The following is a 115,343-nucleotide window of genomic DNA, read 5'->3' on the forward strand; positions in this document are numbered from 1 at the left end:
GCGGAAGGCGGTTACAGTTTCTTCGTAGTCGGCGATTGCCGCAGGAACGTTGCTCTAAATGCGGCAATTGCCGGCGTTCTGGGTTATGAAAAAATCAACCGCGGAAAAGACCTACTTCAGGACGGGGCAAAAATAATAAGCGAAGACGGCTTCCTTTACGGAGCCGGCGGACGGCTGTCTTTTGAAACATATCTGTGTGACCATCTGGTGCTGTTGCTGCAGGGACGCATCAAAGTATTATGGGCCACTGACCTGCAGCAGTTCCGCCCCTCGGCTGGACTTGGAGTAAGGTATAATTTTTAAAACACAACATCATGAAAGCAATTCTTAACAGATTCAAAAAAGTGATACTACCAGTGCTGATGTGCTTTTTTACGCTGCTGTCCTGTGACACCGATGAGCTGGAAATAAAGCATGATTTTCCTTTTGAATTGAAAGTCATGCCAGTCCCAGAAGAAATCGCCAATCACAGCACAGTGGAGATCAGGATTAGCATTGAGCGTCCTGAAAGCTATTCAGGTGCCGCGTATTTTATACGCTACTTTCAGTTTGACGGTAAGGGAACCCTGCAGTATTACGACGAGCAGCCTTACCTGCCCAACGATTTATACCCTCTCAAAGCCAAAGAGTTCAGGCTGTTATATACATCGCAGTCGGTTGTTTCACAGTCTTTTGAAGTATGGATATCGGATAATTTCGGGAATGAAAAACAGCTGAGCTTCCAGTTTAACAGCGCTGACTAGCACTGTAAATACAATTCAGCCCTGTGGAAAATCCTTATCTAGTTACTGCCCGAAGCCAATGCTTCGGGCTTTTTTTGTTGCCTGCGACAACTGTACCCGGCTGGCACTGCAATTGCATAACTCGATTAACGTTAGTATCTTAGCGTGGAACTGAAAGAGCCAAAAACCATTTTTGGCATAAAGGATTTAGCTGTATTGTTATGCAAAATGTTATCGACCGCACCAACAGATTTTACCTTGAAATGTCCAGAAAAGTACTTTCTGACAAGGAATATGATGTACTGGAGAAACTGCTGATGGAAAAGATCTCCCTGAGGGAGGCGGCGGCGCAGTACGGGGTTACATCCCAGTATGTGGAGGAGCTTTACCAGAGAACCTTTAGTAAAGTAAAAGAGATGGCGGAGCTGTTTTCGGAAATAGAGTGCTACCAAAAAAAGCTTCAGGAGCTAAAACGCCAAGTAAATCCAAATCCCGGCCCTGCTCAAATCAGAAAAGAAAAAATGGATAAAGACCGGCAGAAACTGCTCCTTAACAGTGCTTTTCCTTTCAGCAGAAGTCTGCAAGGCGTACTGGAAACCTTAGAGATCAAAAGTATCGGGGAACTTGCTGATATACCGCTGAAGGATTTTCAGCATTTCAGGGGATTTAAAATAAAGTGCAAGGAAGAGCTCATTGCCTTTATTGAGTTTGAAAACATCGCCTATCTTTTCAAAGGCTTTTCGAAATGGAAAAAAGAGCCGATCGAACAATTAAAATAATAGCCGGCACAACAAGGCGGTCTTCTTTTGCTTCTTTTCTTTGGCCGCTCCCAAAAAGAAAAGAAGCGTGCCAAAAACAGCAAAAGGGATGCTAAACATCCCTTTAAAAAAAAACGCAGCGGATTTGGTAAAATAGCGGGCACTGCATTTTGGCAAAGTCGCTCCACCGATTAAATGCAAAAAGAGTGTCCCGCCCGAAGGAAGGGAGTATCTTTTTGCCGCCCGATTTCGGGCTTACGCAACAGGAATAGGCATTGTTCGGAAATCTTTCAGGTTCAGAAAAAATCCCCTGTTGGCTGTCATCCCCTGACGGAACAAGTTCCACAAAAGAGAGCATCCCATTTGCGCCAACGCAGAATTAATATATAAATCCTGTTTTTCGAGTGCCTCGGCAACCGAACAGCTCGGTGTGTCGTCTGCCGTTTCCGATTCCTTTAACAGTTCGGCAAATTCTTCTGTCACAAACGGGAGGCTTTCCACAGTTTCAAACTTTTCGGAATTGGGCTGTGGGATCTCCCCGACAGTTGATAACAGTACCTGCCCCGTGCTGTTGCTGTTGCCAAAATCCATCCAGTATTTAGGCATGTCCCTGTGATGCCTGCGGTTACTGAGCAGGTTTAAAATCTCTGCAATTTCAAAACGTGACCGTGCGCTATCCGTGCAGGATATATAAATAGACCCTTGCGTATTTTTAGGCTGTTTTCCAAAGTTATCCTTTTCAAATTTGACGGTTTCAGCTTTCCATGCTGTCCCCATAAAACGGTTGGCTCGGTTGATAAGTGCCACGGATTTGTAAAGACCGACCTCGGACTGGGCAAAACGCTGTCTGCCAAGGTTGGCACTGGTAACCCTGTCATCATCCCAAAGGCGAACTGACAGCCCTGCGTGACCAAGCGCCGTGAGGCTGTGGTTCATTTCCATCAGGGCAGTCAGTACCTTTGAGCCCGTACCGCCTGCGCCTATCAGGTTTATAGTGATGGGATTGGTTGGGCTTATCAGGTATGGGTCTGTAAAATGCATTTTTGTTTTCTCGGTTTTCATGACAATAGATTTTTAAGTGTTTTATTATTGGCTTTTAATAGTGGTGTTGGAAAAGTTCTGCCTGTGCCGACGAGGTCTTTCCAAAGGCTCACGCAGTTTCCTTTTACTGGGCTGTTCTCTCCCATCAGGTGACTGAAATAACTGTTGAAAAAATAGTCTTCCCAAGCTTTGGTAAATTCTTCTACGCATGCAGAATTTTTAATATTGATATTGACAGAACCCATACAGACCCTGCCATCCTCGTAGATGTTGAAAAATGGTGCGTAGTAAAGCGGTGTTTTCTCTGTGGGTCTGCTGTTGCCCATAAGGGCAAAAACCCTGAGGCTGTTTTTGGTTGCCTGCCAAATCATTGCAGGTACAAAAGCCTGACCACTCGGAATCCCTAAACCATCAATAAAGTAAAGGGGTCTTTTTTGGGATTTCGTATACCATAACACTGCACCTTTATCCCTGTTCGGGTTGATATGAAGTATATTTGTCGGGAGAATCCCGCCTGATTTTAAAAAGGCGTTCTCCTTCTGCTTTTCACTGTGCAGTGCTTTTGCAAGCGCTTCCGCTTCCCGCTCTGTGAGCGGATGAGCATTGATAGGCGTGCCGTTTTTGTCCATGTCAAAATGCTCTACATACATTTCCTTGCCTGTTCCTTTGGATTCGTAGAAAACAAGTGCGGATTTCGGGTGGTACAATGTCCCGAAACTTTCGGTTATATCAATTAAATTATTCATTTTCATGTTGTGTATAGTTGTACAGTAATTCGCATAGGTCGTCCAAAAGGGCAAACAGCCTGCTTTCAAAATCAAGACTGTTGTCTGCTGTATCAGTACCGTCAAAACATTTTAAAATGGTCGGCTCGTCCATTTGGGCGTATTCATTGAACTCATTGTTGATGCTCTCTTCAATACTTTCATAAAGCCATCCTTTGGTGTCGGATATAAAGGAAATATACTTTTCCATGCCGATGCTTTCGGTTTCCGTGTCTTCTTCCTCTCCGCTGTGCGTCGGTGCATTTCTAAAAATGCTTTCACTGGGGTACTGGCGGTAAAGTTCAAAGGCTTTTCCTGCCACCTCAGCACAGGCAACGTCAAATGCATCACGGCTTTTAAAAGAGTTGAGCCGTTTTTCAAATCTTTGCAGGCTCATACGGTTGAAAATCTTTTGTTCCAAAATGTCCCCAATCAATTCCGCTTTGTCAAACTCACGCACATACCTTTCATTTTCCTCCCTGTCTTCGTCCTGTTCCGTCCATTCACGGTGCATTTCGTACAGCCAATAGAGATAACTGCCTTCCTGCCTGTAATACGGAATATCTGCAATATGATAGAGATAGGAAAAGACCGAAATTAGCAACTGGGCATTTTTTCTGCGCCTGCGGTCATGTGTCATCCGATAAAGCGGTTCAATCGGGATATAATACAGGGTCGTTCCCGTGCTGTATTTTTCCTCGCTGACGAGATAGGTTCTCTTACAGTCCTGTACCACACGCAGTTCGGGGCAGTTCAAAACCTTCTGTTTGAGTTTTTCGTCCAAATCCCAAAGAGCCAGTGCCATATTGTAAGGATATTCAAAATCACGGGATGGCATCGGCACAATTCCGTAATGCTCGGCAAGAATGCAAAGGGAGGTATAAAAATCCTTCTGCATTTTTTCAGTTTCCTGACAAGCCTGTACCGTTTTGCTACTATGCAGTTTAGGCAGAAATAAACTTTTTAGAAAACCATTGGAACCATCCCCGCAGGCACTGACCTGCGCTTGTCTTTCTGAACCTCGTCTGCGTCTTTGGGTCTTTGCATCCACTGGGCGAAGCCGTTTAGTTGTTCGTGCAGTTGCTTTTGTCTTTTTTGTTCGGGCAGTCTCACTGTCCCCGATATAATGTGCTTGTGCATACTTCATCGCTTTAAAATTTTGGTTAGCCTTTTGTTCCCATTACGGTTTCAAATCGATATTCTACTGCATCATCCCTGATGGCAGGGGCTGAGATTTTGGCGGTGGTCAAAATGGGGTATGTTGGGGCATAAAAATTCAGTACCGCTTCTGTGCTCCATCGTGGTTCGGGGTCGGTCAGTCTAATTTCCTGTCCCTTGTCTTTGAGTATAAATACCCGCTGTAACTGTGTCGCTAATAACATTTCCTTCTAGTTTAAGGGTTAGTATTCGTTTTCTTCATCGTCCTCCAAGGGCATTTCTTCTTCTTCCGCCTCATTAGTGGCATATTCGGGAAAAAGCGCTTCTTTGGGCGGTTCGGGCTTTTGTTCTTCCATCGCCCCGAAAAGGCTCGGCGTGGAAAACTGGTCTGAGAGTTCTCTCCTGCGTCTTAGTATCTGGTCAGCCTTAAGCGGAAATTCTGATACTTCGGGCACTTTCATCCAAGCCTCACGGAATTTCCCTTCCTTCTCCAACTGGTCAGCCTTTGCCATTGCATCGGCAAACTTTTTGTCTTTGCCGTCGAGTTCCTTCTTGGTCTTGTCTGTTTTCTCTTTCTCAACTGCTGAGTGCTTTTTGGCTTCTTCCAACTGTTTCATAAAGGCTTCCATGTCGACCATCAGACCCGAAACGGCCTGCAAGGGCGTTGTAATAGTCTGAAAGAAACCGCTGTCGAGTTCCTCCGCTGTCCCTCTAAGATTCAGGGGCGGTATGATATGCTTTGCATTGTCCCCGCACGCCTCGTTTTGAAGTATGACCGAAACGATAAAATTGTTTTCCGCCCCTTTGGCTATGGTAAGGTGCAAATCTCCTGTAATAGGCAACTGTGCTACCTGATTAAAAAAATTGGTGTTCATCGTTTTAAGATTTAATTGCTTTATATAGTACTTTAGGTTCTCCAATTTTTAAGGCTGTTGCCCTGTAGGCAACAGCCTGTAATTATCTAGTTAAAGTTTAGGATTTCAGCACCGCCAGTTACAAATGAGGTACATAGGTCAAATGCCTTTTGGGACTTTATTTGTGCCGTACCGCCCATAACAATGGACTGCAGTTTTGCTTCGCTGTCTTTATATTTTCTAACATTCTGATAGTAGCCCGTCACGGCATTGTAAGCCCCGAAAAGCGTGCCTTTTGTGGTTTCCATCTGCTGTGATTCGCTTGCCATTGCATAGGCAAAAGCATCGTCGACGGTATTTTTAAACACCGTAGAAATTTCATCCTCCGCCCCTTTTTTAATTAAATTCAGGGTTTCTTTATTCGGGCATAGTGCCAACTGGATAAGCTTTTTGACCTCAGCATCTGTTACGCTGATTTTTGCCCACTGGTTGAAAATCCCTTCTAACTGCGTGGTAAAAGTGTCTGCCAGTCCCATTACTTTATGGGCATCGTCAAGGCGCTGTTTTGCCCCTGAGGTATGGCGGATGCGCACCACGTTGCTCATAGAGCGCAAAGAAGCGTTAAGGGTATTTTGGCATACGATGCGGATGGGCGTAAAAGCCGCTGTGATACTTCCGCTCCCGTCGTGCGAGGTGGTCAGGAAAATGTACTTTTCGGTCACATCATCCCCGTTTCCAACACGAATATAGTCAGGAAGTTTTGCCGTGATAAAAATGCGTTCCCCCTGCCCGAGCGCCCCTGCTGTTTCGTACAGAATACCGTCGCCACCCCCTACTATGGCATCAAAGAAACTGAATGCTTCACGGTTCTGCACGATATGGTAGTCTTTCCCTACAACCCCGAGCACGGCATTGCTGTCGGTGCGGATAGTCGCAAAGCAGTCAGGCACTGCCAGTTCGGTTTGTGCTGTGACGATACCGTCAGGAGTTTGGATAATGCCCGAAGCTTTTGTGTAAAGCGGGCTTTTAGCTACTTCGTAATCAAGCCCTGCGTGTTTGATGGCTTCTGTGCTTGTCGGGTACTGTTCCACAATCTGCCCAAGCCCGTGCCACGCTTTTTCCTTTACGCTGAAAAAAGAATAATTTCCTGTTGTACTGTTGTAATTGATATTATGTGCCATGATAATTGATTTTAAAAATTTATAATTTGTTTTTATACTGACCTTTAAAAGGGCAGGTCGTCCCCAGGCTCTTTAACTGTGACTTTTTTGTTTTTGTCTTCCGTTTGGACTCCCTGCGTGGTTTCGGATTTCTTGCCACCTCCGTGCAGTTTTATATTGGAGGTATTGAAGTTTAGTCCTGCTCGGGGTTCTCCGTCATTGCCTGTCCACGCCCTTGCGCTTACTCTTCCTGTAAGTTCCACAACAGTGCCTTTAGTAAGGATACTGGCAACTTTGGGGCTTATCCAATAAGCGCATTCGAAAAATGTGGTCTGCTCCACTTTGTTGCCTTCTTTACTGCGGTAGCTGTCGTTGATGGCTACTGAAAAATTTACTACCTGTCTGCTGTTTGACAATGTGCGTACCTCTGCATCTTTTGTCACTCGTCCTGTGATGTTCATGATTTCTAGTTTTTAAAAGATTAATTTTTATTTTATTTTTTTTGAAATTTTATTCGGCAATGAGAGGAGGCGCTGTTTTGTTTCATCACTGCTGTTTTCAATATTTCAAGGGTCATTTCTGACATTTTTTTTTATTCGTCTAAAGAGCCGGAGTATGCTATGTTTCGTTTCATGAGCATAAAAAGGTGAGTGTTTAGCAAAAGCAAGGCTTTGATAAAAAATACAACCCGGATGGGTGGAGATTTTTTATCAAACCTGAAAGGCACGGCCTTGCTTGTGCGTTAAGAACACGGGGTTACCTTTGCTCCTGAAATAAGACAAAAGCATACAGGGTCTTGGATAAAAATAAAAGGGAAGAAATTGGGATATTATAAATAAAGACCATTAAGGATAAAAGCAGTCAGCTCCGTGAAGGTTTCCAAAGATGGAACCATAAGTTTCAAGGCCCCAGGCGTTATACCTCTGCGTATAAAAAACTTAAAAATATGGGATTTGGCTGATTTTCAGCGATCGTAAAAACAGTAACGGGACAAGTAAATAACAGATGTACACTTACTGCTGCACCAATAAAAGATTAGTATTTATTGTTATATTCGCTTAATAAAGCTTACTAATTGCACAAAGGCAACTAAAAAAGGTGGTATTGGTGCCATTTTATGGCTGGTATAAATTAGTTAGGCGTCATGTTACAAAAACCTCGTAATCAATCAACTATGGAATGGATATTAAAAACCAAAGGAATTATAAATCATTATAATGAAAACATTCATACTGGAACTCAACCTGTAAGAATATTAAATCATATGAATATTTATATGTTCACAAATACACATCCTGATTTTGCAACTGAACTTGAAACAACTATTGATGATAACAAAATTTCTAGAACAATTAATATTACTTATGGAGAATCAAAAATAAACAGAACTCCATATATAAAAAATGATGATAGAGCAATCCATCTAGACGAAACATTCCTTTCATATTTATGGTGTGTATGTCATTCAATTTATACGATATATATTCAAGAAATTGATTTCCCAAAATCTAATGCTAAGATTGGTCATGAACATTATAAAGTTGATGGAGAAATTCTAGCCAAAGCATATAAACTATTTGATTATGCCAAATCATTGATTGTTGATTTTACAAAATGGGATGTTGAAAATCTTCCAAACCCTGAAATTTATCTTGCCGAAAATCGAGATTATATTGAGCAACCAAATGGTTTTTATACCGAGGCCATAAAGTTTATTTTATGTCATGAATACACTCATGCCATAAAGCATATTGATAAAGTCAATGCCGGCGGATTTGAAAATTCACATTTCATAGAATTTGAAAAAGAAGCTGATTTTGATGCTATTGAATTAATGAAAAAAGGTATTTTTCCAAACAAAATAAATGAATTTTATGTGCAAATAGGAATTACAATTGGAATTCTATCAATGTTCTTTTTTAAAGCAAAAACTACTGGTGCTCGTCATCCAAATACTGAAGATAGACTTGTAACTGCATTGGAACAATTAAATTTAGATGCCAATGCTCCAAGTTGGGGTTTGGCTTTAATAGGATTGCGCTTATGGTCAAATCAATTTGAATTAAATCTCAAAATAGACGAAAAATTGGGTGATAAAGATGCATTTTATGATTTAATCAAACAAATTAAAAACACGAACGCCTAAAAGCCACTCCTACAACCGATTTGGGCATTGGGCTTAATGGGAAATTGGTTTTGTATTTGGAATATTTGGCAAATCCGAAGAATGGGCTTAATTTAGTCCCAAACCCGCTGGTAGTGCAAGAAAGTTGTAGTAATGCTTTGAAGACAGTCACAATGAATGAGATTTTATATACAATTGCAAAAGACTCACAAGGGCACCTTTTTACCGCACTGTCCGCCGAAAAAGGAAGCCAGTATTATTGTGTGAACTGTAATCATTTTTTGGTACTAAAAAAAAGCGGAAATGTTGGTCCACGCACAAAACGACCTCATTTTGCTCATAAATCGTTGATGCCAAATTGTCAACCTGAAACAGCTTTACATTTTGGATTCAAAACTTTAGCAGCTGAAAAATTAAACCAACACTTAGAAACTGGTGTTCCATTTAATTTTAATTGGCGTTGTGAATTTTGTAGGGAGCAACATACAGGCAATTTCACTAGGAAACTAAAATCGGTGAGATTAGAATATGATTTGAAATATTGTAAACCAGATATTGCGCTTTTAGATGAAAATGATGAGATTTTTGCGGCTATTGAAATTGTAGTGACCCATAAGCCAACTGAGAGTGTCTTAAACTACTATCTTGAAAACAAAATAATATTAATCCAGATAAATCTTAAATCTGACGACGATATCTATCTCATAGAAGAAAAACTGACTAAACCTAATTTGGTTAAATTCTGTTTGAACCCAAAATGTAATGTCTGCGATAATTTTCAGCAAAAATATATTATGTCGATAGTTGATGGAAAATGTTGGAAGTGCTACAGCCCAATGAAGTTTGCCGTAATGAAGGATGGGGCTAATAAATTTTTATTTGGGCCAGAGAAATTTAGTCCGGCAGAAATTACATATGCCAGAGAAAAGGGTGTAGCGATCAGTGAGTACCACAGCAAAATTACAGGTGACCAATATCTAGCGAACTTTTGCCCAAAGTGTGGTACGTTTATAAGACGCTATTCTAAATTGCAAAATTATTTTTCTTATGCCCACGAAGAGGAATTGCTGATCCAAGATTTTCGAATTAGATATAATTGTAGCTACTGTTCCGAAAAAAAAATATCAGATGATGAAGATTGGTCGCAAAATCTAAAATGGTAACAATATTGCCACCAGGAACTACAGCAGATTTAGGTAATTGGCGTAATGGAAAGTTGCTTTTGTATTTGGGATAATTTGGCAAATTCCAAAAATAGGGCTTAATTTAGTCCGAACGCGTAGTAGTACCAGAACGCTAGTTCCAACCAAAGAACTGAAATCAATTAAAACAAATCAACTTTGAAAAAGACAATCTTTTATTCTTGGCAATCTGACTTGCCTAATTCAACTAATCGTGGTTTTATAGGCAAGTGTCTGGAAGAAGCTATTTCCACTTTAAATGAGGATTTAAGTATTGATGCAGTTATGGATCGTGATACAAAAAATGTAATTGGTACACCAGATATTGCTTCTTCCATTTTCAACAAAATTGATAATGCTAACATCTTTGTTGCGGACGTAAGTTTTATAAATGCAGATTCTTCTGGAAAAAAATGCCCAAATCCAAATGTTCTTATTGAATTAGGGTACGCATCCAAAGCACTGGGTTGGGACAAAATAATTTGTGTTTTCAATAATCAATATGGTAAAATTGAAGAACTTCCCTTTGATTTGAGATTTAGAAGGCCTATTTCATATTCAGTTCTAAATTCATCTAACAAAACGAAAGACAGAAAAGTTCTAACAAATATTTTTAAAGATGCATTGCAAGGAATCATTGAGCATGATTCAAATCATAATGAATTACAAGACTATTTAAAGAAAATACTTGACAAAGAAGTTTTAACTATTTGTAACCATTTACTAAAAATCATTTATGGTTACCAGTATAATCTGACTCAGGAAAATATTGGAAAACTTTTAGATACAAAATATGAGGATTTAGAGTATAATCTGTATGAGAAAAAACTTCTTGGTTTTACAATTTTTAAGGATTGGGAAAGCTATGTTCAAAAGTTAGAAGGCTTAATAAACCAACCTTTTTTTATTCAAAATGCAAATGCAGAAACCACTTCGTCAATTTTAAAAATTCTCAAAAGCTTAAGAAGTATTTCCGCTTTTCAAGTTCATAATGACCTATTTACTTGTGGTGCAGAAACACAAGAGTTTACAGTAATTGATGGACAAAAAATGAATTCCGATAATCCAAAGGGCGAGTATCTCTTGTTGAAAAAAATAGATTTAGAAAAAGGTATTGTGGTAGATTGGGGGAAAATTAAGATTACAAGTATCCGCAAAATGCTATTCTATTATACTATTAAACCTGCTAGTTTTAAAAATTATTCCGCTCACCTGCTCCAAATAATAAAAACCTTAGATCTCTATGTTGCAAAAAGCAATAATGAGTTTATACTTGATCCCTTAGAATTTAGATCAAACTAATGGAAGGCAAATAACAACGTTTTAGCGAGATTTAGGTTTAACGCTAATTAAAGTTGGTTTCATTCTTGAAAATTGCTTAACCCAGTGACAAGCAACCTGCAGACTCTAAAAAAATCTAACACAATTTTATCAATGGTCGAAAATTACACAAATGAAGTTCTGAAAGCAAGAGAAGTTTCACAGCTAATGATTAAAAAAGAATACCCTAATATTTTGGAGATATTAGAGTTAATGGATGAATATGTTGTGTCAATAATAAATCGTTTCCAAAATGTAAGCGGAATGGGCGAAATTGACAATTACAAACTAGCTTTGATTGTCTCTTTTATAAGAACACAATTAATTGTTAGTGAACATATTCTCAACAGTGAATTAATTGAAGTCACTGTTTTGGAACGAAAACAAATAGAATTGATTGCAAGATTATCAGAAATTGATAAGAAAGTCAAGAATAAAGAAACATTACATAAATTAAATGGAAAAACGCCTAATATTGGGAATGGAAATTTAAGTGCTAATTTAAAAAATATGTATGGAATGTTTTCCGAAATAGCCCATTCTTCAAAAACAGAACCATTTGCATTGTTAGCTGTAAGATTAGATAATGATACCATTGCTTATAGCACTTTGCCCGAATATAATTCAACCAATACTATTGTTGCTTTAAATAATCATATCCAGATATTTTTTGATTTTTGCATTTATCTGTTTAATTTTCAGGAAGAATTTATTCCAAGTTACACCAATGACGATGATATGAAATTAATGACCGAACTTATAGAAAAAGGTAAACTTGCAAAACTTTCAGTATTTGACAGGTTCAAAAAATAAATAAATTATGTCGAGAGAATACCTCTGCTCACAGCCGCTAAAACGTTAACATACATCATATAACAGAAATGAATATCACAGAAAATTGTCTAACATATTTACAAACCAAAGAATGGTTAAAGTTAAATCAACTTTTATCTAGTGAAAACAATTGTAAAGAATTAGCGACTGACCCAATTTTTATGGTATTCGAAATGAATCTTATTAATGAAATAAAGCGTTATGAAAATAATGGTGATGAAAATTTATCCACTGTTTTGGTTAGGATTTTTCAATTAAATCAAAATCTCAAAATTCTAAAACTCTCTGAAAATTGTGTTTTAGAACTTACAGAATATTTATTTCAAAAACACCCGTCTGAACAGTACGCAAAAATCTTGACTACAAATAGTCTTGCGCAAGAATTTCTAAAAAGGAAAGATTACGAACGGACGGAAAAAATCGAAAACACTATACTTGCATCGAACTTAGATGTAAAAATCGGAATTTCAGGAGAATTGGATTTTTCTAAATCTATCTTTAATTCACCACAAGAAAAAGAACTTTACTTAGCTTCAAAAAGAATTTTACCAAATGAATTAATACTGCCAAATGTTGCTTTAAGTTCAATAATCAATTCTAGTGTTATTAAATTACTTGCAAGCAAAACAAAATCCTTTTTCTTTCAAGCAACATTGGACTTATGTATTGTCGATTCGCAAACTTTTAGGCCAAAGTTTTTTATTGAATTGGATAGTAGCTGGCACGATAATCCAAAACAAATTGATAATGACAGAATGAAAAATGAAATATTTGAGAGAGCAGGAATGGAATTACATAGATTACGTAAAAAAGAAAATAGAAGTATGGATGAAATATTTGAAATGTACATCAAGAAAATTACGTAATCCGAAATCTACTATAGCGGATCTGGCAATAGGCCTAATAAAAAAATGGATTCAACTCTTAGCCCCGATAGTATTGGAAATCCTTTTGTGCCGGGGTTCGGCAGAAAAGATTGCAACGGATAGCGGGAAAAAGCTCCTAAAAAAAACATTAATACAATTACAGATGCTAATCACCCCCGATTAGATTCCGCGAACAATTCCCAATACCCGATTAATTTAGGCCGTGCAGAATTCTACTCACTTTTAGATTAAAAAGAGAAAAATCTATATTTTTCACGACACCATAGATTCCCCAATATTCGAAAATATCACTTGGGTGAATTTTAGCGCAAAAACATGAAGATCAGATGCGTTTAATAAAACAACACCAAAACAAGAAAAATACTTTATACTATACGCCCCTCAACCCTTGCCCTGTCTATACTTTTTGCGTAATTTTGTCCCATGACTCCAGATGAAATAAAACGCTACTTTGAAGCCACACCCCCGCCTAAGGAAGTGGATTGGAAACCATGGGCGAAAATCACAGATTCGCAGGTTTTTCTCAAAAGCTGCTACTCCACTATAAACAATTACAAAGGAAGTCTTGATATGTGCCCTGCATGGTGGCATTTAAAAGATTTTTACTTACTTGTTAGACGAACTTCACAGGAATCTAAAAGTGAGAACCAATCAGAATAAGCTCAAAATTTCTTTTTTATTTTAAGTTCACTATTTCATTTCCTTCCTCTTAATTTTTACTTTTTACACGGTTATATTTTTTGCTGCCGCCTCTTATGGGGCGGTTTAGGCATATACTTAGGCAACTGAAATTATTTTATTCTAATTTTCTCTTCTTGATCCTGTTGCTTTTCGAATCCATTCTATAAATTTTTACAAATCGTTTCTGCGTTATATTTCCGAAATTCAATCCGCCGTAAATTCTGAATAAAGAGCAAAAAGTCCATTTTTTCCTATTTTGAAATCCCCCATAAAATAAGATATTTTTAATTTTGTTATCATTTATAACATAATTGATTTCACAAATTGTTCCAATCTATACTAATTTTGACCTGTATAAAGAAAAAGATTATGAGCAGGGCAATTGTACATATTGACATGAATACGTTTTTCGTTTCATGCGAAAGGCTTACCAATTCTGAGCTAAACGGTATTCCATTAATTATTGGAGGAGGCGAAAGAGGCGTAGTGGCATCCTGTTCTTACGAAGCACGTCGTTTTGGCGTGCGTTCCGCTATGCCCATCCATATGGCGATGAAGCTTTGTCCGCAGGCCAAAATTATGAAGGGTGATATGGAATTATACTCAAGGCTTTCACATGACATCACCGAAATTATTCAGGAGAAAGCTCCGGTAGTTGAAAAAGCCAGCATTGATGAATTTTACCTTGACATTACCGGAATGGATAAATTCTACGGCAGCTATAAATGGACTGATGAACTCGCACATCGGATCACCGAGCAAACCGGCCTTCCGCTCACCTTTGCCCTATCAGTCAATAAGACCGTTTCAAAAATCGGCACCGGTGAAGGAAAGCAGAAGCAGAACCTGGAGATACCCGAGCATCTGGTGCAGTCTTTTTTAAATCCGCTATCCATCCAGAAAATCCCAATGGTAGGCGAAAAGACTTTTCGGTTGCTTTCGCGCATCGGGATAAGGACCATCAAAACCCTTTCAGAAATGCCGGTGGAACCGCTTCAGCAGATGATAGGAAAAAACGGAATAGAGCTCTGGAAGAAGGCCAATGGCATTGATAATAATCCCGTAGAACCCTATACCGAGAGAAAGTCAATTTCCACCGAACATACCTTTTCCCAGGATACAATTGATGTGGCAAAATTAAACAGGCTGCTGCAGGGAATGGTGGAGAAACTGGCTTACCAGCTGCGCTCGGAAGAGTGGCTGACTTCTACTGTCACGGTCAAGATCCGCTACGCCAACTTTGATACCGAAACCAAACAGTGCAGGGTTGCCTACACCTCTGCCGATCATATCCTGACAAAGACCGTAACGGATTTGTTCGATAAATTATATCAGCGAAGGATGAGACTGCGCCTTATCGGGGTGCGCTTTAGCGGGCTGGTACGGGGAACCTATCAAATTGATATTTTTCAGGATACCGAAGAAATGCTGGCACTCTATCAGGCCATGGACAGGATGAAAAACCGCTATGGATTTGACGCGGTAATGCGCTGCGCGGGTGCCTCTTTTAAGCCCAACAATAAAAATGAAATTTTAAAACGTAAATCGTAATCCCATGTATCTCAACTGCCATTCCTTTCACTCCCTGCGTTATGGCACTATTCCGGTTGAAGAGCTGGTAAAGCAGGCATCTTCTTTCGGCGTTAAGGCTATGGCCCTTACCGATATCAATACCGTTACGGGTATTTATGAGTTTATAAAACTCTGCCTTGCAGCAGGGATAAAACCACTAGTTGGTATGGAATTTCGAGGGGAGCATCAATTGCGTTATATAGCGCTTGCCAAAAATGCGAAAGGACTTGCCGAAATGAACTATTTTCTAACACAGCATAACTTTCAAAATATTGTTTTGGGGCAATTTGCCCCTGATTTTGAGCATGTTTTTATTATTTACCCTTTGGAAAATGCGCCCACTATCCTGAAAGAAAATGAATATATAGGCATACGTCCCGACCAGCTTCAAAAACTGGTATTATCGAATTGGAAAGACAGGCAGCTAAAAATGGTTGTATTACAGCCAGTGGTTTTCCGCACCAAAAGGGAATACAACCTGCACAGGATACTTCGAGCTGTGGACCTCAATGAGCTTTTATCAAAACTGACTCAAGACGATTTTTGTAAAAAAAGCGACCTTATGATACCGCCCGATCAGCTAATTGAATGGTACAAAGACTATCCCCATATTACTGAAAACACAGAAAGAATAATTCAGGACTGCAATTTTAGTTATGAATTCCAGACCCCAAGGAATAAAAAGTATTACACAAAAGACAAGAAAGGCGATATTAATTTACTCACTACACTTGCCCACGAGGGTCTCATTTGGAGATACGGTCCTCAAAACAAGGCAGCAAAAGCCAGGGTTGAAAAAGAGCTTAAAGTAATAAATGATCTTGATTTCAGCGGATATTTTCTGATCACCTGGGATATCATCCGCTACAGTAATAGCCGGGGATTTTTGCATATCGGAAGAGGAAGCGGTGCCAACAGCATTATTGCCTACTGCCTAGGCATAACAGATATATGCCCTTTGGAACTCGATTTATATTTCGAGCGTTTCCTGAATGAAAACCGCAAAAGCCCGCCTGATTTTGATATTGACTGGTCATGGAAAGAGCGTGACGTCATCCTAAAATACATCTTTGACCGCTATGGATATGAGCATGTGGCATTCTGTGGTACAAATGTAGAATTCAAATACCGCTCTATTTTCCGAGAAGTTGGAAAAGTTTTTGGGCTCCCAAAGGATGAATTGGACCTGCTGGCCAAGAACCCAATGAAAATGCACCAGACCAATGAAATTGTAAAATTGGTACAGCAATATGGGATGATGCTCGAAAAATACCCCAACATGAGAAGTATGCACTCCTGCGGTATTTTAATTTCCGAGGAGCCACTCACCAATTATACGCCACTGGAAATGCCGCCAAAGGGTTTTCCTATCGTGCTTTTTGATATGCATACGGCAGAAGATATCGGCTTTGAAAAATTTGATATCCTAAGCCAGAGAGGGATTGGCCATATTGACGATACAGTGAAACTAATTGAGAAAAACAGAGGCCTTCGAATCAATATTCGGGACACCTCATTATCAAAAAACGAGCAGTCAGCCAATAAATTTCTGGCAGAAGGAAAGACAATCGGATGCTTTTATATTGAAAGCCCGGCAATGCGTGGCCTGCTTCGACGTTTGAAATGCGATAATTATAAAACGCTCGTGGCGGCATCTTCTATAATCCGACCAGGTGTTGCACAATCAGGCATGATGAAAGAATATATTTTCCGGCACAATAACCCTTCAAAATTTGAATATTTTCATCCGGTTTTCCAAGAGCAGCTTGGCGAGACATATGGCATTATGGTTTATCAGGAGGATGTCATTAAAATTGCACTGCACTATGGCGGGCTATCAGCTGCGGATGGTGATATCCTGCGAAGGGCAATGTCCGGAAAGGGAAGATCCAAGGCAGCGCTTCAAAAGGTGAAAGATGATTTCTTTATTTCCTGCGCCACAAAAGGACATCCCGAGGCGCTTAGTCAGGAAATATACCGCCAGATTGAATCCTTTGCCGGATACTCATTCTGCAAGGCGCACTCCGCCTCATATGCAGTTGAAAGCTATCAGAGCCTTTATTTAAAAGTGCACTACCCTATTGAATTTATGGTAGCGGTAATAAATAATCAGGGAGGATTTTACAGGACAGAAATTTACATCCACGAGGCAAGAATGGCCGGCGCAGTTATTCATAACCCTTGCGTAAATAAAAGTGAGTATGAAACTGCCTTGTATGGCAGGGATATCTATCTGGGATTTATGCATCTATTAAACATTGATTCAAAACTCGCTCAGTTTATTTCCCTTGAACGCAATAAAAACGGAGAATACCTCTCTTTGGAGGATTTCATAAACAGGGTACCAATGGGAATTGAGAATATTAAAGTGTTGATTTTTATTGGTGCCTTCCGCTTTACTGGTCAAACCAAAAACCAGCTTTTGGTACTCGTAAGTTTACTATTAAATAATTTCAAGCCCACCAATCGTGGTTTGATGCTGCTTCAGGAACCAGCCAAGGAATTTAAGCTCCCCGTTTTGGAACGCTCTGTTTTTGAAGATGCCTTTGATGAGATTGAACTTCTGAATTTTCCGGTTTCCTGTACTGTTTTTGATCTCTTGCAGACCCGGCATCGTGGTGACGTACTGGTTAAAGATCTTTTGAAGCATTATAAAAAGCAGGTAAGGATGCTTGCCTATTTAATTTCTACAAAACAGGTGCCGACAAAAAGAGGAAATATGTATTTTGGAACATGGATCGATGTGGAAGGTGCCTATTTTGACACGGCACATTTCCCTGACAGTCTTGTCCAGTATCCTTTTCAGGGCGGCGGATGTTACCTGCTTTTGGGTACTGTAGAAATTGATTATCATTTCCCAACTTTAACCATAAACAAAATGGCCAAAATGCCATTTGTTCCCGATCCGAGATATATGGATTCAGACAAACGGTTTGTCACTCAGAACCAGATTAAACAGGACATCAGCAGTACGGACCGGAAACCCTATCCGCAGGAACACGAAATTAACCTGCCGCGTCATCGGATGAAATTTTGATTTTTTATGTATGTAAAGTCCCAATTATGAACTAATTTTGATAGAATGTGAAAAATATGAAGACGACAATAATAAAGAGGACTAACAGTTTATTGGTGTTTTTCCTATGAAGATTATTTTTTCTTTGTTGATTTTCCAACAGCAGTTTTTCAATGCGCCTTACGTCAAATTGATACCGATTCTTCACTACATTTTTTGTGGCAAATCTATCATAGGGCACTTTAAGAAACTGTCCGAAAAAAGTTTACTATTATTAAAATAAGGTGTTTTTTTATACTATAATAATCAAAAAAATTATGTGTTACTATGTTCAGCAGTCCGCGGCAATTGAAAATGTAAAACGACGTTTTAATGCAGAAGTGGATAACGAGGAAACTTATCTTCAATCCGATTTTATAAACGGGTTCGCGCATCCGAATATCCCAATAATCCTCAATTCCTCACCCGGTTTAATTACAACGGACTATACCTGGGGACTGCTTCCGTCATGGGCAAAAGATATTGAATTTAGGAAAAACACACTCAATGCAAGGATTGAATCCATAGACGAAAAAGCATCTTTTAAAAATATAACACACAACCGCTGTCTCATAATTGCTTCTGCTTACTATGAGTGGCATTGGAATGATGAAAAAGGAAAAAGCAAGGATAAATACCAGATCAACTCGCAGGATGATGAAATCTTCACCTTCGCGGGGTTGTATTCCTCGTGGACAGATCCTGTTTCAAACGAAATAAAAAACACCTACACGATGGTCACCACAAAGGCAAATAAAATAATGTCGTATGTACACAACCATAAATACCGAATGCCCATAATGCTTAAAAGAAATGATGAATCGGCATGGCTGGACCAGTCTGTTAAAATTGAAGATTTTGCATTTCCCTATGAAGGAAATCTCATCGCATTCCAAGTTTAAAAATATCGCCATGGAAGAAATAGATTATTTTAAAGGAGTTACCAATCAGCAGTTTATTGATTACTATAAATTGGATTTGTATTCGCGTATGGAAATTACACTGTACACTTATCCCAATGAGATGATTGAGGAAGGACTTATTCCATGGGAACACTTCAACAGATGCGAGGGAATTCTTTATGAATACCTGTACAACGCCTATGCTGAGGCGCAATTTCAAAGAGGACAGCAACAGAAGAATGAAGAAGTTGAAATTTCAAACTCTGATGACCAGCAATCAGATTCTGACCAAATCGAAAATGAACAAACTGCTGAGCAAAAAGCTGAAAGCTATAAGATGGAACAGGAAAAGCGTAATACAATTGTAAGGGCAAAAATGCAGGAACTTAACGCAGAACTCACCAAAATACAGGATGATTATCTTGAGAAAGTAAAACTTACTTTTATTGATTTATAATCAAATAGTGTATCAAGGTCACCCTTCATGGTCTTCTTGCAAATACTTCGATTCTAATTTAATTGAAAGTTTCACAAATTACTTTTTTGGGATTGCAGTATTGCCATAGTTTTTTCATCAACCGATCCCTGATAATATCTATCTAATACTTTCTGAAAAACAAGATCTGTATTTTGGATCTGGCTAAAGAGGGTCATTGAGGATTTAAGTTTTCTCTGGTCAGGATTACCAAAAATTTCCAGGGCTGTTTTTCCCTGTTGAGAAAGAACTGCCTGTGAAATTTCAATTATGCGCGCTCCCAGTATTGGATCACTTAAATATTGCTGGGCTTCCTTTAGGTCCTTAATTCCAAAATACACATTAAAGTCGGTAAATCCCAGACCTCTGATTTGAGGAAAAACAAACCACATCCAGTGACTTTGTTTCTTTCCGTTATTAATCTCATTTAAAGCCTGTTGGTAAACATTCTGCTGCGCCGCAACAAATCTCTCTATTCCATCATCAAGGTTCATTACTGTTTATTTTTTATCGTTTAATAATATTTCCTGATACATTAATTCAATTGTAACTTCTTTTTTGCTCACTCCTTCTTCAACAAAGATTGTAGCCCATCTGGGCTGGAAATTACTAACTAAGTAATGGAAAGCACTTAAAATCTCCTCCGGGCTGCTTTCCAAATCAATCCCTAAATTCTTTTCATAGCCAATAATGCGATAGAAAATCCCATTTTCTAAAAGTTCATCCTGACCATCTGCTGTACTGTCGGGAGCAAGTCCAAAGTAGAAAATTTCTGTTTTCTTGTTAGATAATAAATCAGTCAAATCAGATCGAACAGTCAAAAACAAAGGTTCATCCATCAAATCATATGGGACATCCAAATCCGCAGCTTTAATGGTGAGCGCTAAATCTTCAAAATGTAATTCCATAAATTGATCAATAATGAGATTCCCAAACTAACAAAAAATCAATTATTAAGAGTTCCGTAAATTAGTGCAAATCAATCAAGAATACCTTTTCCAAATACTTTTTCAACTTGAAATATATAAGTATTTAGTATCGGTGTTGCTAAGAAAAATCGGCTGACCGCTGCCGCGGTGGCATCTGTTTTCTGATTGTCAAAGGACCGTTCTAAAAGTGCTGTATAATCCCCAAGTTGGCTCTCATCCAATACTTTTCGTAAATTTCTCTCGGTATTGATAAAGGATTTGAGCATTGGAAAATCATTATTATTATCCTGCTCGTATCTTTCCACTCCAGATTTTACATCCAGAAACTCCTTTCTGAACAAACTAAAAACTGTTGATAAATTATGTCCGTAGAAAATATTAGGTATCAGTCCAGCCTTATAATTCGCATAATTCTCCTCTGAAGCCACCCCACTTGCCAGGTACTTTTCAAAGGTTTGAATGCGATATATATATTCTGTATTAAAAAAATTAGTGTCCTTGTAATCAATATTCATATCGTAAAATTTTTTAAAAGAAATAAAATTTAAATATAAAAGTAGGTAAATTTTCAAAATAAATCCGAGCAAAATAATGATTCTTCCATTATGGAGTATATCCATTTTGCTACAAAAAGGTAAGTCTGTTTTAGCCCCGATTGCGTCGCCATTTTGCTTGCGCTCGGGTCGAATAAATAGTGTGAAGAGCTCCGTAAAATTAAAGCCTTAAAATTAAAAGAATTATATGAAAAGTTTTAAAAATTTCATTACTCAAAGTTTTGTGGCAGAATCGTGGCACATTTCATTTTGAAAAAGTTAAACCGCAGCAAAATAAGGCTATAAAAAGTTTAGGTTCGAAACTTTTAGAATCAGGGAAAGAATAAAAAAACTTGCAACTATAAGAAGTCAACCATATCGTAGCAGCTTGCTGAAGAACATATCTCTTATTGAGAACTGTGGAAATTGATTATCATTTTCTTACTATTACCATTCATTAATACCCACTGTTGATGTTCTGTACTATCCCAGGAATAAGATATAAATACTGTTTTTCTTTTTTCTTCCATTGTTAGATTCCTGCCTTAAAGTTTATGATTTTATATTGCTAATGTAAGATTATTTTTTCAACACAACGTAACCTTATAATCGGGAGTTATAGACAAAAAACGTTGATAAAAATAATCAGCAGCCCTAGCCCCGATAGCAGTGGAAATCCTTTTGTGCCGGGGTTCGGCACAAAAGATTGCTTCGCCAGTTCGCTATCGCTCGGGTGGAACGGATAGCGGGAAAAAGCTCCTAAAAAAAAGCCGCACCGGCACTGTTTCCGGAAAAAAACGCAAGTAAACAACAATCATTAAAATTCATTTTTATGACAGTGGAATAAAAATCTAAATAATTAAGAGTAATGGACCAGCTGAATCCTTTAACGCAATTCTTCAAAGCAATAGAAGAAGACCAGCGTATAGCATAACCCTTATTGGAATTTTTGCGGCACTGCTGCAATTCAGAACTGCTGCAGGCTATATTAATCTTATTAAAGCATATCGACATGAAATTATGAAGATTGCTAAAATAAGCGGCCCAGTTACCTATCACAGATGTATCAGAGACCTAAATGATTACGTTTATATAAATTATCTTCCAAAGAGAAATAGAAATCAGAAGAGCATAATTTATTTCACCGTTTAAGAGTTTACTAAAATTCTCAGTAAAATATGATAACAATCAGTACAAGTATGCATAATTACATTTTAAAACATAAAAAACGGATTCAATTTTTTAGCGCCGATAGAAGTGAAAATCCTTTTGTGCCGGGGTTCGGCAAAAAAGATTGCTTCGCCAGTTCGCTAGCGCTCGGGTGCAGCGCATAGCTGGAAAAGCTCCTAAAAAATAAAAAAAAATCAGCAGTATAATTCTATGACTGCCAGTACAATTGGAGAAATTGTACAGAAAATAAGTGTAATATTGAATAAACAAGTCTCCCGCATCCCTTGACAGGCCTGTAATTTTTACCTAATTTTGTTCCATGACTCCAGATGAAATAAAACGCTACTTTGAAGCCACGCCACCTCAGGAAGTGGATTGGAAACCATGGGCGAAAATCACAGATTCACACGCAAATATCTTTTGTTATTGGAACAATAAATTGGAGCATCAATCCTGAAGAATTTCTACATTTTTAAATCCATTGATTCTTTAACGAAAATTTAATTTAATATAAGATTCAGACTCCAGAATACTGCACATAAATATTACGCTTGTATTTCATCGTTTTATAATTTCATAAAAAAACGCTCCAAAAAATGGAGCGTTCTGATTTTGATAATGAAATCAAAAGGACATCTATAAATAGAAACACAAAAAAACTATAGCAGCCTATATTTTTTTGCATCTTAATTCAGAATGTTTAATAATTCAGATTTATTCCCATACCAAATCCCATATCGCTGTCATAGTGTGTTGTAGCGCTAACATTTCTTTTGATAATATATCGCAGCCCTGCCATATATTCCTTATCGGTATTCCACATCAGGTTCATTCGAAGCCGTTTGGAAACTGGAATATCCATTCTCTCAAATTGCAATCTGAAATTTCCATCGGTAAACACCTCAGCCTGTGCCTTTATAAGCATAGGCAGGGTATACTCGATACCTGCACTAAAAACCGCGCGGTTGTTTTTAGTGTTTGCTTGATTAAAGAGGTTTTTTTCCATTTCTCCATCTTCCATTTCCCTGTACCTCCAGTCGAAACCAATAAAGGGCATCAGCCATTGCATTTTGCCAATGTATCTCCCGATATGGGTTTCGGTTTCATAGCCATGCATGTCATTGTATCCCAATCGCCATTCTGTGCCTATGCTCCATCGTGTATTGCTTAACATGGCCATACCGTCATTTCCGTTGGTAGCAAAATCATTTTCTGTCATAAAATGAAATTTTCTGTCATCAGCAAATAATTTGCGCTGAGCCAGTTTGGGGTCTGGTATTTCCGGATTTGGAGGCGAATTTTCATAACTAAAAACTCTTCCCATTCCACTCATCATGTGATACAGAATATGGCAGTGAAAGAACCAGTCGCCCCCGTCCTCGCTTGCGGCGAATTCAATAGTATCTGTCTCCATGGGCATGATGTCGATAATATTTTTTAACGGGGCATAATCACCATGCCCGTTAATTACCCTAAAATCGTGGCCGTGCAAGTGCATTGGGTGTCGCATCATGGAATTGTTATGCAGGACAATGCGCAAAATTTCTCCCTTTTTGATCAGGATTTTGTCTGATTCCGAAACGACTTTATTATCCAGACTCCAGACATAGCGATTCATATTTCCGGTAAGCTCAAATTTAAGTTCCCTTACAGGAGCATCTTTTGACAATGCCGTATTGGTAGGGGATTTTAGCATGGCATAATTTAATGTGACAATATCTGAAAGAGCATTGGAATTGTACTTGTTTTCCATATTGTGCATCTCGTGCGATTTGCCAGAAGTACCCTCTTTGGTTTCCGTATTGTTCATCTCCATTGGCATATCTTTGTCAACCCCTTTTTGCGGACCTGTAATTTCTGGGTACATTACGGTATTCATATCCATCTGGTTCAGCGACATCTGCATTCCCATATCATCCAGGTCTCCATTCATCTTCATCATATCGTTCATCATCTGCATGCCTTCAAAGTATTTCAGTTTTGGCAAAGGCGAGATGAGCTGCTTGACACCCTTACCAATATATAGGGAAGTCGATTTTGTCCGGTCTTCCGGTGTGGCCAAAAATTCATAGGATGTGTTTTCTGCCGGAATGGTCAGTATCACGTCATAGGTTTCAGAGACTGCAATGAGCAGACGGTCTACCTCAACAGGCTCAACGTCATTGCCATCACTGGCCACTACTGTAATTTTGCTTCCGGCATAGGTAAGCCAGAAATTACTGGAAGCCCCTCCGTTAGACACGCGTAATCTTACTTTATCACCTGCTTTGAACTGCGAAAGCTGGCTCTCATTTTTCCCATTGATTAAGAACTTCTCATAATAGACATCACTTACATCCATGGCGGTCATACGTTTCCATTCGTTGATGACCTTGGTTTTGAAATAACCTTGTTTTATGGCTTCACCATAGCTTTGGGTCGTGCCCTTTTTTATTGCAAACCAGTCTGAAGCATTGTGCAACAGCCTATGGACATTCTCCGGATTGATGTCGGTCCATTCGCTCAGTACAATGGGAACTGTCGGAAGGTCATCTATGCCTTCCCTGAAATTTGGATCAGAGTTTCTTTTGTTCATCACAAAAGATCCGTACATCCCGATTTGTTCCTGCAATCCTGAATGGCTGTGATACCAGTGTGTGCCATGCTGTCTGATAGGAAAGGAATATTTATAGGTACTGTGTGGTTTTATTGGCATTTGGGTAAGATTAGGTACACCATCTTCCTTATTGGGTAAAAATAAACCATGCCAGTGTAAAGAGGTTTCCTCATCGAGTTCGTTATGAACATAAATCTCTGCGGTATCACCTTCAGTAAATGTTAATGTAGGCATCGGTATCTGCCCATTCACTGCTATTGCCCTTTTTGATTTTCCTGAAAAATTCACTACTGTATCGCGAACATATAAATCGTACCTGACTACTTTTGGCGGCTCGTCTTTTACCATCCTTTTTTTTACAGGAGGATTCACTGCTGCCTTTTCCATGTTTTTCATATCATGTCCCTGATCGGGATCGGGTTTATCTGCAGTGGAAGATTTGCCTTTTTCCATTGTTTCCTTTTTAATGGTAGCTCCGGCCTGAGGTTTTGTAGCTGCTTTGGACTGACTTGGCTTTGACTTTTCTTTTACTAATGCCATGCCGCATTTTGGACATTTTCCGGGTTTTGGTGCGTGGATCTCGGGATGCATCACACAGGTATAAAAAGTCTGTGGTGAATTAACCTGAGCTTTGACAATAATATTTATAAAAAAAAGAAAAACGATAATTGATAATTTGCTTTTCATGACTTTAATTTTTTAATATTATTTCCCAATCCGCTATTCTTTTCTTTAATATCTCGATTGTACTCTTCTTTTTCCCCTTTTCGGCCAGCGCAAGCGCTTTTTTGGCGGCATCGATCGCAGTGGTATAATCTTTTAATTCTGAAGCTGTTTTCTGTCTCAAATTTGGATAATAGAAATTTTCCGGATCAATTTTTTCTGCTTCTGAAAGCCATATTATTGCCTGTTTATAATCTCTATTGGTACTGTAATAATAGTTCGCTGCCTGAAATAACAAAGTGGCATCCCTGCTTTTTCCTTTTATGACGTGTTGGTCTATCAATGCTAATATACTCTCGTCCTCCTTACTCTTTATTGGTATTTTGACCATTGTATTTTCCCAAATTATTTTTAGAAATGCTTCTCCTTTGCTATTGATGTCATTTAATTCAACTGTAAATGTTTCATAAAAGCTGGGAATCTTTTCTATAGGGACCTTAAAACGCATCACATCTTTTTTTTCATCATATCCAGTTTCCCCATGTAAAGTAGTATCTGTATTAACAATTAAAGTCCACTCGTTTATTGAAGGAATGGAAAATAGGGAATAGCTTCCTGCTTTCAATACATTGTTAGCAAATGAAATATCTTCGGAGGTTGTTATAACCGTACAGTCACTTGCACCAGTGCGCCAAAGTTTATCAAAAGGCACCAGCTCACCAAATATTTTCCTTCCTCTTACCAATGGCCTGCTGTATGCCACTTTTATTTTCGCGCTGCCTAGTTCCTGCTCAAAGGATGCTGCAGGGCTGGCTGAGGTTAGTTTAATTTGTACTTTGTCTTGTGCTGACAGTAATACAGACTGCAAAAGCAGAAAGCTTATCAGTATTCTTTTTTTCATTTATTTATATTTTATAATGATTTCTTAATTTTTATTGCGCTTTATCTAATTCATTAAGTTTAGCTTTCATTTGGTCAATTTCCGCCTGCTGGCTGGTAATAATGTTCTGAATCAATTCTTTTATTTCAGGATCAGTTACTGATGCCTCTTCTGCCATTAATATTGCTGCAGCATGGTGAGGTATCATTGATTTCAAAAATTGTTTATCTCCTACAGCAGTTTGCTGCCGGATACCCGTAAAAAACGCAATCAATAAAATCAAGCCTGAAGCCAATAGGATATAATTTAATTTTTTGTTCTTATACATCCCACCCATAATTACAATTTCAATAATAAGCATAGGCATAGTCATCAATCCGGCCATATACAGTTGGTTGACATTAGGTATTACATTGGCAAAAACATCTACCATTGCATACATAAGGGCATACATCGCACCAAATGATAATACTATCATCAGTGCTAATTTCTTGTACATCACACTTTCTTCTGTTTTATGTGGATACTGCTGTGCTGCGTGTTTCATTTCCATATTTATTTGATTTTAGTTGATTAGATGCTCATTATATCAGTCCAGATCAGTTTCAACCTATAAACTGTTTGTATTTAATTAACAGGCTTCTAAAGCTTCAGACTTCGCAATCTCAAAGCGTTTACAATTACCGATACGGAACTGAAAGACATTGCCAAAGCAGCGATCATAGGCGATAATAATATTCCAAAAAACGGATATAAAACTCCAGCTGCAATCGGTACGCCAAGCACGTTATAGAAAAAAGCAAAAAATAGATTTTGTTTGATATTTCTCATAACTGCATGACTTAGGTTTTTAGCTTTTACAATACCTTGTAAATCACCTTTGACCAAAGTTATTTTAGCACTTTCTATAGCGACGTCGGTTCCGGTTCCCATTGCAATTCCAATATTGGCCTGTGCCAACGCCGGAGCATCATTTATACCATCACCAGCCATCGCTACAATTTTGCCTTCGGCCTGCAAGCGTTTAATTTCATTTAATTTATCTTCCGGTAAAAAACCAGCCTTGTACGATGACAGGCCTAATTCATCGGCAACTGCTTTGGCCGTATTGATATTGTCACCCGTAATCATGATGACTTCCACACCCTGTCTCATTAATTCTTTTATTGCATCTTTGCTGGACGTTTTGATAGCATCTGTAATTGTCACAAATCCTGTCCCAATTCCATCAACGGCTATGTATGAAACTGTTTTTCCTAGTTTTTGTTCAGCACTAATTTCATTTTCTAAATCATCTGAAATCTTTGCCTGTACATGCTCCATCAGTTTTTTGTTGCCTAATGCCACTTTTTTACCGGTGACTGTTCCGGTAACTCCTTTTCCTGTAACGGCTTCAAAATCGTTTACCCCGATTAAAGAAATTGTTTTTCCTTTGGCATAATTCACTACAGCTTGCGCTAAGGGATGCTCGCTGTATTGATTCAGCGAAGCTATGGCCTGTAACAAATCAACTTCGTTGTTATTGGCTGCGTAAATTTTTTCTACTGATGGTTTCCCTTCCGTAATCGTTCCTGTTTTATCGGTAATTAAAACGTTTACCTTATTCATGTGCTCCAGAGCTTCGGCATTTTTTATCAAAACCCCTGATTGCGCACCTTTTCCAACCCCGACCATTACTGACATAGGTGTTGCCAATCCTAAAGCACAAGGACAGGCGATAATCAATACCGCAATGGCATTTATAAAACCATAGACCAATGCTGGTTCGGGTCCAAATTTTGCCCAGATTAAAAACGTAATTATCGATATAATCACAACAATCGGCACAAAGTATTTGGCTATGCTGTCCGCTAATTTTTGAATAGGTGCCCTAGAGCGTGAAGCGTCGCTGACCATTTGTACTATTTGGGAAAGCAATGTCTCAGAACCTACTTTTTCTGCAATCATCACAAATGACTTGTTGCCATTAATTGTCCCGGCAATTACATTATCGTCTTTCTTTTTGTCAACAGGTATTGGCTCACCTGTAATCATGGCTTCATCGATACTGCTTTCTCCGTCGGTTATTTTTCCGTCAACCGGAATTTTATCTCCAGGTTTTACCCGTAGTAAATCGCCTTCTTTGATGTCATGGATTGAGATTACTTTGTCTCCTCCGTCTATTACCAATGTGGCCTCAGTTGGCGCTAGTTTCAGCAGTTCTTTTATAGCGCTGCTAGTTTGGCTATGCGCCCGGGCCTCCAATAATTGTCCCAACAAAACTAAAGTAAGGATAACAGTAGTAGCCTCAAAATAAAGAAGGACTGTGCCGTGTTCTGTTTTGAATTCACTTGGGAAAATGTCAGGAAAAAACATACCGACTAAACTAAATAAAAATGCTACTCCCGTGCCAATTCCGATAAGGGTAAACATATTGAGATTCCAGGTAATGATTGATTTCCATGCTCGTACAAAAAATATCCAACAGGCATAAAAAACAACCGGAAGAGATAAAATAAGCTGTACCCAATTCCATTTAGCGGCATCCATTAGCCCGAGTAACGGATTGTTGTGTGCCATTTCTATCATGGCAATAACGAAAATGGGTACCGTAAAGAGTACTGCTATTTTCATTTTCTTTACCAAATCCTTATATGTCTTTTGATCTTCGCTTTCGCTTGGTTCCATAGCCACCAAATCCATCCCGCAAATAGGACATGAACCTGGAGTTTCACTGATTACTTCTGGATGCATCGGGCAGGTATATAAAGTTTTGCTGAGTGTTAGTTCAGGTGCCTTCACCAGATCCATTCCACACACAGGACAATCCCCTGCGTTGTCATATACCTTATCGCCTTCACAATGCATTGGACAATAATACTTTCCCTGTGCATTTTTTGGTATCCCGGTCTCTTTTTTATGATCCTCCGAATGCATGGAGCAGCATGGCTTTGCAGAGGCTTCGCTAGTTGCCGCTTGCTCTGTTATCTTACCGTTATTCATTTCTATGGTGTATTTCCCAACTGCTGTCAATGCATCCTGCAGCCGCACTTCTGGAATGTGCTTTTCCATAGTAATCGTTGCCACTGGAGGCTGTAATGTTACAATAGCCTGAACACCGTCAATGGCATTTAATGCTTTTTCGACTTTAGAGCGACAGCCATCGCAAGTCATACCGGTAATACTGTAAGTATGTATCATATTTATTTCTTTAGTAAAATAGTATTATATGAATTATTTTTTTTCCTTTTCAATAATCGGCCGCGAGACTATCCGTTGTTTTCTCGATCCATTTAATAACTTGCTGCTTTTTACTATCTGATAGGATTGCATTTCGATGAATGAATGTATAAGAAGCCAATGGCATCTCATCAGACTTAATTTGTTTTACAATTCTGTCTAGCTTATTTTTTTGCTTGCGATTTCCATAATCTCCCCACTGGTCGAAATTCAAATTTTCTTTGCCTTCTTTGATATGGCCTTCCATAAAATAACGAGCAGGTTGAAGGTACGAATAAATAGGGTAATTCGTATTATTGCTGTGACAGTCATAACACGAAGTTCTAAGGATAGTTTCTATAGGTTTTGGAACATGATAAACCTTGGTAAAATTTACAGTTTTAGCCTGCTCATAACTTTCGTTGCGGGCAGGCTGATATAACTGTATCAGCAAAAAAACGAGTAATCCGATAAGAACTGATTTTTTGGCTGTACTTTTCATCTACAGTGTTTTTTTTACAGAACCGCAAGTAAGCATATCAGAACCATAATATGGATTTTTGATCTCTTTGATTTCACTGATCCAGATAGCACCCTTTCCTTCGTCAGCCATCGGACAATAATCCTGATATAACATTTGACTAGTTTTGAATGTTTTTAGCAAATCGTTAATGTCATTGCTTAACATTACAAAATGCTCCCTTTGGTGTGCAATTTTACCTGCATTGGCGCCAATATGTTCAGCATGCTCTTTAGCGTCATCAGCAATGTCCAGATATTCTTTTTTCAATTTTACATCCATGGATCCCGGATCGATTGTATTGAAAGCTGCATATAATTTTTTACCTGCCTTGGATGCCAGATTAGCATCATCTTTTGTCAACGCATTCTTTAAAGCCAAATAATCCGCCACAATAGCATCAATTGAAAATCCTGATTCAGCCGTTTTAGTGCCTGCTTTAACTGTTAAAGAATCTTTATCGGTTTGAGGTGCTGCTGCTGGTTTTACCGGTTCTGTTAGTTCCATTCCGCATTTAGAACATTTTTCACCTTTTTTTCCTGTTACTTCAGGATGCATAGAACATGCGTATGATTGTGATGCTATTTCTTTAGGCTCTGGAGTATTGCTTACTGCTTCTTTATTTTTTTGATTACAAGACACTAGTAGTAATGCAGCTGCTGCTGTAGAGAGAATGATATTTTTCATGTTTTTTATTTTTTGTTTAAAATATTATTTTTTTATGGTTTCAACCGTCTTGCCACATGTCATCATTTGAGTGCCGTAGTAAGGGTTTTTAACTGCATTTTGTTTGCTTAACCAATTGGCATCTTGCATTGGGCAATATTGATAGTAGATCGGTTGCGCTGGTTTTGAAGCTTTTATCAATTCGTACATGTTTTTAGACAATGATTTAAAAGATTCCCTTTGCTTTTTAATATCTTGGGCTTCAGAAATACTCTTGGAATCTGCTGATAAACCCTTCAACACTTTCATCCAGACCATATGCTCGTCCATTTGCAATGTTTCCATTTTAACAGAAGAAATAACCGTCGATAATTCTTTTGCGCCTGCAGCGGCGGATTTAACGTCTGTATTGACCAATGCATCTTTGAGTATAAAATAAGAATCATATACAGACTGTAATTGATTCGTTTCCTGATTCTGGACCATACCGGCATGATTATCTGCTACCATCTCAGATTTAGGTTCTTGTTTAATTACTGTTTTTGCTTCTCTTTTATATTGACAGCATTCCGGCAATTTAGAGTACGCCATATCAGGGGCAAGAAAGTACTGATTGTCATACCCGGCCAATGCAACACGTTTTAGAATCTCATCAGTATTTGTCTTTTGGGCATCATAAGTAATGACAGCCATTTTGGTGTCTTTATCCCATTCGACATTGGCCACATCTTTTATATTTCCAGCCTTTTTAATAGTAGCTTTGCACATTTCACAATTCCCAAATATTTTTACTGTTTCAGTAGTTGGGTTTTTAATTTGTGCGCTGAATCCAGCGATTGATAACAATAGAGTTATTGCCATCATCAATTTTTTTAATGAATACATTTTGTGTGTTTTTAAATGAAATCGGTTATCAAATGAACAAAACAGCAAACTAGTAAAAAGCAGCAGCAGCTATCGTCATTATATAAACCAAAAAAAATGAATTGATTTGAGCAAAATGCTCATAATTAGACATACCTATGGCTGTCTATTTTAGAATCAGCCTATTTTAGGGATAAGCCAAAGTGAAGAGAAACCTGAGGAAATAAAGGTCTCTGAACTGTAAAATTTTTGTTTCTCGTTTGAAAAAACATAGCGATTGAATTTTAAAGAAACAGCAAAAAAGGCTGAAAAACCACTACAAGATGCGGCGCAAATACATTTAGAATGCTTGCACTTTCCACCACAGGAATTATGCCTTTTATTTTTGGATTCACTACTGCTTTCGCAACAATCTTTTTTTTCTGTTTTGGAGGACATTTCTGTCTTAGAAGAATGTTTTTCTGATTTATTTCCACACGCAAAAACATGACTTGGCATCAGGTAGAAACCAAGCAATAAAATGAATATGATGTGAAAATTTTTCATCTTTTGAAATACATATAAAACAAAATTAAACAAATTAATTTTATTATTACCAATAGCAAGTTAAAATAATAATATAAAACAATACGCGCTGTTCTGTTCCATTATTCTACTTAAAATTGTTTCAAAAGTATTTACTTTCACCAATAAATTCTTTTAAATTATTCAAAGCCATTTAAACAATTTCAATTTTATATTTGAAACAATAAAGAATGCTCTTCTCTTACTGAACTGTTCCCTGCAGGTCATTTTTATCGCGGCACAAAAATTGTAGTAATCTCATATAATAAACATAAAAACATCTTTATATGAATAATAGGCTAAATTGTTGGAAATGTGTGTTGGTAATTACTGGTGTGATGGGCTTTGTTTCATTTTTTTCGCAGTATTAAAAAATTACAGCATTTATCAAAATTTAAAGCCATTTCTTGCGAAATGGCTTTTTTATTTCTTATTATTAAAATTCAGGTTATCGAATTTAAAAAGCCATTTTCGTAGTTTTATATTGATAAATTTCAAGGTGAAGTATTTTTTAAAAAACTTGTATAACCCATTTTTTGTATGATTTAAAAGAATCTTTATACAAAACAATTTTATTATAAATATTATATTTTAAATTTGTAGCGTGAAAATATTGATAACATTCCTATCGCTTGTTGTACTGTTTCTTTCAACAGTGACTTGTTCTGCATATTCTAAACATTCTGAGTGTAATGTAGAAAAGAATTGCAAGAATGATTCGCATGATTGCGGAAATGATTGTAATGGAAAATGTTCTCCTTTTTATTCTTGCGGTAGTTGCATTGGCTTTACTATTGCACAAACTACACTTTTAATTTCACAAAAATTAGAATTTACAACAAACGTAATACTACAACCTATATCATATGATAAGTTTGTTGATTCTTCATTCATTTATAGAATTTGGCAGCCTCCTAAAATTACTTAATATTTAAAATAGTTTTTCGTTCTTGATCTACAAATCATGAGCATATTTATGTATTAATATTAAGAAATTATAAATGTTTAAATATATTTTATCAATTGTGGCAATAATAACTATTGGCACAGCACAAGCACAGAATAAAATCAAAATTCTCGTTAAAGATGCTGAAACAAGTCAGCCAATAAATAGCGTTACTGCTAAAATTGAGAAAGCTAATTTATCGTCTGCATCAAACGCAGTAGGCGTTATTATTTTTGAGAATCTTCCTCAGGGAGTTTATAATGTTTCTTTTTCTTCAGAAGGTTATAAAACTCACGCGGCTACTTTTACTATACCACTAGAAATCGAATTTTTAGAAGTTTCTTTAGAAAGTGAAGCTGAAGAGATGGATGAAATTATTGTCACTTCTACCAGAGGTACACGAACCATAAGTAACATTCCTACCAGAGTAGAATTTATTGCCGGAGAAGAGCTCGAAGAAAAAGCAAACATGAAACCAGGCGATATCCGAATGATGCTTAATGAAAGTACTGGTATTCAAACCCAGCAGACATCAGCGACATCAGGAAACTCTTCCATCCGAATTCAGGGATTAGACGGCAGATATACACAGATATTAAAAGATGGTTTTCCTGTTTATTCAGGAGCTTCCAGCGGTCTTGGATTACTGCAGACAACACCACTCGATCTAAAACAGGTAGAAATAATTAAAGGATCTGCCTCTACCCTATATGGCGGTGGAGCAATTGCCGGGTTGGTAAATCTAGTCTCTAAAACCCCGACAGAAGAAAGAGAATTGCGATTTTTATTAAATGGAACCTCCGCACTTGGCTTGGATATTAATGGGTTTTATTCACAAAGGTTCAATAAAATTGGATTGACTGTATTTGCATCGCATGATAGAAATGCACCATATGATCCTGCCGACATTCAGCTTACAGCAATTCCTAAATTTGAACGTTATAATTTTAATCCAAAATTGTTTGTTTATTTTAATGAAAATACAAAACTTAATTTTGGAGTAAATACAGTTTTCGAAAATCGTATCGGTGGAAACATAAATTATATTAAAGACGAAAGTAAATACCCTGATAGTTATTTTGAAAAAAACAAAACACAGAGAATCAGTACCCAATTTACCCTTTCACATAAATTCAATGAAAAGGAATCTATAACATTTAAAAATAGTTTCAATAATTTTAGCCGTGTGATAACTATTCCGGATTATGTTTTTGACGGTCTTCAGAATAGTACTTTTTCTGAAATTACATATTCGCACAATGGTGAAATATCCGAATGGGTTACAGGAGCCAATTTGTACACTGATAAATTTACAGAAAACAACGTTACTGCTTTTCCTTTAAGAGATTATAATCAAATAACTTATGGAGCTTTTGTTCAAAATACTTTAAAGGCTAAAGAATGGCTGGATATTGAAACCGGCCTGAGAGGGGATTATGTTATTGATTACGGGTTTTCAATTTTGCCGAGAATTTCTGCTTTATTTAAAATCAATCCTAAACTTACTTCAAGACTCGGCGGTGGATTGGGGTATAAAACACCAACTATATTTACCGAAGAAAGTGAACGTATTCAGTACCAAAATGTATTGCCTATTAATAGTGATTTTAATAAACTAGAAAAAAGCTATGGTGCTAATTTTGATGTTAATTACAAGACCAATATCACTGAAGATATATCTTTATCGATCAATCAATTGTTCTTTTACACTAATGTTGACAATCCACTGATTTTAACTTCTCTTCCAAATAATATTTACCAGTTTGTTAATGTTGATGGCTATTTAGATACCAAAGGAGCTGAAACTAATGTAAAATTAGGATATAAAGATTTTAAACTATTTCTGGGTTATACTTATACTGATGCATCAATAGATAATAACGGTATTAAATCTGAGAACCCTTTAACCGCTAAGCATCGATTGAATAATGTTCTGATGTATGAAGTAGAAGACAAATGGAAAGCCGGATTAGAGGCGTACTATTACAGTCCACAAAAACTAAATGATGGAACCACAGGAAGAGAATATTGGATTTTCGGTTTTATGGTTGAAAAATTATGGGAGAATTTTTCCGTTTATGCAAACTTTGAAAATTTTACCGACACCAGACAAACTAAATTTGGAAGTATTTATACTGGACCAATTTCAAATCCTGTTTTCAAAGATATTTATGCACCATTAGATGGTTTTGTCGTAAATGCAGGGATTAAGATAAAACTTTAAAAGAATTTAATACTATTAAAATTCAACTCATGAAAATAACAAATTACCTAGATAAACTTGGATTAAGCGGTGTAATTATCACAGCTCTTTTATCACCTTGTTGTTTCCCACTATTTGCTTTTGGAGCATCAGCATTAGGCTTGGGAAGCTTTGAGCTATTTGGGGGATGGACCATGTGGGTGTTTTTTGTAATGATCATAATCTCAATTATTGGTTTGGCTTTTTCATATCAAAAACATCATTCTCTTTATCCGTTATTACTTGCTTTATCAGGCACTTTATTAATTGCATACGGATATTATATAGGGAGAATATCACCTTATTTTTATATAGGAATGTTTGGTATGCTAGTTTCTACAGTAATGAATTATTTAAATCTCAAAACAGGGCGTTCTTATAAAATATGCTCTGTCTATAATGGTAAATCTGTAGAACTTGCTTCAACTATAACGTGTCCGCAATGTGGATATACTTCAGAAGAAATTATGCCTATTGATGCTTGTGCTTTTTTTTACGAATGTTCAAACTGTAAAACAAGATTACGCCCTAAACAAGGGGATTGTTGCGTTTATTGCAGTTACGGTACCGTTAAATGTCCTCCGATACAGATTGGTGATAATTGCTGTTAACCCCAAATTAAAAAGGAAATAATTTACGAGATAAAAGAAAAAAAACTCTTTTATCTCGTTTTTTTATCACAATTTAGCTTTCACTTTAAACAAGTATTGTTATTTTGTTTACATTTTCATCCTCTGCATTGGGTCACTCCCTTTTCGGAATTTATATTCGCTGTTTATTGTGAACAGCTAAAAAAAATAAAATCGTTTTCTCCTCAATATGTTGAGAAAATTGATACTCTTTTCTGAATTTTTCATTTGTGAAGTCGATAAAGCATTAATGCAATTAACCAAGGAAGCGTAAAAACCAACAAAATCCATTTGAAATCTGAATTAATAATAAAATTTACAATGGTCATAAAACCAATTGAACTCATTCCTGTTATAGCTACTATGGGAAAAGCTCCTTGTATGCGCTTTCGAAAGGATGTGAGTGCTATAAAAATTGTAAGCAATCCTGTTGTTAAAATGTAACTGCCCATTACCCAAAATACTTTTTGAAGCCAAACTGCTAAACCCGTTGCGGAATTATTCATGGCCATTGAAGTTGTTTGCATATAGCGTAAATCTTCTGGCAATAAAGGTGGTCGGATAAAAACAAAATAGAATCCCATTACAAAAAGAATAAATCCTCCCAATGCAAGTATTAATGCTGAATATGGTTTTAGTTTTTCCATTTATTTAGAGAGTATTTTTTCAAGATTCAATTTTGTGTTTTTAAGCATATTATCCAAACACCAGTTTCAATAACGGTTTGCAAAAAAGAAGGAAAGGACTTTCTTATACCAATAATGTTATAGGTATATATCATCTTAAGTTTTTTAATCCAATCAGTAATAGATAACCTAAATTAACCTTTTTATAATTCATAAAAAGGTTAATTTAGGTTGCGTTAGCAAAATGATATTTTTATTATTTGCTTTTTTCGGTATTCTCGGGAACAGGCACTGTTAGTTTCATTCCACATTTTGAACATTTGTCATTCAGTTTCCCTTGTACTTCCGCGTGCATTGGACAGGCGTAAATTTTAGTTTGATCGTTCATCATTTTAGTTTTATCATTCAAAATTGTGCTATCATTATTCATACTAGTACTATCGTTGACGGTCATAGTACTGTCATTACCCATCATACGGGGATTGTCTGCTTTAGTTTCTTTATTTTTTTTATTACAAGAAACCAATACTAACGCCATTAGTATGGCTATAAAGATTTTTTTTTTCATTTCATCTGGTTTTATACGGCAGATTAATTTCTGTTGTATAAATATATAGCTTACTTATTTACAAGTTGTTGCAGTATTACTTTTTTAATTTGTAAAATTACCAAACTATTAACTTTTTTAATGTAATTTTTAAAGGGCTTGGTTATGCAGGATACTCAATAATATTTTTACATCTTCATTCCCTCCATTGGGTCACTTCCTTTTCGGAATTTATATTCACTGTTTATGGCATAAGCACCAGTAATGACTACTTTTTTTGATGAATCTAAATCGGATCTGATTTCAATCATTCCATTGGTTTCTATTCCTGTTTCTACCATAACATTTTCAAAAATTCCCGGTCTTTTTTCAACCCAAATATAGGAAGCGTTTTCTTCTCGAATAACCGCATCAATCGGGATAAAAAGTCCTTTAGCATTAGATTGTGTCAATTTTACAACCGCTTGCATTCCGGGTTTTAGCTGTAAACCCTGATTTGGAATTTCCATTCGAATTAACAGCAATCGGGTATCTGAATTTATTTCGGGATTGATAAATGCAACTTGAGTATTTATTGTTTTATCTGGGAAATCACTAAAAGTAACACTAGCTTTTTGACCTATTTTAAGGCTTTTGGCATAGTTTACGTTTACTTGTGTTTCTAACCAAAGGCTGTTTAAATCAGCCATTTTTATTATTCCAGAACCTTCCATTACATAGCTTCCTTCTGTAGCTACAATTTCAGAAATTGTTCCACTATGAGAACTGTAAAATATGGTATTTGGTGAAACATCTTTATTGGTTTTAATGTTTTCAATTTGGGCATTGGTAAGACCATAAAAAAGAAGTTTTTGTTTCGCACTCGCTAGCATATTTTTTGCATTTTTCCCAAAATCTCCCGGCATTGACAGTTGTTTTAATGCCGTGAAATAATCCTGTTTGGCTATGGCGATATCTTCGCTGTATAATTGATAAACCGCTTGGTTTTTGACAACATAATCTCCAACTGTTTTGAAAAATAATTTTTCAATTCGCCCCATCGCTCTTGATGAAACGGAATTGATTTTATCTTGATTTATAGCTAAAGTACCCGTGTAATTTTGGCTTACACTGCTTTGGGATGTTGTAATAGACTGAAGACTAATATTACCCAATCGGATTTGCTGTTTGCTTAGACTTATTTCATTTGAGTTAGTTTTATCGAGTTTTACGGGAGTTAAATGCATATGACAAATGGGACATTTGCCTGGTTTGTCTTCTTTTATCTGAGGATCCATCGAGCAAGTGTAGAAAGTTGTTTCATCAGTCATTTTATGTCCACTATGATCTTCCTTGTTTTTCGAATTGCAAGCTATCATTACCATAAGTAGTATCGATAGTAAAGTTATCATTTTTAATGTCTTCATCTTTATTCTGTTTTAATGAAGCTTTCGCTGTCAATTAGATATTGTGCATTTTTAGCAATTGTATCCCCCTCAGAAATACCTCCAACAATTTGAGCGTAATCGCCTATATCAAGACCCGTTTGTATTGCTGTTGCTTTGAAAGTGTGGCCTTTTTTTATAAAAACAACCTTTTTATTGCCTAGACTAACCAAAGCTTGTTTTTGCAACCATAACCCCTTAGTAGAATTTAATTGCACAACACCCTGCAATCTTGTTCCAATGGGTAATTTTAGATTTGAATTATTTAGATACACTCTAATCCTATTGGTTTTATCAGCAGAATTCAATTGTGTTTCGACAAAATTTATTTTTGAATAAATATTGTTTTTTTCATCCAATTCTGAAGTAATGTCAATAGATTGATTGATTTTGATAAGACCGCTATATCCTTGCAAAACATTGAATATACCCCAAACTTTATCGTTATTCGCTAACTTGAAAATAACTTCCCCTTTTTTAATATAGTTTCCCTCTTTGACATCCAAAGCTTCAGTTGTACTACTTGCATTGGACATTGGAGAGGTACTAGAATTACTCATTGTTTCGGTTCCCGTAATGATTCCATTAGCAGGACTATAAATAGCAATTACAGGATTTACTTTTTTGACAGTAGCCAATGCATTTACCTGATTATTTGTCATTCCATAGAGTAATAATTTCTGCTTGGCGGAATTAATAATCGATGTATTTTGACTGTCATTGGAAATCAAATAGATGAAATTTTGCTGTTCGGTCAATAATTCCGGACTGTATATTTCAAATATTTTTTGTCCTTTTGCGACTTTTTGGTACTTGTAATTGACATACATTTTTTCAATTCTACCGCTCATTCTCGCTGATATATAGACAGCCGAATTCGAATCATAAGTCACTATTCCGGGTAAACTGATTTCACTACTAATAGTCGTGTCTTTTGCCGTTGTAGTTTCATAATTTCCTACGACGGATCTATCAGTTGGTTTCAAAAGGTCATCAACAGAATCACTTATTTCAGAATGGTCTTCGGTTACTTTTTTTACCAAAGTCATTCCGCAAATAGGGCAACTGCCCGGTTTGTCTCTAATTACTTCCGGGTGCATCGAACAAGTGTAAACCTCATTTTGATGTTCCATTTCCGAATGACTGTCTGATTTTATTGCAAAGAAATAGACTCCAATTCCAATAAAAACTACGACCAAAAATAGTATTGCAAATTTTAAATATCTGTTCATAATTTTTCGGTTTCAAGTTGTTTTTCTATTTCTACTTGTGTCGCTAAAATCGATTTTAATTTGTCTAAAGCATCGATTTGAGTCATGTTCATTGCTTCCCAAGCTTCTAACGCCACGAATAAATCTCCGGTGTTATTTTGCCAAGCTAAAATGGCGGTATCGTAGTTTCGTTTTAAAGCAGGAATAATATTGTCTTGCGTAATTTGGTATTGCTTTTTCAGGTTCAAAAACTCAGCATTCATTCCTTTTATCATTCCGCTTGCTTCGTTGGCGATCATTTGCTTTTGCCAATCCAAACTTTCGTTTTTGATGCGATAACTTTCCATATTGGCTTTATTCATTTTGGTTGAATAAGGCATTGGAATAGTGACCATTCCCATCAATGAAAATTGTTGTGGCTGATTGCCAAAAGCAAACATATGGTCGTATTTTACGCCAAATTCAGGTCTGGTTGCGACTTTTTCTACCTCAATTTTATAGTTATTGATTTCCTTGGTTTTATCAATAGCTTTGATGTCGCTACGATTGTTGATATAGGAAGACAAATCAGTATCAAAAAGATTGAAATCCTTAATTTGATAATTCGAATCAATTTCAAAAGCCACATTTTTATCACGAGCCATCAAGGTATTGAGCATATACTTTCGCTGTGACACATCATTTTCCAACATAACAATCATACTTTGCAAAGTAGCATATTGGGATTTGGCTTTGTAATAGGATGGCAATTTATCCATATTGTACTGATAGCGTATTTCCATACTTTTGATCATATATTCCAAAAGCTGAAGATTATCTTGGGCTATTTTTATTTTTTTTTCAATGATAATCCATTCGTAATAATAGGTTTTGGCCAATGCGTTTAATTGGTTCAATGTGAAATTTTTATTTTCACTTTCGACTGATGACATCGCTTTCATCAAATTTTCATTAGCGTTTAGCTTTGATGCATTAGGTATCATTTGTGTAACTCCTAACATATAACTTCCCATTCCTGGTTCCATTTCACTGGCTTTCCACATTTTAGTATTATAGGGAGTCATAAAGAAACCCGTTTCTACTTGTGGAGGCATCCAACTTCTGGCACCTTTGGCCGAGGCATCCATACTTTGTATATCGGCATCATACATTTTCAATTGTGGATTATTTGTTTTGATTGTACTCAAAACATTATCCAACGTAAGTGTTTGGGCTTTACTATTTGCAAAGCTTAAAACCAAACAACTTAGAACGATATAAAATTTAATGTTTTGCATCTATAAGACTAATTTTTCCTTTTGTTTTTAATTCGTGAAGTTTCACCATCTCAAAAACAACAGGGGTTACTAATAATACATAAATCGTTGAAGTAATTGTTCCTCCAATGAGCGGAACAGTAATAGGAAGCATCACATCGGCACCTGTTCCCGTTGCCCAAAGAATAGGAATCAGACCAAATAATGAAACCGAAACCGTCATCAGCTTTGGGCGCAATCGCTTGGCCGAACCTTCAATAATATACTCTCTTACTATTTCTTCTGTTAAGGTTTCTTTACTGTTACCATGTTTTTCTACCATTTTATTCATCGCTTCATTCAAATAAATGGTAATCAGCATTGCCGTTTCGATTGCCAAACCAAATAAGGCTATAAAGCCAACGGCAACGGCAACCGATAAATTAATTCCATAAAAATACACCATAAAAACACCGCCAATTAATGCAAACGGAACCGTTATCATCGTAATCAATGCCTCTTTCATAGAGTTATAAGTGAAGTATAAAATCAGGAAAATAATCACTACAACAATTGGCAGAATTAAACTTAATGTTTTATTGGCTCTGATTTGGTTTTCCCATTGACCGCTCCATTCCACATAATAGCCTTTAGGCATTTTGGATATCATCGTATTCAGTTTTTTCTGTGCTTCTTTCACCGTACTCCCTAGATCACGGTCACGAACATTAAACAATACACTGCCTCGAAGCATTGCATTTTCGCTGTTTATCATGGGGGGGCCGTCGCTTATTTTTACATCAGCAACAGTTTCTAATGGAATTGGACCAAAATCCATTGTTTGTACTTGTAGCTTTTTCAAGGCTTCAATACTACTTCGATATTCTTGTGCATATCGTGCGTTTACCGAAAAACGCTGTCTTCCTTCAATGGTTGTGGTGAGTTTCATACCTCCAATTGAAGCTTCCACTACATTGTTAATATCATCGATGCTTAGTCCGTATCTTCCAATGACTTCCCTTTTGGGTTCAATATCAATGTATTTCCCGCCCGTAATAGGTTCGGCATACAAATCTTTTACTCCCGAAGTTCCATCTAATGCCATTTTTATTTTTTGTGATAAAGCATTAATGGTGTCTAAATTTTCTCCGTAGATTTTTATTCCCACATCAGTTCGAATACCTGTCGAAAGCATATTTATACGGTTAATAATAGGCTGTGTAAATCCATTAGTTACTCCCGGTATTTGCAGTTTATTGTTTATATCATTTATAATATCCGCTTTCGTTTTACCGTCTCTCCATTCCTGATGAGGCTTTAGTAAAATAATTGTTTCTATCATACTTATGGGGCTGTTGTCGGTTGCTGTATTGGCTCTGCCTGCTTTTCCTAAAACGTGAGCCACTTCGGGAATTGATTTTATCAGTCTGTCCTGAACCTGCAAAATTCGTTTCACTTCCGAATTGGACACATCGGGCAATGTTACGGGCATAAATAAAACAGAACCTTCGTCGAGTGGAGGCATAAATTCAGACCCCAAACGAGTAAACATCAACACGCCAATTAACAACGCCACAATATTGATAGCTAAAACTGTTTTTCTCCATTTTAAACAAAGGGTTAAAATGGGTGTGTAAATACTTTCTAATTTTCTGTTTATTGGATTTTTGTTTTCTGTACGAAGCTTACCTTTGAATAAAAAACTAATCAATACAGGCGTAAGTGTAATGGCGAAAAACGCATCCACAATTAGTATAAAGGATTTAGTCCAAGCCAATGGACTAAACAATTTACCTTCCATTCCCGTAAGTAAAAACACCGGCAAAAAGGACGCAGTTACAATTATTGTCGAATAAAATACACCCGGACCAACTAATTTGGAAGAGGATTCAATTAGTTTCAGTTTCTCATCAGAAGATAACGGGTCGTTTTCTTTTTTGAATATATTTTTCAGTTTCTCTTTCATTTTAAGTTGGGTTTTGGTTATTATCCATTTCTTCCTGTTTCTCAGAAATTGTCCTATACGCATTCTCCACCATTACAATTCCGTCATCAACCAAAACACCAATTGCCAAAGCAATTCCCGTGAGCGACATAATATTCGAAGAAATTCCAAATGCCTGTAGGAAGATAAAAGCAACCGCCACAGATATTGGTATTTGAATCAGAATAATCAAAGCACTACGCCAATGAAAAAGAAAAAGCAATACCACTATTGAAACGGCTATCATTTCTTCGAATAGTGTTCCTTTGACTGATTCGATTGCTTTTTCAATCAATTCGCTTCTGTCATACGATGTTTTGAAAGTGACACCTTCAGGCAATCCTTTCTCCACTTCTTTCATTTTGGCTTTAACCGCTTTTATGACATTGTCGGCATTTTCACCGTATCGCATCACTACAATACCGCCAACTACTTCTCCTGTACCGTTTTCATCAAAAATGCCCAAACGCAGATCACCGCCCATTTGGATCGAACCGATATCTTTTACCCGCACTGGAATAGAATTGTAATTTTTAATCGCAATTTCTTCTACGTCGTTTATGTTTTTTATATACCCCAAACCCCTTATGATGTATGACATATCACTCATTTCGAATTTCCGTCCTCCTACATCATTATTATTGGCTTTAACAGCATTCATCACTTCCATCATAGTGACTTTATAATATTGCATTTTCAAAGGATCCAAAACCAATTGGTATTGTTTTTCAAAACCTCCAAAAGAAGCTACTTCAGCAACTCCTGGAACAGTTTGCAATGCAAATTTCACGTACCAATCTTGCAAGGCTCTTTGCTCTCCCAAGTCCATACCATTGGCATCTAAATGATACCAAAATACGTGGCCAACACCTGTACCATCAGGACCAAGTGTAGGTACCACATTTTGTGGCAAAAGACGCTGGGCATAATTCAGCCTTTCCAAAACCCTTGTTCTTGCCCAATAAATATCCACATTGTCTTCAAAAACAATATATACGAAGCTCATTCCAAACATAGAAGCACCACGAATATTCTTGACTTTTGGAATTCCCTGAAGATTTGAAACCAAAGGATAAGTTACTTGTGCTTCAATAACCTGCGGACTTCTTCCCATCCACTCCGTAAAAACAATTACTTGATTTTCGGATAAATCTGGAATAGCGTCTATAGGATTTTGTTGCACGCTATAAACGCCCCAAGCAAATAAACAAACCGAAACGAGCAGGACAACAAATCGGTTTTTTAATGAAAATAATATTAATTTTTCTACCATAATATTTTAATTTTAACAACATTTGTCTCCAGCTTGTATAGGAGGACATTTTACAGTTCCATAGCTACAAAAAACACAACAATCTCCTTGTTTGGGTCTTAAAACTGTTTTGCAGTTTTCACATTCATAAAAAAATTGACAAGCATCCGTTGGCATCATTTCATCTTTTATATGTCCGCAGGTTGGGCAAGTTAAAGTTGATTTTAGCTCCACTGATTTTCCGTTATATATGGTGCAGGTTTCACAATTACCACCCAATTTATTACAGTAATAATTAATTCCAGTCGCGATTAGTAGTCCAAACATACCAATGTAAATATGGTGAAAATCGCTACTGCAATAATATCCATATAAAATGACTGCTCCGCTTGGGATGGCAAACAATAGAGGATAAAGTTTGTGATGCTTTCTGTAAGAAATAATCAAACCTGCAATTGATATTAAAATCATTATCTGAAATATCCACATTGTCCATCCACCAAATAATTCAATACTCCCTAATCCGAAAGCAGAAGCTATGAATGCAAAAAGGGGAAAACAGCATGGAGAAAATAATGCCGTGAAGAAAAGTCCAAGTGTACCTAATTTATCTATGTTATTGTTTAACTTCATTTTTAATTTTGTAGAATTGTTTATTGTTAGGGTATTCATTATTTTCAAGCGTATTTATCCAGTTGATTACTTCCTGTTTTTGACTCCTGGAAAGTATTGCGTTTTTATGAATCAAAGTGTATGAAGCCAATGGCATATCATCTCCCTTGATTTCTTTACTAATAGCTTTCAATTTACTGTTTTGTTTGCGTTTTGAATAATTTCCAAATTCATTAAAGTTCAATTCCTCTTTGCCTTCATTTATATGGCTATCCATAAAAAATCGAACGGGTTGAATGTTTGAATACCAAGGATAATTGGTGTTATTGCTGTGACAATCATAGCAAGAGGTTCGTAATATTGATTCTACATTTTTAGGAACCGGATATGTTTTTGAAAAATCAGCAGTATAATCCTGCTCTAACATAATGTTTCGAGCAGGACGATAGAATTGCATCAGCAAAAGAAAAATTACCCCAATAATAAATACCTTCTTGAAGATTCGTTTCATTCTAGAATTCTTTTCTAACGGAACCACAAGTAAGCATTTCCGAACCATAATATGGATTTTTGATGTCTTTTACCTCGCTTATCCAAATGGCTCCTTTCCCTTCATCAGCCATTGGACAGAAATCCTGATACAGTTTTTGGTCTGTTCCAAAAGTGGCTACCAAATCATTGATGTCTTTGCTCATTAAAACAAAATGTTCCCTTTGGTGCGCTATGTTCCCGGCATTATCTCCAATATGTTCAGCGTGTTCTTTGAGATCATCGGCAATATCCATATAGGTTTTCATTTGTTCACCAGATAATTTTTTCATATCGATTTTTCCCAAAGTCTTCACCAATGCTTTTCCTGAATCGGCAGTACCGTTAGAATCGTCTTTAGTCAAAGCATTTTTTAAAGACAAATAATCCGTTACAATTTCTTTAATGGAAAAAGAAGTAGGACTGACTTTTACAGTTGCAGTTTCAGGTTTAATTGTTTCTGAATTAACTGTTTCTGAATTAACTGTTTCTTCTTGCTTATTTTTTTGATTACAAGAAACCAATAGGAATGATAGTACCAGGACTGAAAGAATTATATTTTTCATTGCTAAAATTTTAAGTTATTTAAAAATTGGGTTACTGTTTATGTTCTTCTTTTGCAGCCATTTCCATACCACATTTTGGACATTTTCCCGGTTCACTAGAAGTAGAACCATCCATTGGACAAACATATTTTGTTACAGTTTTGCTCATCGGCTGGCTTCCCTTTTGAGCATGGGTATCTATTTTCTCAGTAGTTTTTATCATATCCATGCCACATTTAGAACATTGACCTGGTTTATCAGAAGTAGAACCATCCATTGGACAAACATATTTAGTCACAGTTTTAGTCATAGGTTGGCTTCCTTTTTGAGCATGGGTATCTATTTTCTGGGTAATTTTTACCATTTCCATTGCGCATTTAGAACATTTTCCTGGTTTATCAGAAGTAGAGCCATCCATAGGACAAGTATATTTTGTCACAGTTTTGCTCATCGGTTGGCTTCCTTTTTGAGCGTGGGTATCTATTTTCTCAGTAGTTTTAATCAAGTCCATGCCACATTCTGGACATTTACCTGCACTTGAATTTGTTTTGTCAGGATGTGTAGGGCAAACATAAATTGTTTTTTGTTCTTCCTTAGTTGTAGCTGTTTGAGCTGATGCTACAGTAATTGCTGTTAAGAAAACGCTTAATACGATAATTAAATTTTTCATTTTTTTTATTTTATTAAACAAAAGAATTGAATTCATCGAATTATTAAATTCAATGAATTTCCTTTGGTTTTAAGTTTAAATATTTTAGAATTAAATAAGTAATTGAATATCAAATAAATAGAAATACACTATAAATTTAATAAAATTCAATTAACAAATATTATAAATGATTTTAAAGCAAGGATTGCTTCGGATTTGACACACTTTTGGCTGTCAAAATTTGATTTAGCTTATTTTAGGTATAAACCAAAGAGAATTGAAACCGGAAGAAATTGAGGTTTCTAAATTGTAAAAATTTTGTTTTTTTGAAGAGAAATTAAAACGATTACTATTACTATTCCATTCAGTAATCGAAATTAAAGTATTGCTGGAAGAAGCGCAACAACATTTTGAATGATTGCATTTACTGCCACATCCCTGATGCTTTTTAGCTTTGGAATGACTATCCTTATTACAACAATCGTCATTACACGTTTTGGAAGAAATCTCTTTTTTGCAAGAATGTTTTATTGAATTTTTTTCACATGCAAAAGAATTACCTGGCATCAGTAAGATACCAAATAAGACAATTAAAAAAATGTGAATACTTTTCATTGCATAGAAATTTCATTCAAAATTAATTAAACACAAACCATTAGTCGCAAAATTTTTGTTAAAATTCTAAGTACATTTCTAAACAAACTTTGATTTCTTTTGTGCAAAGAATTAATACTTAAAATTTTATAGAAAATCTATTAGGTAATATGGTTCGAGTTCACTTCCCGCTAATGACAAGAAAGCTTCAGATATATCTGAAGCTTTCTTGTCACATTCTTCATATGATAAGTTGCAACACAGTTAGAGCACAAGATAAAAGAAACTAATTAGTGAATTTCCTAAAATATATTTTTAAAATCTTACTTCTTTAAATCTAAATGTATATTAGATAAACTACCCTGAAATTTAAACGGCCGATAATAATTTTCATCTACGGGCGTACCAAGATCCAATCCTATATCCTGAGATTCATTCAAAGAATATTTCATAGGAGTTGTCTTTTCTGCTTTATTTACTTCTTAATTAGGTTTCATTTTATAAATCGAGACCATTTAAGATGATCTTTCAGAAAGATCTCTATTACGATTTGTTATTTTTACTTGTAATTGTATAAGACTTAAATAAAGTACAAAAACCAAATTATAAACGAAATATTCCCATCATGAAAAAGCTGTTTTTATTACGTACATTGTTAGTTTTGGTTTCTTTTGTAGTATTGTCAAGTTGTAAAAAAGAAATAAAACAAGAACAGAACAAACAAGCAGATCTTACTACTGAACAGGCAAAATCATTAGCAAAAGACGCCTATCTTTTTGGACTTCCTGTAGTCTTTTTTGAAAAACAAGTCGATTTTCAATCGTACACTACTAAGGTTACAGATAAAAGAGCACCCATAAATCAGTTTTTTCATTATCGTGCCTTTGTAGAGGCATCAGACAGATCTGTCGTTGGTTTTAATGTCGATAACTTATATTCTATTGCTGATCTTGATCTGTCAAAAGAGCCATTAGTTTTATTTGTTCCACAAATGGGAAATCGTTTTTGGCTGATGCAGGTTATAGATGCGTGGAATGGTGTTCCTGCAGCACCCGGATCAAGAACTTATGGCGGCAAAGGAGGAACTTTTTTAATCACAGGTCCAGATTATAAAGGCGATATTCCTAAGGATATGGAAGTAATCAAGTGCCCTACCAATCTTGCTGTTATTGGTGGCCGTACCTATTGCGCAGGAAAATCTGATTATGCTACTGTCAATAAATTGCAGGATCAATATAAATTGGTTCCGCTTTCCCAATGGGGTAAAAATTATATTCCACCGGCAAATGTTCCTTTAAAAGAAGGAGTTGATGGAACTACACTGGTAAACAAGCAATTTGCCTCTTTGACAGCTGAACAATTTTACAAAAACCTTAACCGACTGATGGCAAACAATCCTCCTTATGCGAGTGATTCTGTGATGGTTAAAAAAATAGAAAAACTTGGAATCAAACCTGGTGCTGATTTTTCACTTAGCACCTTTAAACCTGATATTGCCAAAGCAATTGAAGAAGGATATAAAGAAGGATTTGAAGCCATGATGAAGGAATCGGCCCAATTAGGAAAAATTGTTAACGGATGGTCTCTGACTTATGATATGGGAAAATACGGAACCAGATATACTTACAGAGCAGCATGGACTTATTTTGGTATTGGTGGAAATATTCTCGAAGATGCATTTTATCCTTTGGCACAAACTGACGCAGATAAAAATCCTTTAGATAGTTCAAACAAATACACCCTAACTTTTGCTAAAAATCAAATTCCTCCAGCTTCTGCTTTTTGGTCTTTGACAATGTATGATTTTGACGCTTACCTTGTACCAAATCCTTTAAAGCGTTATGCACTGGGTGATAGAAGTAATTTGAAATTTGAAAAAGATGGATCACTTACAATTTATATGCAAAATACGACTCCAGGCAAGGACAAGGAAAGCAATTGGCTTCCAACTCCAAACAGCGGTAAATTTAAAGTTGCATTACGTTTATATGTGCCAAAACCAGAAGTAACAAGTGGAAAATGGCTTCCTCCAGCAATACAAAAAGTAAAATAACAAGTCTTGGCGATTTACAAATTAGTCTATACTAGATACTAGAGGAAGCAAAATATTTGTCATTTGGAATGGATACCTTTTTTGCTACAAAAAGTTAAGGCGATTTATAAGATATTTTAATTATGGAAGTTTCGTGGCAGAATCGTGGTACACCAATATTTTAAAAATAGAAAACGACTTATGATAGCGGATCCAACAGTTAGGTTCGAATCTGGAGCTCCTTGAAACAGTTGAAATAGTGGCAAAGTAAAGAATACTCAAAGGATGTTGTATTTTTCTTTAGATAACTTATCACTTGTAATAAATCTTTTTTGATAATGTAATGGAGTGACATAAGTATTCTTGCGAGCTATGTTCTATTTATTTCGATTATGATTATATTTCAATACTTCTGATTCGATTTCCTGTATTGTTTTCTTTTTCCCTTTAGAGATCCATTCTAAAAGTTCTTCTTCAAAAAAGTAAAGCTTTTTACCATATTTATAGCACGGGATTTTTCGTTGCCTTACAAGAGCGTAAATTGTAGGCTTTGCTTTTCCTATCAGCCGGCTTGCTTCTTCAATGCCGATAGGAATGCTTTTTTCTTTAGATTCATATACCTGTACATTCTGAATCAAAAGTTTAATCTCTGCAATTTCTTTCACTAAGTGTGCTACTGCTTTGGGCAGGTTCTCAAAAGAGATTTCATTTATATCCATAGCCATCGTGTTTAATAGTTATGGTGCAAATGAAAAAAGTGTTTCTGCTGTGTCCTTCTTTACAACAAAAACACTTAAAAAACACAGTGCTTTATGACCATTGGTATTTAAAAATCAGTAAAATCTTCTATTATCTTTATAAGCCCTTTCTGTTCATCATCTTTCAGATGCGTTTTAATGCTGTTCTCTTCAACATCTTTTAAAGCGTCAGCAAAAGTCAATTTTAAAAATTGAGCGGCTCTGTCCTGTCTGCTGACTTTAAAACAATTCCAGATATTCCAGCCAAAATGATACAAATCGAGATTGGACAAATCTTTTACTTTTACCGGTTTAATCTTTTCGAAATTTATGTCTTCAGCATATATGATTATATTCTTTCCCAATTGTTTCAAATCATCATCCGACACGTACAGCGCAAACTCCTGCTGTGCATAACGGATGGCAGTATCAATTCTTGCCTGTTTTTGATTTCTGGCTGCATTTTGACGCTCCTCCCTTAACTGCTGAATATCGATGGCTGAATTTTTATTTCCAGACAATCCAGGCGTAATTAAAGCATCCTGTAGCTCCTCTTCTATTTTTTCAAGGTTTTCATTTGGAATGTGGCTTTCAGGCGATTCATTCTTTTTTGCCTTCAAAAAACGATTCACCAATCTCTCAGCCAAATCGTTTAGAAATAAACTTAGAATTGCAAACATTAAAACTCCAAATCCAGTGCTGATCCAAAAGAAAACGCCGGCCGTATATTGATCCGCACCTTTTTCCAGCAGCACCAGTCTTCCGATTATGCCGACAAAGACGCAGACTAAAAAAACAGACAGGTAAACTGTGATATATTCAAAGTATTTTGTTTTCATTACGGCTTGTTTTTTAAAGATTCCAATTGTATTGCCTGCGAAGCTCTGTTTTTCTTCTCATCTATTACTTTGGCATAGATTTCAGTAGTTTTTACGTTGGTATGCCCCAGCATTTTGCTGACCGTATAAATGTCTGTCCCGCTCGACAGCTGCAGTGTTGCAAATGTATGGCGGAAGCAGTGGAAGGTAATATTTTTTTTAATGCCTGCCGATTCAACCCATTTTTTCAGAGGGCGTGAAATCCACGACGGGTCCGGCAGATCCTCGAAAACAAGCTGCCCGGGAAGCCTCGGTTCTCCGCAGAGATCTAAAGCCTGCTCAGAAATAGGCATGTATTCGACACCCTTAGTCTTTTTCTGCGTAAAATGCAGCTTAGCCCTGCCGTCTTCCAGACTTATCTCTTTCCAGCGGAGATTCTGAATGTCGGAATGCCTCAGACCTGTAAGCGCTGAGAAAAGCGCGGCTCTTTTAAGGACGTCTTTTTCGCAGGGCGTTTGGGCCAACCCGTTCAATTCTTCAATGGTAAGATATTCGCGTCTTGATTCCTGCTCCGGGATGCCCTTAATTTTTGAAGATAAATCAACGCTTAAATATCCGTCGATAAAGGCCTGTTTCAAAGCTGCTTTAAATATGGAGAAATAGGTTGCAGCAGTGTTGCAGGAAATAGTTCCCTTCTTACCTCCTCCACGCGGAGCTGATAATAAAAACAGTTTAAAATCTTCCGCCATTCTGCTGTCAATCTGTGAAAACACAAGGCTGCCTTTGGAATAACTTTTTAAAAATTCTCTGCTCCGCTGCCAAGTGATCTGAATGGATTTTGAACTTCGGGCGTGTCTTTTAGCCGCCACAGCGGCAATGTATTTAATAAAATCCTCTTTTCCTTTTTCTTTCTGTTCAACCAAAAGGTTCTCAGCATCACTGTATAGATCTGTATTATCGTATTCTTTCTGCCGGATTTTACGCACTGCGTCAGCATAAAGCATTATTTCACGGTCGCTCTCGCTTCTGCACATTATAATTCCGTTATCGCTGCGTCTGGGTTTATAGGATTTTATGCCCTCTGCATCTGTGCGGGCAGTTCTTTTCTTGTCCCACTCCACTGTTGTTACGGATCTGTTTAAATATTCACGGATTCTCTTGGGAGTTTTTTTTCCGGAAACCTCAACAGGATAGCTTTCTATGTAAACATACCATTCCTTTCGGTCTTCTGCTTTTCGCAGGCGCACAGTCACCTTGGTTTTTGCTAATTGCTTCATATGAAATCATTTCCGTTATACAAGTTGTCAATTTCGCTTTTTGGGGCATATACATGCTTTCCAATCTGTCTGGTCGGGATTGAATATTTCCTGATGTGGCTGTAGACAGAACCTTCAGATATCTGAAATCTCTGGGCTATTTCACCGATTGAATAGCAGTCCTCTTTTTCAAGACTGTATAATTTTTTCTTCGGTGGGCTTTCAGCCTGCTGCAGGATGCTTGCAGGGCCGAACATCTCTTCCATAACTCTGCGGTCTATTCTTATAAGGCGAGTCCCCAGATTAACTGAAGGAATTTTTCCCTGACCGACAAGCCGGTAAAGGGACTTATTGGGAATGCCAAAAAGCATGCCAGCTTCCGCGACAGAAATAAATGCCCTGTTCTGGGGTATTTTATCTACCAGCGCTTTGATCCCCACTTCCTTTTTAAGCCGTATCATCTTCTGTTTGTATGCTTTTTTACTGCATACATGCGAGCAGTAAACAGAAGTCACGGTTTTAGGCAGGAATTCTTTCCCACAATTAAGACATTGTTTATCAGATCTTTTCATAGTCTTTGTCTCCCATTAAGGTACCATAAGGGTACATAAGTCCCACTTTGTCTCCTTTTAAGTGCCGGTACAAATATGATACAAATATATGATTAAAAATGATTAAAAAACAGCAGAAACAAAAAAGAATAAAAAAGAAAAAGCGCTGTAAACATTACGTTTACAGCGCTTTAGCACTTATTATTAACTGATATTAATCAGTACTTATTTGACTTCTTCGAATTCAACGTCTTCAACATTGTCACCTTGCGATTGCTCTTGTTGTGGAGCTGCTTGTTGACCTTGTTCACCTTGAGCGTACATAGCTTCTGTAGCTGTTTTCCAAGCTGCATTGATGTTGTCAAGAGCCGTTTGAATAGCTGGAATGTCTTGAGATTGGTGAGCCATTCTCAATTCAGTTAAAGCGTACTCTACAGCAACTTTGTGATCGTCAGCTAATTTGCTTCCTAACTCTTTCAATTGACTTTCTGTTTGGAAAATCATGCTGTCAGCTTCGTTTAATTTCTCAGCTCTTTCTTTAGCTATTTTATCAGCGTCAGCGTTAGCTTCAGCATCTTTTTTCATTTTTTCGATTTCTTCAGCTGTTAATCCAGAAGAAGCTTCGATACGGATATCGTGAGATTTTCCAGTTCCTTTGTCAGTTGCAGAAACTTTGATGATACCATTAGCATCGATATCAAAAGTTACCTCGATTTGAGGAACTCCTCTTGGTGCTGGTGGAATACCATCTAAGTGGAAACGACCGATAGTTTTGTTATCAGCAGCCATTGCTCTTTCTCCTTGTAATACATGGATTTCAACAGATGGTTGAGAATCAGCAGCAGTAGAGAATACTTGAGATTTTTTAGTTGGTATAGTTGTGTTAGACTCAATTAATTTAGTCAATACACCACCCATAGTTTCGATACCTAAAGAAAGAGGCGTTACGTCAAGTAACAATACATCTTTTACATCTCCAGATAAAACTCCACCTTGAATAGCAGCTCCAATAGCAACAACTTCATCAGGGTTAACTCCTTTAGATGCTTTTTTACCGAAGAATTTTTCAACTTCGTCAGCGATTCTTGGCATACGAGTAGAACCTCCTACAAGGATTACTTCGTCGATATCAGATGTAGATAAACCTGCATCTTTTAATGCTTTAGCAACTGGCTCCATAGAACGTTTTACTAAAGTATCAGATAATTGCTCAAATTTAGCTCTAGATAATTTTTTTACTAAGTGTTTTGGTCCTGAAGCAGTAGCAGTTACGTAAGGTAAGTTGATTTCAGTTTCAGCAGAAGATGATAATTCAATCTTAGCTTTTTCTGCAGCTTCTTTCAAACGTTGCAATGACATTGGATCTAAACGTAAATCAATACCTTCTTCAGATTTGAATTCGTCAGCTAACCAGTCAATAATAACTTGGTCAAAATCATCTCCACCTAAGTGAGTATCACCGTTTGTAGACAATACTTCAAATACACCGTCTCCTAATTCAAGAACAGAGATATCAAAAGTACCTCCACCTAAATCGTAAACAGCAATTTTTTGATCAGTTCCTTTTTTATCTAATCCGTAAGCAAGTGCAGCAGCAGTTGGCTCGTTGATGATACGCATAACTTTAAGACCAGCGATTTCTCCAGCTTCTTTAGTAGCTTGACGTTGTGCATCGTTAAAGTAAGCAGGAACAGTAATAACTGCTTCAGTTACAGTTTGACCTAAATAGTCTTCAGCAGTTTTTTTCATTTTTTGAAGTGTCATTGCTGACAATTCTTGAGCAGTGTATAAACGACCGTCAATATCCACACGTGGCGTATTGTTGTCACCTTTTACAACACTGTAAGGAACTCTTTTTGCCTCTTCTTGAGTTTCAGCAAAAGTGTGTCCCATAAAACGTTTAATAGAAGCAATCGTTTTTGTAGGATTCGTTACCGCTTGTCTTTTTGCAGGATCACCTACTTTAATTTCTCCACCTTCAACAAAAGCGATGATAGATGGCGTTGTTCTTTTTCCTTCTGCGTTAGGAATAACAACTGCTTCGTTACCTTCCATTACAGAAACACAAGAGTTCGTCGTACCTAAGTCAATTCCGATTATTTTACCCATTTTTTATATATTTAATTTTGATATACTAATTTATAACTCAGGTGGCATAAGTCAATCTTTGTGCCAATATAAAAAACCAAAGTAAATTGTCAGTTTTAATATTGGCACACTAATAAACATCTGACAACATGACATTTTTAAAACCTGACAATCATGGCATATCAGGACTTTACGTGTCATTAATGCTTCTAAACTTTCAATTATATATTGAAATACTTACATTAGCATCATCCTAAAAATTCAATATTCGCCAAAATGGAAAATTACAGCATCATTATTTTTATTCTTGCCATTATTATAGGACTTTCTGCCTTTGCCGATACCATCAAACTGCCCCAGCCTATTCTTCTGGTTATTGTAGGCATTGCAATTGGTTTTATTCCGACAATGAACGAAATTGAAATTAATCCAGAAATTATATTTTTATTGTTTCTTCCTCCTTTATTATATGATGCTTCTTTTAATATTTCACCTAAAGATTTTAAAACTAATATCAATACAATAAGTACGCTGGCCATAACTTTAGTTTTTCTGACTACATTTTGGATTGCAGTAGTTGCCCATTATATGATTCCGAATATTACATGGCCTCTAGCATTTTTACTGGGAGCAATTCTTTCTGCAACAGATGCAGTAGCTGCTATAAGCATTACGAAAGGACTCGGAATTTCTCATAAAACCATAACTATTCTTGAAGGTGAAAGTTTAATTAATGATGCTTCTGCTTTAGTTGCATATCGTTTTGCTGTTGCTGCAGTAATGGGATCTGCTTTTATAATTTGGAAAGCAACACTTCAATTCGTTGTATTATTGGGAGGCGGTTTTTTAGTAGGTTTTATAATGGCAAAAATTTTGGCATTTATATTAAGCAGAGTGCATAAAAATGTAAATGTCACAGTAAGTTTCATGCTCTTAATGCCATTTGTAACGTATTTGATTGCTGAAAACCTGCATGTTTCTGGAGTAATTGCTGTAGTTATTTTAGGTCTTTCAATTGCGCGTTTCAGTAAAAAAATATTTCCAGAAAGCTTAAAAAACAGTTCTAGAAGCCTTTGGGACATTATTATATTTTTACTAAACGGATTAATCTTTATTTTAATCGGACTTAATTTTCGTTACATTTTAAAAGGTATTGACAATGATATGATTCTACCTTATATTGGATATGCTTTTATCATTACAATCGTGGCACTTTTGATTAGAATGGTCAGAATATTTCTTCAGAAAATAAACCTGCAAAAAACTTTTCAAAATAAAAAAAGCAAGCGAAAGATCAGTGAAGATGCGCTTTTAGATTTTAAAAATAGTATTATTTTGGGCTGGTCTGGAATGCGAGGCATTGTATCTCTTGCCATTGCTATTGGACTGCCAAAAAACCTTCCAGACGGAACTCCATTTCCGGAACGAACTGTGATTATTTTCATTTCTGTTGCTGTTGTATTGTTAACCTTGATTGGTCAGGGTCTTACACTTCCGTGGATAGTGAAAAAACTTAATTCTAATTTAAAATAGTAATGGCAAAATCAATAGTATTCTTGTATATTTTTTTCTATTTCAATATTGCCTTTTCTCAGCAAAAGTCAGTTAAAATACATGAAACTTTTAATGAAGCAATTACAAATGTAAATGTCAAATTGCAGTCATTTATTCCGAAAGGCTACGAAGCAATCGCTCAAAAATCAGGCGACTTAAATCTAGACAAACTCGAAGACTATATTTTAGTACTTCGCAAAAAGACTGAAGAAAAAACATCAAATTACAATGATAATAAACCTGATAAAAGACCTGTACTGCTTTTATTAGGACAAAAAAATGGGAGTTTTAAACTTGCTTATAAAAATGAAAATGCTGCTTACTGCATAGATTGTGGTGGTGTTTTTGGAGATCCTTTTGACGGAATTTCCATTAAAAACGGCTATTTTTCTATTGAGCATCGTATTTCAGGCGGACATCATTGGGAACAAATTATTACTTTTAAATTTGATAAAGTCAAAAATAATTGGTTTTTATATAAACATCATTTTATCAACTATATTCTTAATCCAAGTTCAGATCCAAACGAAGAAGCTTTAATACCAGATGTTGACAAGCTAAAAACAGTTAAAGATTTTGGTGAAATTTCATTTGAAAAATTTAATATTTATTCTCAAAGAGGATATTAATATCAAAACAATGCAGAAAATTATTTTCTTGTTACTTCTTATTTTTTCAACAGCGACTTCTGCTCAAAAAAGCAATTTCAATAGAGAAATCACAAAAGTAAAAGGCGATCTAAACAAAGATGGCTTAATAGACTACGTTCAGGTTTCACAAGACACAGTAAGCGATACTTCGCCTTATAAACTTGATATTTATTTTGCTGAACAAAACGGATCTTTTAAACGTATCGTTTCTACCACAAAAGCAATTGAACCCGCTTTTCCAAATGGCAAAAAGGGCTTTCAAACGGGAAATGGTTTTGATGAAATCACGATTATAAAAGGAATTTTAAGCATTAATAACGAACTTTTGCGCGGTCATTTTGAGCATAAATTCCGATATCAAAATGGTGATTTCGAACTTATTGGTTTCTCTGAAGTATACTCAAACGGACTCGGTACAATGGGAAAAATCGATTTTAATTTATCTACAGGAATTCAGATTATCGAAACAGAACCATATGGCGAAGATGATTTTCCAAAAACACACACTAAAAAGAAAATCCTGATCAGGCCGCTTCCTAAACTTCAGGATTTTGTTCCTTTTGAAAAAGAATATTATTAATAATTTCCCGCAATACTTTATTATACAATAAACGGTTTACATTTTTATTTGTAATTTCGATTCCTTATAAATGAATGTTTTTCTGATAAATTATCTCGAAAAGCATTCTCATTACAATTAAAATACAATAAAAAATGGCTTCATTTATTAAAGAAATTTCTTTTCGCTGGTCAGATCTTGACCCAAATTTTCACGTTCGTCACAGTGCTTATTACGATTTTGGTGCACAGCATCGTATCGAAATCTTAGAAGAATTAGGCTTAACTTTAAGAGTGATGCAAACGCAAGGTTTTGGTCCTGTTTTATTTAGAGAGGAATGTGTTTTTAGAAAAGAATTAAAACTTTCTGACAAAATATTCATTCATACCAAAACATCAAAAATGAAAGCCGATGCTTCCCGCTGGTCAATCATTCACGAATTTAGAAGAGAAGATGATACACTCTGCGCCACTATTACTGTTGACGGCGCATGGATGGATACAAAATTGCGCAAATTAGCTTCTCCAACTCCGGAAATAGCTATCGAGGCTTTGAGTATTTTTCCTAAAAGCGATGATTTTGTCGGATTATAAAAAAATCTGATTTGTTATAAATTATAAAATCCAAAAGACACATTTAATAGTAGTTTTTTGGATTTTTTTAAACTCAAAGTTTATGATTGATTACTTAAAAGACTTTAGAATTGGTGTTTTTATTGCTATTATAGCAATTACAACAATTGTTTTGGGCGCGATTACAGACAAAGCACTGCGCTATTTTTTGTATCGCAAACAAACTAATAAAGAGTATGATGCAACTGGTTTTAAGTTTTTAAAACATTTAATCATAACGGTAATTTATATTTTAGGCTTCGCTTTTGCTTTAATACAAATTCCAGAATTTAAAATTATCGGACATTCATTTTTAGCCGGTGCGGGAGTAATTTCGTTAGTAGCCGGCTTGGCTTCTCAACAGGCGTTAAGCAATATTGTCAGCGGTATTTTTCTAGTTATTTTTAAGCCTTTTCGAATCAATGACAAAATTACAATCAACAATTTTGTTGGCACTGTAGAAGACATTAATTTAAGACAAGTTGTTTTGAAAGATGCTGAGAATAACCGAATTATTATTCCAAATTCAGTTATCAGCAATCAGATTATCGTGAATACCAATATGCACGATACAAAATCTTGTAAAATAATCGAAATCGGAATTGGTTATGAATCTGATATCGAGAAAGCGCTAGAAATCATGAAAGATGAAGTGGCAAAACATCCGTTTTTTATTGATACGCGAACCGCTGAAAGCAAGAAACAAAAAACGCCTCTAGTTATCGCGCGCGTTGTCGCTTTAGCAAATTCGAGCGTTACGTTAAAAGCTTGGGCTTGGGCAAAAAATTCTACAGATGGTTTTGTAATGTATTGCGATTTACTGCAAAGTATTAAAAAACGTTTTGATGAAGCGAATATTGATATTCCGTATCCGCAAAGCGTTGTAACATTGAAAAACACCGAAAAAGAGCAGTTATAGTTAAGTTAAGCTTATGAAATCTTCAATTATACCAATAGAAACTTTACATCTCTTCCCTGTTTTAGATGAGTTGTTAATCGAGCTTTTAAAATCATTGAAAGAAGAAGAATGGAATGCAAAAACGGTCTGTAAAAAATGGACAGTAAAAGATATTGCATCTCATTTATTAGACGGAAATTTAAGAGGTTTATCTATTTCTAGAGATTCTTTTTTTGGCGAAAAACCAGAAAACATTAATTCATATAACGATTTGGTCGATTTTCTCAATCAATTAAATATGAGTTGGACCAGCGCCACAAAACGTCTTAGTCCAAAAGTCATAACTGAATTATTAGAAACTACCGGAAAACAATATATTGCGCATCTACAAACTTTAAATCCTTTTGAAAATGCGATATTTTCTGTTGCATGGGCTGGCGAAGAAACTTCTCTAAACTGGTTTCATATTGCTAGAGAATACACTGAAAAATTCTTGCATCAACAGCAAATTAGAAATGCGGTTAACAAACCCGCTCTTTTAACCAAAAATTTATTTTATCCTTTTATACATACATTTATACAGGCTTTGCCTTATGTCTACAAAAATGTAATAGCAGAGAACGGAACAATTATAACTTTGATTGTAACAACCGAGATTGGCGGTGAATGGAGTATTATTAAAAAAGAAAATAACTGGGCGTTTATAGAATTGTTTGATGCTGAACCAACTTCAATTGTAAAAATAAGTCCAGATGACGCCTGGCTTTTATTCTCTAAAGGAATGACTCCCGATGATGCTAAAGAAAAAGTTGAAATTATTGGCAATAAAAATCTTGGTGAAATGGCGCTAAACACTGTTGCTGTTATGGCGTAAAGAAAATACAAATTTTCTGATAATTTTAAGACTTTAATTTTTGGTTTTAAAATGGTTAAGTTTAATTTTATAGAACTTGCAAAACTTAATCCTTAAAAAATGAAAAATATAAAACTTATAATGCTGTTATTTCCTCTTTTTTGTTTTTCGCAAGAAGAAAAAATAAAAGCTTTAGATATAAATTTAAGCAATTACGAATATCCTTTTCCTGTAAAGTTTTTAGAATTAAACAACCAGCGTCAGTCTCTAAAAATGGCTTATATGGATATAACTCCTGAAAACTATAACAACAAAAATATTGTTTTGCTTCACGGAAAAAATTTCAACGGAGCGTATTGGGAAACTACTATAAAGGCACTTACAAAAGAAGGTTTCCGCGTCATTGTTCCGGATCAGATTGGGTTTGGAAAATCATCCAAACCAGATAATTTTCAGTACACTTTTCAGCAATTGGCAGAAAATACCAAGAAGCTTTTAGATCAATTGGGCATTCAAAAAACAACTATTTTAGGACATTCAATGGGCGGAATGTTAGCCACAAGATTTGCTTTGATGTATCCTGAAACTACTGAAAAATTAGTTCTTGAAAACCCAATTGGCTTAGAAGATTGGAAACTTGTAGTTCCTTACAAACCTGTTGAATGGTGGTACGAATCAGAATTAAAACAAAATTACCAAGCGATCAAAAAATATCAAATGGAAAATTATTATGATGGAAAATGGAATGCAACTTTTCAAAAATGGGCAGAACTCGGCGCTGGCTGGACTTCAGCTCCTGATTACAATAAAGTAGCTTGGAATTCTGCTCTGCTGTACGACATGATTTTTACCCAGCCTGTTTTATACGAATTCAAAAACATCAAAAGTCAAACGCTTTTAATCATCGGAACAAGAGATAAAACAGCTTTAGGAAAACAGTTGGCGCCTGAAGAAGTCAGAAAAACAATGGGAAATTATGCTGAACTGGGCAAAAAAACTCAAAAAGCGATTCCAAACTCAAAATTAGTTGAAGTACCAAATACAGGGCATTTGCCTCATATAGAATCTTTCGATCAATTTATAAAACCATTAATTGTATTTTTGAAACAATAAAAAAACACTAATCTAAAACTAAAAATATATGTTTACAATCGAACAAATTAAAGAAGCACATGCTAAAGTAAAGACCGGAGCAGATTTTCCAAACTACATACAAGATTTAATTATTTTAGGTGTTAAAGGTTACGACACTTTCGTGAATGACGGCCATGTCGAATATTATGGCGTAAACAATTACACGGTAACATCTGATGAAAAATACAATCCGATAAAAATTGCTCCAACTGCAAACAAAGAGCTTTTTATAGAATTTTTAGTAAAACATCAAAGTGGAGAAACAGATTATCTTACCTTCTGTAATCATTCAGGACAATGCGGAATTGCAAAATGGAGAGTTGATATTATCGAAATGACCTGCACTTATTATGATCTCGCGAATAACGAAATATTGATCGAAAAAATTCCTGATTAATTCATCTAAACAAAACGTCATGCTGTTTTTTATTTCTAAAAAAGGTTTTTTAATTGCACTTATATGCAGTTGCTTTTTTGGATTTTCTCAAACGAAAAAAGAAGATGCAAAATTTAAAGTAATTGCTTTTTATACCGCAAAAAACGATCAGGCGCATATTAGCTTTGTTCATGAAGCCAATAAATGGTTTCCGAAAATGGCTGAAGTAAACCATTTTGAATATGATTCAACCAGTAATTGGGACAATATGAATGCGGAATTCTTAGCCAATTATCAAGTTGTTTTGTTTTTAGACACAAGGCCAGAAACACAAAGTCAGCGAGAGGCTTTTCAAAAGTTTATGGAAAATGGCGGTGGGTGGATTGGTTTTCACTTTTCGGCTTTTGCCTTAAATGATTCGGATTATCCTCAAAATTGGGACTGGTATCACAATACTTTTTTAGGTTCTGGTGAATATGGAAGCAATACTTGGAGACCTACTTCGGCAGTTTTGAGAGTTGAAAATAAACATCAAATAACTAGAAATATCCCCAAAGTTTTCACATCTGCGCCAAACGAATGGTATCGATGGAGCAATGATTTAAGAAAAAATCCGGACATTCAAATTATTTTAGCTATAGACGAAAGCAGTTTTCCGCTAGGAACAGGACCAAAACAAAACGAAATTTGGCATAATGGTTATTATCCTGTCGTGTGGACCAACAAAAACTATAAAATGCTGTATGTAAACATGGGGCACAATGATATTGATTATGAAAATGGCACCAATAAAACCCTTTCATATACTTTTGAAAATAAAGCTCAAAGCCAATTAATTCTAAATTCTTTACTTTGGGTGGGAAAGTCAAAAAATAAAACAAATAAAGATGTCCAATAAAATTTCTCCAATTATAAATCCTGACGAATTACTTCAATTAAAAAATTTATCTGAAATTATAATAATTGATGCTAGAGCTGGAATAAATGCCGAAGAAAATTACAACAAAGAGCATTTAAAAGGTGCTCGGTATATCGATTTGAATCGGGATTTGGCAACCGTTGAAAATAATCCTGCAAAGGGCGGTAGACATCCTTTGCCGTCTTTCGAAAAGTTTTCTGAAGTACTTTCCAGAGTCGGAATTTCTCCTGAAAATCATGTTATTATTTATGATGATAAAAACGGATCAAATGCTGCGGCGCGATTTTGGTGGATGCTAAGAGCTATCGGGCATGAAAAAGTTCAGGTTTTAAATGGAGGTTTGCAGCAAGCTATAAAAGCTGGCTTTGCAACAAGTGATGCAGTTGAAACTTTTGCAAAAGCAGAAAAATACCCAATTTCAGAATGGAAATTCGCCTTAGCCGATATTAATGAAGTTGAAAAAGCACGAAAAAACGATAAAAATATTGTACTTGATGTAAGAGATAAAAATCGTTTTGATGGACTGACAGAACCTTTAGATTTAATTGCCGGTCATATTCCAGGAGCAATAAATGTGCCGTTTAGCGAAAATTTAAATGAAGAAGGATTTTATAAATCTGCAACAGCATTAGCTTCTAAATATTCAGAAATTTTAGGAAAAGTAAACCCTGAAAATGTAATCGTACATTGCGGATCAGGAGTTACTGCCTGCCACACTTTATTAGCAATGGATTATGCCGGAATTGCAATTCCAAAACTATACGTAGGATCTTGGAGCGAATGGTCGCGCAACGATCGCCCCATGGCAACAAAAGAAACAAAATAATAATTAAGATTAAGAAATGCAGCACTGGGATATACTTTTATCAAATCAGGTTAACAAAAAAGCTTTTATAGATACATTACTTTCTGGCGAAGCAAAAGAAGAATTAGCAGTTTTTAACAATCAAAAAGGAATTTTGTTTTCAGATATTGCTATTGAAAAATTTATCGAAAAAGAATACCAATATGACACTGTTGAAGCATCTCCAGAATCGAACAGACAATTGAGAACTTTTTCTTCTGGCGAACGTAAAAAAGAATTTTTAAAATACTGCATCAATCAAAATCCTGATTTTATCATTTTTGATAATCCTTTTGACCATTTAGATCAGGCATCGAGAGTTCTTTTAGCACAATCTTTAGAAAAATTAACGGATACTATTGCAATTATTCAACTGGTAAATCGCGTTGCTGATGTGCTTGATTTTGTCCCGAATAAAGCTCAGATTAAAGACAATTCATTTGAATTGCATCCGATTTCAAAAACCGAAAATCATTTTAAAACCTTTAATACTTCAGCTATTCCAAAAGCTATAGAAGCGCATAATTTCCACGAAAGTGTATTAATTAAAATGGAGAATGTTTCGGTTAGTTATGATGATAGAAAAATCGTAGACAACATTTCATGGACAATAAAACAAGGTGAATTCTGGCAGTTAATTGGTCCAAACGGCGCCGGAAAAAGCACTATTTTATCTTTGATTACGGGTGACAATCCAAAAGGATTTGGTCAGAATTTATTTTTATTTGGAAGAAAAAAAGGAAGCGGTGAAAGTGTTTGGGACATTAAAAAACAAATCGGAATCTTTACTACTTCTATGACTGACCTTTTTCAAAAAAACCACAGTTTAGAACAAATGATTCTGTCCGGTTTTTTTGATTCCATCGGACTATATAACCAGCCTTCAGCTCTGCAGACTAAAATAGTGGATCAATGGCTCGAAGTAATTGAGATGAATCATTTAAAAAAGAAGCGTTTCACAGAACTCTCCGTTGGTCAGCAAAGAGTGGTACTTATTGTGCGTGCGGTTTTAAAACACCCGCCTTTACTAATTCTAGATGAACCAGTTGAAGGCCTGGATGACGAAAATGTAGATCTGGTAATCCAGCTTATTAATACAATCAAACAAGAAACAAATGTGAGTATTTTATATGTCTCACATCGCATAGAATCTGGCCTCGCTCCTACTTCTGTTTTTGAACTATTGCCAAAATCAACTGGATCAATTGGCAAAATAAAATATCATTCAGAATTAAATTAAACACAAATTCCACTAATTTACAGGAAATTAATCTGTGTAAATTAGTGGAATTCTATTTAAATTATCTAATTGATAAATTATCTAATTAATTCTCTTCCTCGTCAGTATTGTGCGATTTTACATAATTGCGCCATTTCTCAATACAATCCTGAAAATCTTGTGGCAGTTCTGTATCAAAACGCATCATTTCTCCAGTTGTCGGATGCACAAAACCAAGTGTTTTAGCATGCAGTGCCTGACGTGGCAATGCCTTAAAACAATTCTCGATAAACTGTTTGTATTTTGTAAACGTAGTTCCTTTCAAAATCAAATGTCCGCCATAACGCTCATCATTAAACAACGGATGCCCGATGTGTTTCATATGTGCACGAATCTGGTGTGTCCTTCCGGTTTCTAATTTGCAAGAAATCAAAGTGACATAACCAAAACGTTCTAAAACTTTATAATGGGTAATTGCAGGTTTCCCTATTTCTGGATCAGCAAAAACAGCCATTTGCATACGGTCTTTTAAGTGTCTGGCAAGATTTCCTTCAATTGTACCTTCTTCTTGAGCTACATTTCCCCAAACAAGGGCAATATACTCACGTTCAGATGTTTTTGCTTCAAACTGCTTTGCCAAATGCGTCATTGCAGCTTCTGTTTTAGCCACGACCAAAAGTCCAGAAGTATCTTTATCAATTCTATGAACTAAACCGGGACGTTCACTGCTGTTCATTGGCAAATTATCAAAATGATGTGCCAAAGCATTTACTAAAGTTCCGGTATAATTTCCGTGACCTGGGTGCACAACCATTCCAGGCTCTTTATTAATCAATAAAAGAGCATCATCTTCATAAACGATGTTTAGCGGAATATCTTCTGGAAGAATATGATTTTCAAACGGCGGATGCGATAACATAACAGTCACAACATCAAACGGTTTTACTTTATAATTTGATTTTACCGGAATATCATTTACAAAAATGTTTCCTTCTGTTGCTGCGTTCTGAATTTTATTTCGAGTCGCATTCTGAATCAAATTCATTAGATATTTGTCAATACGCAAAAACGCTTGACCTTTAGGGACTTCAAATCTAAAATGTTCGAATAATTCGTCTTCTAGATCTAAATTTTCAATATTATTGTTCATCTTTTGGGGTTTCTTCAGCTGGCGCAGCTAAACTATCATTCGCCTGACTTTCATCTACATAACTCGCTTTTCCATCACCTAAAACTAAATCAATTTTAGACGCTTTCAGTACGCGGTCTCCTACTTTCAAGTTTCTTCCTTTATAACGCATCTCTAAAACCATATCTTTTCCAAGATTCGGAATATACGTAATTGTTCCTGCTTCAAGCCCTAAAGCTTTCAATGTAGGAACTGCTTCACGATATGTTTTTTCTATTAAATCAGGAATTCTGACAGATGAAAATCCTGATGCATTAATTTTAATATATATTTTTCTTCCCACTTTTACTTTAGTTCCTGGCAACGGATCCTGCTCCACAACACTATATTTTGGGAACTCACTTCGGTAATCAACACTATCCAAAAGCACATAATCTAAGTCTAGCTCGTCTAGCTTTTCTTCTACTTGCTCTTCAGTCAATTTAGATAAATTCGGAACGGCAATTTCATGTCCGTGATCAGTTGTAAAAGTTAACCAATGCATAAACAAATAACCTAAAACAGCAATAATAGCTGCCGCAATTAATACTTGCACGAAAAAAACTCGGCTTGTTAAATACTGACGTAAACTCATAAATTTATTTTTATTAGAGGCAAAGATAAAGCTATTTCGTTTCAAAAAAAATGATAATTTTGTTTTAAGCAAGAAAGCTTTTAATACACCTTATAAAGGCGAAAAAAAAAGCACACTTATTCAACATATTTAAACAGATAACCGCAGATTTATACAATTTTTGAATTCGCTCAAAATTTGTGGATTCGTGGCAAAACTTGAAACTTGAAACAAAATAAAACTTTAAACAAAAATATATAATGAAAAACATAGCCATTATCATGGGCGGATATTCAAGTGAATATAAAATTTCTCTCATCTCAGGAAACGTAGTGCATCAATATCTTGACAAAACAAAATATAACGGATTCCGTATTCATATTTTTAAAGAAAAATGGGTTTATGTAGACGAAAACAATGCTGAATATTCGATTGATAAAAATGATTTTTCAGTAACGGTAAACGATCAAAAAATTACTTTCGACTGTGTTTTCAACGCTATTCACGGAACTCCCGGTGAAGACGGATTAATGCAGGCTTATTTCGAATTATTAGGAATTCCGCAATCGTCTTGCGATTACTACCAATCAGCACTTACATTTAATAAACGTGATTTACTATCGGTTTTAAAGCCATACGGAATCAAAACGGCGATTTCTTATTATTTAAATAAGGGAGATGTTATCAATACTGCAGAAATCGTTAAAAAAGTAGGTTTGCCTTGTTTTGTAAAACCAAATAAGGCCGGTTCAAGTTTCGGAATTTCAAAAGTAAAATCTGAGGCTGAACTACCAATTGCAATTGAAGTTGCCTATAAAGAAGATAATGAAATTATTATCGAAAGTTTTCTTGACGGAACAGAAGTTTCTGTTGGAGTAATTAATTATAAAGGAGAAATAAAAGTATTGCCAATTACTGAAATTGTTTCTGACAATGATTTTTTTGATTACGAAGCTAAATACGAAGGTAAATCTCAAGAAATTACACCGGCAAGAATCTCTGACGAATTAACTCAAAAAGTAGGAGAAACTGCAAAACGTGCTTACGAAGTTTTAAAAATGAAAGGTTTCTCTAGAAGTGAATTCATTATCGTAGACAACGAACCTTATATGTTGGAAATGAATACGATTCCAGGTTTAACAACCGAAAGTCTGATTCCGCAACAGGCAAAAGCAGCGGGAATATCTCTTGAAGATTTATTTACAAACGCGATTGAGCTAGCACTTTTGTAAGTTACTAAGATACTAAGGTTCTGAGACTCTAAGATTTCAGAACCTTACTTTTTTATATTTTAAAATATCCTTGACAAAAACTAAAAAACGTAGAACCTTACTACCTCATAACCTTAGTAACTAAAAAAAATGAAACAAATATTTGAATGGAATAGAGTATTTTATAATGATTTGCCGGAAAACTTTGCTCTAGAAGTTGTATTTCGTTCCACAGTTATGTTCATCATTCTATTGCTAACCTTGAAATTAGCAGGAAAACGAGGTGTAAAACAATTATCTATTTTTGAAACTGTAATAATTATTGCATTAGGCTCTGCTGCCGGAGATCCTATGTTTTATGAAGACGTTGGAATTGTACCTGCAGCAATAGTATTTACAGTTATTATTATTTTATATCGCTCCGTGACCTGGCTTACTGGAAAAAGCAAAAAATTTGAAGAATTTATAGAAGGCAAAACAGAATGTTTGATCAACGACGGCAAATTTTCTATATCGACTTTCAAAAAAGAAAGCTTGGCGCAGGATGAATTTTTCTCTGAGCTTCGCATCAAATCTATTGAACATTTAGGTCAGATAAAACATGCTTTTATAGAAACAAGTGGCGAAGTAAGTGTTTTCTTTTATAAAGATGAAGAAGTAAAATACGGATTGCCTATTTTGCCGGCGGCTTTCAATAAAAAAAGCAAGAATATTTCCATCGATGGTATTCATGCATGCACTTTTTGTGGTCATACCGAAGAACAAAAGATAGGTACAGCCAAATGTAAAGTTTGCCAAAAAGAGGAATGGGTTGAGGCAATTAATACAAAAAGAATTACTTAAAAAATTAATTTAATTTCAAAATAAAGCCTTTGTGCCTTTGTGCCTTTGCAGCTTTGAACCTTAAAAGAAAAAAAATGCGAAAAGCCATATTTCCAGGATCATTCGACCCCATTACACTTGGTCACGAAGATATTATCAAAAGAGGAATTTCTCTATTTGATGAGATCGTAATTGCAATTGGAGTCAATGCCGAAAAAAAATACATGTTTTCATTAGAAGAAAGAAAGCGTTTTATTGAAGAAACCTTCAAAGATGAACCTAAAATCAGTGTAATAACATATGAAGGTTTGACAATTGATTTAGCAAAAAATCTAAAAGCCCATTTCATTTTGAGAGGCCTAAGAAATCCAGCCGATTTTGAATTTGAAAAAGCAATTGCACATACTAATAGACGTCTTTCTAAAATTGAAACTGTATTTTTATTAACCGCTGCAAAAACCTCATATATAAGTTCAAGTATTGTTCGTGATGTATTACGAAATGGCGGTGAATATGAAATGTTGGTTCCAGATGCTGTTAGGGTTAAGAAATAAAAAGCAACATCCGTTTCAACACGCAAAATCAGTAAGAAACACCCAAAACATAAACTTGCAGGCGAAGCAAATTATAAGTAATTTCGCATTTTAAATAAAACAAAATAATGAGCATCGAAAGAGAATTAAACAAACGAAGCGGATCTAAATGCGAACTTTGTGGCGCCGAAGAAAACCTAAAAGTATATCAAGTACTGCCAACACAAAAAGGCGGTATTGAAGAAGCTATTTTAGCGTGTAATACCTGTATAGACCAAATTGAAAACCCTGATAATGTCGATTTAAATCACTGGAGATGTCTTAATGACAGTATGTGGAATGAAAATACAGCCGTACAAGTGGTAGCTTGGAGAATGCTGAGCCGTTTGCGCGCTGCAGGCTGGCCACAAGAATTGCTTGATATGATGTATTTAGACGAAGATACATTGGCTTGGGCACAAGCAACTGGCGAAGGCGAAGACGACGAAAACAAACTGGTTCACCGTGACAGCAATGGTGTAATTTTAGAACATGGAGATTCTGTAGTTTTAATCAAAGATCTAAAAGTAAAAGGATCAAGCATGGTTGCTAAACAAGGAACTGCCGTTCGAAACATCCGTCTAGATCACGAAAACGCTGAATATATTGAAGGAAAGGTAGATGGCCAGCAGATTGTGATTATTACACAATATGTGAAGAAAATTTAAATTTCTCGTCTCAGTTTTCAGACTGTTCAATGATAGAAAATACTGCAAATAAAAAGGCTATTCAAAATTTGAATAGCCTTTTTATTGTATTTAAATTTCATTAGGTTTTTTACTTAAAACAATAAAAACCTGAAACTGAAAATTATTTTTGAAATAATTTATTGATCTGATCTTTTACAAATGGCTCAGAAATACTGCTTGTTGCTGCAGAAGCTTCTTTACTTGAAACCATAAACTGAACTGTAGCTTTTTCTGGAATAACACTTCCTGTGTAGTGCAGCCAAATGAAATTATTAGGCAATTCTAATTTAATATCATACAAAGGATTTGCGCCAAAACCATTCATGATAATACTGTAAAGACTTGCATAATCATTATTAACATTTTTAAAAGTAAACTTTCTTAAAGTTGACCCTTCATCATCGTTTTGAATACTTGTGTAATATACAGTATATTCATCTCCAATTTTTTGAATGTAGTTGTTATTTACTTTTCCTAATTTTTCAACCGGTACAGTTTCGATAACTTTAATTTGTGCGAAAGACACAACACTAACCAACAAAATGGCAATCGTAATAATTCTTTTCATAATTAATTTGGGGTTTATTATTTACTAGCACAATAAACGCAGAAATTATGATAAATTAAAGTCCTATTCGTTAATTTATTAACAAAAAATTAAGATTGGTGTTTACAATTGCTTTAAAGCCAAGAAAATTAACAGCTAAAATATTGAATTACAATAAATTAAATAATTTTTTATTTAATAATTCAAGTTATAAATCGACCAAAATTGAGGAATCTTAACCGATCAAAATGGGCTAATATTGTAAATATTTAATTACAAAATGGCTTTTTTGAGCTTAAAAAAGTAATGAATTTTACTCGTGATTTAGGCTAAAAAAACCTTAAACACGATCGCTCCTACAAAAAAAACTATCTTTCTTCCTCTTTCTTTACCACTTTTCTGGCGACTTCAATTTTGAATTTCTTGCCTTTCATTTTTTCGTCTTTGATATTTTTCAGCAGGTCTTTTACCTTATTGTATCTTACTGCTGCAAACGAAATAAAATCTTTAACTTCGATTAAACCTAAATCGCCTTTTTCAAGTTTTCCTTTTTGAGAGAAGAATCCAACAATATCAATTTTATTCAGTTTTGTTTTCTTTCCGCCACTAATATAAATGGTTTGATATTCCGGTGGTTTGGGTAAAGTGGTTGCGTCGTCTACTTTCAGCATAACCATTTCGTAGTCGATATAATCTAATTTTTTTTCACTTTCGTGGATGATAATATACGCAGTTCCAGAAGCCTGCATACGTGCTGTACGACCATTACGATGCGTAAATTCATCTTCTTTAAGCGGTAAGTGATAATGAATTACATGTTTCATTTCAGGAATATCCAATCCACGAGCCGCTAAATCGGTTGTAATTAAGTAACTCATACTTCCATTTCTAAACTGAATCAAAGCGCGCTCACGCTCGTCTTGATCCATGCCACCATGATAATACGTCGCGTAAATTCCTTTTTCGTTTAATGTGTCACTAATGCGTTCTGCAGCATCACGATGATTACAGAAAATAATAGCCGACTCCGATTTTAGAGAACAAATAAGGTTGAACAAACTTCCTAATTTGTCTTTGGCTGGCGAAACAATAATTTTCATCGAAAGATTCGCTTTTTCTTCTTCCTCTGGAATAAAATCTAAAACGGTCGGATTTATCACTCGCGTATATCTCGGAATTTCAATATCTGATGTTGCTGAAACCAAAACACGTTTGTTCAGCTTCGTTAATTTTCCAATAATATAAGACATTTGCTCATGGAAGCCCAATTGCAGTGATTTGTCAAATTCATCCAAAATTAAAGTCTGAATTTTATCTGTACGAAAAGTATCTCGGTCAATATGATCTGCTATTCTGCCTGGAGTTCCTATTAAAACTGCCGGTGGATTGCTCAAATTTTTAATTTCGGTATCAATTGAGTGTCCACCATAACAGATGTTCACTTTATATTGAGTTCCCATTTTTTTCCAAACCTGCTCGATCTGCAGACCCAATTCGCGCGAAGGCACTAAAATTAAACATTGAACTGAAAGTATTTCAGGCTGTAATAATTCTAAAACTGGAAGCAAGAAAGCCAATGTTTTTCCAGATCCTGTTGGAGAAAGAAGCAAAATATTGTTATCATTTAAAATTGCATCTTGAGCAACTTCTTGCATTTCGTTTAGGCTTTCAATTCCTAAATTCGAAAGTATATTGTTGGAATGGTGATTTTTATTCATTTTGCAAAAGTAGCGAAAAAAAGTTGTTTCAGGTTTTCTTGTTTCAGGTTTCAGGTGTTTTACCGCAAAGACAAAGATCACGCAAAGTTCGCAAAGATTTTTTATTTAATCTCGCAAAGCCGAGAAGTCACAAAGTTATATTCACAAAGCTTTGCGACCTTTGTCTTTTATAAAAGCTATATAGTAAAATAAACTTTGCGTGCTTTGCGGTAAAATGACAAAGTTGCTCTACTCCTACTTCAACCTGAAACAAATAAAACTTTATATTTGAATTTTATATTAAATCTAAAACCATGAAACTTTTTACCTTTCTCATTTCACTTTTCACCATCACAATTTTCGCTCAAAACAATAAAAAATACGATACTTTTTTTGAAAAGGGAAACGGAAATCAATCGGCTTCTTATCAAGAAACTATTGCTTATTTTAAGCTTTTAGCCAATAATTTTCCAACGATTCAGATTAAGGAAATGGGATTGACAGATTCTGGCGAACCTTTGCATATGGTAACTTTTAATCCTGACGCAGTATTTGATTTTGACAAAATTCAAAAAACTAAAGCCGTTCTTTTTGTCAATAACGGAATCCACGCTGGAGAGCCAGACGGAATCGACGCTACAATGCAATTCTACAGAGATTTAGCCATTGGAAAACTAAAAGCACCAAAAAATACTGTACTAGTGTGCATTCCGGTTTATAATATTGGAGGCGCTTTAAACCGAAATTCTACAACTCGCGCCAACCAAGACGGACCTGAAATTTATGGTTTTAGAGGAAATGCGAGAAACTATGATTTAAACCGGGATTTGATAAAATCGGATACCCGAAATACAAAGAGTTTTGTGGAGATTTTTCAGAAAATAAATGCCGATGTTTTTATTGATAATCACGTAAGCAACGGTTCTGATTATCAATACAAACTGACTTATATTATGACGGAACACAACAAATTAGGATCTGTTTTGGGTGATTTTATGAATAATGAAATGATGCCAGCTTTGGTAAAAGATCTGCAGAAAAAGAAAATCGAAACAACGCCTTATGTAGACTCTTTTAAAGATACTCCCGACAAAGGTTTTGGGCAATTTGTTGATAGTCCTCGATATACTACGGGTTATACTTCTTTGTTTAATACGATTGGATTTGTGGTGGAAACTCACATGTTAAAAAAATATGCTGAACGTGTAAAAATGACATATGAATACATGAAATCGACTTTGGATTTTACCGATGCTAATTATCAAAAGATCAAAGAACTCAGAGTTAAAAATCTCGAACAATATCAACCAAGAAAACCATATACCTTGCAATGGGAATTAGACAGTACAAAGGCTACTACTTTTTCATTTTTAGGCTATGAAGCAAGTTATAAAAAGAGCGACGCCACAACTGGAAATCGTTTATATTATGACCGAAGCAAACCTTATAAAAAAGATGTTCCGTATATAAAAGAATTCAAATCACTCAAAGATGTTGTTATACCGTCTGCCTATATCATACCGCGTGGCTATTGGAATATTATTGACATTTTAAAAAATAATAACATTTCATTTTCTCAACTTAAAAATGATACCATTATACAAGTGGAAAGTTATAAAATAGCAGATTTTAAAACGGTTCCGTCTGCCTACGAAGGGCATTATTTGCACAGAAATACAACAGTAACTTCTAAAATAGTTAAAATGGCTTTCGCCAAAGGAGATTATCTTGTTCCGACAAACCAAAAAGGTGTAAAATATTTAGTTGAAGTTTTTGAACCAGAAGGTGTTGATTCATTTTTTAATTGGAATTTCTTCGACCCAATTTTACAGCAAAAAGAACATTATTCGGAATATATTTTTGAAGATACTGCGGCAAAACTTTTAAAAGAAAATCCAACTTTGAAAGCGGAATTTGACGCTAAAAAAGAATCTGACGCTACATTTGCTAAAAATCCTGATGCGCAGTTAGATTGGATTTATAAACACTCTGTTTATTATGAGAAGGCACATTTGCAATATCCTGTTTATCGTATTTTGTAGTTTTTTTTAACCGCAAACTTCGCTAAGATTTTTTGATTTTGAGGGATTTTGAAATATAGTAAGATCGCAAAGCTTTTAAGATGATCTTCCAATGGCGCGGATTTGCAATCCGTGCTATTGGAAAGAAATCAAAATAATCACCGAGGCTTAGGGAGTGGTACGCCCAACTTATCATCTTATATTTTTAACATCTTAATACGCAACTTTTTTGAATATATTTTACTACAGAATATAACTCAATAAAGATTAAGATGAAAAAAATAATGATGTTGCTCGCTGGATTTTTAGCTGTTTCCTGCTCTAATGATGATATAGTAAGTAGTGCTCCCCAAAAAAAACTTTCTTCTATTAAAATGAATTATTATCAGAATGATAAATTAATGACTTTTAGAAATTTTACCTTTTTGAATGATCAGTTAGTTACGATTAAGTATCAAGAGTCAGCCCGCGAAGATTATACGTATAACATTCAAGGACTGGTTTCTCAAATCTTGATTTATAATTTAAGTGGAAGGTTGATTACTACAATAACTTATTCTTATGATACTGCAGGCAGAATAACAGAAAAAAGCTTTAAAACTTTTGTAACAGATACTGGAGAGCCCGTAAATGTTAATTTTGTATTTACTCATCTTGCTGACAAAATAGTGGTTGCAAAAACCTATAACGGTGATATTCAGAACGAAGAAATATTAATGAATTCGAATAAAAAAATTATAAAACAAGTATTAAAACCAGATATTCATTCAGCAACATTTCAGTATGAAAATGATAATGTTACCAGTTCTAAAACATTCATTTTTAATTTAGAATCAACCGAATCTTATTCTTATAATACTTTAAAAAATGATTATAATTATAGAAAATACATTTTTGGAAACGAATGGAAATTAAATGATTATTTGGATACTTTTGATAATGGCTCAACTTATTTTGTATACCTACAATCAGAAAATTTAATTTCAGAATACACCTCAAGTCCTTCTAGAATTGATAACTCATCTAATAAAACGGCAGTTTATAAGAGGATATTTACGTACAACTTTAACGATCAAAAACAAATATACAAGGAAACTGAAATATATTCTAGAATTGTTGATGGAACAACAGAAAATATAGGTAAAAGTGAATTTATATATACCTATAAGTAGGTTTTAAGTTGCTAAGATTCTAAGCTAAGGAATAACTTTCAGTATTTTACTGTTGATTCCTTAGTTTAGAACCTTAGTTCTTTTTTCTTGATTCTTGATTCTTTTTTCTTAATTCTTAATTCCCACCTTAATCTTCAACCGAAACTTCATCTTTTTCTGCAAACAGCAATTTAATGTTTTCGTAAGAATTTTTTAAAGCTTCTTTGATTTGTTCCGGGTTTAGCCAAGCTACTTTTTCAATTCCTTCTTCGATTTGTCCTTGCGGTGTTCCTTCAAAATCAGATTGCATTTCGAACCAATGTGTGATTTTGAGTTTGTATTTTCCGTTGCGTTTAAAAACGTGATAGGTTTTTTGAAGTTTATGTGTAATTCGGAGCTGGTTTACGCCAGTTTCTTCTTCAACCTCTCGCATGGCGGTGGCTTCGATGTCCTCGCCTTTCTCGATTCCGCCCTTCGGAAGATCCCATTTTCCGTTTCTGAAGATAAATAAAACCTCGCCTTTTTTATTGTATACAAAACCTCCTCCAGCTTTATTTACCGGAATTTTGGCTTTGAGTGTTTTCATAATCTCACTTTCGTCAGGATGATATAAACAGGCTTTTTGAATTTTATTTTGGAACATTTTAACTATAAGCTGTTCTATATCAATACTTTCTAACAAGAACAATTGAAAATCTGTTTCTTTCGAGATTTCATTTGTCAAAAAAAGTGGTTTGTCGTTCACAAAAACTTTATACATTTGTATTATGATTTTTAATAAAGATACTGCCGAAAAAACAGCCGAATTGCTTTTGCAAATAAATGCAATTAAATTGAATCCCGAAAATCCTTTTACATGGGCTTCTGGTTGGAAATCTCCTATTTATTGCGATAATAGGTTAATTCTTTCATTTCCGATCATCCGAAACTATGTTCGAGATGAGTTTGCGAAGAATATTGAAAAACAGTTTGGAAAACCAGACGTAATTGCTGGTGTGGCCACTGGAGCTATTGGAATTGGTATGCTGGTTGCTGAAAGCCTTGGTTTACCCTTTGTATATGTGCGTCCAGAAGCAAAAAAACACGGAAGACAAAATCAAGTTGAAGGTTTTTTACAAAAAGGACAAAATGTTGTAGTTGTTGAAGATTTAATCAGCACAGGAAACAGCAGTTTGATGGCTGTAGAAGCTTTACGCAATGAAGGTGCAAACATTAAAGGAATGGCGGCAATTTTCACATACGGCTTTAATGTAGCTGAAGAGAACTTTAAAGGCGCTAATATCGATTTGTATACATTGAGTAATTATGAAAATTTATTGGATCTAGCGGTTCAAAAACAATATATTACAGAAGATCAGCAATCTACTTTGCAAGAATGGAGCGTTAGTCCTTCTACTTGGGAAGTGGAATAGATTCTTAGATTCTTAGATTCTTAGATTCTTAGATTCTTAGATTCTTAGATTCTTAGATTCTTAGATTCTTAGATTCTTAGATTCTTAGATTCTTAGATTCTTAAAAATCGCTTCGCTCTTTTTAAGAATTTGGGATTTAAATTATGGAATTTAGCTTTAAAAAAACTTAGCGCACTTGCGGTAAAAAACAAAAACAAAAAACAATATGAACTTAGAAAGTCCAAAAGTAACTGTTCAGAAATCAGCTCAAGATTTATTTGATTTATTGACTGATGTTAAGAATTTTGAAAAATTAATGCCTGATAATATTGCTAAGTTTGAAGTAACTGGCGAGGATTCTTTTATTTTTGGATTAAAAGGGATGCCGGAAATCAAATTAAAAATGAAAGATAAAGTAGCACCAAGCAAAATTGTTTTGGGTGCAGCGAGCGATAAACTTCCATTTACCTTGACTTCGAATATTGATAGTATTTCTGATTCAGAAAGTGCTGTTCAATTATTTTTTGAAGGCGAATTCAACGCTATGATGGCAATGATGATCAAAGGACCAATCAGCAAATTCATTGAAACTTTGGCTAATAACATGACAAAGCTTTAATTTATTAATGGTGAATTATAAATTGAAAGCCTGATCTAAAGAGATCAGGCTTTTTTTATGATTATTTTTTTGCTTTATTATTGTCATTGCACTAGAAATAGCAACTGCATAAAAACTTTATCTAAAAACCCTGCATTTTAAAGTCTCAACGGGATTTTTAAAATATGTTAGACGCATAGCAGTTCGTCTCTACAGAAACTTCTGGGAATAAAAAGCCTTAGAATCCTAGTATCTCAGAAGCTTAGAAACTTAGCTAATAAAGCATCTGAACTTCCTTAATATCGAATTCTGAAACAGAATCATCTTCAAGCAAGATTTGAATTTTTCCAACAGAGGAAACTCCTTTAATTATTCCCATAAAATTTTCTCCTGAAGATTTAGGATGAAGATTTTTAAATGGCATCGGAATTCCTTTCCTGAACAAAGCATTGTAATAATCCTTCCAGAAAATTATCGAATTCGTTTCCCACAAATCAATTTTCGTTTGTATATTTTCGATTATTAAAGCTGGCAGAAGATCTTTATTAACAGTATTTCCTAAAATCACTGCCAATGAGGAAGCATTTGGCAATTCAGTATAATTTGTCTGGTTGACATTGAGTCCTAAACCAACTACTGACACAATCCTGCCATCACTTTTTATGGTGTTTTCGATGAGTATGCCACCAATCTTTTTATTATATGACATAATGTCGTTAGGCCATTTTATGCTTAAATCAGGAATTTTTAACGATTTTAGAACCTCGATCACGGCTAATGAAACTATAATACTTAAGTCAAATACCTTTTCATTTTCATATAGAAAATCCTTTACCAAGGCACTCATAATTAAGTTTTTACCTGATTCAGATTGCCACTTCGCTCCCATTTGACCCTTGCCTTTTGTCTGATTTTCAGCTGTTACCACTGTAAAATTATCAAGTTCATCCTTGCTGGATAATGCTTTAAGAAAGTCATTTGTCGAATCTATGGCATCGAGTTTGATTAGTTTCATTCAAATAATTTAAATAACTTAATTTAATATTTTGTTAAGGTTCAAAAATAATCACAAATTTTGGTAACTTTACAAATTCATATAAAATAATTCATGGCGAAAAAGACTATTAATAATGATGTTCTACTGGCGAACATAATCAAAGGGATTGAAGAGGTAAAAGGAAATGATATAGATATTCTTGACTTAAGAGAAATAGACACGGCTGTTTGTGACTATTTTGTCATTTGCAACGGAAGCTCAAATACCCAAGTTAACGCCATTGTAAACTCAATTCAAAAAACAGTATCTAAAGACTTAAAAGATAAACCTTGGCACGTAGAAGGAACCGATAACGCGGAATGGGTTCTTATGGATTATGTGCATATCGTGGTACATGTTTTCCAGAAACACATACGTGAATACTATAATATCGAAAGCCTTTGGGGGGACGCCAAAATAACTACAATCGAAAACAAATACTAAAGAAAATTTTTTCTAATGGCTAAAGATAATAATCCAAATCCGAGTAAATTTAAAATAAGTCCTTGGTTAATATACACCGCAATACTTTTAGTTTTTTTATTTATAAGTTTTGCAACAGGAGGATCTAATTTAAGCGAACCTGCTCAATTGACTTCTTCTAAATTCAATGTTTTACTAGAAAAAGGACAAATTGAAAAAGTGATCGTTTATAATAAAGCTGAAGCTGAAGTATATTTAACTGCTGCAGCGCTTAAAGACGCAGCTAATAAAAAAGTATCTAAAGATATATTTGAAAGACCAAACAAAGGTCCTCACTATACTTTAGAAATTGGTAACGACCAAATTTTTCAAACAAAATTAGAAAAAGCAGTTGGCGAAGGCAAACTGAAAGATTTTAATTTCTTGCAAAAAAACAATTGGAGCGATATTTTAATCAGCTTGCTTCCAATCATCATCATTATTGGTGTATGGATTTTCATTATGCGTAAAATGTCAGGCGGCGCTGGTGGCGGAGGCGGACAAATTTTCAATATTGGAAAATCGAAAGCGAAATTGTTTGATGAAAAAACAGATATCAAAACTACATTTAAGGACGTAGCAGGTTTAGAAGGTGCAAAAGAGGAAATACAAGAAATTGTAGAATTCCTTAAAAACCCTGAAAAATATACTAATCTTGGAGGTAAAATTCCAAAAGGAGCATTACTTGTAGGACCTCCGGGAACTGGTAAAACTTTATTAGCTAAAGCCGTTGCAGGCGAAGCTCAAGTTCCATTCTTCTCTTTATCAGGTTCTGATTTCGTAGAAATGTTTGTAGGAGTTGGTGCATCTCGTGTACGTGATTTATTTAAGCAAGCTAAAGAAAAATCTCCTGCTATCATTTTTATTGATGAAATCGACGCTGTTGGTAGAGCAAGAGGAAAAAGCAATATGTCAGGCGGAAACGACGAAAGAGAAAATACTCTGAATCAATTATTGACAGAAATGGATGGTTTTGGTACAAACTCTAACGTAATTGTATTAGCCGCAACAAACAGAGCTGATGTTCTTGATAAAGCCTTAATGCGTGCTGGACGTTTTGACAGACAAATTTTTGTTGACTTGCCAGACATTCGCGAAAGAGCTGAAATCTTTAAAGTTCACTTGGCTCCTATCAAAAAAATTGAAGGTCTTGATTTAGATTTCTTAGCAAAACAAACTCCAGGTTTCTCTGGTGCTGATATTGCTAATGTTTGTAACGAAGCTGCATTAATCGCTGCTCGTAACAATAAAACAGCAGTTGACAGACAAGACTTCTTAGATGCCGTTGACAGAATTATTGGTGGTTTAGAAAAGAAAAATAAAATCATTACTCCAGAAGAGAAACGAGCAATTGCTATTCACGAAGCTGGACATGCTACTGTAAGCTGGATGTTAGAACATGCTGCACCACTTATTAAAGTAACTATTGTTCCTCGTGGACAAAGTTTAGGAGCTGCTTGGTACCTGCCAGAAGAAAGACAAATCGTTAGAACAGATCAAATGCTAGACGAAATGTGTGCTACCATGGGCGGAAGAGCAGCAGAAAAAGTGACTTTTGACAGAATATCAACTGGTGCTTTAAGCGATTTAGAAAAAGTTACGCGTCAGGCTCGTGCTATGGTTACCATTTATGGTTTGAACGATAAAATCGGAAATGTCACTTATTACGATTCAACTGGGCAAAGCGAATACAATTTCTCTAAACCTTACTCTGACGAAACTGCCAAAGTTATTGACAAAGAAATTTCAGAATTAATTGAAGGTCAATACCAAAGAGCAATTCAAATTTTAGAAGAAAACAAAGACAAGTTAAATCAGCTTGCTAATATCTTAATAGAAAAAGAAGTAATCTTTAAAGATGACTTAGAAACAATTTTCGGAAAACGTACTTTTGATAAAAATCTAGAAGAAGTGGTTTCGTAGATTATTCAGAAATATGCAATATTTTTTAAAATCTTAATTCAAAATAGCCTTTTGAATTAAGATTTTTTTATCTTTGAACGTTTTCAATTAACATGTAAAGTATTTCATATAAAATGAGTTTTTTCAAAAAAATATTTGGTTCTAGCAATACCGCATCTGATGAAGAAAGTGAAAGCGAATACGGAGGAGGTAATTCTGTTCCTAACAGTCATTTATCAATAGACGAACAATTCATTTTTAATTTTAAGAAAAATGGCGGTAAATTTTTGTATTGTGAAAACAAGCAAGAAGTTGCAGAACAATTTGAAAATATTTTAGAGGAAAACGATTGGTTCGAAAATGAAGTTTTGTGCTATGAACCAGGACTTTTTCATTTATTAGAAGAAAACAAATTAATTTACATCTCGCCAAGAAACCCTAAATTTTTATTAGCTTCTTGTGAAAATCTGATCGCCGATGAAGGTTCTATTTTGTTTTCATCAAAACAAATCAGACAAGATAAACCAAACGAGTTACCTGCAAATATTGTAATAATAGCTACAACAAGTCAAATTCTATCGATAAAAAGTGATGGTTTGAGCGCTATTAAACGCAAGTATGAAAGAGACTATCCAACTAACATTACCACAATAAAATATTTCGAAAAAGCAAAAGAGGAAGATTTTACACAATACGGAAGCGTTGCTAAAAATCTATATTTATTGCTTTTAGAAGATCTTTAAGATGAATGAAACACTCAAGAGAACCATTTCTGGTGCTGTTTATATCGCTTTACTTTTAACTTCAATTCTGTTTTCAACCGAAAGCTTTATTATTCTTTTTGGTCTTTTTTTAATTATTACAATTTATGAATTTTCCAATTTAGTAAATCTTAATAAAATCTTTTCGATTTTATTTGGAACTACTTTATACGCAGTTATTGTATTAATCAGTCATTATAATAAACAAACAACCGCATATCTAAATAGTTTATTTAATTCAAATTTAGATCTTGAAACCAACATTCAAGAATTGAATATAGTTCTTCTGGCTGTTACTATTGTCATATCAATCAAATGTATTTTATTTTTATTCTACGACTCTGTTCAAAAAATAAGTATTTCATCTAAATATCTCTATCTATTAGGATATATTACACTTCCTTTTATTTTTATAATAAAAATTTCTTTTGGTACTAATGATTATAATCCTAAAATTATTTTGGGATTATTTATCTTAATCTGGACGAATGACACATTTGCTTATCTAGTTGGAAAATCGATAGGGAAACACAAGTTATTTGAGCGTGTTTCTCCTAAAAAAACTATTGAAGGTTTCTTAGGAGGAGCTATTTTTGCTGCCTTTGCCGGATTTTTAATTTCAAAATTATATATTCAGCCTAAACCTGAATTTAGCGGTAAATCAATCTTAATTTGGATGATTATTGCTCTAATTGTTAGTATTTTTGGAACGATCGGAGATTTGATCGAATCAAAATTTAAAAGAATTGCTGGCGTCAAAGACAGCGGTTCTATAATGCCTGGACATGGAGGCATCTTAGATCGACTAGATAGTGTTATATTTGTAGCACCAATTATATTTTTATTTTATCAAATTTTATATTATGTTTCATAAAGAAGGAGGACCATCCATTTTATTAGGTACTGTTTTTGCCGTTGCTGTACTTTTAATAGCTGAGAAATTCATTGATATCAATTGGCTTAGAATTCTAGTTCAGCTAGCTGGATTAGCTGTATTGATTATTATTTTGCAATTTTTTAGAAATCCAAAAAGAATTGCAATCAGAAACAGCGATCATATTCTTGCTCCAGTTGATGGAAAAGTTGTCGTTATTGAAGAAGTTTATGAAGGTGAATTTTTTAAAGACAAACGTTTACAGGTTTCTATTTTTATGTCACCAATAAACGTACACGTTACGCGTTATGCTATGGACGGTATTATCAAATTTAGCAAATATCATCCGGGTAAGTTTTTAGTAGCTTGGCATCCAAAAGCAAGCGAAGAAAATGAAAGAACAACCGTTGTTATTGAAAATGAAACATTCGGACAGATATTATACAGACAAATTGCTGGTGCTTTAGCGCGCAGAATTGTAAACTATGCACAAGAAGGAATGCAAGTTGTTCAAGGTACTGATGCAGGTTTTATTAAATTTGGTTCAAGAGTAGATTTATTTTTACCTTTAGGTACTCAAATAAATGTAGAACTAAACCAAAAAGCAATCGGCGGAAAAACCATTATTGCTACAAAAGCTTAAATGACCGAAAAAGATTTAGATACTCGTTTTTCAGAGGCAGTAGAAATTGCTTTGAAAATGACTCAAGCCTCGCTGCCACAAGATGTGCAGTTAAGACTTTATGCGTACTACAAACAGGCAACTTTTGGAACAGCAGTCTATAATCAATCTGAAAATTTTGACTTGAGAGATGCTTTTAAAACAAACGCATGGATGCAGATTAGCCATATCTCAATTGATGAAGCAAAAGAAAATTATATCGAAATAATTAATTCACTAACATCAAAATAGATAATATTATGAAGAAAAACATTACTCGCTTTTGCCTTTTGACTTCATTCTTAGTATTATTTTCTTGTAATGACAACAAGCTGACCGAGGTCGTAGAAGTTCCTTTACCCACAAAGGAGGAAAAAATAACAATAGGCTCACCTGATGATGTAAAAGCAGAGCCTGGCTCATTTGGACTTACCAAATTGCCATTTGCTTATGATGGCCTAGCACCCGATATTCGTTCGCTTACTTTAGAAACACATTATTCTAAGCATTACGTAACGTATACAAATAATTTAAACAAAGAAATTGTTTCTACTGAATACGAAAATATGCCTATTGAAGACATTCTGAAAAAGTTAGATTTAAATAATGCTAAACTTCGTCAAAATGCTGGAGGCTATTTTAATCATACGCTGTACTTCAATATTTTGACACCTAAGGAGCAGTCTCCAAAAGATACTTTGGCGGGTTCAATAAACAAAGAATTTGGCTCTTTCAACAATCTTACGAATCAATTTAAAGGTCAGGCTACTAAACAATTTGGATCAGGCTGGGTTTGGTTAGTAGTTGATAAGCTTGGAAAACTTCAAGTTACTACAACTGATAATCAAGACAATCCTTTGATGAAAAATGCTCTGATTCCAGGAACTCCAATTTTAGGTATCGATTTATGGGAACATGCTTATTATTTAGATTATCAAAATAGAAAAGGAAGTTATATTGATGCTTTTTACAAACATATTAATTGGGAGAAAGCAAATGAAAACTACAAAGAGGCTTTGAAGAAAGTCAAAAAAGTATAAAAACAAAAAAGCTGATACAAATTAGGTATCAGCTTTTTTGTTTAAAGAAATTTTACCCTCCATTCGAAGTCATAAACTATTTCAATTCATATATAAATGATTCTGAAGGCAATAGTTTAATTTTTGCTTCTCCTTCTCCATTTTCTACTTTTAATTGAACTAAACTCTTTTTATACAATTGATCTGCAAGTTGATATTCTCCATCTTTCAAATTCCACTTTGAGATTATATCAGATGGAATTTTTAAATTAAATTCACTTGTTTTTTCAGAAGAAAAATTAGCGATAATAATTAATTTTTGATTATCCGACCAGCGTACGTAAGAATAAATTAAATCATCATATCCTTGATTGTTTTGACGATTTACAGATTGAATTTCCTGAAAACCTCCCATCAAGGCTGTGCTATTGATCGAAAAATTTAGTAGTCGCTTATAGAAATCACGAAGATTCTTTTCTGAATCAGATAATTTTCCGCCATCAAATTTACCGTCATTCATCCATCGCTGATGATTTGGAACACCAATATAATCAAAAATAGAAGTTCTCGAATGGGTTCCAAAACCAGCGTTTTCATTTCCAGCCTCTCCTACTTCTTGTCCAAAATAAACCATTGTCGGTGAAGTACTGATAGTTGTAGAAACTACCATTAAAGGTTTGCCGCGTTCTGGAGTTCCTGCAAATTCAGGACTTGCCAAACGCTGTTCATCATGATTATCTAAAAAATGAAGCATATGATGTTCGATGTCAGACATTCTTTTTTGAATATCAGATAATCCGTCTGGAGAAGATTTTCCGCGAATAATATCTTTAAGCTTATCATACGTTTCTACTTTGTCATATAAATAATCCATTTTTCCAAAATGAATATAATTTCGATATTCATTCGGATTATAAACTTCGGCTAATAAAAAAGCATTCGGGTTTTTCATTTTAATAGCTGAATTCATATAGCTCCAAAATTCATACGGAACCATTTCTGCCATATCATAACGAAAACCGTCGACTCCTTTAGCAGTCCAATATAAAGCGATTGATTTGAATTTCTTCCAAGAACTAGGAACATCTTTATCTTGCCAAAATGCAAAATGTTCTTGATATGATTTTTGATCAAATCCAGCAGGAAGCTCAGGAAAATCTTTAGAACCATCCGGGCGAATTCCGTAATTTACTTTTACGGTTTCGTACCAGTCATTTTGGTCTGGTTTCGCTTTACGAGATCCGTTCCCTGTCCATTTTGCAGGGTTTTCATCAAACTTACCGTCAACTAGAGGATTTTTTTCGCCATTTAATGGAACGTTGCCATCTGGAATTTCAAAATGTGTGTTGGGAATATAATAAAAGTTATTATCCCTTTTATACTCAACATTTACATCGTCATCAGCACCAAAATCTCGGACGCCTTCCGGATTGTTTTTTCCTTCATATTTTCGAGCGATATGATTCGGAACAATATCAATAATTACTTTCAAACCCGCTTTGTGTGTGCGGACAATCAAATCTTCAAATTCCTGAAGCCTATTTTCCGGATTTACTGCCAAATCTGGATTTACATTATAATAATCTTTCACTGCATAAGGAGATCCAGCACGGCCTTTTACTACTTCTGGATCATCATTTGAAATTCCATAGACAGTATAATCGCGCACTAATGCATGGTGCGGCACTCCAGTGTACCAAATATAGGTAACACCTAAATCTTTAATTTCATGAAGCGCTTTATCTGTAAAATCATTAAATTTTCCAACTCCATTTTCTTCGATTGTTCCCCAAGGTTTATTGGTTGCATTTTTATTTCCAAACAAACGTGTAAAAACCTGATATACTACAATTTTCTTATCCGTGACACTTTCTTCCTTAGGCGCATTATTCATTCTTAAATCTTGGGTTTTACAGGCCGAAAAAAGCAGTGTTGCACCAATTCCAGCAATAATAAATTTATTATTTATCATATTATTTTTATAATTTAAGATTTTAAAATTGATTCATAATTCTAAAACTATTTTCTAAATTTAGTTTAATTTTTAAAATTCGGGCAAAAGTCAATTCGTTTTATTATTAAATCATTCGAAAAATGCCAACTACAACGTGAGAGTTACGGGTTTTGTTGATAATTAAGAAGAAATTCAAAGGAACAAGGGTATCATTGCTTAAATCAATTCTCAAGTCGATTTTTTTTAAGGTTTAAAGAATCCATGATCAAAAAAAAAACTTTGAACCTCTGTACCTCTGAACCTTTGTACCTTAAAAAGAAACATTATAAATTAATCCTAATAACAATATAAGGTTGTATCCTTTTTCATAAATTTGACAAAAATTTAATCAATTGAAGAAATCACTCTTTTTCATATTTTCTTGTCTGCTTTTCTTAAGCGTACAAACCATTTTTGCCCAAGCACCAAAAAAAATCATTATAGAACACTCTGATTTCTTAGATGTTGATCAAGCAACAGCGCCTGATGCCGTTTTGCTTACCGGAAATGTGAAAGTAAATCATGACGGAGTTGTACTAACTTGCAACAAAGCATATTTTTTTCAGAAAGAAAACTATCTTAAAGCCTTTGGAAATGTGCAATTAGTACAGGGTGATACCTTGTTTTTAAATAGCAAATATGCAGAATATAACGGAAATGTAAAAAAAGCATTTGCAACCGGCGATGCTGTTATGACTTCTCCAGATGCGACTTTACAAACAGATACAATTAATTTTGACCGAAATGTACAGCAGGTTTTTTACAATACAAAAGGAACTATTGTTAATAAAGATAATACACTTGTAAGCAAATCAGGGCGGTATTTTGTTGCCGAAAAGAAGTTTCAGTTTTTGACTGAAGTAACCCTAACAAATCCTAAATATGTTGTAAAATCAAATCATTTGGATTATTACAGTAATTCTGGACATACTTATTTGCTCGGTCCTTCTACCATTACGAGCAAAGCCAATTATATTTATACAGAAAAAGGCTTTTACGATACGAAAAAAAACTTAGCTCATTTTTTACGGAAATCATACATCAGATATGATGACAGGCTAATTGAAGGCGATAGTTTATATTATAATCGAAATATAGAATTTGCGTCGGCAACTCGAAATGTAAAAATCACAGATTCAATCAATCGCGGTATTGTTAAAGGACATTACGCAGAAGTTTACAAACTAAAAGATTCGATGTTTGTCACTAAAAGAGCTGTAGCAGTGAACCTTGTTGAGAATGATTCTGTTTACATTCATGGACAAAAGTTAATGGTTACCGGAAAAGAAGGCGAAAGAATTTTAAGAGCTTATAAAAATGTTCGGTTTTTCAAGACCGATATGAGCGGTAAATGCGATTCGATTCACTCAAATTCAAAAACTGCCTTGACAAAACTGATTGGAAATCCGATTTTATGGAACGGCGACAATCAGATTACCGGCGATGTTATGCATTTGATTGGCGATAACAACACCAAAAAATTAGATTCGCTAAAAGTGCTCAATAATACATTTCTCGTTTCGCGGGATACGCTCGGAACAGGATTTAATCAAGTTAAAGGACTGAATTTATTTGGGAAATTTAGAGACGGAAAACTGCATGACGTTGATGTAATCAAAAACACCGAAGTCATTTATTATATGCGGAATGACGCCAATGAGCTTATCGGAATTAATAAAAATGTCAGCAGTAAGATCAATTTGATTCTGGAAAATAATGCCGTAGAAACCATTACCTTTTTTAATAAAGTTGATGGAGATATTTATCCAGAAGCCGATTTGCCTGAAAATGCGAGAAAGTTAAGAGGTCTTGTCTGGCGCGGTGATGAAAGAATAAAATCGAAAGATGATATTTTTAGTGCTGAGGATAATGAAATGAATGATAAGCTAATAAAAGAAGGCAAAGACGAAGAAGCAAAGGAAAACGTCCCTATGAAAGTAAGGAAGGAAACGCGCGATTACGACAAAAAGAAACCGGCAGTAAAAGCGACTACAGCGAAAGCAAATACAAAGACTAAAAAATAGTTTTCAGTCGCAGTTTTTCAGTTTTAGACTGGGACCGAAAACTGAGACAATGAACTAATTTAGAATCTCAAAAAAATGAATCCAGATTTTATAAAATATCAAGCACAAACATCTCCTTATCCTTTAGGAATGGAAGTTTCGCATGCCATTGGCTCATATATTTACGATACAAACAAGAAAAAATATTTAGATTTTGTTGCTGGAGTTTCGGCTTGTACGCTAGGACATCAGCATCCGCGAGTAAATCAGGCTATCAAAGATCAGTTAGACAAGTATTCGCATGTAATGGTTTACGGAGAATATTCGCAAAGTCCAGCCGTGCAATATTGTAAATTATTGGCTTCACTCCTGCCCGAATCTTTAAATAAAACATATTTAGTAAATTCCGGAACAGAAGCGATTGAAGGCGCACTGAAGTTAGCGAAAAGAACAACAGGACGCAGCCAGCTTATTTCGTGTCATAACGCTTATCATGGTAACACAATGGGATCTATGAGTGTTATGGGATTCGAAGAACGAAAACAAGCTTTCCGTCCTTTGCTTCCAGATGTTGATTTTATCACTTTTAATAACGAAGAAGATTTACAAAAAATAACGACTAGAACAGCCGCTATTTTATTAGAAACCATTCAAGGAGGCGCCGGATTTATTCAGCCTCATGATAATTTTCTTCAGAAAGTCCGTAAGCGCTGTGATGAAGTTGGAGCCATGATGATTGTTGATGAAATTCAGCCAGGTTTCGGTAGAACTGGAAAACTTTTTGGGTTTCAAAATTACGATGTAGTTCCTGATATTGTGGTCATGGGTAAAGGAATGGGTGGCGGAATGCCGGTTGGTGCTTTTACTGCTGCTGCAGAAAAAATGGACCTACTGACCGAAAATCCTAAGTTGGGCCATATCACCACTTTTGGAGGTCATCCTGTCATTGCGTCAGCTTGTTTAGCTACTTTGCAAGAATTAACTGAAACAAATTTAATGGCAGAAACTTTAGAGAAGGAAAAACTCTTCAGATCTCTTTTGGTACACCCTTTGATAAAGGAAGTTAGAGGAAAAGGATTAATGCTTGCCGCCATGACAGAAACTGCTGAAATAACAAATCAAGTTATTTTGAACTGTCAGGAAAAAGGGCTTATTTTATTCTGGCTGCTGTTTGAAGGTTGCGCTATTAGAATAACACCGCCATTAACCGTTTCTGAAGAAGAAATAAAAGAAGGATGCGCAATAATTTTAAGCGTAATGGATGAAATCATGAAGCAGGAATAAAGCCTAATAAATTAGAATATTAATTAAATTAATCTTTTACAAATCAAAAGATTATAACGTAAAACAGAATGAAAATTCTGTCCATATTGTTAATTAAATTGTTCAAAACAATTAATTTCCTTACCTCACAACAAGAATATGGTTGCCTAAATTTATAACAGGCTAATTTCAAATAAAGACAGTATGCAATTAAGCAACGAAGAAGAAGATTATAACCTATCCTTATCCAAATTTGAGTCGATGTTGAAAACCAACAAAGTACTCTTTTTTGATTCTGAAGAATTTGAAGAAATAATTCTTCATTATTTAGATATAGGCAAGGCTAATTTAGCAAAAAAGGCCTTGAAACTTGCATTAGACCAACACCCAAAATCTACGGGCTTAAAATTAGTACAAGTAGAAATGTTGGTTTACGACGACAAACTAGAGATCGCCGAAAAGCTCTTAAATGAGTTATATGCAATCGAACCTAACAACGAGGAAATTTACATCCAGAAAGCCAATATTTGTTCTAAAAGAGATCAACACGAAAAAGCGGTAGAATTGCTTAAAATTGCTTTGCAATATACTGACGACTACGCTGATGTGTACAACTTGATTGGAATGGAATATCTTTTTATGGATAACCTTGAGATGGCGAAAGACAGTTTTATCAAATGTCTTGAAGAAGATTTAGAAGATCAATCTGCCTTATATAACGTAGTGTATTGTTTTGAATTTTTAGATCAAAACCAAGAAGCTATTCTATATCTTAACGATTATATTAATAAAAACCCATACAGCGAAATTGCCTGGCATCAGCTTGGGCGCTTGCATTATGGCGTAAAAGAATACGAAAACGCGATTCGTGCTTTTGATTATGCAACCCTGATTGACGAAGAATTTTTGGGTGCTTTCATGGAAAAAGCAAAAGCTTACGAACGTCTTAAAAAATACAATGAAGCTATTGAAAGCTACAACAGAACAATCGAACTTGACGATGCAACTTCTTATGCATTATTGCGTATTGGAAAATGTTATGAAAAGCTAGGGAATTCTGTAAAAGCACTTCAATATTACAATCAAACTGTACATGAAGATCCGCTTTTAGACAAAGGCTGGATTGCCATTACTGACTTTTATGTTCGCCAGAAAAACTTTCAGAAAGCGTTGTTTTTTGTAAATAAAGCATTAGCAATTGACAATCAAAATCGTTTGTATTGGAAGCGTTATGCAACAATCAATAAACAAATGAACTTTTTTGAAGAAGCTGAATTTGGATACAGAAAAGCAGTAGAATTTGGTGATTATGCCTTAGACACTTGGCTGTTCTGGGTAGATATTCTTCAATTTTTAGGAGAATTTGACAGTGCTATTCAAACTTTGCTACAGGCATCAGAATATTTTCCGGAAGAAAACGAAATCGAATACCGTTTAGCTGGATTGTATTTCATGATTCAAGACAACACAAAAGCAAAATTTCACTTAAGCAATGGCTTGCGTTTAAACTTTGACAACTATATCTTAATTGAAGATTTGTTTCCTGTGGTTTGGTCAAAAAAAATGGTAAAAAATTATATTGAAAAACATAGAAAACAATAATGATTGATATTTTAAGAAGGCGTTTTGGCTTATTAGGCCGTAATATAAGTTACTCTTTTTCAAAGGGATATTTTACAGAAAAATTTAGTGACGAAGTTTTTGCAGGCAATAGCTACGAAAATTTCGACATTTCTGAAATAAGTCATTTGAGCGGATTACTTAAAAATAATCCTGATTTAAAGGGTTTAAATGTTACGATTCCGTATAAAGAGCAGGTAATTCCTTACTTAGATAAGCTATCAAAAAAAGCACAACTGATTGGTGCTGTAAATACTATCAAATTTACCAAAAACGGAAAATTGAAAGGCTACAACACTGATTATTATGGTTTCAAAAAATCATTAAAACCGTTGTTAGAACCGCATCATAAAAAAGCACTTATTTTGGGCACAGGCGGCGCATCAAAAGGTGTTGCTTATGCTCTTGAAGAATTAGATATTCCTTATACTTTTGTTTCAAGAGAAGCTAAAGAAAATATTATTGATTATGATTTGATAAACGCCACTACTTTTGATAATTTTCAAATCATAATCAATTGTACACCAGTAGGAACAAGTCCGAATATCGAAGCCTGTCCCAACCTACCTTATGAGTTTTTTACAGAAAAGCACATCGCTTACGACTTAATATACAATCCTGCAGAAACCCAATTTTTAAAAAATGCTAAAGAAAGAGGTGCAACTATAAAAAATGGATATGATATGCTTATTTTTCAAGCCGAAAAAGCTTGGAAAATATGGAATAAATAAAAAAGACTGATGTACATAAAATCTTAAAGTAATTTTTGTAATTTAGACTACTCATTTATAGGTAGTTATGAATAAATTTCAATTATTCTTATTCCTTAGTTTTTTAATTACTTTTTCTGCTAAAGGACAAGAAGATAAATCAAACAGTCCTTTTTCAGAACCAAGATACAATTACTTTCTAAAAACAGTTTTGCTTTTTAATGAGTATCTGGATACTGATAATGGCTTCTTCAATACCACACAATTACGATTTCTTCATCCTATTGGTAATGGTGCTTGGAACTTCAGGTTTGATCTTCCATTAATTTCAGCCAATTCAAATTCAGTAAATAAAACCGGAATTGGAGATGTCGGAGCCGGCGTAAGCTATATTCCGTATTTAGAAAAAAGTAATGGAATTGCTTTTCGGCTAAGAATAAATTCTAATTCAGCTGTAGATCCTAGTTTTGGGACCGGAAAATGGGTAGCTATTCCTGCTGTTATTTATGGAAGGTATTTTATGCAGAAACAATTTTTATGGCTTTCTTCATTAGAATATCAAGGAAGTATTGCAGGTTCGAGAAATCGATCAGATGTAAACACTACTGCTTATGAAAATGTGCTTTTACATTTTTTTGGAAAAAACTGGCTAGCAGCTGATGTTGCCTTTAGATATAACAATACATTAGACGGATTTCAAAATAATGCATTTTTAGAATTTGGCCGAAAGATAACTCCAAACAATCTGGTATACATTCATCCCCAGCGTCGCTTTTGGAGGAGAAAAATCATATAATTATGGTTTAGAAGTTGGCGTTTTTATTTTATTTTGATTAATAATTAAAAAATAAATCAATTTTAAATAACGTTTTGCTTCGATATTTCTAAAATTTTTAATAATTCAAAATTTAAATTTACTTCAAAAAAACAGTAAAAAAACCAATATGATAATCTCAAATTAGGGCAAAGAATAAGAATTTCATCGTAAAATAGCGTATAAACAAACGATTTATTTTGTATTTAGAAACACCTTTACTATCTTTCGCACTGTTTAAAATAAAAACCTTACACATTTAAAATGTTAGAAGAAAAGAATGATAACCTGCAAGATGCAGACGGAAAATTAGGAATCGAAATTAGCGATTCTACTCAAGATGATGCAACTGAAACATTACGTTCTGAAGCAGCAGCTGAAAATGTGGGTTCTACTACTGAAAGTGACTTAGAAAACACATCAGAAACTGTTGAAAATGATGAACATAATCATCAGACTGCACTCGATGCCATCACAAATTCTAATGCTGAGGAAAGCGAAGATGAAACGCTAAAAGAGCGCCATGATATTCCTATGCAGGATTATGATACTTTTTCATTAGATGCCTTGGTTGATGAACTTAGAAAACTGATTAATACAGACAAGGTAATGTCTGTAAAAGATCATATTGAAGAAATCAAAAAGTCGTTCTTACTACAATATAATCATTTAATTGAAGAGAAAAAAGAAGAATTTAATGCTTCAAAGCAAGATCCTAACGAAGAATTTGAATATCATTCTCCACTAAAATCTAAATTCGATGAATACTATAATGTGTTTAGAGAAAAAAGAAATGCTCATTTTAAACATTTACAATCCAATTTAAAAACAAATTTAGAGAATCGACTTGCTATAGTTGAGGAATTAAAAGAACTTATAAATCCCCAAGAAAACATCAAAGATACTCTTAAGCATTTTAATGATTTAAGAGAAAGATGGAAAAATGCAGGTGCAATTCCAAAAGACAAATACAACCACGTTTGGAATAATTATCATTTTCACGTAGAAAATTTTTATGATTATTTGCATTTAGACCGTGAAGCCAGAGATTTAGATTTTAAATACAACTTAGATCAAAAGCAAAAAATAATTGCTCGCGTTGAAGAATTGGCAAACGAAACTGACATCAGTAAAGCTTTTCGCGAATTGCAGGATTTACACAGAATATGGAAAGAAGATATTGGGCCTGTTTCTAAAGAACACCGCGATGTTATCTGGAATAAATTTAGTGAATTGACTAAAAAAATTCACGATAAAAGAGAGGTTTTATTTGAAAGCCAAAGAGCAAACGAGCAACAAAATCTTGAAGTTAAAAAAGGAATTATTGCTACAATTGAGGTTTTAGGAACTGAAAAAGTGGGGTCTCATTCGCAATGGCTGGTACAAATTCAGAAAGTAGAAGCACTTAGAAATGAGTTTTTTGCTGCCGGAAAAGTGCCCTCTGAAGTTAATGAAGAAACTTGGGCTGCTTTTAAAACGGCTGTTAGAAACTTCAACTCGTTTAAAAACTCGTTTTACAAAGACATTAAAAAAGATCAAAACGACAACTTAAACAAAAAAATGGCTTTGGTTGCAAAAGCTAAAGAATTACAGGAAAGCACAGACTTTGGCGCTACTACTCCAGTTATGAAGCAAATTCAAGAGGAGTGGAAACAAATTGGTCATGTTCCTAAAAAATATTCAGATAAAATCTGGAAAGAATTTAAAGATGCCTGCAACCATTATTTTGATAAATTAAAAGAGCATAAATCTGAAGAAAATGTTGATGAAGTTACTGCTTTTGACAACAAAAAAGCTTATTTAGATGTATTGAGAGCTTATCAATTAACAGGAGATCACAAGACTGACTTAGACGCTATTAAAAAACATATCGAAATCTGGAAAGGTTATGGAAAAGTACCCTTTGCAAGACGTCATATAGAAGGAAAATTCAATAAAATTTTAGATGCTCTTTTTGAAAAATTAAGTTTGAGTAAGAAAGAAACTGAAATGATGCGTTTCTCTAACCGAATTGATTCTTTATCTGACAGCAATGATACACGTAAATTAGATAATGAAAAGATTTTTCTAATGCGCAAAATTGAAGAAGTTCAGAATGAAATTTTTCAGTTAGAAAATAATATTCAGTTTTTTACGAATACTAAAAACGCAAAAAAAGAGAATTCAATTGTTCTTGAAGTCCGCAAAAACATCGCTATTCATAAAGAAAGTCTTGAAGTTTGGAAAGACAAACTGAAACAATTAAGAAACTTAAATCAAGAATAATATTTGAGTTTATATAAGTTATCAAAAGGTGTAATGAAATACTCATTGCACCTTTTTTGTTTCTGGTCTTTTTCTAACTGCAAAGCAAGCAAAGCTTTTATCCCATTTCATTTAATAAAGCCTTAAACTTAACATTCTCCATTAAATTTCATAAAACTATTCTGAAAAATATTGATTATATTTGATAATATGATATCAATTGATAATCAATCAATCAATCAATAAAAATAAATTATTAATTCTAATAACTAGAAAAATGAAATTTACAAGAAAAGCAAACGCCAACTGGCAAGGAACCGGTATGGAGGGAAAAGGAACAATAAGCACACAAAGTACTACTTTAGATAAGGCACAACTATCATTTAAAACGAGATTCGCAGACGGAGTTGGAACAAATCCTGAAGAACTTGTTGCAGCAGCGCATTCAGGATGTTTTACAATGCAGTTGAGCTTTTTATTGAATGAAGCCGGATTTACCGCTGATGATTTAGCTACAGAAGCGACAGTAACTTTTGAAGACGGATCAATTACTTTAATTCATTTAGATCTAAAAGGAAAAGTTCCTTCTATTTCACAAGAAGAATTCGCTGCTACTGCTGCTAAAGCAAAAGAAATCTGCCCGATTTCAAAACTTTTAAATACTACTATTACGCTTACAGCAACTCTAGTTAGCTAGTAAAGTAATTTTTGAACATAAAAAAACCATCCCGTAAAAAAGGGATGGTTTTATTTTTAGACTAATAACGAATATTAGTTCATTGTCGCTTTTAAAGCTTTTGCTTCAGCAGTCATTTCTAATGCTTTGTAAACACCTAGCAATGTTTTAGCTACATCTTCATTTTTAGGATCTAACTCATTTGCTTTTTTAAGGTAAGGAATTACACCTTTAAAGACATTTTCTCTTTTTGCTTTTAATTCATCGTAACGCTTCATATCTTTTGCAGAAGTACCCAATTTATTCATCTCGTCAATGATTGGTTTTTCAGCTTCTAATTTTAACGCAGCAAGGTTAAGATAAGCATTTGTGTAATCAGGTTTAATTTCAATAGCTTTTAAGTAGTATTTTTCAGCATCTGCAGGGTTCTTTGCATTTGCACTGATAACTCCAAGATTAAAGATCAAATCAGGATTGTTTGGGTCTTTTTGCAAAGCTTCTCCAACTAATTTTTTGTATTGATCAAAATCTTTAGTTTCAAGATACAAGTTAGCTTCTGTTAAAAGCAAAGAAGTATCTTCTGGGTTCGTTTTTCTTGCATCAGCAATTGCTTTCTTAGCTTCTTCAATTTTTCCTTTTTGAACTAAAATTAGCGCTAAGTTTTTGTAGATTTCTCCTCTTTTAGATGGAATAGCTTCAGTTTTAGGTTTTTCGTGTGTTCCTAATTTAACAGCCAAATCTCTTTCATTTGCAGTATTAAAACCATCTTCGTTACCTGAAATTTTATTTACAGCCGTATAACTGGTACCTTTTCCAGAATAGTTTATTTTTTTCAACTCTTCATACATTGGCAATGCAGTATCGTAATCTTGAGCATTAACAGCCGTAGAAGCTGCATAATACAAATTGATTGTATCTTTTTTGTCTAATGCATAAGCCTCATACAATTTTTTAGCTCCTTCAGAATGTTTGTTAGCCTGAGTATCAGCAATTGCAGAATTAATCAATTTTCCTTTAATTTCAGTAATTGAAGCTGCAGCTTGAGTTGAGTATTTTTGTTTTCCAGATGTTTTTTCAACATCAATTAATGTTTTATAGGTTTCAGCAGCAAGAGATAAGTTTTTACTTTCTTCTACTTTTTTGTTTGCTAAATCTAAATAAGCGTTACCCTTTACAAAATAGTATTGTGCCTGTTCAACATCTTTGGCATTTACTATTAGGTTTTCAGCATCTTTCAATATGGCAATTGCTCCCTGAGCATCTCCACTTTTTAGAGCTTTTTCAGCATTTTTAATCTGATCTTTTTGAGCAAAAGTAGCTACCGAAATCAATAATGCTGACGCTAGTATTACATACTTACTTTTCATAATATTCAATTTGTGTATTTAATTTTAATTTTCTGTGGTTATTATTCTTCTGATTCTTCTTCAGAATCGTCTTCGTCTTCTACTTCTTCTTCAGAATCATCATCTTCATCATCTTCTGCAGTTCCATCATCTTCAAGAACTTCTAAATCTGGCTTAACTCTTTCGATAGCAGATTCAATAACATTTCCATCTTCGTCAACGACAACTTCTGCAACATCATCTTTCATAACTTTTGTTACAGCAGCAATAGAATCTTTACCTTTTAAGTTAATTAATCGAACTCCTTGTGTTGCACGACCCATTACACGTAAATCTTCAATAGCCATTCTAATTGTTAATCCAGATTTATTAATGATCATTAAATCATCAGCATCTGTTACAGCGTTAATTGAAATTAATTTTCCTGTTTTCTCTGTAATATTAAGCGTTTTAACTCCTTTACCTCCACGGTTTGTGATTCTGTAAACATCTTCTCCATCTTCATCAACTAGTTTGGTACGTTTTCCGTATCCATTTTCAGTTACAACTAAAATTTGAGAATCGTTAACATCATTTTTACCCACAGTAACCATACCAATTACTTCATCAGTATCATCTTTTAAGGTAATTCCTCGAACTCCAGAAGCTGTTCTTCCCATCGGACGAGTTTTGGTTTCTTCAAAACGAACCAATTTCCCAGACTTAACCGCTAAGATAATTTGGCTTTCTCCATCTGTTAATTTTGCTTCTAAAAGCTCATCTCCTTCTTTAATAGTAATAGCAGCAACACCGTTTACACGAGGTTTAGAATATTTCTCTAAAGAAGTTTTCTTAACCTGGCCTTGTTTTGTTACCATTACAAGATTATGACTGTTAATATAATCTTTGTCTTTTAAGTCTTGGGTACAAATGAAAGCTTTTACTTTATCATCACTTTCAATGTTTACCAAGTTCTGAATTGCTCTTCCTTTTGCTGTTTTACTTCCTTCCGGAATTTCGTAAACACGCATCCAGAAACATTTTCCTTTCTGGGTAAAGAACATCATATATTGATGGTTGGTTGCAACGAACATATGCTCAAGAAAATCTTGATCTCTTGTTCCTGCACTTTTTTGTCCAACTCCTCCTCTATTCTGTGTTTTGTATTCTGTTAAGTTGGTACGTTTGATGTAACCAGCGTGTGAAATGGTAATTACTACATTTTCATCAGCTATCAAATCTTCGATACTTACATCTCCACCAGAATATTCAATTTGAGAACGACGGGCATCTCCATATTTCTCACGAATTTCTTCCAATTCTTCTTTGATTAAAGCAGTTCTTAGATTCACATCTGCTAATAAAGCTTTTAAGTGCTCAATTAACTTCATTAATTCTTCGAACTCAGCTCTTAGCTTATCTTGCTCCAGACCTGTTAACTGACGTAAACGCATCTCAACAATAGCACGAGCCTGAATATCTGACAAATTAAATCTTTCGATCAATTTTTCACGAGCTTCTTCTGTATTTTTAGAACCTCTGATGATAGCAATTACTTCGTCTATATTGTCAGAAGCAATAATTAAACCTTCTAAAATATGTGCTCTTTCTTCAGCTTTACGCAATTCAAACTGCGTTCTGCGAACTACAACATCATGACGGTGCTCAATAAAATAGTGAATCATATCTTTTAGATTCAACATTTGAGGACGTCCTTTTACCAATGCAATATTATTTACACTGAAAGAAGATTGTAATGAAGTAAACTTATATAAGGTATTCAAAACTACGTTTGGCGTAGCATCACGTTTCAAGATATAAACGATACGCATACCGTTTCTGTCCGACTCATCACGAATATTGGCAATACCTTCAATTTTTTTATCATTAACTAAATCAGCCGTACGTTTGATCATTTCGGCTTTGTTAACCTGATATGGAATCTCAGTAACAATAATACATTCTCTTCCGTCAACTTCTTCGAAACCAACTTTTGCACGCATTACAATACGCCCTCTACCCGTTTTAAAAGCTTCACGAACACCTTCATAACCATATATTACACCACCAGTTGGAAAATCTGGCGCTTTAATATGTGTTATTAATTCATCTATTTCAATATCGTTATTATCAAGGTATGCTAATGTACCATTGATAACTTCTGTTAAGTTGTGTGGAGGCATATTAGTTGCCATACCAACTGCAATACCTGTTGCACCGTTTACCAATAAGGTAGGAACTCTAGTTGGCATTACTTTTGGCTCATATAAAGTATCGTCAAAGTTCAATTGAAAATCAACTGTTTCTTTTTCGATATCTGCCATAATATCTTCTGATATCTTACGCATTCTGGCCTCAGTATAACGCATTGCTGCAGGGCTGTCGCCATCTACAGATCCAAAGTTACCTTGACCATCCACTAATAAATATCGCATACTCCACTCTTGAGCCATACGCACCATTGCATCATAAACAGAGGTATCTCCGTGCGGGTGATACTTACCTAATACCTCTCCTACGATTCTCGCAGATTTTTTGTGGGCAGATCTTGATGTTACTCCTAAGTCATACATTCCGTAAAGAACTCTTCGATGCACTGGTTTCAAGCCATCTCTAACATCCGGAAGCGCTCTTGATACAATTACTGACATCGAATAATCGATGTAAGCTGATTTCATTTCATCTTCAATGTTAATAGGAATTAACTTTTCTCCTTCAGACATAAGTTGTTATGTTTTAATAATTACATTAGTTTCAAAGCGTGCCAAGATACGGTTTTTTGAAATTTTTTCAGCTATTTACTTACACTTATTTCAATGATTTATTAACAACTTTATTTCCACTTTTAGTTAATAAATTAAGCGTTTTTTAACGCTTTTATTGTTATTTTTTTTGTCAATTAGCTGACAGGAGTTCTCGAAGGGTACGGTTTTTGTTTTTCAAACTGTAATTCACTAAATTTACAATACCAATTATATATTATGGATGATAATTTTTCACCAAGAGTAAAAGATGTTATTACATACAGTAAGGAAGAAGCCCTTCGTTTAGGACACGACTTTATTGGTACTGAACATCTAATGCTAGGCATTTTAAGAGATGGTAACGGAAAAGCTATTCATATACTTAATAACCTAGCAGTCGATTTAGACCATTTACGCAGGAAGGTAGAAATACTGAGTCCAGCCAACCAGAGCGTTGAAGTAAATGCCGAAAAGAAGAATCTTCATCTTACGCGTCAGGCGGAAAGAGCCTTGAAGACCACTTTTTTAGAGGCAAAAGTATTTCAGAGCTCGTCGATTAGCACGGCACACTTGCTTTTATGCATCTTACGAAACGAAAACGATCCAACAACCAAGCTATTGAATAAGCTAAAAATAGATTATGACATAGCTAAAGAACAATATTTAAATATGACTCCAAACGAAGAAGAATTCTTAGAAAACTTGCCAAGAAACGAATCGTATAATGACGATTCAGGACAAGATGACAGTCTTAAAGAAAGTAGTTTCAACAATCCAGCCAATAAGTCAAACAAAAAATCTAAGACTCCGGTTTTAGATAATTTTGGGAGAGATTTAACAGAAATGGCAGAAGAAGGAAAACTAGATCCGGTTGTAGGAAGAGAGAAAGAAATTGAACGTGTTTCTCAAATTCTAAGCCGTAGAAAAAAGAACAACCCACTTTTAATTGGAGAGCCTGGAGTTGGTAAGTCTGCTATTGCAGAGGGACTTGCTCTTAGAATTATCCAAAAGAAAGTATCACGTATTCTTTTCAATAAACGTGTTGTAACTCTTGATCTGGCAAGTTTAGTTGCCGGAACAAAATATAGAGGACAATTTGAAGAAAGAATGAAAGCCGTAATGAACGAGCTTGAAAAAAATGATGATATCATTCTTTTTATTGATGAAATTCACACTATTGTAGGTGCTGGCGGCGCAACAGGTTCTCTTGATGCCTCAAACATGTTTAAACCTGCTTTAGCAAGAGGCGAAATCCAATGTATTGGAGCCACAACTCTTGATGAATACAGACAATATATTGAGAAAGATGGGGCTTTAGAAAGACGTTTCCAAAAAGTAATTGTAGAACCAACTTCTGTTGAAGAAACGATTGCTATTTTGAACAACATTAAAGACAAATACGAAGATCACCACAACGTAACATACACTCAAGAAGCAATTGAAGCTTGTGTAAAATTAACAAACAGATATATGTCTGAGCGTTTTTTACCAGACAAAGCGATTGATGCTCTTGACGAAGCTGGTTCGCGCGTACACATTACGAATATTGATGTTCCGAAACAAATTTTAGATTTAGAACGTCAATTAGAAGAAGTGCGTGAAAACAAAAATATGGTTGTTAAAAAACAAAAATATGAAGAAGCAGCCAAACTTCGCGATGATGAAAAACGTATCGAAAAAGATCTAGCTGTTGCGCAAGAACAATGGGAAGAAGATTCTAAAAACAACAGAATTGAAGTTACAGAAGATAATGTAGCCGATGTTGTTTCGATGATGACAGGAATTCCTGTTAACAGAATTGCACAGACAGAAAGCAATAAATTAGCCAAATTGCCTGAATTGATTCAGAATAAAGTAATTGGTCAAAATGATGCTGTATTAAAAATTGCTCGTTCTATTCAACGTAACAGAGCCGGACTTAAAGATCCGAACAAACCAATTGGTTCGTTTATTTTCTTAGGTCAGACTGGTGTTGGTAAAACACAGCTAGCAAAAGTATTAGCAAAAGAATTATTTGATTCTGAAGATGCATTAGTTCGTATTGACATGAGCGAATACATGGAGAAATTTGCGATCTCTCGTTTAGTTGGAGCGCCTCCAGGATACGTTGGTTATGAAGAAGGTGGACAATTGACTGAAAAAGTTCGTAGAAAACCATATTGTGTTGTTCTTTTAGATGAGATCGAAAAAGCGCATCCAGATGTGTTTAATATGATGCTTCAGGTTTTAGATGATGGATATTTGACAGATAGTTTAGGCCGTAAAATCGACTTTAAAAACACTATCATTATCATGACATCTAACGTTGGTGCACGCCAATTAAAAGATTTCGGACAAGGTGTTGGATTTGGAACTGCTGCAAAAGTGGCTCAAGCCGATGAAAACTCAAAAAGCATTATCGAAAATGCATTGAAAAAAACCTTCGCTCCTGAATTCTTAAACAGAATTGATGATGTAATTGTATTTAACGCATTAGAAAAAGAAGATATTGATTTGATTATTGATATTGAACTTGCAAAACTATACTCTCGTATTGCTGAATTAGGTTACAAACTGAATCTTACAGACAAAGCAAAAGCATTTATTGCTGAAAAAGGCTTCGACAGACAATTTGGTGCAAGACCTCTAAAAAGAGCAATTCAGAAGTATGTTGAAGATTTGTTAGCTGAAGAAATCATTACTTCTAAAATACATTCAGGTGATGAAATCTTAATGGATTTGAAAGATGACTCTCAAGAACTTTCAGTAGAAATTCACAAAGCAGAAGAACCGACTAATCAATAAATTAGTTTAAATTTATAACAAAAATAATTTACCCGTTACGTTTTCATAACATAACGGGTATTTTTTTTAGGTAATTTACTATCTTTAGTAAAAGCAAATAGCTATTTTTGAATTTCAATTCTATAACATAAAAACAAAGTATGCTTCAAAACAAAGTCATTTTAGGCAGTGAAGAATGGTGCTCATTTCCAGAACTAGGAATCCCTACAATCAAAGCTCGTGTGGATTCAGGTGCTAAAACTTCGGCAATGCACGCCATAAACATAGCTCCTTTTATAAAAAATGATGCCAATTGGGTGAAATTTGATATTAATCCAATTCAGAATAATACCAAAACTATCATTCATTGCGAAGCACCGCTGGTTGATAAACGAATTGTAAAAAGCTCAAGTGGTTTTAGAGAACATCGATATGTTATTCAGACAAACCTAAAAATTGGCGATGTAAAATGGCCAATAGAAATGACTTTAACAAACCGAGATTCAATGGGTTTCCGCATGCTTTTAGGCCGTGAAGCCATGAGCGGACGTGTTTTAGTGGATCCTGAAGAAAAATATCTTTTAGGACAGCCGTCTACTGAAACTTTAAAAGAATTATATCAAAATTCCGAAAAAGCAACCTCTGGTTTGCGAATCGGACTTTTGGCGAGTAATCCAGAATTATACAGTAACAAAAGGATCATGGAAGCTGGTGAAATGCGCGGTCATGAAATGCATTTTTTGAATATTAAAGAATGTTACATGAAACTCGATGCCAAAACTCCAGAGATTCATTATAGAGGCGGAAAAATATTAAATCAGTTTGATGCTATTATTCCGAGAATTCGACCAAGCATTACTTTTTACGGCTGTGCCTTAACGCGTCAATTTGAAGCTTTGAAGGTATTTGTTTTAAATTCAGCTACAGCTATAACACAGTCTCGTGATAAATTATATTCACTGCAATTGCTTTTAAACAGCGGGATAGATATTCCAACAACTGGTTTTGCCAATTCACCTTTAGATACTGACAATTTAATTAAAATGGTTGGAGGTTCTCCTTTAATCGTAAAGTTATTGGAAGGAACGCAAGGAAAAGGAGTTGTTTTAGCCGAAACTAAAAAAGCTGCTGAAAGCGTTATCAATGCTTTTAAAAGTTTAAATGCCAATATTTTAGTTCAAGAATTCATTAAAGAAGCAAATGGAAAAGATATCCGTTGTTTTGTAATTGATGGAAAGGTTGTCGCAGCCATTCAGCGTGAAGCAATGCCGGGCGAATTTAGAGCTAATATTCATCTTGGGGGAACTGCATCGGTAATTAAAGTAACTGCCGAAGAGAAAAAAATTGCCATAAAAGCAGCAAAGGCAATGGATTTAAAAGTTGCCGGAGTTGATATCATCCGCTCTTCAAAAGGTCCGTTATTATTAGAAGTAAACTCTTCTCCAGGTCTTGAAGGAATTGAAGGCGCAACGAATAAAGATGTAGCAGGAGAAATGATTAAAGCGATTGAGAAAAATTTTAAACTCATCTAAACTTCATATCATAAAATTATTTTAGCAGCTTTGTCAAAGTTTAAACCTTTGACAAAGTTTTTTTTTAACTTTAGAATAAAAAATTATGCTTTTCCCTTATTTAGATATTGTTTTAAGAAGTGCCGCGGTTTATTTTTTCATGACAATTGCATTACGAATCTTTGGTAAAAAAGAACTTTCGCAATTAAATACTGCCGACATTATTCTGATTTTATTAATTAGTAATTCGGTCCAAAACGCGATGGTTGGCCCAGACACTAGCTTATGGGGAGGTTTGGTTGCGGCTTTGGTTTTATTTGTGATTAATTTTGTTATCAAAAAATTAACCCATAAATACAAAATCCTAAACGATTTACTTTTAGACAAACCAGAAATTTTAATTCACGACGGAAAATTAGATTTTGATGCCTTAAGCAAATTAGACATTTCTAACGATGAACTTAAAGAAGCAATGCGTGAACATGGTTTAGAGCATTTTACCGATGTAAAGCTTTGTATGCTGGAAATTGACGGTACTATAAGCGTAATTTCAGAAGATAAAAAGCAATTAAAGCAAACGCATTATAAGCGCAAGCACAATCATAAGAATTTTAGAAAGTAAAAAAAAAAAAAAATAACTACTTAAAAATCAAATAGTTAATTATTTTACATTAAAAACTTAGCTATATACTTTGTTATACTATGTGTTTTGTTATACATTAGCAGAATGAACGAAACATTTGTAGCAAATTGGAAATCGCAGGTAAAGAAAGGAACATTGACTTTTATTATTCTGAACGTACTCAAAAATAATGAGTACTATGGTTATGAACTTATCGAACAAATAAGAAAACATACCGAAATAGAAATTGCTGAAGGAACACTTTATCCGTTAATGAACCGGTTAAAAACAGAAGAATTGGTAGATTCAAAATGGGTAGAACAGGAAACTGGAATTCCAAGAAAATATTATTCATTAACTGACGCTGGGATAAAAACTTTAAGTGAGATGAATATCTATTGGGAAAACCTAGAAAAATCAATCAAAAAAATCATTCAATGAAAATAGAAGACATTAAATTCGAACAAAAAGCTTCACAAAGAATTTATTCAGACTACATGAAGCGCGTCAAAAAAGCCACAGCTTCTTTGTCAAAAATCAATCAAGATGACATTTATATGGAATTCAACAGTCATATTTTTGAAGCCATTCAGTATAAAAAAGAAGCAAATGAAATTGACGCCCTTTTAGACATAATAGAAAAATTAGGCGTGCCAGAAGAGGTTTTAAAACCACTCGTTGCAGATAAAAAACTGGAACAGGCGACAAAAACTTTTAACCCTGTTCATGTGTTTAAAGCTTTGATATTGAACTTCACAAACGGTATTTCGTATATCTTTTTCTTTGTTTTATATCTTTTTCTATTTGGTTTTGTTTTCCTGATTTTCGCTAAAATTTTCAATCCATCACTTGTTGGGCTGTATATGAAAAAAGACTCTTTTTCTGTTTTCGTATTGGGACTCATCAATCCCGAAGATCAAATCAAAAGCCAAACTTATGAAGTCCTAGGCAATTGGTTTATTCCGGTAATGTTACTGTCAATCGTATTATTTTATTTTCTTATCACGCTATTACTAAAGCTCAAAAAATCAATCAATCAAAAAACGCTATTATGAAAAAAATTATTACCTGCTTATTTACACTTGTTATTACAAGTGCTTTTGCTCAAACTTTCAATGCCAAAAGAATGGATAGTTTGTTTCTTCTTTTAGAAAAAAACAACAAATACATGGGGAGTATTGCAATTTCTGAAAATGGAAAAACAATCTACTCCAGATCAATTGGATTTGATGATATTGCTACTTCAAAAAAGTCAAGCATAAACACGAAGTACAGAATTGGTTCAATTTCTAAAACATTTACGGCTTCTCTTATTTTTAAAGCGGTCGAAGAGAACAAAATCAATTTGAATCAAACTATCGACAAGTATTTTCCAACAATAAAAAATGCCAAAACTATTACAATCAGTAATTTATTAAATCATAGAAGTGGGATTCATGATTTTACAAATGATCCGGATTACTTGAAATGGAATACACAGCCGCAATCACGAGCTAAAATGACAGAAAAAATTGCTGCAGGAGAAATTGTTTTTGAACCTGACACAAAAAGTCAATACAGTAATTCTAACTATGTTTTATTATCGTTTATTCTCGAAGATGTTTACAAGAAATCGTACGCTGAAATTTTAAATCAGAAGATTATTAAACCTCTAAAATTGAAAAACACGTATTTGGGTGGGAAAATAAGCATTGAAAATAACGAATCCTACTCTTATACTTTGGCCGGAAAATGGGAAAAAGAAAGTGAAACCGATATGTCAATTCCGCTTGGAGCTGGAGCAATTGTTTCTAATCCAACAGATTTGAACTTTTTTATCGAAAGTCTTTTTGCCGGAAAAGTTGTTTCTATGGAACACCTTAATGAAATGAAAACCATAAAAGGCAAATATGGGATGGGAATTTTAGAATTTCCTTATTTCGAAAGAAAAAGCTACGGACATAATGGCTCAATCGACGGATTTAGGGCTATTTTGGGTTATTTTCCTGAAGATAAATTAGCGTTGTCTATTACTTCAAACGGAATGGGTTACGACAATAACAACATTTTATTATGCGCCTTGAGTTCTTATTTCCGTAAACCTTTTAGCATGCCAACTTTTAGCAATGTTGCAGTTACTCCAGAAACTTTGGATTTGTACTCTGGAACATACGGAAGTTCGCAGATTCCATTAAAAATAAGCATTTCAAAAAAAGACAACACACTAATTGCACAGGCTACAGGACAACCTTCTTTTCCTTTAGAAGCGACTGCTGTTAACATATTCAAATTTGATGCAGCCGGAGTTGTACTAGAGTTTAATGCTGGTAAAAAAGAAATGATTTTAAAACAAGGAGGAAAAGAATTTTTATTTTCGAAAGAATAAAAATCATAAAAAACTATAATAAAAAAGCCGATTTCAATTTGAAATCGGCTTTAAAATATGTATATAAAATGTGATTTACATCTCACATTTCCCAAAAATCATTTTATTAAATAAATACACTTAGTATAAAATAAACCAATCCTGCCAAAATAGCTGAAATCGGAATCGTTAAAATCCACGCCCAGATTAAACTTACGGTTACTCCCCAGCGAACTGCAGAAACACGTTTTGTTAATCCAACCCCTATAATAGAACCTGTAATTGTATGTGTAGTACTTACTGGAATTTTTAAATGTTCTGTGAAATAAAGTGTTAAAGCACCAGCAGTTTCAGCAGCAACACCTTCAAATGAAGTTACTTTTGTGATTTTAGAACCCATTGTTTTTACAATTTTCCAACCACCGCTCAAAGTTCCTGCAGCAATAGCAGAATAACAGGCTAACGGAATCCATCCTGGCATTACTCCTTTTATTCCTAAGTCATCATTTGGCAATACAACGTCTAACCAAGAATCCATATGAACACCTGGATTTGTATGAATAAATACAGCTACAGCAGCTGCAATAATACCCATTACTTTTTGTGAATCATTTCCTCCGTGCCCTAAACTAAAAGCTGCAGAAGATAGCAATTGCATTTTTTTCAAAGCAGCATCTGCCTGATGAAGATTCAAACTGCTGAATATTAAACAAAAAGCACTTACTGTCAAGATAATAAAAGCAACTAAAAACCATTTAATATTATGCGGATCGAAAGCTACGCTCCAAAAATGTGATTCGAATCTAGGTTTGTCAATTTCTGCATAAGGCACCATTAATCTGCTAACCAGCCAAACTGTAGCAATCATTAAAGCGACTGTAAATATTTTAGGCCAAATACTTTTACGAGAAGCATTTAATAACCAAATCGAAATTAAATAAGAAGCAAATGCACCCAATAATGGCGCTAAAACAATAAAAGCGATTATAATAAGAACCCCGGAAGGCATTCCGCCATCTTTTCCTGCCTTATACCAGCTTACAATTTCGTACCAATAATGTGTAGCTCCATCTTCGCCAATATAACCTGAGAAACCGTGTACGGCTATCGCGTGAGCAACCGCTGCTCCCGCAAAACCACCAATAAGGGTATGAGATGAACTTGAAGGAATTCCTAACCACCAAGTCAATAAATTCCAACAAATTGCTGCAATAACACCGGCTAGAATTACTACTAGGTTAATCTCCATGGTGTGCGCTGTCTTAGCAACAGTATCTGCAACACCAAATCCGAAAACCCAATAAGCTAAAAAGTTAAAAAATGCTGCCCAAAGAACGGCCTGAAAAGGCGTTAGAACCTTTGTAGCAACAACAGTCGCTATAGCATTTGCCGCATCATGAAAACCATTGATGTAATCAAAAATTAAAGCTAATACTATAATAATTATAAGTAGCGTCATAAAATTATAACTTCAGAATGAAATAAATTGAATTAAGAATGTTTTACAGAAATAGATTCTAGTATGTTCGCAACACTCTTACATTTGTCTGTTGCTGATTCTAAAACAGATAACACTTCTTTATATTTAATAATATTTTTAGCGTCTGTTTCGTTTTCAAAAATTTCAAAAACTGCTTTATTATAAACGTTATCCGACTTGTTCTCTAATTTATTAATTCTAGCACAAGCATCTTTAATAATGTTCATATTTTTTAAGTTGCTCAACTCTTTTACCGCACTGTCAATGTTTTGACAAGCTTCAAGGTTGATTTCTGTCATCTTTCTGATAGATTTTGTAATCTTATCAACTTGATACAATCTCATTCTGCTCGCTGCACCGTGAAGGTAATCTGCAACGTTATCAATAGAAGTAATTAAGGTATGAATATCCTCTCTATCAAATGGAGTGATAAAGTTTCTGCTCAATTCTAGATTGGTTTGACGTGTAATGTCTTCTCCTTTTTGCTCTAATTCGTCAATTTTTTGAAAAAGAACTTCTCTTTCTTTTAATGGAAGATTTACAGCTTCGTGTAAGTTAGAAGCTAATTCAATTAAATTGCTTGAAGCCTCTTCAAAAAGTGGAAAGAATTTCTTGTCTTTCGGCACTAAAAATTGGAAAATACTGTTTATTGACATTTTTATATTTTTGATAGTGCAAAATTACTTCATTAATACTTTGCAATGTTAAGCCATTGTTAACAAATCGTTTTCAATTTGGAAACTGTCCAAGAATGATACGGTCTTTTCAATATCATAATGTAAGATTCTATCTTCCTTAACAAGAGGCACAACTTCTCTGTAACTGCTTAAAAACATTTCGATGAAATCGCTTGATTTTAAAGGTTCTCTATACGCAATAGCCTGCGAAGCGTTCATTAATTCAATTGCTAAAATACGCTCCAAATTATCCATTACGCGCAATGCTTTTGTTGCACCGTTTGCGCCCATACTTACATGATCTTCCTGACCGTTGCTAGAAACAATACTGTCAACACTTGATGGCGTTGCCAATTGCTTATTTTGACTTGCAATACTTGCCGCAGTATATTGCGGAATCATAAATCCTGAATTCAAACCTGGATTATCAACTAAAAATGCAGGGAGATTTCGCAATCCTGAAATCAATTGATAGGTTCTTCTTTCAGAAATACTACCTAATTCAGCTAAAGCAATTGCCATAAAGTCTAAGGCTAATGCCAAAGGCTGGCCATGGAAATTTCCACCGGAGATGATCTGATCGGCTTCTATAAATATATTTGGATTATCTGTAACAGAGTTAATTTCAGTTTTAAACACTTTTCGAACGTAATCAATCGCATCTTTTGAAGCGCCGTGAACCTGTGGCATACAACGGAAAGAATACGGATCCTGAACGTGTTTTTTCTCCTGCTCTATAATTTCGCTTCCTTCTAAAAACTCATTTATACGCTGTGCGGTAATTATTTGCCCTTTATGAGGACGAATAAAATGAATCAATTCGTTGAAAGGCTCGATTCTTCCATCAAAACCTTCAAGAGAAATTGTTCCGATTAAATCAGCTAAATATGAATATTTGTAAGCCTTTAATAAAATGTGAGCTCCATAAGCACTCATAAACTGGGTTCCGTTTAACAAAGCCAAACCTTCCTTCGACTGTAATACAATTGGCTCCCAGTTAAAGTGCTTTAACACTTCGGCAGAAGCCCTTTTTTTTCCTTCAAAAAGCACTTCGCCTTCTCCTAATAAAGGTAAAGATAAATGTGCTAACGGCGCTAAATCTCCTGAAGCTCCCAGTGAACCCTGCGTATATATTATAGGTAGGATATCATGGTTATAAAAATCTACCAAACGATCTAAGGTTTGTAATTGAATTCCTGAATGCCCGTAGCTTAAAGATTGAATTTTAAGCAAAAGCATCAACTTTACAATTTCTGCAGGAACCTCTTCCCCTGTTCCGCACGCGTGCGATTTTACAAGGTTTTCCTGAAGTTTTGATAAATTTTCATTTGAGATTTTTACATTACAAAGTGATCCAAATCCTGTATTGATTCCGTAAATAGGCTCAGAATGCGAGGCCATTTTTTTATCTAAATAATCACGGCATTTCTGAACATTTACTTTCGCTTCTTCCGATAATTCAAGTGTCTTTTGATTGACAATAATTTCTTGTAAAGCTTCTAAACTTAAGGTTTCAGTACTTATATAATGGATTTCTCTCATGTCATTTTTATTTTAAGGCATCAAAATTCAGCAAATCAATATTAAAAAGCAACATTTGTTCATAATAATTAAAATTTGGCAAATTCAAATTCCGCACTTTTATTTATTTCACAATACTAATTATACCTAATAGGCTATTTTTATTTTTTTTTAGAAATTGATTAAATCAACAGAATCAAAAAAACTATTTCCTAGTAATTAAATAGACTTCTGAACTGTTTCTGTAATACTTTTATTAAAAATCAGCTTATTAACCTGCATCAATCTCAATAAAAAGAGTTCTAAATATACGAATACATCAATTTAACAGATTTAAAGCTGATGAAAACTCAATATTAATTTATTCAAAATTGAATTATTAAAATATTCGCAAAAAGAAAATAAAGGTTTTTAACTTTTATAAAAAACTGTACTTTTGAAAAATCAAAATGAATAGCAACAGCGCAAAATATCAATCTACAATGACAACTCAAACTAGAGTTGCAATTGCTGTTGCAATTATTTCTACTACAACAACTACTACCCCTTAGGGGTATACATTTCTACATATAAATCTGGGTTATCTATTCTTTTTTCTTGAAAGAAGAAAGGTATTGGATACATGAAAAACATTCACAAAAAACAAAAAAATAGTCACAGTTTTCAGTTTCAGTTCATACTAGATAACCTTTGAACGTTTGTTACTTAAAATCTTTGCACCTTATTAAAAATATCAAAAATGAAAGTATTAAAATTTGGCGGAACTTCGGTTGCCAATGCTCAAAATATAAAACTCGTTCTCGAAATTATAAATCAAAAATCTAAAGAAGATAATTTAGCAGTTGTTGTTTCAGCACTAAGCAAAGTAACAGATTTACTGCAATCTGCAGCGGCAAAAGCAGCAGCAAATGATGAAAGCTTTAGAGATATTGTTGCCGAAATAGAGAAAAAACACCTTGACACTCTTAAAGAACTTATTCCGGTCAGCGAGCAAAGCAGTTTATTAAGCCACATAAAAAGAATCATTAATCATCTTGAAACTTTATTAGACGGCTGTTTTTTATTAGGAGAATTATCTCCTAGAACTGAAGATACAATTTTAAGTTTTGGCGAATTGCTTTCGTCTTATATCATTGCACAGGCGTATCAGCAAATCGATAAAAGTGCTGTTTATAAAGACAGCCGCGAATTGATTAAAACCAACAGCAACTTTGGAAAAGCAGTTGTGAATTTTGAAATTTCGAACCAATTGATTCAAGAATATTTTGCTGAAAATGAATCAAAAATCAATATTTTACCAGGATTTATTGCCTTAACACTTGACGGAATTACAACAACTTTAGGCCGTGGCGGCTCTGATTATACTGCAGCTATTATTGCTGGAGCGCTTGATGCATCTCAATTAGAAATTTGGACAGATGTAAACGGAATGTTTACTGCAAACCCAAAAATCGTAAAACAAGCACAGCCAATTGCGAATATCTCTTATCAAGAAGCGATGGAATTGTCGCATTTTGGTGCTAAAGTGTTATATCCGCCAACAATTCAGCCCGTTTTAAGAAAAAACATTCCAATTCTGATCAAAAATACTTTTGAACCAGAAGCGGAAGGAACTTTGATTTCTAGCCAAGTATCATCAAAAGATACAGTGGTAAAAGGAATCAGCCATATTGATAATATTTCACTTGTAACGCTAGAAGGTCCAGGAATGATTGGAGTTGCAGGTTCATCAAGACGTTTGTTTGAAGTATTGTCTCAAGAAAAAATCAACGTAATTTTTATTACTCAGGCTTCTTCTGAGCATTCTATTTGTATCGGAATTTTAAACTCTGACGCTGATATTGCCGAAGCTGCAATCAACAAAGCTTTTGAAGTGGAGATTTTGCAAAACAAAATCGATCCTTGTATTGTAGAAAAAGACCTTTGCATTATCGCTTTGGTTGGTGAAAACATGAAAAATCACCAAGGTTTAAGCGGAAGAATGTTCAGCACTTTAGGAAAAAACAACGTAAACATTCGTGCGATTGCGCAAGGTGCATCTGAACGTAATATTTCGACTGTTATAAACAAAAGAGATGTTAAAAAAGCGTTGAATACCTTGCATGAGAATTTCTTCGAAGAAAACACAAAACAGCTGAATTTATTTGTAATGGGCGTTGGAAATGTGGGAGAAAAATTCATCGAACAAATTCACAATCAAAGAAAGTTTTTAAAAGAAAATTTAAAAATTAATGTTCGTGTTATCGCTTTATCAAATTCAAGAAAAATGGTTTTTGATGAAGATGGAATTTCACTAAAAGACTGGAAATCGATTTTAGACAAAGCAGACGCTGCTGTTGAAACTGAATTCATTGCCCGTGCCAAAGAACTGAATTTACGTAACAGTATTTTTGTTGATATTACAGCAAATGCAAGCGTTTCTGAAACGTACGAAAAATTCTTAAAACAAAGTATTGCGGTTGTAACCTGCAACAAAATTGCCTGTTCATCTGCTTATGACAATTATAAAAAACTAAAAAGTTTATCTCGACAATACAATGCTCCGTTTTTGTTTGAAACGAATGTTGGTGCGGGATTGCCAATTATTGATACTGTAAAAAACTTAATTGCTTCTGGCGACAAAGTACACAAAATTCAGGCGGTTTTATCAGGAAGTTTGAATTTCATTTTCAACAATTTTGATAAAGACAATTCTTTTCACGATGTGGTAAAAGAAGCCGGAGTTCAAGGTTTCACAGAACCTGACCCAAAAATTGACTTAAGCGGTATCGACGTGGCGCGTAAAATCCTGATTTTGATTCGCGAAAGCGGTTATGAAATGGATATTGACGCTATTGCAAACGAATCATTTTTACCAGCAGAATGTTTGGAAACAACAAATAATGAAGACTTTTTTGCTTCGTTAATCAAACATGCTCCACATTTTGAAAAAATATATGAAGAAGCCTTAGCCAAAGAATCAAGATTGAAATATGTAGCACAATTCGAAAACGGAAAAGCAAGCGTTGGCCTGCAATTTATCCCGAAAGATCATCCTTTCTACAATTTGGAAGGAAAAGACAATATCGTTCTTTTCTACACCGATCGTTACGTAGATCAGCCTTTATTGATCAAAGGAGCCGGAGCCGGAGCTGCGGTTACAGCATCAGGAATTTTTGCAGATGTCATTAGAATAGGTAATATATAAATTTTTGTTTCAGGCTTAAAGTTTAACCGCAAAGCACGCAAAAGATTACGCAAGGTTCGCAAAGCTTTGTTTTTTCTTGTGTGCTTTGCGAAAAAACCTTGCGAACTTTGCGGTTAAGCTCACAAAGTTTGGCAACTTAAACTTTAAACCTGAAACTTGAAACAACAAAAAATGGAAATAAAACTATTTTGCCCAGCAACTATCGCAAACCTCTCGTGCGGATTCGACGTACTCGGACTTTGCTTAGACAATGCGGGCGATGAAATGATTGTTCGAAAAGTCGATCAAAAAGGGGTTCGAATTACAAAAATTGTGGGTGCCGATTTACCTTTGGAAACAGAGAAAAATGTTTCTGGAGTTGCGGCTTTGGCAATGCTTGAAACTCTAGACGAACTGGATTTTGGATTCGAAATTGAAATCTATAAAAACATCAAAGCCGGAAGCGGAATCGGAAGCAGCGCTGCAAGTTCTGCCGGAGCGGTTTTCGGAATTAATGAATTATTAGGCAGACCCTATTCTCGTAAAGATTTGGTGCAATTTGCCATGCAGGGCGAGAAATTAGCCAGCGGCAACGCGCATGCAGACAACGTTGCTCCTGCCCTTTTGGGTGGCTTTACTTTAGTAAGAAGTTATGCGCCGCTTGATATTATCAGAATTGACAGTCCGGAAGAATTATTTGCAACGGTTGTTCATCCGCAAATTGAGTTAAAAACCTCTGATGCGCGTTCGGTTTTAAAACAAACGGTTTCCTTAAAAAGCGCTATTATGCAATGGGGAAATGTGGGCGGACTTATAGCAGGTTTATACACAAAAGATTACGATTTGATTGGAAGATCGCTTCATGACGAAATCGTTGAACCATTAAGAAGCGTTTTGATTCCGGGTTTCGATCTAATCAAACAAACGGCTTTAGAAAACGGCGCTTTAGGTTCTGGAATTTCAGGTTCTGGTCCGTCGATTTTTGCTTTAAGTAGAGGAAAAGAAACCGCAGATAAAATCGCAAAAGCCATGAGCGAAGTTTACGAAAATATGAATTTGCCGTATGAAATTCACGTTTCAAAAATCAATCCGGATGGAGTAAGAATATTATAACACGAATTATCACGAATTATTTTGTGCAATAATTTAAAGACAAAGAATTAGTGACAATCAGTGAAATTCGTGTTCAAATAAAAATCAAAATGAAATACTACAGTTTAAACCATAATGCACCAACGGTTTCGTTTAAAGAAGCTGTAATACAAGGATTAGCAAGCGATAAAGGATTATATTTCCCAGAAAATATTACGCCTTTAAATCCGGTATTTTTTAATGTAATCGAAAATCTGAGCAACAACGATATTGCTTTTGATGTCATGCAGCAATTTGTTGGAGATGAGATTCCGGAGGCGCATTTAAGAGAAATTATTGCCGAGACTTTGAGTTTTGATTTCCCTGTTGTGGAAGTTGAAAACGGAATTTATTCGTTAGAATTATTTCACGGTCCGACAATGGCATTTAAAGACGTTGGAGCGCGTTTTATGTCGCGTTGTCTGGCGTATTTTAATAAAGATAAAAAGAATAGCAAAAACACCGTTTTAGTGGCGACTTCAGGCGATACGGGAGGCGCAGTAGCCAGCGGATTTCTAGGCGTTGACGGTGTTGATGTTGTCATTTTATATCCGTCAGGAAAAGTGAGCGACATTCAGGAAAAACAATTGACTACTTTAGGACAAAACATTAAAGCACTTGAAGTTAACGGTGTTTTTGATGATTGTCAGGATATGGTAAAAAAAGCGTTTTTAGATGAAACTTTGGCGCATAAAAACCTGACTTCAGCCAATTCTATAAATATTGCGCGCTGGTTACCGCAAATGTTTTATTTCTTCTTTGCTTACAAAGCGTTAAAAAGCCAAAACAAACCTTTAGTTTTTTCTTGTCCAAGCGGAAACTTCGGAAATATCTGTGCCGGAATTATGGCAAAGAAATTAGGTTTGCCAATTGAACATTTTGTAGCATCTACAAACGTAAACGACACAGTACCAAGATTCTTAGAAAACGGAAAATACGATCCAAAACCTTCTAAAGCGACAATCTCTAACGCTATGGATGTTGGAAACCCAAGCAACTTTATCAGAATTCAGGAATTATACAATAATGATTTAAAAGCTTTCGAAAAAGACTTTTCTTCTTATAGCTATACCGACGAACAAACACTTGAAGCTCTAAAGAAAATTTATAACACAAACGGTTATATCGCAGAACCACACGGCGCCGTTGGCTATTTAGGTTTGAAAAAAGAATTGCAAAAACATGAGAATGCGATTGGTGTTTTCTTAGAAACCGCGCATCCTATTAAGTTTCTGGATGTTGTGGAACCTGCTTTGGGGATTACACTTCCGATTCCGGAACAAATTGAGAGTGTTATGAATGAGGATAAAGTGAGTGTGAGGATTGGAACTTATGAGGAATTGAAGGCTTTTTTGGGGTAATCTATTTATATTTTGATATACTAA

Annotated in this window: 105 protein-coding genes and 2 pseudogenes (1 of these 107 only partly in view); 59 read left to right on the top strand and 48 right to left on the bottom strand. The window is 34.9% G+C overall.

Translation table 11 applies throughout. From position 1 onward, the window contains the following. The 3 genes from IR010_RS03135 to IR010_RS03145 form a co-directional block, all read left to right on the top strand. Positions 1-303, top strand: partial view of a conjugal transfer protein TraO gene (locus IR010_RS03135; RefSeq protein ID WP_194601510.1) — the 3' portion only. It extends 258 nt beyond the left edge of the window; the window shows 303 of its 561 coding nt (coding positions 259-561); its start codon lies beyond the left edge, outside the window; the stop codon is at positions 301-303. An 11-nt stretch (positions 304-314) separates the two neighbouring features. Continuing rightward, positions 315-743, top strand: coding sequence for a DUF3872 domain-containing protein (locus IR010_RS03140; protein ID WP_194601512.1), 429 nt, complete (start codon positions 315-317; stop codon positions 741-743). A gap of 200 nt (positions 744-943) precedes the next feature. After that, positions 944-1,501, top strand: coding sequence for a hypothetical protein (locus IR010_RS03145; RefSeq protein ID WP_194601515.1), 558 nt, complete (start codon positions 944-946; stop codon positions 1,499-1,501). A 234-nt stretch (positions 1,502-1,735) separates the two neighbouring features. Here the strand turns inward: IR010_RS03145 and IR010_RS03150 are convergent, their stop codons facing one another. The 7 genes from IR010_RS03150 to IR010_RS03180 form a co-directional block, all read right to left on the bottom strand. After that, positions 1,736-2,542, bottom strand: a complete 807-nt coding sequence (locus IR010_RS03150; protein ID WP_194601518.1) for a PRTRC system ThiF family protein — start codon at positions 2,540-2,542, stop codon at positions 1,736-1,738. Further along, positions 2,539-3,267 (bottom strand): PRTRC system protein B, encoded by a 729-nt coding sequence (locus IR010_RS03155; RefSeq protein ID WP_194601521.1) that lies wholly within the window; start codon positions 3,265-3,267, stop codon positions 2,539-2,541. Before IR010_RS03155 ends, IR010_RS03150 begins: the two co-directional genes overlap by 4 nt. After that, complete coding sequence (locus IR010_RS03160; protein ID WP_194601525.1) at positions 3,260-4,432, bottom strand: hypothetical protein; 1,173 nt, start codon at positions 4,430-4,432, stop codon at positions 3,260-3,262. Before IR010_RS03160 ends, IR010_RS03155 begins: the two co-directional genes overlap by 8 nt. 16 nt (positions 4,433-4,448) lie before the next feature. Beyond that, complete coding sequence (locus IR010_RS03165; RefSeq protein ID WP_072972286.1) at positions 4,449-4,667, bottom strand: PRTRC system protein C; 219 nt, start codon at positions 4,665-4,667, stop codon at positions 4,449-4,451. Between the two features lie 18 nt (positions 4,668-4,685). Continuing rightward, the gene (locus IR010_RS03170; RefSeq protein ID WP_194601528.1) at positions 4,686-5,318 is read right to left on the bottom strand and encodes a PRTRC system protein E; all 633 of its coding nucleotides are present in this window, start codon (positions 5,316-5,318) and stop codon (positions 4,686-4,688) included. 86 nt (positions 5,319-5,404) lie between these two features. Then, on the bottom strand, positions 5,405-6,478 hold the full coding sequence (locus tag IR010_RS03175; protein ID WP_194601531.1) for a DUF932 domain-containing protein: 1,074 nt from the start codon (positions 6,476-6,478) through the stop codon (positions 5,405-5,407). Between the two features lie 44 nt (positions 6,479-6,522). Next, on the bottom strand, positions 6,523-6,918 hold the full coding sequence (locus IR010_RS03180; RefSeq protein ID WP_194601534.1) for a single-stranded DNA-binding protein: 396 nt from the start codon (positions 6,916-6,918) through the stop codon (positions 6,523-6,525). A gap of 713 nt (positions 6,919-7,631) precedes the next feature. Between IR010_RS03180 and IR010_RS03185 the strand changes: the two genes are divergently transcribed. The 10 genes from IR010_RS03185 to IR010_RS03225 all read left to right on the top strand — a co-directional run bounded on the left by IR010_RS03185 (position 7,632) and on the right by IR010_RS03225 (position 19,471). Beyond that, positions 7,632-8,603 carry a phage exclusion protein Lit family protein gene (locus tag IR010_RS03185; RefSeq protein WP_194601537.1) on the top strand — a complete coding sequence of 324 codons (972 nt, stop codon included), beginning with the start codon at positions 7,632-7,634 and terminating at the stop codon, positions 8,601-8,603. Between the two features lie 152 nt (positions 8,604-8,755). Then, the gene (locus IR010_RS03190) at positions 8,756-9,745 is read left to right on the top strand and encodes a hypothetical protein (RefSeq protein ID WP_194601540.1); all 990 of its coding nucleotides are present in this window, start codon (positions 8,756-8,758) and stop codon (positions 9,743-9,745) included. A 177-nt stretch (positions 9,746-9,922) separates the two neighbouring features. Beyond that, positions 9,923-11,065, top strand: coding sequence for a hypothetical protein (locus tag IR010_RS03195; RefSeq protein ID WP_194601543.1), 1,143 nt, complete (start codon positions 9,923-9,925; stop codon positions 11,063-11,065). Between the two features lie 132 nt (positions 11,066-11,197). Further along, positions 11,198-11,896 carry a hypothetical protein gene (locus IR010_RS03200; RefSeq protein ID WP_194601546.1) on the top strand — a complete coding sequence of 233 codons (699 nt, stop codon included), beginning with the start codon at positions 11,198-11,200 and terminating at the stop codon, positions 11,894-11,896. Positions 11,897-11,964: 68 nt separating this feature from the next. Further along, a complete protein-coding gene (locus IR010_RS03205; protein ID WP_194601549.1) occupies positions 11,965-12,783 on the top strand; it encodes a DUF2726 domain-containing protein in 819 nt (272 codons plus the stop codon). A gap of 444 nt (positions 12,784-13,227) precedes the next feature. Then, positions 13,228-13,464 (top strand): DUF6965 family protein, encoded by a 237-nt coding sequence (locus IR010_RS20255; RefSeq protein WP_410505230.1) that lies wholly within the window; start codon positions 13,228-13,230, stop codon positions 13,462-13,464. Between the two features lie 390 nt (positions 13,465-13,854). Next, on the top strand, positions 13,855-15,036 hold the full coding sequence (gene dinB, locus IR010_RS03210) for a DNA polymerase IV (RefSeq protein ID WP_194601551.1): 1,182 nt from the start codon (positions 13,855-13,857) through the stop codon (positions 15,034-15,036). A gap of 4 nt (positions 15,037-15,040) precedes the next feature. Beyond that, a complete protein-coding gene (locus IR010_RS03215) occupies positions 15,041-18,094 on the top strand; it encodes a DNA polymerase III subunit alpha (protein WP_194601554.1) in 3,054 nt (1,017 codons plus the stop codon). A gap of 263 nt (positions 18,095-18,357) precedes the next feature. Then, positions 18,358-19,014 (top strand): SOS response-associated peptidase, encoded by a 657-nt coding sequence (locus IR010_RS03220; RefSeq protein WP_317174416.1) that lies wholly within the window; start codon positions 18,358-18,360, stop codon positions 19,012-19,014. A gap of 10 nt (positions 19,015-19,024) precedes the next feature. Further along, complete coding sequence (locus IR010_RS03225) at positions 19,025-19,471, top strand: hypothetical protein (protein ID WP_194601557.1); 447 nt, start codon at positions 19,025-19,027, stop codon at positions 19,469-19,471. Positions 19,472-19,542: 71 nt separating this feature from the next. On the opposite strand, the gene IR010_RS03230 is transcribed toward IR010_RS03225, so the two are convergent. The 11 genes from IR010_RS03230 to IR010_RS03280 form a co-directional block, all read right to left on the bottom strand. Next, entirely contained in the window at positions 19,543-19,983 is a 441-nt protein-coding gene (locus IR010_RS03230; RefSeq protein ID WP_194601560.1) for a DUF1810 domain-containing protein, read from the bottom strand. Between the two features lie 6 nt (positions 19,984-19,989). Further along, positions 19,990-20,397 carry a hypothetical protein gene (locus IR010_RS03235; protein WP_194601563.1) on the bottom strand — a complete coding sequence of 136 codons (408 nt, stop codon included), beginning with the start codon at positions 20,395-20,397 and terminating at the stop codon, positions 19,990-19,992. 71 nt (positions 20,398-20,468) lie between these two features. Beyond that, positions 20,469-20,933 carry a hypothetical protein gene (locus IR010_RS03240; RefSeq protein WP_194601566.1) on the bottom strand — a complete coding sequence of 155 codons (465 nt, stop codon included), beginning with the start codon at positions 20,931-20,933 and terminating at the stop codon, positions 20,469-20,471. Positions 20,934-22,821: 1,888 nt separating this feature from the next. Next, positions 22,822-25,404, bottom strand: coding sequence for a multicopper oxidase domain-containing protein (locus IR010_RS03245; protein WP_228515073.1), 2,583 nt, complete (start codon positions 25,402-25,404; stop codon positions 22,822-22,824). A 4-nt stretch (positions 25,405-25,408) separates the two neighbouring features. Continuing rightward, entirely contained in the window at positions 25,409-26,281 is an 873-nt protein-coding gene (locus tag IR010_RS03250) for a DUF2911 domain-containing protein (RefSeq protein WP_194601569.1), read from the bottom strand. Between the two features lie 31 nt (positions 26,282-26,312). Next, positions 26,313-26,807: a DUF305 domain-containing protein gene (locus IR010_RS03255; protein WP_228515074.1), complete on the bottom strand. Its 495-nt coding sequence runs from the start codon at positions 26,805-26,807 to the stop codon at positions 26,313-26,315. A gap of 95 nt (positions 26,808-26,902) precedes the next feature. Next, entirely contained in the window at positions 26,903-29,440 is a 2,538-nt protein-coding gene (locus tag IR010_RS03260; RefSeq protein WP_194601575.1) for a heavy metal translocating P-type ATPase, read from the bottom strand. A gap of 49 nt (positions 29,441-29,489) precedes the next feature. Then, on the bottom strand, positions 29,490-29,960 hold the full coding sequence (locus IR010_RS03265; protein ID WP_194601578.1) for a heme-binding domain-containing protein: 471 nt from the start codon (positions 29,958-29,960) through the stop codon (positions 29,490-29,492). Beyond that, on the bottom strand, positions 29,961-30,665 hold the full coding sequence (locus tag IR010_RS03270) for a DUF3347 domain-containing protein (RefSeq protein ID WP_194601581.1): 705 nt from the start codon (positions 30,663-30,665) through the stop codon (positions 29,961-29,963). A 24-nt stretch (positions 30,666-30,689) separates the two neighbouring features. After that, entirely contained in the window at positions 30,690-31,505 is an 816-nt protein-coding gene (locus tag IR010_RS03275) for a DUF3347 domain-containing protein (RefSeq protein WP_410505231.1), read from the bottom strand. Between the two features lie 180 nt (positions 31,506-31,685). Continuing rightward, the gene (locus tag IR010_RS03280) at positions 31,686-32,054 is read right to left on the bottom strand and encodes a hypothetical protein (protein WP_110306519.1); all 369 of its coding nucleotides are present in this window, start codon (positions 32,052-32,054) and stop codon (positions 31,686-31,688) included. Positions 32,055-33,073: 1,019 nt separating this feature from the next. Between IR010_RS03280 and IR010_RS03285 the strand changes: the two genes are divergently transcribed. The 3 genes and pseudogenes from IR010_RS03285 (at position 33,074) to IR010_RS20070 (ending at position 35,871) form a co-directional block, all read left to right on the top strand. Further along, positions 33,074-35,242, top strand: a complete 2,169-nt coding sequence (locus tag IR010_RS03285; protein WP_194601587.1) for a TonB-dependent receptor plug domain-containing protein — start codon at positions 33,074-33,076, stop codon at positions 35,240-35,242. A gap of 29 nt (positions 35,243-35,271) precedes the next feature. Next, a pseudogene (locus IR010_RS20065) lies at positions 35,272-35,601 on the top strand (MerC domain-containing protein); the annotation flags it as partial. Positions 35,602-35,643: 42 nt separating this feature from the next. Continuing rightward, positions 35,644-35,871 (top strand): GDCCVxC domain-containing (seleno)protein, encoded by a 228-nt coding sequence (locus tag IR010_RS20070; protein ID WP_317174428.1) that lies wholly within the window; start codon positions 35,644-35,646, stop codon positions 35,869-35,871. Between the two features lie 242 nt (positions 35,872-36,113). Here IR010_RS20070 and IR010_RS03295 read toward each other — a convergent pair whose 3' ends face one another. The 13 genes and pseudogenes from IR010_RS03295 to IR010_RS03350 form a co-directional block, all read right to left on the bottom strand. Continuing rightward, on the bottom strand, positions 36,114-36,536 hold the full coding sequence (locus IR010_RS03295; protein WP_194601594.1) for a hypothetical protein: 423 nt from the start codon (positions 36,534-36,536) through the stop codon (positions 36,114-36,116). Positions 36,537-36,771: 235 nt separating this feature from the next. After that, complete coding sequence (locus IR010_RS03300; protein WP_194601597.1) at positions 36,772-37,053, bottom strand: heavy metal-binding domain-containing protein; 282 nt, start codon at positions 37,051-37,053, stop codon at positions 36,772-36,774. A 197-nt stretch (positions 37,054-37,250) separates the two neighbouring features. Next, positions 37,251-38,468 carry an efflux RND transporter periplasmic adaptor subunit gene (locus IR010_RS03305; RefSeq protein ID WP_194601600.1) on the bottom strand — a complete coding sequence of 406 codons (1,218 nt, stop codon included), beginning with the start codon at positions 38,466-38,468 and terminating at the stop codon, positions 37,251-37,253. Positions 38,469-38,470: 2 nt separating this feature from the next. Further along, a complete protein-coding gene (locus tag IR010_RS03310; RefSeq protein ID WP_194601603.1) occupies positions 38,471-39,718 on the bottom strand; it encodes an efflux RND transporter periplasmic adaptor subunit in 1,248 nt (415 codons plus the stop codon). Continuing rightward, the gene (locus tag IR010_RS03315; RefSeq protein WP_194601606.1) at positions 39,715-40,974 is read right to left on the bottom strand and encodes a TolC family protein; all 1,260 of its coding nucleotides are present in this window, start codon (positions 40,972-40,974) and stop codon (positions 39,715-39,717) included. Before IR010_RS03315 ends, IR010_RS03310 begins: the two co-directional genes overlap by 4 nt. Continuing rightward, positions 40,961-42,898 carry an efflux RND transporter permease subunit gene (locus tag IR010_RS20195; RefSeq protein WP_194601609.1) on the bottom strand — a complete coding sequence of 646 codons (1,938 nt, stop codon included), beginning with the start codon at positions 42,896-42,898 and terminating at the stop codon, positions 40,961-40,963. Before IR010_RS20195 ends, IR010_RS03315 begins: the two co-directional genes overlap by 14 nt. Position 42,899: 1 nt before the next feature. Further along, complete coding sequence (locus tag IR010_RS20200; RefSeq protein ID WP_194601612.1) at positions 42,900-44,189, bottom strand: efflux RND transporter permease subunit; 1,290 nt, start codon at positions 44,187-44,189, stop codon at positions 42,900-42,902. Between the two features lie 12 nt (positions 44,190-44,201). Then, positions 44,202-44,402 carry a GDCCVxC domain-containing (seleno)protein gene (locus IR010_RS20080; protein ID WP_317174429.1) on the bottom strand — a complete coding sequence of 67 codons (201 nt, stop codon included), beginning with the start codon at positions 44,400-44,402 and terminating at the stop codon, positions 44,202-44,204. A 69-nt stretch (positions 44,403-44,471) separates the two neighbouring features. After that, a pseudogene (locus tag IR010_RS20085) lies at positions 44,472-44,840 on the bottom strand (MerC domain-containing protein); the annotation flags it as partial. Then, positions 44,785-45,291 carry a heme-binding domain-containing protein gene (locus tag IR010_RS03335; protein ID WP_194601617.1) on the bottom strand — a complete coding sequence of 169 codons (507 nt, stop codon included), beginning with the start codon at positions 45,289-45,291 and terminating at the stop codon, positions 44,785-44,787. The gene IR010_RS03335 and the pseudogene IR010_RS20085, both read right to left, overlap by 56 nt. 1 nt (position 45,292) lies before the next feature. Continuing rightward, positions 45,293-45,874, bottom strand: a complete 582-nt coding sequence (locus IR010_RS03340) for a DUF3347 domain-containing protein (protein ID WP_194601619.1) — start codon at positions 45,872-45,874, stop codon at positions 45,293-45,295. A gap of 31 nt (positions 45,875-45,905) precedes the next feature. Next, positions 45,906-46,559 carry a heavy metal-binding domain-containing protein gene (locus tag IR010_RS03345; protein WP_194601621.1) on the bottom strand — a complete coding sequence of 218 codons (654 nt, stop codon included), beginning with the start codon at positions 46,557-46,559 and terminating at the stop codon, positions 45,906-45,908. 189 nt (positions 46,560-46,748) lie between these two features. After that, a complete protein-coding gene (locus IR010_RS03350) occupies positions 46,749-47,117 on the bottom strand; it encodes a hypothetical protein (protein WP_194601623.1) in 369 nt (122 codons plus the stop codon). Between the two features lie 604 nt (positions 47,118-47,721). On the opposite strand from IR010_RS03350, the gene IR010_RS03355 reads away from it, so the two are divergent. After that, a complete protein-coding gene (locus IR010_RS03355) occupies positions 47,722-49,149 on the top strand; it encodes a DUF1254 domain-containing protein (protein WP_194601625.1) in 1,428 nt (475 codons plus the stop codon). Positions 49,150-49,505: 356 nt separating this feature from the next. Here the strand turns inward: IR010_RS03355 and IR010_RS03360 are convergent, their stop codons facing one another. The 5 genes from IR010_RS03360 to dnaK form a co-directional block, all read right to left on the bottom strand. After that, the gene (locus IR010_RS03360) at positions 49,506-49,847 is read right to left on the bottom strand and encodes a helix-turn-helix domain-containing protein (protein ID WP_194601627.1); all 342 of its coding nucleotides are present in this window, start codon (positions 49,845-49,847) and stop codon (positions 49,506-49,508) included. A 107-nt stretch (positions 49,848-49,954) separates the two neighbouring features. Next, positions 49,955-50,704 (bottom strand): hypothetical protein, encoded by a 750-nt coding sequence (locus IR010_RS03365; RefSeq protein ID WP_194601629.1) that lies wholly within the window; start codon positions 50,702-50,704, stop codon positions 49,955-49,957. Beyond that, on the bottom strand, positions 50,704-51,960 hold the full coding sequence (locus IR010_RS03370) for a site-specific integrase (RefSeq protein WP_194601631.1): 1,257 nt from the start codon (positions 51,958-51,960) through the stop codon (positions 50,704-50,706). Before IR010_RS03370 ends, IR010_RS03365 begins: the two co-directional genes overlap by 1 nt. Beyond that, positions 51,957-52,511, bottom strand: coding sequence for a helix-turn-helix domain-containing protein (locus tag IR010_RS03375; RefSeq protein ID WP_194601634.1), 555 nt, complete (start codon positions 52,509-52,511; stop codon positions 51,957-51,959). The genes IR010_RS03370 and IR010_RS03375 overlap by 4 nt, the downstream gene beginning before the upstream one ends. A 204-nt stretch (positions 52,512-52,715) precedes the next feature. Further along, complete coding sequence (gene dnaK, locus IR010_RS03380) at positions 52,716-54,599, bottom strand: molecular chaperone DnaK (RefSeq protein ID WP_029269465.1); 1,884 nt, start codon at positions 54,597-54,599, stop codon at positions 52,716-52,718. A 255-nt stretch (positions 54,600-54,854) separates the two neighbouring features. Here dnaK and IR010_RS03385 point away from each other — a divergent pair, with 255 nt between their 5' ends. The 11 genes from IR010_RS03385 (at position 54,855) to IR010_RS03435 (ending at position 64,216) form a co-directional block, all read left to right on the top strand. Continuing rightward, entirely contained in the window at positions 54,855-56,111 is a 1,257-nt protein-coding gene (locus IR010_RS03385; RefSeq protein WP_194601637.1) for a Na+/H+ antiporter, read from the top strand. 2 nt (positions 56,112-56,113) lie between these two features. Beyond that, entirely contained in the window at positions 56,114-56,761 is a 648-nt protein-coding gene (locus IR010_RS03390; RefSeq protein WP_194601639.1) for a hypothetical protein, read from the top strand. 10 nt (positions 56,762-56,771) lie between these two features. After that, positions 56,772-57,362, top strand: coding sequence for a hypothetical protein (locus IR010_RS03395; protein ID WP_194601642.1), 591 nt, complete (start codon positions 56,772-56,774; stop codon positions 57,360-57,362). Between the two features lie 134 nt (positions 57,363-57,496). Further along, positions 57,497-57,934 carry an acyl-CoA thioesterase gene (locus IR010_RS03400; RefSeq protein ID WP_026982233.1) on the top strand — a complete coding sequence of 146 codons (438 nt, stop codon included), beginning with the start codon at positions 57,497-57,499 and terminating at the stop codon, positions 57,932-57,934. An 82-nt stretch (positions 57,935-58,016) separates the two neighbouring features. Then, positions 58,017-58,871, top strand: coding sequence for a mechanosensitive ion channel family protein (locus tag IR010_RS03405; protein ID WP_194601645.1), 855 nt, complete (start codon positions 58,017-58,019; stop codon positions 58,869-58,871). Positions 58,872-58,884: 13 nt separating this feature from the next. Continuing rightward, the gene (locus IR010_RS03410; RefSeq protein WP_194601647.1) at positions 58,885-59,724 is read left to right on the top strand and encodes a maleylpyruvate isomerase N-terminal domain-containing protein; all 840 of its coding nucleotides are present in this window, start codon (positions 58,885-58,887) and stop codon (positions 59,722-59,724) included. Positions 59,725-59,844: 120 nt separating this feature from the next. After that, positions 59,845-60,816 carry an alpha/beta fold hydrolase gene (locus IR010_RS03415; RefSeq protein WP_410505234.1) on the top strand — a complete coding sequence of 324 codons (972 nt, stop codon included), beginning with the start codon at positions 59,845-59,847 and terminating at the stop codon, positions 60,814-60,816. Between the two features lie 28 nt (positions 60,817-60,844). Beyond that, on the top strand, positions 60,845-61,234 hold the full coding sequence (locus IR010_RS03420) for a DUF1398 domain-containing protein (protein ID WP_194601652.1): 390 nt from the start codon (positions 60,845-60,847) through the stop codon (positions 61,232-61,234). A gap of 19 nt (positions 61,235-61,253) precedes the next feature. After that, complete coding sequence (locus IR010_RS03425; protein WP_029269446.1) at positions 61,254-62,111, top strand: ThuA domain-containing protein; 858 nt, start codon at positions 61,254-61,256, stop codon at positions 62,109-62,111. After that, complete coding sequence (locus IR010_RS03430) at positions 62,101-62,958, top strand: sulfurtransferase (protein WP_194566740.1); 858 nt, start codon at positions 62,101-62,103, stop codon at positions 62,956-62,958. The genes IR010_RS03425 and IR010_RS03430 overlap by 11 nt, the downstream gene beginning before the upstream one ends. Before the next feature lie 16 nt (positions 62,959-62,974). After that, positions 62,975-64,216 carry an ATP-binding cassette domain-containing protein gene (locus IR010_RS03435; RefSeq protein ID WP_194566742.1) on the top strand — a complete coding sequence of 414 codons (1,242 nt, stop codon included), beginning with the start codon at positions 62,975-62,977 and terminating at the stop codon, positions 64,214-64,216. Positions 64,217-64,301: 85 nt separating this feature from the next. On the opposite strand, the gene IR010_RS03440 is transcribed toward IR010_RS03435, so the two are convergent. Next, positions 64,302-65,345, bottom strand: a complete 1,044-nt coding sequence (locus IR010_RS03440; protein WP_029269443.1) for an RluA family pseudouridine synthase — start codon at positions 65,343-65,345, stop codon at positions 64,302-64,304. After that, on the bottom strand, positions 65,335-65,958 hold the full coding sequence (locus IR010_RS03445; RefSeq protein WP_029269441.1) for a PASTA domain-containing protein: 624 nt from the start codon (positions 65,956-65,958) through the stop codon (positions 65,335-65,337). Before IR010_RS03445 ends, IR010_RS03440 begins: the two co-directional genes overlap by 11 nt. 239 nt (positions 65,959-66,197) lie before the next feature. Between IR010_RS03445 and IR010_RS03450 the strand changes: the two genes are divergently transcribed. The 4 genes from IR010_RS03450 to IR010_RS03465 all read left to right on the top strand — a co-directional run bounded on the left by IR010_RS03450 (position 66,198) and on the right by IR010_RS03465 (position 69,210). Continuing rightward, positions 66,198-67,169 carry a D-alanine--D-alanine ligase gene (locus tag IR010_RS03450; RefSeq protein WP_029269439.1) on the top strand — a complete coding sequence of 324 codons (972 nt, stop codon included), beginning with the start codon at positions 66,198-66,200 and terminating at the stop codon, positions 67,167-67,169. Positions 67,170-67,298: 129 nt separating this feature from the next. Next, a complete protein-coding gene (locus IR010_RS03455; RefSeq protein WP_194566746.1) occupies positions 67,299-67,991 on the top strand; it encodes a DUF421 domain-containing protein in 693 nt (230 codons plus the stop codon). 74 nt (positions 67,992-68,065) lie between these two features. Next, positions 68,066-68,524, top strand: coding sequence for a pantetheine-phosphate adenylyltransferase (coaD, locus tag IR010_RS03460; RefSeq protein ID WP_029269435.1), 459 nt, complete (start codon positions 68,066-68,068; stop codon positions 68,522-68,524). Positions 68,525-68,631: 107 nt separating this feature from the next. Further along, positions 68,632-69,210: a PhnA domain-containing protein gene (locus IR010_RS03465; RefSeq protein ID WP_194601655.1), complete on the top strand. Its 579-nt coding sequence runs from the start codon at positions 68,632-68,634 to the stop codon at positions 69,208-69,210. Positions 69,211-69,352: 142 nt separating this feature from the next. Here IR010_RS03465 and IR010_RS03470 read toward each other — a convergent pair whose 3' ends face one another. After that, on the bottom strand, positions 69,353-69,799 hold the full coding sequence (locus IR010_RS03470; protein WP_029269431.1) for a hypothetical protein: 447 nt from the start codon (positions 69,797-69,799) through the stop codon (positions 69,353-69,355). 347 nt (positions 69,800-70,146) lie between these two features. Further along, the gene (locus tag IR010_RS03475) at positions 70,147-71,496 is read right to left on the bottom strand and encodes a DEAD/DEAH box helicase (protein ID WP_194601658.1); all 1,350 of its coding nucleotides are present in this window, start codon (positions 71,494-71,496) and stop codon (positions 70,147-70,149) included. 293 nt (positions 71,497-71,789) lie between these two features. Here IR010_RS03475 and IR010_RS03480 point away from each other — a divergent pair, with 293 nt between their 5' ends. Both IR010_RS03480 and IR010_RS03485 read left to right on the top strand, forming a co-directional pair. Beyond that, positions 71,790-73,517 carry a M14 family metallopeptidase gene (locus IR010_RS03480; protein WP_194601660.1) on the top strand — a complete coding sequence of 576 codons (1,728 nt, stop codon included), beginning with the start codon at positions 71,790-71,792 and terminating at the stop codon, positions 73,515-73,517. 251 nt (positions 73,518-73,768) lie between these two features. Further along, complete coding sequence (locus IR010_RS03485) at positions 73,769-74,668, top strand: hypothetical protein (RefSeq protein WP_194601663.1); 900 nt, start codon at positions 73,769-73,771, stop codon at positions 74,666-74,668. 127 nt (positions 74,669-74,795) lie between these two features. On the opposite strand, the gene IR010_RS03490 is transcribed toward IR010_RS03485, so the two are convergent. Further along, positions 74,796-75,407: an NUDIX hydrolase gene (locus IR010_RS03490; RefSeq protein WP_194566756.1), complete on the bottom strand. Its 612-nt coding sequence runs from the start codon at positions 75,405-75,407 to the stop codon at positions 74,796-74,798. Positions 75,408-75,414: 7 nt separating this feature from the next. Between IR010_RS03490 and pyrE the strand changes: the two genes are divergently transcribed. Further along, positions 75,415-76,059: an orotate phosphoribosyltransferase gene (gene pyrE, locus IR010_RS03495; protein ID WP_029269422.1), complete on the top strand. Its 645-nt coding sequence runs from the start codon at positions 75,415-75,417 to the stop codon at positions 76,057-76,059. 205 nt (positions 76,060-76,264) lie between these two features. Continuing rightward, positions 76,265-76,657, top strand: coding sequence for a hypothetical protein (locus IR010_RS03500; protein ID WP_029269420.1), 393 nt, complete (start codon positions 76,265-76,267; stop codon positions 76,655-76,657). 253 nt (positions 76,658-76,910) lie between these two features. On the opposite strand, the gene IR010_RS03505 is transcribed toward IR010_RS03500, so the two are convergent. Then, positions 76,911-77,651: a biotin--[acetyl-CoA-carboxylase] ligase gene (locus IR010_RS03505; RefSeq protein ID WP_194566758.1), complete on the bottom strand. Its 741-nt coding sequence runs from the start codon at positions 77,649-77,651 to the stop codon at positions 76,911-76,913. A 93-nt stretch (positions 77,652-77,744) separates the two neighbouring features. Between IR010_RS03505 and rsfS the strand changes: the two genes are divergently transcribed. From rsfS to IR010_RS03540, 7 genes are all read left to right on the top strand, one after another. Then, a complete protein-coding gene (gene rsfS / locus IR010_RS03510; protein WP_007809313.1) occupies positions 77,745-78,116 on the top strand; it encodes a ribosome silencing factor in 372 nt (123 codons plus the stop codon). Between the two features lie 15 nt (positions 78,117-78,131). After that, positions 78,132-80,057 carry an ATP-dependent zinc metalloprotease FtsH gene (gene ftsH / locus IR010_RS03515; protein WP_029269414.1) on the top strand — a complete coding sequence of 642 codons (1,926 nt, stop codon included), beginning with the start codon at positions 78,132-78,134 and terminating at the stop codon, positions 80,055-80,057. Positions 80,058-80,170: 113 nt separating this feature from the next. After that, positions 80,171-80,779: a lactate utilization protein B/C gene (locus tag IR010_RS03520; RefSeq protein ID WP_029269412.1), complete on the top strand. Its 609-nt coding sequence runs from the start codon at positions 80,171-80,173 to the stop codon at positions 80,777-80,779. Position 80,780: 1 nt separating this feature from the next. Beyond that, a complete protein-coding gene (locus IR010_RS03525) occupies positions 80,781-81,671 on the top strand; it encodes a phosphatidate cytidylyltransferase (protein ID WP_029269410.1) in 891 nt (296 codons plus the stop codon). Beyond that, a complete protein-coding gene (locus tag IR010_RS03530) occupies positions 81,661-82,314 on the top strand; it encodes a phosphatidylserine decarboxylase family protein (RefSeq protein WP_029269408.1) in 654 nt (217 codons plus the stop codon). Before IR010_RS03525 ends, IR010_RS03530 begins: the two co-directional genes overlap by 11 nt. Next, the gene (locus tag IR010_RS03535; RefSeq protein WP_026982203.1) at positions 82,315-82,584 is read left to right on the top strand and encodes an acyl-CoA-binding protein; all 270 of its coding nucleotides are present in this window, start codon (positions 82,315-82,317) and stop codon (positions 82,582-82,584) included. An 8-nt stretch (positions 82,585-82,592) separates the two neighbouring features. Further along, the gene (locus IR010_RS03540) at positions 82,593-83,372 is read left to right on the top strand and encodes a superoxide dismutase (RefSeq protein ID WP_194566761.1); all 780 of its coding nucleotides are present in this window, start codon (positions 82,593-82,595) and stop codon (positions 83,370-83,372) included. A gap of 76 nt (positions 83,373-83,448) precedes the next feature. Here the strand turns inward: IR010_RS03540 and IR010_RS03545 are convergent, their stop codons facing one another. Beyond that, the gene (locus IR010_RS03545; protein WP_194566762.1) at positions 83,449-85,323 is read right to left on the bottom strand and encodes an alpha-amylase family protein; all 1,875 of its coding nucleotides are present in this window, start codon (positions 85,321-85,323) and stop codon (positions 83,449-83,451) included. 374 nt (positions 85,324-85,697) lie between these two features. Here IR010_RS03545 and IR010_RS03550 point away from each other — a divergent pair, with 374 nt between their 5' ends. From IR010_RS03550 to IR010_RS03580, 7 genes are all read left to right on the top strand, one after another. Then, positions 85,698-87,368 (top strand): OstA-like protein, encoded by a 1,671-nt coding sequence (locus tag IR010_RS03550; protein WP_369813932.1) that lies wholly within the window; start codon positions 85,698-85,700, stop codon positions 87,366-87,368. A 75-nt stretch (positions 87,369-87,443) separates the two neighbouring features. Beyond that, entirely contained in the window at positions 87,444-88,631 is a 1,188-nt protein-coding gene (locus tag IR010_RS03555) for an aspartate aminotransferase family protein (RefSeq protein ID WP_194601665.1), read from the top strand. Between the two features lie 183 nt (positions 88,632-88,814). Continuing rightward, positions 88,815-90,212, top strand: coding sequence for a tetratricopeptide repeat protein (locus tag IR010_RS03560; RefSeq protein WP_194601667.1), 1,398 nt, complete (start codon positions 88,815-88,817; stop codon positions 90,210-90,212). Further along, positions 90,212-90,961 (top strand): shikimate dehydrogenase family protein, encoded by a 750-nt coding sequence (locus IR010_RS03565; RefSeq protein ID WP_029269397.1) that lies wholly within the window; start codon positions 90,212-90,214, stop codon positions 90,959-90,961. The genes IR010_RS03560 and IR010_RS03565 overlap by 1 nt, the downstream gene beginning before the upstream one ends. Before the next feature lie 67 nt (positions 90,962-91,028). Continuing rightward, positions 91,029-91,736: a lipid A phosphoethanolamine transferase gene (locus IR010_RS03570; protein ID WP_228515076.1), complete on the top strand. Its 708-nt coding sequence runs from the start codon at positions 91,029-91,031 to the stop codon at positions 91,734-91,736. A gap of 282 nt (positions 91,737-92,018) precedes the next feature. Beyond that, positions 92,019-94,019 carry a DUF349 domain-containing protein gene (locus IR010_RS03575; protein WP_194566767.1) on the top strand — a complete coding sequence of 667 codons (2,001 nt, stop codon included), beginning with the start codon at positions 92,019-92,021 and terminating at the stop codon, positions 94,017-94,019. Between the two features lie 256 nt (positions 94,020-94,275). Further along, positions 94,276-94,695 carry an OsmC family protein gene (locus IR010_RS03580; RefSeq protein WP_029269391.1) on the top strand — a complete coding sequence of 140 codons (420 nt, stop codon included), beginning with the start codon at positions 94,276-94,278 and terminating at the stop codon, positions 94,693-94,695. A 74-nt stretch (positions 94,696-94,769) separates the two neighbouring features. On the opposite strand, the gene IR010_RS03585 is transcribed toward IR010_RS03580, so the two are convergent. Beyond that, complete coding sequence (locus IR010_RS03585) at positions 94,770-96,041, bottom strand: tetratricopeptide repeat protein (RefSeq protein ID WP_194601670.1); 1,272 nt, start codon at positions 96,039-96,041, stop codon at positions 94,770-94,772. Between the two features lie 41 nt (positions 96,042-96,082). Continuing rightward, positions 96,083-98,722, bottom strand: a complete 2,640-nt coding sequence (gene gyrA / locus IR010_RS03590) for a DNA gyrase subunit A (protein WP_029269388.1) — start codon at positions 98,720-98,722, stop codon at positions 96,083-96,085. 258 nt (positions 98,723-98,980) lie between these two features. Between gyrA and IR010_RS03595 the strand changes: the two genes are divergently transcribed. The 6 genes from IR010_RS03595 to IR010_RS03620 all read left to right on the top strand — a co-directional run bounded on the left by IR010_RS03595 (position 98,981) and on the right by IR010_RS03620 (position 106,004). After that, positions 98,981-101,527, top strand: coding sequence for an ATP-dependent Clp protease ATP-binding subunit (locus IR010_RS03595; RefSeq protein WP_029269386.1), 2,547 nt, complete (start codon positions 98,981-98,983; stop codon positions 101,525-101,527). Positions 101,528-101,667: 140 nt separating this feature from the next. Next, the gene (gene rimK, locus IR010_RS03600; RefSeq protein ID WP_029269384.1) at positions 101,668-103,038 is read left to right on the top strand and encodes a 30S ribosomal protein S6--L-glutamate ligase; all 1,371 of its coding nucleotides are present in this window, start codon (positions 101,668-101,670) and stop codon (positions 103,036-103,038) included. A gap of 85 nt (positions 103,039-103,123) precedes the next feature. Further along, positions 103,124-103,639, top strand: coding sequence for a DUF421 domain-containing protein (locus IR010_RS03605; protein ID WP_029269382.1), 516 nt, complete (start codon positions 103,124-103,126; stop codon positions 103,637-103,639). Positions 103,640-103,744: 105 nt separating this feature from the next. Then, positions 103,745-104,080 (top strand): PadR family transcriptional regulator, encoded by a 336-nt coding sequence (locus IR010_RS03610; protein WP_029269381.1) that lies wholly within the window; start codon positions 103,745-103,747, stop codon positions 104,078-104,080. Further along, a complete protein-coding gene (locus IR010_RS03615; RefSeq protein ID WP_194566771.1) occupies positions 104,077-104,694 on the top strand; it encodes a hypothetical protein in 618 nt (205 codons plus the stop codon). Before IR010_RS03610 ends, IR010_RS03615 begins: the two co-directional genes overlap by 4 nt. Beyond that, complete coding sequence (locus IR010_RS03620) at positions 104,691-106,004, top strand: serine hydrolase domain-containing protein (RefSeq protein ID WP_194601672.1); 1,314 nt, start codon at positions 104,691-104,693, stop codon at positions 106,002-106,004. Before IR010_RS03615 ends, IR010_RS03620 begins: the two co-directional genes overlap by 4 nt. 106 nt (positions 106,005-106,110) lie before the next feature. On the opposite strand, the gene IR010_RS03625 is transcribed toward IR010_RS03620, so the two are convergent. The 3 genes from IR010_RS03625 to hutH are packed head-to-tail and all read right to left on the bottom strand — an operon-like array spanning position 106,111 to position 109,682. Then, entirely contained in the window at positions 106,111-107,442 is a 1,332-nt protein-coding gene (locus tag IR010_RS03625; protein WP_029269367.1) for an inorganic phosphate transporter, read from the bottom strand. Between the two features lie 32 nt (positions 107,443-107,474). Then, entirely contained in the window at positions 107,475-108,119 is a 645-nt protein-coding gene (locus IR010_RS03630; RefSeq protein ID WP_134146523.1) for a DUF47 domain-containing protein, read from the bottom strand. 48 nt (positions 108,120-108,167) lie between these two features. Then, the gene (gene hutH / locus IR010_RS03635) at positions 108,168-109,682 is read right to left on the bottom strand and encodes a histidine ammonia-lyase (protein WP_029269363.1); all 1,515 of its coding nucleotides are present in this window, start codon (positions 109,680-109,682) and stop codon (positions 108,168-108,170) included. 718 nt (positions 109,683-110,400) lie between these two features. Here hutH and thrA point away from each other — a divergent pair. The 3 genes from thrA (at position 110,401) to thrC (ending at position 115,319) form a co-directional block, all read left to right on the top strand. Continuing rightward, positions 110,401-112,848, top strand: coding sequence for a bifunctional aspartate kinase/homoserine dehydrogenase I (gene thrA, locus IR010_RS03640; RefSeq protein WP_194601675.1), 2,448 nt, complete (start codon positions 110,401-110,403; stop codon positions 112,846-112,848). 171 nt (positions 112,849-113,019) lie between these two features. Then, positions 113,020-113,940, top strand: a complete 921-nt coding sequence (locus IR010_RS03645; RefSeq protein WP_194566777.1) for a homoserine kinase — start codon at positions 113,020-113,022, stop codon at positions 113,938-113,940. An 89-nt stretch (positions 113,941-114,029) separates the two neighbouring features. Continuing rightward, entirely contained in the window at positions 114,030-115,319 is a 1,290-nt protein-coding gene (gene thrC, locus IR010_RS03650; protein ID WP_194601678.1) for a threonine synthase, read from the top strand. Positions 115,320-115,343 lie beyond the last annotated feature (24 nt).

It is taken from the genome of Flavobacterium sp. MR2016-29 (assembly GCF_015350695.1).
Classification (GTDB): domain Bacteria; phylum Bacteroidota; class Bacteroidia; order Flavobacteriales; family Flavobacteriaceae; genus Flavobacterium.

Excerpts from the sequence above, each read along its gene's own strand:
- thrA (WP_194601675.1), top strand. The coding sequence starts at position 110,401 with ATGAAAGTATTAAAATTTGGCGGAACTTCGGTTGCCAATGCTCAAAAT.
- IR010_RS03400 (WP_026982233.1), top strand. The coding sequence starts at position 57,497 with ATGGCTTCATTTATTAAAGAAATTTCTTTTCGCTGGTCAGATCTTGAC.
- IR010_RS03575 (WP_194566767.1), top strand. The coding sequence starts at position 92,019 with ATGTTAGAAGAAAAGAATGATAACCTGCAAGATGCAGACGGAAAATTA.
- IR010_RS03395 (WP_194601642.1), top strand. The coding sequence starts at position 56,772 with ATGCAGAAAATTATTTTCTTGTTACTTCTTATTTTTTCAACAGCGACT.
- IR010_RS03570 (WP_228515076.1), top strand. The coding sequence starts at position 91,029 with ATGAATAAATTTCAATTATTCTTATTCCTTAGTTTTTTAATTACTTTT.
- IR010_RS03300 (WP_194601597.1), bottom strand. The coding sequence starts at position 37,053 with ATGGCGTTAGTATTGGTTTCTTGTAATAAAAAAAATAAAGAAACTAAA.
- IR010_RS03465 (WP_194601655.1), top strand. The coding sequence starts at position 68,632 with ATGAGCATCGAAAGAGAATTAAACAAACGAAGCGGATCTAAATGCGAA.
- hutH (WP_029269363.1), bottom strand. The coding sequence starts at position 109,682 with ATGAGAGAAATCCATTATATAAGTACTGAAACCTTAAGTTTAGAAGCT.
- IR010_RS03365 (WP_194601629.1), bottom strand. The coding sequence starts at position 50,704 with ATGAAAACAAAATACTTTGAATATATCACAGTTTACCTGTCTGTTTTT.
- IR010_RS03230 (WP_194601560.1), bottom strand. The coding sequence starts at position 19,983 with ATGAACCTTGATGATGGAATAGAGAGATTTGTTGCGGCGCAGCAGAAT.
- IR010_RS03435 (WP_194566742.1), top strand. The coding sequence starts at position 62,975 with ATGCAGCACTGGGATATACTTTTATCAAATCAGGTTAACAAAAAAGCT.
- ftsH (WP_029269414.1), top strand. The coding sequence starts at position 78,132 with ATGGCTAAAGATAATAATCCAAATCCGAGTAAATTTAAAATAAGTCCT.
- IR010_RS03250 (WP_194601569.1), bottom strand. The coding sequence starts at position 26,281 with ATGAAAAAAAGAATACTGATAAGCTTTCTGCTTTTGCAGTCTGTATTA.
- IR010_RS03630 (WP_134146523.1), bottom strand. The coding sequence starts at position 108,119 with ATGTCAATAAACAGTATTTTCCAATTTTTAGTGCCGAAAGACAAGAAA.
- IR010_RS03610 (WP_029269381.1), top strand. The coding sequence starts at position 103,745 with ATGAACGAAACATTTGTAGCAAATTGGAAATCGCAGGTAAAGAAAGGA.
- IR010_RS03645 (WP_194566777.1), top strand. The coding sequence starts at position 113,020 with ATGGAAATAAAACTATTTTGCCCAGCAACTATCGCAAACCTCTCGTGC.
- IR010_RS03490 (WP_194566756.1), bottom strand. The coding sequence starts at position 75,407 with ATGTATAAAGTTTTTGTGAACGACAAACCACTTTTTTTGACAAATGAA.
- IR010_RS03225 (WP_194601557.1), top strand. The coding sequence starts at position 19,025 with ATGGAAGAAATAGATTATTTTAAAGGAGTTACCAATCAGCAGTTTATT.
- rsfS (WP_007809313.1), top strand. The coding sequence starts at position 77,745 with ATGGCGAAAAAGACTATTAATAATGATGTTCTACTGGCGAACATAATC.
- IR010_RS03375 (WP_194601634.1), bottom strand. The coding sequence starts at position 52,511 with ATGAAAAGATCTGATAAACAATGTCTTAATTGTGGGAAAGAATTCCTG.
- IR010_RS03385 (WP_194601637.1), top strand. The coding sequence starts at position 54,855 with ATGGAAAATTACAGCATCATTATTTTTATTCTTGCCATTATTATAGGA.
- IR010_RS03505 (WP_194566758.1), bottom strand. The coding sequence starts at position 77,651 with ATGAAACTAATCAAACTCGATGCCATAGATTCGACAAATGACTTTCTT.
- IR010_RS03410 (WP_194601647.1), top strand. The coding sequence starts at position 58,885 with ATGAAATCTTCAATTATACCAATAGAAACTTTACATCTCTTCCCTGTT.
- IR010_RS03390 (WP_194601639.1), top strand. The coding sequence starts at position 56,114 with ATGGCAAAATCAATAGTATTCTTGTATATTTTTTTCTATTTCAATATT.
- coaD (WP_029269435.1), top strand. The coding sequence starts at position 68,066 with ATGCGAAAAGCCATATTTCCAGGATCATTCGACCCCATTACACTTGGT.
- IR010_RS03270 (WP_194601581.1), bottom strand. The coding sequence starts at position 30,665 with ATGAAAAATATCATTCTCTCTACAGCAGCAGCTGCATTACTACTAGTG.
- IR010_RS03445 (WP_029269441.1), bottom strand. The coding sequence starts at position 65,958 with ATGAGTTTACGTCAGTATTTAACAAGCCGAGTTTTTTTCGTGCAAGTA.
- IR010_RS03580 (WP_029269391.1), top strand. The coding sequence starts at position 94,276 with ATGAAATTTACAAGAAAAGCAAACGCCAACTGGCAAGGAACCGGTATG.
- IR010_RS03585 (WP_194601670.1), bottom strand. The coding sequence starts at position 96,041 with ATGAAAAGTAAGTATGTAATACTAGCGTCAGCATTATTGATTTCGGTA.
- IR010_RS03425 (WP_029269446.1), top strand. The coding sequence starts at position 61,254 with ATGCTGTTTTTTATTTCTAAAAAAGGTTTTTTAATTGCACTTATATGC.
- IR010_RS03165 (WP_072972286.1), bottom strand. The coding sequence starts at position 4,667 with ATGTTATTAGCGACACAGTTACAGCGGGTATTTATACTCAAAGACAAG.
- IR010_RS20195 (WP_194601609.1), bottom strand. The coding sequence starts at position 42,898 with ATGAAAGAGAAACTGAAAAATATATTCAAAAAAGAAAACGACCCGTTA.
- IR010_RS03430 (WP_194566740.1), top strand. The coding sequence starts at position 62,101 with ATGTCCAATAAAATTTCTCCAATTATAAATCCTGACGAATTACTTCAA.
- IR010_RS03280 (WP_110306519.1), bottom strand. The coding sequence starts at position 32,054 with ATGAAAAATTTTCACATCATATTCATTTTATTGCTTGGTTTCTACCTG.
- IR010_RS03150 (WP_194601518.1), bottom strand. The coding sequence starts at position 2,542 with ATGAAAACCGAGAAAACAAAAATGCATTTTACAGACCCATACCTGATA.
- IR010_RS03500 (WP_029269420.1), top strand. The coding sequence starts at position 76,265 with ATGAACTTAGAAAGTCCAAAAGTAACTGTTCAGAAATCAGCTCAAGAT.
- IR010_RS03305 (WP_194601600.1), bottom strand. The coding sequence starts at position 38,468 with ATGAAGACATTAAAAATGATAACTTTACTATCGATACTACTTATGGTA.
- IR010_RS03345 (WP_194601621.1), bottom strand. The coding sequence starts at position 46,559 with ATGAATTCAATTCTTTTGTTTAATAAAATAAAAAAAATGAAAAATTTA.
- IR010_RS03190 (WP_194601540.1), top strand. The coding sequence starts at position 8,756 with ATGAATGAGATTTTATATACAATTGCAAAAGACTCACAAGGGCACCTT.
- IR010_RS03235 (WP_194601563.1), bottom strand. The coding sequence starts at position 20,397 with ATGGAATTACATTTTGAAGATTTAGCGCTCACCATTAAAGCTGCGGAT.
- IR010_RS03475 (WP_194601658.1), bottom strand. The coding sequence starts at position 71,496 with ATGAATAAAAATCACCATTCCAACAATATACTTTCGAATTTAGGAATT.
- IR010_RS03155 (WP_194601521.1), bottom strand. The coding sequence starts at position 3,267 with ATGAATAATTTAATTGATATAACCGAAAGTTTCGGGACATTGTACCAC.
- IR010_RS03555 (WP_194601665.1), top strand. The coding sequence starts at position 87,444 with ATGAATCCAGATTTTATAAAATATCAAGCACAAACATCTCCTTATCCT.
- IR010_RS03200 (WP_194601546.1), top strand. The coding sequence starts at position 11,198 with ATGGTCGAAAATTACACAAATGAAGTTCTGAAAGCAAGAGAAGTTTCA.
- IR010_RS03625 (WP_029269367.1), bottom strand. The coding sequence starts at position 107,442 with ATGACGCTACTTATAATTATTATAGTATTAGCTTTAATTTTTGATTAC.
- IR010_RS03335 (WP_194601617.1), bottom strand. The coding sequence starts at position 45,291 with ATGAAACGAATCTTCAAGAAGGTATTTATTATTGGGGTAATTTTTCTT.
- IR010_RS03415 (WP_410505234.1), top strand. The coding sequence starts at position 59,845 with ATGCTGTTATTTCCTCTTTTTTGTTTTTCGCAAGAAGAAAAAATAAAA.
- IR010_RS03350 (WP_194601623.1), bottom strand. The coding sequence starts at position 47,117 with ATGAAAAGTATTCACATTTTTTTAATTGTCTTATTTGGTATCTTACTG.
- IR010_RS03340 (WP_194601619.1), bottom strand. The coding sequence starts at position 45,874 with ATGAAAAATATAATTCTTTCAGTCCTGGTACTATCATTCCTATTGGTT.
- IR010_RS03525 (WP_029269410.1), top strand. The coding sequence starts at position 80,781 with ATGAATGAAACACTCAAGAGAACCATTTCTGGTGCTGTTTATATCGCT.
- IR010_RS03215 (WP_194601554.1), top strand. The coding sequence starts at position 15,041 with ATGTATCTCAACTGCCATTCCTTTCACTCCCTGCGTTATGGCACTATT.
- dnaK (WP_029269465.1), bottom strand. The coding sequence starts at position 54,599 with ATGGGTAAAATAATCGGAATTGACTTAGGTACGACGAACTCTTGTGTT.
- pyrE (WP_029269422.1), top strand. The coding sequence starts at position 75,415 with ATGATTTTTAATAAAGATACTGCCGAAAAAACAGCCGAATTGCTTTTG.
- IR010_RS03520 (WP_029269412.1), top strand. The coding sequence starts at position 80,171 with ATGAGTTTTTTCAAAAAAATATTTGGTTCTAGCAATACCGCATCTGAT.
- IR010_RS03420 (WP_194601652.1), top strand. The coding sequence starts at position 60,845 with ATGTTTACAATCGAACAAATTAAAGAAGCACATGCTAAAGTAAAGACC.
- IR010_RS03260 (WP_194601575.1), bottom strand. The coding sequence starts at position 29,440 with ATGATACATACTTACAGTATTACCGGTATGACTTGCGATGGCTGTCGC.
- IR010_RS03485 (WP_194601663.1), top strand. The coding sequence starts at position 73,769 with ATGAAAAAAATAATGATGTTGCTCGCTGGATTTTTAGCTGTTTCCTGC.
- IR010_RS03405 (WP_194601645.1), top strand. The coding sequence starts at position 58,017 with ATGATTGATTACTTAAAAGACTTTAGAATTGGTGTTTTTATTGCTATT.
- IR010_RS03145 (WP_194601515.1), top strand. The coding sequence starts at position 944 with ATGCAAAATGTTATCGACCGCACCAACAGATTTTACCTTGAAATGTCC.
- IR010_RS03310 (WP_194601603.1), bottom strand. The coding sequence starts at position 39,718 with ATGAACAGATATTTAAAATTTGCAATACTATTTTTGGTCGTAGTTTTT.
- IR010_RS03275 (WP_410505231.1), bottom strand. The coding sequence starts at position 31,505 with ATGGCAATAACTCTATTGTTATCAATCGCTGGATTCAGCGCACAAATT.
- IR010_RS20255 (WP_410505230.1), top strand. The coding sequence starts at position 13,228 with ATGACTCCAGATGAAATAAAACGCTACTTTGAAGCCACACCCCCGCCT.
- IR010_RS03535 (WP_026982203.1), top strand. The coding sequence starts at position 82,315 with ATGACCGAAAAAGATTTAGATACTCGTTTTTCAGAGGCAGTAGAAATT.
- IR010_RS03455 (WP_194566746.1), top strand. The coding sequence starts at position 67,299 with ATGAAACAAATATTTGAATGGAATAGAGTATTTTATAATGATTTGCCG.
- IR010_RS03180 (WP_194601534.1), bottom strand. The coding sequence starts at position 6,918 with ATGAACATCACAGGACGAGTGACAAAAGATGCAGAGGTACGCACATTG.
- IR010_RS03615 (WP_194566771.1), top strand. The coding sequence starts at position 104,077 with ATGAAAATAGAAGACATTAAATTCGAACAAAAAGCTTCACAAAGAATT.
- IR010_RS03560 (WP_194601667.1), top strand. The coding sequence starts at position 88,815 with ATGCAATTAAGCAACGAAGAAGAAGATTATAACCTATCCTTATCCAAA.
- IR010_RS03185 (WP_194601537.1), top strand. The coding sequence starts at position 7,632 with ATGGAATGGATATTAAAAACCAAAGGAATTATAAATCATTATAATGAA.
- IR010_RS03530 (WP_029269408.1), top strand. The coding sequence starts at position 81,661 with ATGTTTCATAAAGAAGGAGGACCATCCATTTTATTAGGTACTGTTTTT.
- IR010_RS03285 (WP_194601587.1), top strand. The coding sequence starts at position 33,074 with ATGTTTAAATATATTTTATCAATTGTGGCAATAATAACTATTGGCACA.
- IR010_RS03355 (WP_194601625.1), top strand. The coding sequence starts at position 47,722 with ATGAAAAAGCTGTTTTTATTACGTACATTGTTAGTTTTGGTTTCTTTT.
- dinB (WP_194601551.1), top strand. The coding sequence starts at position 13,855 with ATGAGCAGGGCAATTGTACATATTGACATGAATACGTTTTTCGTTTCA.
- IR010_RS03240 (WP_194601566.1), bottom strand. The coding sequence starts at position 20,933 with ATGAATATTGATTACAAGGACACTAATTTTTTTAATACAGAATATATA.
- IR010_RS03175 (WP_194601531.1), bottom strand. The coding sequence starts at position 6,478 with ATGGCACATAATATCAATTACAACAGTACAACAGGAAATTATTCTTTT.
- IR010_RS03545 (WP_194566762.1), bottom strand. The coding sequence starts at position 85,323 with ATGATAAATAATAAATTTATTATTGCTGGAATTGGTGCAACACTGCTT.
- IR010_RS03295 (WP_194601594.1), bottom strand. The coding sequence starts at position 36,536 with ATGGAAAAACTAAAACCATATTCAGCATTAATACTTGCATTGGGAGGA.
- IR010_RS20200 (WP_194601612.1), bottom strand. The coding sequence starts at position 44,189 with ATGGTAGAAAAATTAATATTATTTTCATTAAAAAACCGATTTGTTGTC.
- IR010_RS03265 (WP_194601578.1), bottom strand. The coding sequence starts at position 29,960 with ATGAAAAGTACAGCCAAAAAATCAGTTCTTATCGGATTACTCGTTTTT.
- IR010_RS03255 (WP_228515074.1), bottom strand. The coding sequence starts at position 26,807 with ATGAAACACGCAGCACAGCAGTATCCACATAAAACAGAAGAAAGTGTG.
- IR010_RS03370 (WP_194601631.1), bottom strand. The coding sequence starts at position 51,960 with ATGAAGCAATTAGCAAAAACCAAGGTGACTGTGCGCCTGCGAAAAGCA.
- IR010_RS03140 (WP_194601512.1), top strand. The coding sequence starts at position 315 with ATGAAAGCAATTCTTAACAGATTCAAAAAAGTGATACTACCAGTGCTG.
- IR010_RS03170 (WP_194601528.1), bottom strand. The coding sequence starts at position 5,318 with ATGAACACCAATTTTTTTAATCAGGTAGCACAGTTGCCTATTACAGGA.
- IR010_RS03205 (WP_194601549.1), top strand. The coding sequence starts at position 11,965 with ATGAATATCACAGAAAATTGTCTAACATATTTACAAACCAAAGAATGG.
- IR010_RS03315 (WP_194601606.1), bottom strand. The coding sequence starts at position 40,974 with ATGCAAAACATTAAATTTTATATCGTTCTAAGTTGTTTGGTTTTAAGC.
- rimK (WP_029269384.1), top strand. The coding sequence starts at position 101,668 with ATGCTTCAAAACAAAGTCATTTTAGGCAGTGAAGAATGGTGCTCATTT.
- IR010_RS03440 (WP_029269443.1), bottom strand. The coding sequence starts at position 65,345 with ATGAACAATAATATTGAAAATTTAGATCTAGAAGACGAATTATTCGAA.
- IR010_RS03245 (WP_228515073.1), bottom strand. The coding sequence starts at position 25,404 with ATGAAAAGCAAATTATCAATTATCGTTTTTCTTTTTTTTATAAATATT.
- IR010_RS03160 (WP_194601525.1), bottom strand. The coding sequence starts at position 4,432 with ATGAAGTATGCACAAGCACATTATATCGGGGACAGTGAGACTGCCCGA.
- thrC (WP_194601678.1), top strand. The coding sequence starts at position 114,030 with ATGAAATACTACAGTTTAAACCATAATGCACCAACGGTTTCGTTTAAA.
- IR010_RS03565 (WP_029269397.1), top strand. The coding sequence starts at position 90,212 with ATGATTGATATTTTAAGAAGGCGTTTTGGCTTATTAGGCCGTAATATA.
- IR010_RS03595 (WP_029269386.1), top strand. The coding sequence starts at position 98,981 with ATGGATGATAATTTTTCACCAAGAGTAAAAGATGTTATTACATACAGT.
- IR010_RS03540 (WP_194566761.1), top strand. The coding sequence starts at position 82,593 with ATGAAGAAAAACATTACTCGCTTTTGCCTTTTGACTTCATTCTTAGTA.
- IR010_RS03450 (WP_029269439.1), top strand. The coding sequence starts at position 66,198 with ATGAAAAACATAGCCATTATCATGGGCGGATATTCAAGTGAATATAAA.
- IR010_RS03480 (WP_194601660.1), top strand. The coding sequence starts at position 71,790 with ATGAAACTTTTTACCTTTCTCATTTCACTTTTCACCATCACAATTTTC.
- IR010_RS03605 (WP_029269382.1), top strand. The coding sequence starts at position 103,124 with ATGCTTTTCCCTTATTTAGATATTGTTTTAAGAAGTGCCGCGGTTTAT.
- IR010_RS03620 (WP_194601672.1), top strand. The coding sequence starts at position 104,691 with ATGAAAAAAATTATTACCTGCTTATTTACACTTGTTATTACAAGTGCT.
- IR010_RS03360 (WP_194601627.1), bottom strand. The coding sequence starts at position 49,847 with ATGGATATAAATGAAATCTCTTTTGAGAACCTGCCCAAAGCAGTAGCA.
- IR010_RS03470 (WP_029269431.1), bottom strand. The coding sequence starts at position 69,799 with ATGAAAAGAATTATTACGATTGCCATTTTGTTGGTTAGTGTTGTGTCT.
- gyrA (WP_029269388.1), bottom strand. The coding sequence starts at position 98,722 with ATGTCTGAAGGAGAAAAGTTAATTCCTATTAACATTGAAGATGAAATG.